The 115,343-nt window shown below is 59.3% G+C and carries 94 protein-coding genes, 1 tRNA gene and 2 pseudogenes (2 of these 97 only partly in view); 54 read left to right on the top strand and 43 right to left on the bottom strand.

The features are described from left to right. Positions 1–129: the 5' portion of a pyruvate kinase gene (gene pyk, locus GTU76_RS11475; protein WP_122589649.1), read on the bottom strand. 1,323 nt of this gene lie to the left of the window's left edge; the window shows 129 of its 1,452 coding nt (coding positions 1–129); its start codon is at positions 127–129; its stop codon lies beyond the left edge, outside the window. A 170-nt stretch (positions 130–299) separates the two neighbouring features. Here pyk and GTU76_RS11470 point away from each other — a divergent pair, with 170 nt between their 5' ends. Both GTU76_RS11470 and GTU76_RS11465 read left to right on the top strand, forming a co-directional pair. Beyond that, positions 300–686 carry a tetratricopeptide repeat protein gene (locus tag GTU76_RS11470; RefSeq protein ID WP_007951249.1) on the top strand — a complete coding sequence of 129 codons (387 nt, stop codon included), beginning with the start codon at positions 300–302 and terminating at the stop codon, positions 684–686. Between the two features lie 231 nt (positions 687–917). Next, positions 918–1,277 carry a PilZ domain-containing protein gene (locus tag GTU76_RS11465; protein ID WP_180698655.1) on the top strand — a complete coding sequence of 120 codons (360 nt, stop codon included), beginning with the start codon at positions 918–920 and terminating at the stop codon, positions 1,275–1,277. A gap of 129 nt (positions 1,278–1,406) precedes the next feature. On the opposite strand, the gene GTU76_RS11460 is transcribed toward GTU76_RS11465, so the two are convergent. Beyond that, positions 1,407–1,775, bottom strand: a complete 369-nt coding sequence (locus GTU76_RS11460) for a DUF6124 family protein (RefSeq protein ID WP_175553355.1) — start codon at positions 1,773–1,775, stop codon at positions 1,407–1,409. Between the two features lie 463 nt (positions 1,776–2,238). Between GTU76_RS11460 and GTU76_RS11455 the strand changes: the two genes are divergently transcribed. The 4 genes from GTU76_RS11455 to GTU76_RS11440 all read left to right on the top strand — a co-directional run bounded on the left by GTU76_RS11455 (position 2,239) and on the right by GTU76_RS11440 (position 18,040). Next, entirely contained in the window at positions 2,239–5,361 is a 3,123-nt protein-coding gene (locus GTU76_RS11455; protein ID WP_246376030.1) for an Ig-like domain-containing protein, read from the top strand. A 147-nt stretch (positions 5,362–5,508) separates the two neighbouring features. Continuing rightward, complete coding sequence (locus GTU76_RS11450) at positions 5,509–9,177, top strand: Tc toxin subunit A (RefSeq protein WP_180698654.1); 3,669 nt, start codon at positions 5,509–5,511, stop codon at positions 9,175–9,177. A gap of 54 nt (positions 9,178–9,231) precedes the next feature. Next, on the top strand, positions 9,232–13,326 hold the full coding sequence (locus tag GTU76_RS11445; RefSeq protein WP_180698653.1) for a Tc toxin subunit A-related protein: 4,095 nt from the start codon (positions 9,232–9,234) through the stop codon (positions 13,324–13,326). Continuing rightward, the gene (locus GTU76_RS11440; protein WP_180698652.1) at positions 13,319–18,040 is read left to right on the top strand and encodes an Ig-like domain-containing protein; all 4,722 of its coding nucleotides are present in this window, start codon (positions 13,319–13,321) and stop codon (positions 18,038–18,040) included. The genes GTU76_RS11445 and GTU76_RS11440 overlap by 8 nt, the downstream gene beginning before the upstream one ends. Before the next feature lie 54 nt (positions 18,041–18,094). Here the strand turns inward: GTU76_RS11440 and GTU76_RS11435 are convergent, their stop codons facing one another. From GTU76_RS11435 to GTU76_RS11410, 6 genes are read right to left on the bottom strand one after another with little or no spacing between them, the layout of a single operon-like run. Further along, positions 18,095–19,426: a DUF58 domain-containing protein gene (locus GTU76_RS11435; protein WP_180698651.1), complete on the bottom strand. Its 1,332-nt coding sequence runs from the start codon at positions 19,424–19,426 to the stop codon at positions 18,095–18,097. Beyond that, a complete protein-coding gene (locus GTU76_RS11430; RefSeq protein ID WP_016983118.1) occupies positions 19,423–20,424 on the bottom strand; it encodes an AAA family ATPase in 1,002 nt (333 codons plus the stop codon). Before GTU76_RS11430 ends, GTU76_RS11435 begins: the two co-directional genes overlap by 4 nt. Next, on the bottom strand, positions 20,421–21,584 hold the full coding sequence (locus tag GTU76_RS11425; RefSeq protein WP_016983119.1) for a DUF4350 domain-containing protein: 1,164 nt from the start codon (positions 21,582–21,584) through the stop codon (positions 20,421–20,423). The genes GTU76_RS11430 and GTU76_RS11425 overlap by 4 nt, the downstream gene beginning before the upstream one ends. Next, positions 21,581–23,128, bottom strand: a complete 1,548-nt coding sequence (locus tag GTU76_RS11420) for a DUF4129 domain-containing protein (protein WP_016983120.1) — start codon at positions 23,126–23,128, stop codon at positions 21,581–21,583. The genes GTU76_RS11425 and GTU76_RS11420 overlap by 4 nt, the downstream gene beginning before the upstream one ends. Then, on the bottom strand, positions 23,115–24,092 hold the full coding sequence (locus GTU76_RS11415; RefSeq protein WP_016983122.1) for a stage II sporulation protein M: 978 nt from the start codon (positions 24,090–24,092) through the stop codon (positions 23,115–23,117). The genes GTU76_RS11420 and GTU76_RS11415 overlap by 14 nt, the downstream gene beginning before the upstream one ends. Then, a complete protein-coding gene (locus tag GTU76_RS11410) occupies positions 24,089–24,814 on the bottom strand; it encodes an RDD family protein (RefSeq protein WP_180698650.1) in 726 nt (241 codons plus the stop codon). Before GTU76_RS11410 ends, GTU76_RS11415 begins: the two co-directional genes overlap by 4 nt. A gap of 181 nt (positions 24,815–24,995) precedes the next feature. Between GTU76_RS11410 and sbcB the strand changes: the two genes are divergently transcribed. Next, a complete protein-coding gene (sbcB, locus tag GTU76_RS11405) occupies positions 24,996–26,426 on the top strand; it encodes an exodeoxyribonuclease I (RefSeq protein ID WP_180698649.1) in 1,431 nt (476 codons plus the stop codon). Positions 26,427–26,526: 100 nt separating this feature from the next. Here sbcB and mvaT read toward each other — a convergent pair whose 3' ends face one another. Then, a complete protein-coding gene (gene mvaT, locus GTU76_RS11400; RefSeq protein ID WP_016983124.1) occupies positions 26,527–26,904 on the bottom strand; it encodes a histone-like nucleoid-structuring protein MvaT in 378 nt (125 codons plus the stop codon). Positions 26,905–27,241: 337 nt separating this feature from the next. On the opposite strand from mvaT, the gene purU reads away from it, so the two are divergent. After that, on the top strand, positions 27,242–28,090 hold the full coding sequence (gene purU, locus GTU76_RS11395) for a formyltetrahydrofolate deformylase (protein ID WP_016983125.1): 849 nt from the start codon (positions 27,242–27,244) through the stop codon (positions 28,088–28,090). A gap of 85 nt (positions 28,091–28,175) precedes the next feature. Beyond that, positions 28,176–28,355, top strand: a complete 180-nt coding sequence (locus GTU76_RS11390; RefSeq protein ID WP_180698648.1) for a hypothetical protein — start codon at positions 28,176–28,178, stop codon at positions 28,353–28,355. Here the strand turns inward: GTU76_RS11390 and gpgF are convergent. The 5 genes and pseudogenes from gpgF to GTU76_RS30565 form a co-directional block, all read right to left on the bottom strand. Then, on the bottom strand, positions 28,339–29,337 hold the full coding sequence (gene gpgF / locus GTU76_RS11385; protein ID WP_175553366.1) for a glucosaminyl phosphatidylglycerol flippase: 999 nt from the start codon (positions 29,335–29,337) through the stop codon (positions 28,339–28,341). The genes GTU76_RS11390 and gpgF overlap by 17 nt on opposite strands. Next, a complete protein-coding gene (gene gpgD / locus GTU76_RS11380; RefSeq protein ID WP_180698647.1) occupies positions 29,334–30,110 on the bottom strand; it encodes an N-acetylglucosaminyl phosphatidylglycerol deacetylase in 777 nt (258 codons plus the stop codon). Before gpgD ends, gpgF begins: the two co-directional genes overlap by 4 nt. Continuing rightward, the gene (gene gpgS, locus GTU76_RS11375) at positions 30,103–31,215 is read right to left on the bottom strand and encodes an N-acetylglucosaminyl phosphatidylglycerol synthase (protein ID WP_175553368.1); all 1,113 of its coding nucleotides are present in this window, start codon (positions 31,213–31,215) and stop codon (positions 30,103–30,105) included. Before gpgS ends, gpgD begins: the two co-directional genes overlap by 8 nt. Positions 31,216–31,597: 382 nt before the next feature. After that, positions 31,598–32,362 carry a methyl-accepting chemotaxis protein gene (locus tag GTU76_RS30570; RefSeq protein WP_425503636.1) on the bottom strand — a complete coding sequence of 255 codons (765 nt, stop codon included), beginning with the start codon at positions 32,360–32,362 and terminating at the stop codon, positions 31,598–31,600. 93 nt (positions 32,363–32,455) lie between these two features. After that, positions 32,456–33,487: pseudogene (locus GTU76_RS30565) on the bottom strand (HAMP domain-containing protein); the annotation flags it as partial. A 189-nt stretch (positions 33,488–33,676) separates the two neighbouring features. Here GTU76_RS30565 and GTU76_RS11365 point away from each other — a divergent pair. Next, positions 33,677–35,155 carry a helicase HerA-like domain-containing protein gene (locus GTU76_RS11365; protein WP_180698645.1) on the top strand — a complete coding sequence of 493 codons (1,479 nt, stop codon included), beginning with the start codon at positions 33,677–33,679 and terminating at the stop codon, positions 35,153–35,155. 103 nt (positions 35,156–35,258) lie between these two features. Here the strand turns inward: GTU76_RS11365 and GTU76_RS11360 are convergent, their stop codons facing one another. Continuing rightward, a complete protein-coding gene (locus GTU76_RS11360; RefSeq protein ID WP_038366691.1) occupies positions 35,259–35,714 on the bottom strand; it encodes a DUF721 domain-containing protein in 456 nt (151 codons plus the stop codon). Positions 35,715–36,023: 309 nt separating this feature from the next. Between GTU76_RS11360 and secA the strand changes: the two genes are divergently transcribed. The 4 genes from secA to GTU76_RS11340 all read left to right on the top strand — a co-directional run bounded on the left by secA (position 36,024) and on the right by GTU76_RS11340 (position 41,830). Beyond that, positions 36,024–38,759, top strand: coding sequence for a preprotein translocase subunit SecA (gene secA / locus GTU76_RS11355; RefSeq protein ID WP_150730565.1), 2,736 nt, complete (start codon positions 36,024–36,026; stop codon positions 38,757–38,759). Between the two features lie 122 nt (positions 38,760–38,881). Next, positions 38,882–40,099, top strand: a complete 1,218-nt coding sequence (gene argJ / locus GTU76_RS11350; RefSeq protein WP_180698644.1) for a bifunctional glutamate N-acetyltransferase/amino-acid acetyltransferase ArgJ — start codon at positions 38,882–38,884, stop codon at positions 40,097–40,099. A 154-nt stretch (positions 40,100–40,253) separates the two neighbouring features. Further along, on the top strand, positions 40,254–40,886 hold the full coding sequence (locus tag GTU76_RS11345) for a glutathione S-transferase family protein (RefSeq protein WP_175553373.1): 633 nt from the start codon (positions 40,254–40,256) through the stop codon (positions 40,884–40,886). After that, entirely contained in the window at positions 40,883–41,830 is a 948-nt protein-coding gene (locus tag GTU76_RS11340; protein ID WP_175553374.1) for a Nudix family hydrolase, read from the top strand. The genes GTU76_RS11345 and GTU76_RS11340 overlap by 4 nt, the downstream gene beginning before the upstream one ends. Before the next feature lie 113 nt (positions 41,831–41,943). On the opposite strand, the gene GTU76_RS11335 is transcribed toward GTU76_RS11340, so the two are convergent. The 3 genes from GTU76_RS11335 to GTU76_RS11325 are packed head-to-tail and all read right to left on the bottom strand — an operon-like array spanning position 41,944 to position 45,531. Beyond that, on the bottom strand, positions 41,944–42,528 hold the full coding sequence (locus tag GTU76_RS11335; protein ID WP_175553375.1) for a cob(I)yrinic acid a,c-diamide adenosyltransferase: 585 nt from the start codon (positions 42,526–42,528) through the stop codon (positions 41,944–41,946). Between the two features lie 3 nt (positions 42,529–42,531). Continuing rightward, complete coding sequence (locus GTU76_RS11330) at positions 42,532–44,568, bottom strand: sensor histidine kinase (protein WP_016983191.1); 2,037 nt, start codon at positions 44,566–44,568, stop codon at positions 42,532–42,534. A 45-nt stretch (positions 44,569–44,613) separates the two neighbouring features. Then, complete coding sequence (locus tag GTU76_RS11325; protein WP_180698643.1) at positions 44,614–45,531, bottom strand: putative 2-dehydropantoate 2-reductase; 918 nt, start codon at positions 45,529–45,531, stop codon at positions 44,614–44,616. Between the two features lie 140 nt (positions 45,532–45,671). Here GTU76_RS11325 and GTU76_RS11320 point away from each other — a divergent pair, with 140 nt between their 5' ends. Further along, positions 45,672–46,157 (top strand): YajQ family cyclic di-GMP-binding protein, encoded by a 486-nt coding sequence (locus tag GTU76_RS11320; protein WP_008080210.1) that lies wholly within the window; start codon positions 45,672–45,674, stop codon positions 46,155–46,157. A 181-nt stretch (positions 46,158–46,338) separates the two neighbouring features. After that, positions 46,339–47,181, top strand: a complete 843-nt coding sequence (locus GTU76_RS11315) for a mechanosensitive ion channel family protein (protein ID WP_016983189.1) — start codon at positions 46,339–46,341, stop codon at positions 47,179–47,181. Positions 47,182–47,409: 228 nt separating this feature from the next. Here the strand turns inward: GTU76_RS11315 and GTU76_RS11310 are convergent, their stop codons facing one another. Continuing rightward, positions 47,410–48,735, bottom strand: a complete 1,326-nt coding sequence (locus tag GTU76_RS11310; RefSeq protein WP_180698642.1) for an OprD family porin — start codon at positions 48,733–48,735, stop codon at positions 47,410–47,412. Between the two features lie 896 nt (positions 48,736–49,631). Here GTU76_RS11310 and GTU76_RS11305 point away from each other — a divergent pair. Both GTU76_RS11305 and GTU76_RS11300 read left to right on the top strand, forming a co-directional pair. Next, positions 49,632–50,057, top strand: a complete 426-nt coding sequence (locus GTU76_RS11305; RefSeq protein WP_016983819.1) for an HIT domain-containing protein — start codon at positions 49,632–49,634, stop codon at positions 50,055–50,057. Positions 50,058–50,060: 3 nt separating this feature from the next. Beyond that, positions 50,061–50,267: a SlyX family protein gene (locus GTU76_RS11300; protein ID WP_008080215.1), complete on the top strand. Its 207-nt coding sequence runs from the start codon at positions 50,061–50,063 to the stop codon at positions 50,265–50,267. 83 nt (positions 50,268–50,350) lie between these two features. Here the strand turns inward: GTU76_RS11300 and GTU76_RS30260 are convergent, their stop codons facing one another. After that, positions 50,351–50,953 carry a cold-shock protein gene (locus GTU76_RS30260; protein WP_180698641.1) on the bottom strand — a complete coding sequence of 201 codons (603 nt, stop codon included), beginning with the start codon at positions 50,951–50,953 and terminating at the stop codon, positions 50,351–50,353. 312 nt (positions 50,954–51,265) lie between these two features. Here GTU76_RS30260 and GTU76_RS11290 point away from each other — a divergent pair, with 312 nt between their 5' ends. From GTU76_RS11290 to nadA, 19 genes are all read left to right on the top strand, one after another. Continuing rightward, positions 51,266–51,736, top strand: a complete 471-nt coding sequence (locus GTU76_RS11290) for a Dps family protein (RefSeq protein ID WP_016983820.1) — start codon at positions 51,266–51,268, stop codon at positions 51,734–51,736. Between the two features lie 183 nt (positions 51,737–51,919). After that, positions 51,920–52,240, top strand: a complete 321-nt coding sequence (locus GTU76_RS11285) for a ribbon-helix-helix domain-containing protein (protein WP_026000504.1) — start codon at positions 51,920–51,922, stop codon at positions 52,238–52,240. Between the two features lie 141 nt (positions 52,241–52,381). Beyond that, the gene (locus tag GTU76_RS11280; RefSeq protein WP_007912741.1) at positions 52,382–52,603 is read left to right on the top strand and encodes an FmdB family zinc ribbon protein; all 222 of its coding nucleotides are present in this window, start codon (positions 52,382–52,384) and stop codon (positions 52,601–52,603) included. Between the two features lie 101 nt (positions 52,604–52,704). Beyond that, the gene (gene aspS, locus GTU76_RS11275; RefSeq protein ID WP_016983822.1) at positions 52,705–54,480 is read left to right on the top strand and encodes an aspartate--tRNA ligase; all 1,776 of its coding nucleotides are present in this window, start codon (positions 52,705–52,707) and stop codon (positions 54,478–54,480) included. A 128-nt stretch (positions 54,481–54,608) separates the two neighbouring features. After that, the gene (locus tag GTU76_RS11270; RefSeq protein WP_016983823.1) at positions 54,609–55,355 is read left to right on the top strand and encodes a YebC/PmpR family DNA-binding transcriptional regulator; all 747 of its coding nucleotides are present in this window, start codon (positions 54,609–54,611) and stop codon (positions 55,353–55,355) included. A 158-nt stretch (positions 55,356–55,513) separates the two neighbouring features. After that, on the top strand, positions 55,514–56,041 hold the full coding sequence (gene ruvC, locus GTU76_RS11265; protein WP_007962095.1) for a crossover junction endodeoxyribonuclease RuvC: 528 nt from the start codon (positions 55,514–55,516) through the stop codon (positions 56,039–56,041). Positions 56,042–56,155: 114 nt separating this feature from the next. Further along, positions 56,156–56,764 (top strand): Holliday junction branch migration protein RuvA, encoded by a 609-nt coding sequence (ruvA, locus tag GTU76_RS11260; protein ID WP_034153418.1) that lies wholly within the window; start codon positions 56,156–56,158, stop codon positions 56,762–56,764. Continuing rightward, positions 56,765–57,826 (top strand): Holliday junction branch migration DNA helicase RuvB, encoded by a 1,062-nt coding sequence (ruvB, locus tag GTU76_RS11255; RefSeq protein ID WP_016983825.1) that lies wholly within the window; start codon positions 56,765–56,767, stop codon positions 57,824–57,826. A gap of 127 nt (positions 57,827–57,953) precedes the next feature. Continuing rightward, positions 57,954–58,421: a tol-pal system-associated acyl-CoA thioesterase gene (gene ybgC / locus GTU76_RS11250; protein WP_016983826.1), complete on the top strand. Its 468-nt coding sequence runs from the start codon at positions 57,954–57,956 to the stop codon at positions 58,419–58,421. Then, complete coding sequence (gene tolQ / locus GTU76_RS11245) at positions 58,411–59,106, top strand: protein TolQ (protein WP_008080223.1); 696 nt, start codon at positions 58,411–58,413, stop codon at positions 59,104–59,106. The genes ybgC and tolQ overlap by 11 nt, the downstream gene beginning before the upstream one ends. 23 nt (positions 59,107–59,129) lie before the next feature. After that, positions 59,130–59,582, top strand: coding sequence for a protein TolR (tolR, locus tag GTU76_RS11240; RefSeq protein ID WP_161806672.1), 453 nt, complete (start codon positions 59,130–59,132; stop codon positions 59,580–59,582). Next, on the top strand, positions 59,582–60,664 hold the full coding sequence (gene tolA, locus GTU76_RS11235) for a cell envelope integrity protein TolA (RefSeq protein ID WP_016983827.1): 1,083 nt from the start codon (positions 59,582–59,584) through the stop codon (positions 60,662–60,664). Before tolR ends, tolA begins: the two co-directional genes overlap by 1 nt. 17 nt (positions 60,665–60,681) lie before the next feature. After that, positions 60,682–61,962, top strand: a complete 1,281-nt coding sequence (tolB, locus tag GTU76_RS11230; protein ID WP_016983828.1) for a Tol-Pal system beta propeller repeat protein TolB — start codon at positions 60,682–60,684, stop codon at positions 61,960–61,962. 52 nt (positions 61,963–62,014) lie between these two features. Next, positions 62,015–62,512, top strand: coding sequence for a peptidoglycan-associated lipoprotein Pal (pal, locus tag GTU76_RS11225; RefSeq protein WP_003178634.1), 498 nt, complete (start codon positions 62,015–62,017; stop codon positions 62,510–62,512). 6 nt (positions 62,513–62,518) lie between these two features. Then, positions 62,519–63,352: a tol-pal system protein YbgF gene (ybgF, locus tag GTU76_RS11220; protein WP_016983829.1), complete on the top strand. Its 834-nt coding sequence runs from the start codon at positions 62,519–62,521 to the stop codon at positions 63,350–63,352. A gap of 166 nt (positions 63,353–63,518) precedes the next feature. Continuing rightward, complete coding sequence (gene queE / locus GTU76_RS11215) at positions 63,519–64,166, top strand: 7-carboxy-7-deazaguanine synthase QueE (protein WP_007912722.1); 648 nt, start codon at positions 63,519–63,521, stop codon at positions 64,164–64,166. A 1-nt stretch (position 64,167) separates the two neighbouring features. Further along, the gene (queC, locus tag GTU76_RS11210; protein ID WP_175553380.1) at positions 64,168–64,860 is read left to right on the top strand and encodes a 7-cyano-7-deazaguanine synthase QueC; all 693 of its coding nucleotides are present in this window, start codon (positions 64,168–64,170) and stop codon (positions 64,858–64,860) included. Between the two features lie 62 nt (positions 64,861–64,922). Continuing rightward, positions 64,923–64,998, top strand: a tRNA-Lys gene (locus GTU76_RS11205). Positions 64,999–65,269: 271 nt separating this feature from the next. Beyond that, positions 65,270–66,328 carry a quinolinate synthase NadA gene (gene nadA, locus GTU76_RS11200; protein ID WP_180698640.1) on the top strand — a complete coding sequence of 353 codons (1,059 nt, stop codon included), beginning with the start codon at positions 65,270–65,272 and terminating at the stop codon, positions 66,326–66,328. A 135-nt stretch (positions 66,329–66,463) separates the two neighbouring features. Here the strand turns inward: nadA and GTU76_RS11195 are convergent, their stop codons facing one another. The 12 genes from GTU76_RS11195 to arcD (GTU76_RS11140) form a co-directional block, all read right to left on the bottom strand. Next, entirely contained in the window at positions 66,464–66,952 is a 489-nt protein-coding gene (locus GTU76_RS11195) for an RDD family protein (RefSeq protein ID WP_180698639.1), read from the bottom strand. Positions 66,953–67,048: 96 nt separating this feature from the next. Then, entirely contained in the window at positions 67,049–67,261 is a 213-nt protein-coding gene (locus GTU76_RS11190) for a cold-shock protein (RefSeq protein WP_003227496.1), read from the bottom strand. Positions 67,262–67,665: 404 nt separating this feature from the next. Then, positions 67,666–68,790: a glycine cleavage system aminomethyltransferase GcvT gene (gene gcvT / locus GTU76_RS11185; RefSeq protein ID WP_175553383.1), complete on the bottom strand. Its 1,125-nt coding sequence runs from the start codon at positions 68,788–68,790 to the stop codon at positions 67,666–67,668. A 151-nt stretch (positions 68,791–68,941) separates the two neighbouring features. Further along, entirely contained in the window at positions 68,942–70,318 is a 1,377-nt protein-coding gene (locus GTU76_RS11180; protein WP_175553384.1) for an L-serine ammonia-lyase, read from the bottom strand. Between the two features lie 186 nt (positions 70,319–70,504). Then, the gene (gene gcvP, locus GTU76_RS11175) at positions 70,505–73,357 is read right to left on the bottom strand and encodes an aminomethyl-transferring glycine dehydrogenase (RefSeq protein WP_180698638.1); all 2,853 of its coding nucleotides are present in this window, start codon (positions 73,355–73,357) and stop codon (positions 70,505–70,507) included. Between the two features lie 11 nt (positions 73,358–73,368). Further along, positions 73,369–73,752 (bottom strand): glycine cleavage system protein GcvH, encoded by a 384-nt coding sequence (gene gcvH, locus GTU76_RS11170; protein ID WP_180698637.1) that lies wholly within the window; start codon positions 73,750–73,752, stop codon positions 73,369–73,371. A gap of 434 nt (positions 73,753–74,186) precedes the next feature. Beyond that, positions 74,187–75,695, bottom strand: coding sequence for a sigma-54-dependent transcriptional regulator (locus GTU76_RS11165; RefSeq protein WP_102900179.1), 1,509 nt, complete (start codon positions 75,693–75,695; stop codon positions 74,187–74,189). 262 nt (positions 75,696–75,957) lie between these two features. Next, entirely contained in the window at positions 75,958–76,320 is a 363-nt protein-coding gene (locus tag GTU76_RS11160; RefSeq protein ID WP_180698636.1) for a DUF5064 family protein, read from the bottom strand. Positions 76,321–76,382: 62 nt separating this feature from the next. Further along, the gene (gene arcC, locus GTU76_RS11155) at positions 76,383–77,312 is read right to left on the bottom strand and encodes a carbamate kinase (RefSeq protein ID WP_016983838.1); all 930 of its coding nucleotides are present in this window, start codon (positions 77,310–77,312) and stop codon (positions 76,383–76,385) included. Between the two features lie 150 nt (positions 77,313–77,462). After that, the gene (locus tag GTU76_RS11150) at positions 77,463–78,473 is read right to left on the bottom strand and encodes an ornithine carbamoyltransferase (RefSeq protein ID WP_016983839.1); all 1,011 of its coding nucleotides are present in this window, start codon (positions 78,471–78,473) and stop codon (positions 77,463–77,465) included. A gap of 69 nt (positions 78,474–78,542) precedes the next feature. After that, positions 78,543–79,799: an arginine deiminase gene (arcA, locus tag GTU76_RS11145; protein WP_180698635.1), complete on the bottom strand. Its 1,257-nt coding sequence runs from the start codon at positions 79,797–79,799 to the stop codon at positions 78,543–78,545. A gap of 33 nt (positions 79,800–79,832) precedes the next feature. Then, entirely contained in the window at positions 79,833–81,260 is a 1,428-nt protein-coding gene (arcD, locus tag GTU76_RS11140; protein WP_007908042.1) for an arginine-ornithine antiporter, read from the bottom strand. Between the two features lie 426 nt (positions 81,261–81,686). On the opposite strand from arcD (GTU76_RS11140), the gene arcD (GTU76_RS11135) reads away from it, so the two are divergent. Continuing rightward, complete coding sequence (gene arcD / locus GTU76_RS11135; RefSeq protein WP_007908041.1) at positions 81,687–83,114, top strand: arginine-ornithine antiporter; 1,428 nt, start codon at positions 81,687–81,689, stop codon at positions 83,112–83,114. Further along, entirely contained in the window at positions 83,111–83,974 is an 864-nt protein-coding gene (locus GTU76_RS11130; protein ID WP_180698634.1) for an AlkA N-terminal domain-containing protein, read from the top strand. The genes arcD (GTU76_RS11135) and GTU76_RS11130 overlap by 4 nt, the downstream gene beginning before the upstream one ends. 857 nt (positions 83,975–84,831) lie before the next feature. Here GTU76_RS11130 and GTU76_RS11125 read toward each other — a convergent pair. The 9 genes and pseudogenes from GTU76_RS11125 to gap all read right to left on the bottom strand — a co-directional run bounded on the left by GTU76_RS11125 (position 84,832) and on the right by gap (position 95,536). After that, positions 84,832–86,181, bottom strand: a complete 1,350-nt coding sequence (locus GTU76_RS11125; protein ID WP_180698633.1) for a CoA transferase — start codon at positions 86,179–86,181, stop codon at positions 84,832–84,834. Between the two features lie 192 nt (positions 86,182–86,373). Then, positions 86,374–87,129 (bottom strand): methyl-accepting chemotaxis protein, encoded by a 756-nt coding sequence (locus GTU76_RS30560; RefSeq protein WP_371260381.1) that lies wholly within the window; start codon positions 87,127–87,129, stop codon positions 86,374–86,376. A 102-nt stretch (positions 87,130–87,231) separates the two neighbouring features. After that, positions 87,232–88,239, bottom strand: a pseudogene (locus GTU76_RS30555) (methyl-accepting chemotaxis protein); the annotation flags it as partial. A gap of 516 nt (positions 88,240–88,755) precedes the next feature. After that, the gene (locus tag GTU76_RS11115) at positions 88,756–89,151 is read right to left on the bottom strand and encodes a YbaN family protein (RefSeq protein WP_016983710.1); all 396 of its coding nucleotides are present in this window, start codon (positions 89,149–89,151) and stop codon (positions 88,756–88,758) included. A gap of 153 nt (positions 89,152–89,304) precedes the next feature. Beyond that, positions 89,305–89,901 (bottom strand): biliverdin-producing heme oxygenase, encoded by a 597-nt coding sequence (locus GTU76_RS11110; RefSeq protein ID WP_180698631.1) that lies wholly within the window; start codon positions 89,899–89,901, stop codon positions 89,305–89,307. Positions 89,902–90,012: 111 nt separating this feature from the next. Further along, the gene (locus GTU76_RS11105) at positions 90,013–92,598 is read right to left on the bottom strand and encodes a TonB-dependent receptor (RefSeq protein ID WP_180698630.1); all 2,586 of its coding nucleotides are present in this window, start codon (positions 92,596–92,598) and stop codon (positions 90,013–90,015) included. A 122-nt stretch (positions 92,599–92,720) separates the two neighbouring features. Continuing rightward, positions 92,721–93,686: a FecR domain-containing protein gene (locus tag GTU76_RS11100; protein WP_180698629.1), complete on the bottom strand. Its 966-nt coding sequence runs from the start codon at positions 93,684–93,686 to the stop codon at positions 92,721–92,723. Between the two features lie 125 nt (positions 93,687–93,811). Further along, complete coding sequence (locus GTU76_RS11095; protein WP_016983706.1) at positions 93,812–94,330, bottom strand: sigma-70 family RNA polymerase sigma factor; 519 nt, start codon at positions 94,328–94,330, stop codon at positions 93,812–93,814. A 204-nt stretch (positions 94,331–94,534) separates the two neighbouring features. Further along, positions 94,535–95,536: a type I glyceraldehyde-3-phosphate dehydrogenase gene (gene gap / locus GTU76_RS11090; RefSeq protein ID WP_016983705.1), complete on the bottom strand. Its 1,002-nt coding sequence runs from the start codon at positions 95,534–95,536 to the stop codon at positions 94,535–94,537. A 220-nt stretch (positions 95,537–95,756) separates the two neighbouring features. On the opposite strand from gap, the gene edd reads away from it, so the two are divergent. The 11 genes from edd (at position 95,757) to GTU76_RS11035 (ending at position 109,468) form a co-directional block, all read left to right on the top strand. Next, complete coding sequence (gene edd, locus GTU76_RS11085) at positions 95,757–97,583, top strand: phosphogluconate dehydratase (protein ID WP_007917882.1); 1,827 nt, start codon at positions 95,757–95,759, stop codon at positions 97,581–97,583. Beyond that, on the top strand, positions 97,580–98,539 hold the full coding sequence (locus GTU76_RS11080) for a glucokinase (RefSeq protein ID WP_016983703.1): 960 nt from the start codon (positions 97,580–97,582) through the stop codon (positions 98,537–98,539). Before edd ends, GTU76_RS11080 begins: the two co-directional genes overlap by 4 nt. Positions 98,540–98,719: 180 nt before the next feature. After that, positions 98,720–99,451: a response regulator gene (locus GTU76_RS11075; protein ID WP_007917879.1), complete on the top strand. Its 732-nt coding sequence runs from the start codon at positions 98,720–98,722 to the stop codon at positions 99,449–99,451. Next, complete coding sequence (locus GTU76_RS11070) at positions 99,441–100,910, top strand: ATP-binding protein (RefSeq protein ID WP_016983702.1); 1,470 nt, start codon at positions 99,441–99,443, stop codon at positions 100,908–100,910. Before GTU76_RS11075 ends, GTU76_RS11070 begins: the two co-directional genes overlap by 11 nt. 309 nt (positions 100,911–101,219) lie before the next feature. Beyond that, the gene (locus GTU76_RS11065; RefSeq protein ID WP_180698628.1) at positions 101,220–102,479 is read left to right on the top strand and encodes a D-mannose isomerase; all 1,260 of its coding nucleotides are present in this window, start codon (positions 101,220–101,222) and stop codon (positions 102,477–102,479) included. 118 nt (positions 102,480–102,597) lie between these two features. Then, complete coding sequence (locus GTU76_RS11060) at positions 102,598–103,899, top strand: ABC transporter substrate-binding protein (protein WP_016983700.1); 1,302 nt, start codon at positions 102,598–102,600, stop codon at positions 103,897–103,899. Positions 103,900–104,049: 150 nt separating this feature from the next. After that, a complete protein-coding gene (locus tag GTU76_RS11055) occupies positions 104,050–104,958 on the top strand; it encodes a carbohydrate ABC transporter permease (RefSeq protein WP_007917874.1) in 909 nt (302 codons plus the stop codon). Further along, a complete protein-coding gene (locus tag GTU76_RS11050; RefSeq protein ID WP_016983699.1) occupies positions 104,951–105,796 on the top strand; it encodes a carbohydrate ABC transporter permease in 846 nt (281 codons plus the stop codon). The genes GTU76_RS11055 and GTU76_RS11050 overlap by 8 nt, the downstream gene beginning before the upstream one ends. A gap of 2 nt (positions 105,797–105,798) precedes the next feature. After that, positions 105,799–106,959 carry an ABC transporter ATP-binding protein gene (locus GTU76_RS11045; protein ID WP_180698627.1) on the top strand — a complete coding sequence of 387 codons (1,161 nt, stop codon included), beginning with the start codon at positions 105,799–105,801 and terminating at the stop codon, positions 106,957–106,959. Between the two features lie 191 nt (positions 106,960–107,150). Next, a complete protein-coding gene (locus GTU76_RS11040) occupies positions 107,151–108,500 on the top strand; it encodes a carbohydrate porin (protein WP_016983697.1) in 1,350 nt (449 codons plus the stop codon). 113 nt (positions 108,501–108,613) lie between these two features. Next, entirely contained in the window at positions 108,614–109,468 is an 855-nt protein-coding gene (locus GTU76_RS11035; RefSeq protein ID WP_175553397.1) for a D-hexose-6-phosphate mutarotase, read from the top strand. A gap of 208 nt (positions 109,469–109,676) precedes the next feature. Here GTU76_RS11035 and GTU76_RS11030 read toward each other — a convergent pair whose 3' ends face one another. Continuing rightward, positions 109,677–110,537 (bottom strand): MurR/RpiR family transcriptional regulator, encoded by an 861-nt coding sequence (locus tag GTU76_RS11030; RefSeq protein ID WP_171057240.1) that lies wholly within the window; start codon positions 110,535–110,537, stop codon positions 109,677–109,679. Positions 110,538–110,763: 226 nt separating this feature from the next. On the opposite strand from GTU76_RS11030, the gene zwf reads away from it, so the two are divergent. From zwf to GTU76_RS11010, 4 genes are all read left to right on the top strand, one after another. Beyond that, positions 110,764–112,230, top strand: coding sequence for a glucose-6-phosphate dehydrogenase (gene zwf / locus GTU76_RS11025; RefSeq protein WP_016983695.1), 1,467 nt, complete (start codon positions 110,764–110,766; stop codon positions 112,228–112,230). Beyond that, the gene (gene pgl / locus GTU76_RS11020; protein WP_180698626.1) at positions 112,217–112,930 is read left to right on the top strand and encodes a 6-phosphogluconolactonase; all 714 of its coding nucleotides are present in this window, start codon (positions 112,217–112,219) and stop codon (positions 112,928–112,930) included. Before zwf ends, pgl begins: the two co-directional genes overlap by 14 nt. 17 nt (positions 112,931–112,947) lie before the next feature. Next, positions 112,948–113,613 (top strand): bifunctional 4-hydroxy-2-oxoglutarate aldolase/2-dehydro-3-deoxy-phosphogluconate aldolase, encoded by a 666-nt coding sequence (locus GTU76_RS11015; RefSeq protein WP_180698625.1) that lies wholly within the window; start codon positions 112,948–112,950, stop codon positions 113,611–113,613. A gap of 172 nt (positions 113,614–113,785) precedes the next feature. Continuing rightward, positions 113,786–114,361: a peptidase associated/transthyretin-like domain-containing protein gene (locus tag GTU76_RS11010; RefSeq protein ID WP_180698624.1), complete on the top strand. Its 576-nt coding sequence runs from the start codon at positions 113,786–113,788 to the stop codon at positions 114,359–114,361. Here GTU76_RS11010 and GTU76_RS11005 read toward each other — a convergent pair. Beyond that, positions 114,358–115,343: the 3' portion of an aminotransferase class V-fold PLP-dependent enzyme gene (locus GTU76_RS11005; RefSeq protein ID WP_180698623.1), read on the bottom strand. The gene runs 196 nt beyond the window's last position; the window shows 986 of its 1,182 coding nt (coding positions 197–1,182); its start codon lies off the right edge, out of view; the stop codon is at positions 114,358–114,360. The two genes, GTU76_RS11010 and GTU76_RS11005, sit on opposite strands and share 4 nt — an antisense overlap.

The following is a 115,343-nucleotide window of genomic DNA, read 5'->3' as shown; positions in this document are numbered from 1 at the left end:
GTCGGGGGTGCCGTGGGAGAAGTTCAGACGGGCAACGTCCAGACCAGCCAGAATCAGCTGTTCGAGAACTTCCGGCGAGTTACTGGCCGGGCCAAGGGTAGCGACGATTTTGGTACGACGGACGGACATGCAAAGACTCCTGAGTTCAAGCGCTAGCGAAGGCTACTATGCTCTTGGGGTGTAGTCATTGTTCGAATGCACTACTTATTGTTTTCTTTATTGAACACGACGATTGGCGCAAACACTTCTGAAGATTTCTCGGCAAGGGTCGATAAAGAGCACAAGACAGGAGAACCCTCATGCGATTCGTACCCATTGCCGCCCTTGCCCTCAGCGTCCTCGCCGTGACGGGCTGCACCCGTTGGTCGATGAACCATCATTTGAACAACGCCTACAGCGCCTATGACCGCGGCAACTGCGAGCAGGTCATGCTCGAACTGTCCAAGGTCGAACGCGCCAGCCGTGCCCGCCCGTATGTGTGGCCGGAAGTGTCGATGATGCGCGGTCAGTGCCTTGAGCGGCAGAAAATGTTTGTCGACGCGGCGCAGACCTACCAGTTCATCATTGCTTCGTACCCGAACAGCGAATACGCCTATCGCGCCCGCGCGCGTCTGGAAACCTTGCAGAGCCTGGGCCATTATCCGACCCGCAGTGCGGCAGCCGTGGTGCGCCCGACCCGCTTCTGATGACAGTTGTCATACAAAATCTGGCCGTGTGTACAAGCTGAGCTATAGTCGAATAACCCGGATTTAGAGCTGAATCTGTAAACCCGGAGCAACACCTGCGACTGGCAAGTGGTCAGGTGACGGCGACGTAGTGATCGTCACACCGGAAGCGGGGAGAGCGGGCCGGCGATACCGGCACGTTCCGAAGCAAAGATGCGGCTCTGTGATGGAGCCTTGCATGGCGAACTGCGCATGTTTACCGACCGCCGGATCGAACGGCATCAGCTGCCGTATTTCCTCAGAGTGTTCAACAGCATCACCGACAAACCCATCGGTTTTCTGGGCAACGTGTCCGAAGACGGGCTGATGCTGATCAGCCAGTTGCCGATGATGGTGGGTGTGGACTTCCATTTGCGGCTGCAAATCCCTTGTGGCGAGGGTTGCCAACAGGTGATCGACCTGGCCGCGTGTTGCCTGTGGTGCCACGAAGACGCGACCCCGCTGCACTACGACGCCGGTTTCAGCCTGCAACAGCCACCGCCGGAATACGGGCAATTGATTGAGGCGTTGCGTCAGTACTTCAGTTTTCAGCCATTGCCGGCCTCGGCCTGATTGGAAACGCCAAAAGCTTCGCGAGCAAGCTCGCTCCCACAGTGATCCGCATTCTTTCAGTTGAAATGCTTCGAGTGTGGGAGCGAGGTTGCTCGCGAAAACGTCAGTACAGACAACCTTTCTCCAAGGTCAGGTAACGGCAATCGCCCGCTCGTTATCCAGCGCCTTCTCCGCCAGCAACAAACCCATCTCGCTCAATTGATAGATCGCCATCGCCAGGTGTCGCGGCTTGTTTTCAAGGCTGTCGGCCAGGTCGAGCAGCAGAATGCTCACCGAAGAAAACGTTTCGTAGGTCTGGATAGCCACGGCTTCGGGGTTGAGGTCGGGCGCGATCATGAACATCTGCATGCCGCGATCCACGGAGTTGCGTGGGTCGGGTTTGGGTTTGAGGTAGTGGTCGAGGGCTTTTTCGGCGGCCTCGTGGAGCTTTTTCGAGTCGCTGGATTGATAGGGGGAAACCGAGTCGGTTTCGGGGGGATTTGGAGTGTCTTTGAACATAGTGATAACCCTTGTAGTGAGGGCCTTCACCACTTCGCGACTAAACGAAGGGGTGGCGGCTGGACGCAGGTTAGTCGACCGGGGGGTATCACCAAAAACCGGCGCGCCGAAGCGCCCTGCGTACAGCCACCATCGAGTGGGGGGATAGGGAGTTCCCGACTTGATGACGCTTATACACATTGGTGACACACCCCGGGCGACTAAACCCGACCACTGATTGGCAGCGGCACGGATCAAGTTACGGGGCATCAGCCAAGCGCACAAGCCGGCGGATTCTGAGGGATGTGTAGGCAATGGCGCAACTCGGTGTAGCCGTGTGTTGGCGGCTGTAGGAAGCCTCTGAACGGCAATGCGGGAAAAATTACCATCCGTCGGGACTGTCAGATTTTACAGGTAGGCACCTGCTTATTTCCCTGCGTACATATACCCCTCAAACATTGCTCGGGGCAGAGAGGGGAAATTCATGTCACAGGATAAGAATCTCGAAGGCGTATCAGAGAGTGCCGATATCTCTGTACCGCAGGAACAGGAACCTCTGCTCTCGAATGGTGTAAGTCCGGATGGGCAATATGTCGGACCATTACAAATTCAGCTCTGGGAAATCATCGAGACCGTTGATACCAAAAGTTCGATCATCTTCAACATTCCGCAGTCTGACGGTAGACACCAAGTCTGGATTGATTACTACGGTCCGAACGGATATTTCCGCAATTGCCTCGTTGGTGAATGGTATCCGGGCGTGCAGTGGAATGAGTACCCTGCAACCGATCTACCTGAGGGTAATGGTTACTACGCTACGAAGTGGAATTACAAAGGCAACTGGTCCGAGCGCAGAGATAAGCGGGTATTTGTAAGAAAACTCCCTGTCATCACTGGTAAAGATGAATTTGCAGCGACTGTTTACGGGACGGGTGTTACCAGTGGTCGTCTTGAAATAGTCGAAAACCTTACGGGACAAAGCCTCAGTCCGCAGATCACCGGTACGCTGAGTAACTGGTCGATAAAGCTTTCGGATGGTCTAAAACCAAGAAGTTACAGCGTCAAGGTACGTCATTCGGAATCAGGATATGCCACTCGCTTCTCGACTCCGATAATTTTCAATTATTACGGCGTCCCTGCCATTACTCGACCGAAAAAAGATGATGTGATAACGCAAGGCCGACCATTAGTTGAAGGAGAAGGATACCCAGATGCGACTGTCAGGATCTATCAAGCGGATTCTCGCGTAATTCTTTACGGAGAGACGAAAGTCAGCGCTAACGGATATTGGTCGACAACGCTGTTGCAAGATCTGCCAGCCGGCCGCTTCACCTTTACCGCACAGCAGTCGTATGGCGGTAGTAACCTGCCTGGTTGGGCGAAAGGCGTGGATGTTTTTGTAACCACTGCACCTGTTATTACTCCGCCAGATCCAGGCTCGTATCAGAATCAGGTTTTTACCGTAACCGGTTCAAAGGGAGCTTTAGGTGGCACTGTTCAGGTTTTACTGGACGGGAAAGAGATCAAAGTCGGTGAGAGTCTGATACTGACGGGGGCAAATTGGAGCGCCTCCGTTGAAGTGCCTGCAGGCAATACTTCGCTGGTGGCTATCAACGTCATCGAAGGAAGAAGGTCCGAGCCAAGTGGTCCGCGTGCATTCAAGGTCCGGCCAGACAAATTTACCGGTGTCACCGTCGAGCACATCGACAATTCCATCAAGTTCTCAGGCTCCGCCCACGCCGGCGCAACGGTGGTGATCACCGCGCCCGGTTATGCGGTCAAGCCGCCAGAGGCGGTTGTGGCAACCGGGGGACAGTGGGCAACCACCGCAACGGACTGGCCATACGGCACCTACAACCTGCAAATCGTGCAAAAAGTGGGCGACGGTGCCAGTGGCTGGATCGAGTCACTGCCTTTTCCTTTCACGGTCGAAAACAAGTTGCCGAATGTCAGCGAGTTGGCTCACACACTGGAGTATCAGCCGACCTTCAGCGGCCTGGGCAATGCCCGCGCGACCGTGTGGCTGTGGAAGATCGACATGGATGAAGAGGTGGCGCCGCATCGCCCGCTGACCACCACCGGGAAATGGACTAGTCAGGCGACGCAAGTATGGGGCCCGACCTTCAACCGCCGGGTTCGCATCAAACAGGCGGGAGACGGGCAGGAAACCGATTGGGTTTATCTTGATGTAAACATTCCGCCACTGGCTCCCGGTCTTGACGACCCGCTCGAAGATGGACTTTCACCCAGGTTCAGCGGCACTTGCTGGCCGGGCGCGGTGGTCAGCCTGCAGTACAGCGACGAAGATAATGTGGTGCACAAGCCAACGGTCAGCAATGACAAGTGGACATTCCGCCGCGACATGGCGTTCGAGACGGGTGTTGAGCATACCGTCACCGTGACCCAGTTCGCCGCGGAGCAGACCTCGTTACCGGCGAGCGCCACCTTCACCGTCAGACGGCCCATGTCCCAGCCGCGGATCACCTATCCGGACCCGACCAGCAAGGTGGGCCGCGATGTCACGGTCGAGGGCGAGAACGGTATGCAGGGTGCCGTGATGCAGTTGCGGGATGCCCAGTTCCAAAGCCCGCTGGGGCCGGAAAAAACACTGGATGCAGACGGTGCGTGGTCGATCGATCTCGCCGGTCTGGAATTCCGCAGGTACACCATCGATGCACAGCAAATCCTTGACGAACGGCCGTCCGAGCGCAGTGAGCATTGCTATTTCGATGTGGTGTTGTTACCGCCGCAGATCACCCAGCCGACAGAAAACGGGAAGCTGCCACGTACCGCAAAAATCGCCGGCAGCGGCATGGCGAACGGGCGGGTCGAGGTCTTTCTGGAAGGTGTCAGCGAGCCTCTGCTCAGCAACATCCTGGTGAACGCCAAGGGCGATTGGGAAGGTGAGGTGAGGTTGCCGGTGGGGCGTACAAGCATTCGTGCGCGGCAAACGTTCGTCGATGGAAACAACCAGCGGCAAGAGTCGGACCTCGGCGATGCGCGGCAATATGACGTCGTCCCGGCTGCACCGCTGATCGAAACCCCGACCGAGGATGACCCTGTCGGCAGACGCACGGTGGTGTCTGGTTTCGGTGTGCCCGGCGACACGGTCACGGTGACGCTGGCCGACGCCACGCACTCGCTGCAGTCCAGCGCCATCGTGCAGGAGGATCGCACCTGGTCGGTGACACAGGACTTCAGTTCCCTTGCCGGTGGGCCTTACGTGCTTGAGGCGGTGGCGTCGCTGGAGGAGTTCGCCTCCGTCGAGGCACTGCGCCCGATCATGCTGGGCACTTTTCTGCCCACCCTCGACGCCCCGGCGGCGGGCCGCTGGGTCAGTCATCCGCTGCAGTTTGCCGGCCGCGGGCGCGAAGGCGTTGGGACAGTGGTGAGTTGGTACAACCCGGATGTGCAGTGGACGGGGCCCTTGCCCATTGCCGGTGACACATGGCATGGGGAGGCGACGCAACCATTGCCGGAATCCGGCAACTGGTACCGATTCAGGCAGAGCCTCACGGATGAGAAGTGCGATGAGAAGATATCCGACTGGGTCGTGAGCGCGCGCTTCGAGGTCGAGCGCGCAAATCCGCCGGTGGAAGGTTCTTGAACGCAAACCCGACGAACGGTTGTAAAACCTGTCAGATCTGACAGTAGACACTCGACCTGTCGAAGCGCCAAATCTTAATCACTGAGTGTGCAGCCTGGTGGAAACGCCAGGTTGCTCCGGCCGGCTTTCGCCTCAAGGAACCTGATCATGGCTGATTCGCGTCGCCCCGCTTTGCAAATGTTCGATCAATTGTTTGGTGACGAACAACACGCACAAAACCTCGGGCTGGACAATCTCAAGACGTATCTTGAACAAGGGGGATCGATTTTTCCCTTGGTGGAAAAGGGCGTTCAGGGTCTGGTCAGGGAGCAGCGGCTCAGCCCGGATGACGCCCGGCGGTTTTTGCGCGGGGCCAACAGCATGGCCACGTATCTGCGTCGTCAGTTTATCGAGCAAACCCTGACGGGCGATCGGAACGCGACAACACGCAGCTCCAGCGGTTTGTTATCCATGGTTGACGGCCCCACTTATCAAGTCCTGATCGGTACCGACTTTGCTGCACTGTGTCCACCGGATGCACTGGAGTCCCTTGTCTCGCCCATAGCGTATCTGATCGATTTGCTGCGCTGGATTCGTGACCGTATCAAGCCCGAGAACCAGGAAGAACACTATCAGTTGCACAACCGCCGCACGGATTTGCTCGCGCTGGAGGTCGACGTCAATGCGGTCTATCAGTCGGTATCGTCGGTCGACATCATCGTCGCGGTATTGGAGCAGTTCATCGCGGCGAACAAGCCCAAGCCAGGACAGTCGACTGAAGACGTGTTGATCGAGGCCCGCTACCCCAACGGTCTGCCGTATTACCAGCATTGGGTCACGATTGATGCTATCGCGCAGTCCCATGACCTGTCGGTGGGGGACTTCGAGCACCGGGTCGATCTGGCCTACCCCTATTTTTTACAGCCCGATGCCCGGGGAAACCATACCGGTCCCGGCTTCGCTCATGCTACGCGTCTTGGTCCCTATCAGCGGCAATTGCTGACGGAACCCCGCGAGAGCTTTGTCAATCGTAAAGAGTTTTTCGACCGCCACTTCGGTACCAATGACCTTGATAGTTACCAGAACCTTAGTCAGGTGGAGTTTCTAGGCGAGCGAACCAAGTTGAGCAGCGCGCAGATCGAAGCTTTGCTGTCGATTCGCGATGCTGCGCCGGTGCGCTCAGCCAATGTGGACTACCCGGATGAAAAACCCGAGATACCCGAGATACCCGAGAGTGAACGGTCGGGGTCGGTGTACATCAACAACAACACCGCACCCGCCGTGCGGATCGACGACGCGGCACAATTTCGCCATCGACTGACGGCAGACCCCGACAAGGAACTGGGCTTCAACCGCTATGACCGGATAAACCAAATGGTCCGTCTGGCCAACTGGACCGGTTTGCCGTTCGATCAGGTCGATGCACTGCTGGTGGCTGCGATCCGGGCAGTAGAACACGGTAATCCTTCGCACCCCGCCGCTGCGTCAGAGATGGACATATCCAGCGGCGTCGTGCATGCCCTGGGTCTTTTTCAGACTCTGCGTGAGCGTTACGAATGCACTGCGGCGGACTTTGCCGGGTTCATCGCAGAGCTGTCGATCTACGGCCGTGGCGAGGCACTCTCGCTGTTCGACCAGATCTTCAATGATCGAACGGATTACCGCGAGCCCTTGCGGCTCGACAACCTTACGTTTCCAGTGACGCCGGCGCCGGGCGAGGTCGATCTGACGATCAGCCAGTTGTGCCGTGGCCTGGCGATTGACCCGCAGACTTATTACGTCCTGGCAACCACGGTGGCCAGAGCACATGGATTGACCGACACACTGACGCGCAGCCCGGCGATCATCTCGAGTTTTTACCGCCTGGTTCGACTGCCCCGACTGTTGAACATCACCCCCATCGAAGGTGTGCTGATGCTGTCGGTGCTGGGTGGGATCGAGTGGGTTGATGGCTTGGCGGGTACCCCTCGTATCCACACCGTTGCAGAAGGTCCACCAGACATACTGGAACTGATCGAAGCCATGCACAGTTGCGTGCAGTGGTGCGCGCAAAGCGATCTGCCAGTGTTGTGGGTGTTGCAGCATGCGGTCAAACCGCTGGCGGCGCAGCAACCGTCCGAGCAGGATCAGCAACTTTTCGAGCAGTTGCGCAATTTGCTGCCGACCGCATTGTTGTCCAACGGTGTGTTTCTGATGGCCGGCGTGCCGTCTGCAGGGGTCGCCGACTGGCTCGAATTCCTGGTGAGCCGCGCCGATGGCCAGCTTCCTATTGTCGACGCCTATGGTCTGGTATTGCCTCAGTGGGGGACATCCGAGCAATACCTGGACGATGTCCGCAGAAAAATTGCCTGGGCGGTCGACAGTGCCTTGGGGGTGGTCGAGGAGCCATTGCGCCTAACCCTTATCGACATCATGACCGGTGTGGTTCTGCAGGCGCGCGATGCTCAGGCATCGTTGGTCAAAGAGACGCTGGCCGTGTATGCCGGTGTCGGTGTGGAGCAGGTACTACCGATCCTGAGCTGGTCAAACACCACGGTTCATCAATTGCTGCAACAAGTGCTTGAGCAAACCCCTGTGGAATCAGAGGGGGCAAGCCGAAAACAGCACCGCAATGCCGATGTGCTGCTCGATCTGCTGGCGCAGGTGCGCTGGCGCAGTGAAGTGGTGTCGACGCTGGGGTTGAGCGCCGCGCTGTTGCACGAATATCTGGATTACGGTCACGAAGCCTGGCTCGGTCAGAGCAACAGGCACGAATTGACGATACGCACACTGTATTACTTGACGACACTGACCCGTGCCTTTGCCCTGAGTGAACAACCGTCGCAGAAACTGTTGGACTATCTGCGTCAGGTCAACGATCTGTCGGATCTCACGGGGGATGCAATGAGGCTGGTGCAACAGGCCGCCGCCATCAGGCTGGCCAATTTTTTTGGCTGGAGCGTGCAGGAAGTCCGCGAGTGTGTCGACCGTATCGATCCCACCAACCTCAAGGTGTTGAAAAACCTCAGCCAACTCGATCTGTTGATGCGCGTCCGGGAGCTGTCCATCGAGACCGGCATGGATGCATTGACGATTTTCCTGATCGGCAGTCTGCCCGAAACCGTCGACAAGACAGCCTATGCCAAGGCCGCCGAACTTGCTCTGCTGGGCGCGACCAGTGAGCGCTCGCCTGTGGCGCACGTGGCAAGCGACCTCAACGAGTTGGTCTCAATTACCTGCGACGTGGTGGATGGCAGCGATGTCGTGGCCAACAAGCCAGGTGAGCTAGCCACGTATCGGGTGACCGTGAACAACGCGCAAGGTCAGCCGCTGAGCGGCATCAAGGTTCACTGGCGAGCCTCCCTGGGCAGCATTAAAACAGGTGCGACCGACACAAATGGAACGCTTTTGGTCATCTATACCCCGGGCAAGGTCATGGGCACCGATACGCCCGTGTATTGGCTGGATCTGTTTGAGCCGCGCTACGCCACATCTATCGACATCACCTTCGACCGCAAAACGCTGACTTTTCCGTTGGCAGAACTGTCACCAACGCCCTTGGGAGTCGTGCCGGAAGGCCAGGAAGTCGAACTCTACGCGTTGCTGGAAGACGGCTACGGCAACCGCGCGCACGACTCGTTGGTGGATTGGTACTGGGTGACCGTACCCCCGACAAATGTGGATACCGCAACTATCAGACCCCGTCAGGGGTTCACCGATCAACAGGGACTCACGCGAGTTTTTGTGTCCAGCGAAACCGGAGGCACCTTCGTTTTCAGTGTTCGGAGTCAGTCTAGCGATAGCGAAAGCGTGTTCATTAATCCCATCACCTTCGCGGGTGAGGCGATACCGGGGTAAGCGGTATCGCTTGGCTAACGGTTGTCCCCGGAGCATATCCCAAGGAGCAGGATCATGGCATTGAGCAACATTGGCGGGCTGCTGGAAAAACGTCGCGCGGCACTGCTCGAATACTGCATCGGCCAGGTGGCCAATGCGAAATATCCGTTCTTGAAAACGGCGGCCGATCTGTTCGAACTGCTGCGCATGGATCCACTGGACACCTACCAGGTGCGCAGTTCGTGGGTAGCCGAAGCGACCAGTTGTGCACAGCAGTACATTCATGCGGTGTATCGCAAGCTGGAACCGGGCTTTGAGAAGCAAGCGTTCGACAATCGGCATTTGCTCGAATGGGAGCTGTACAACAACTATCCCGACTGGGCCGCCGTGCAGCTGATTTCGTTTTACCCGGAAAACTTCATCAATCCCTTTGTACGCCTGCGCAAGACCAGCCTGTTCAGAACCCTTGAAAACAATCTCAATCAGGCACGCTTGAGCAACGATTCCGTGCAGTCGGCGCTGCAGGACTACCTGCAGACCTTCGAACAAACCTGCGATCTGGATGTGATCAGTTGCTACATGGATAGCATGACGCCTGCCCGCGCCAATTATTACTTTGTCGGGCGACAGCGGGTGCAGCCCTTCCAGTACTTCTGGCGCAAGGCCGAGATTGAACTGGGCAGCCAGAGTGTGGCGGTCAATCCGGCGGCCTGGAGTGAATGGCAAGCCGTGGAAATCCCCGTTGCCGACGAGGTGCTGGATATTCGCCCGGTGTTCTGGAATGGCCGGTTATGTCTGGTCTGGGCGCAATGGCGTGTGAAGGTCGCAGCGAAAGATGGCTCAGGCGATATTCCTTACAAACTGGACATCAATCTGGCGTTCATGACCCAGAACGGCCAATGGTCGGCGCCGCTGTGCCTGCACAGCTCCGAGCATGGGCAGATTCTTTTGCCGGGCGCTCGGTTGATTGCGAGTGTGCGGACCGATTACCTGGACCCGAAGGGCAAGCTTGGGGTTTTAATGACGGGCAGTTTTGATCCTGTAAAACTTGCTGGCCTGAGGGTGCATGCGGTTTACGACGTGTTGATGCGCCCGGTCGCCGGCGACGGTGGGGGATGGCTGGATCTGGCGCTCCAGCATCGATTCGTCAACAACGAAACGGTTCAGCATCCACTGAGCAGCCAGGTGACGGCCGTTCCCCGTGTCGAGACAGAGGGTTTTCTGACGCCGCATATGGATCTGCAAGTCATGGCGTTGCGGGTGGGAGATGAAGATATGATCACGGTGCAGGGATATTGCAGGCCCACCGGACTTGCCAGTGCCATGGTGAAGATCAAACTGTGGCTTGTGGGCGGTTCAGGTGAGGATCCTAAACCGCTGGAACAAGAGCTGGATCAGGCGGGTGGTTGGGTAACCGAATCGTTGGTATCCAGCCGAAAAAAAGGCTCATGGCCGAAGCCGACCACTTTTGCATTAGCCGGCCCCACCGCTTATACGGGCGATAAGCGATTTCACCTGACCATCGTCGACCTCGAGGATTTCGTCCCGCCCTCCTTGTGCAAAAACGCTGTCGATGCGGCGCAGTTTCTTTCCTTCAATCAGTCTGACTTGCAACTGAAGTTCGTCCGGCTCAATTCATTGTTTGGCCCGGAACTGGTGCAGCGCTCCAATGGTTCCGTGGACGCCGTGCTGGACTGGAACACTCAGTTCATTGCCGAGCCGTCGCCCACCGGGGTGCCGTTCGTTGAGCCCAATGGTGCTTTCAACGGCGCCAATGGCCTGTTTTTCTGGGAGCTGTTTTTCCATCTGCCGCATTTGATGGCCACGCGCTTGCGCGATGAAGAGCGCTTCCGTGAGGCACAAAACTGGCTGCATTACGTGTTCGATCCACAGGCAACTGCCGATCCTCGGGAACATCCAGACTATCCCAACCCAAGACCGGCATACTGGCGTTGCCGCCCCCTGGACATCGTCAGAACTCCAGGCGATCCGGGTTGTGAAGTTCAGAACCCCACGGATCCGGATGCCATCGGCTACGCAGCACCGGCGCACATGCAGATTCTGGCATTCACCGACTATGTGAAAAACCTGATGAGCTGGGGCGACTGGTATTACCGGCAACTGACCCGCGACAGTCTGGTGGCCGCCAAGCTGTGCTACGTCCAGGCCGGGTTTCTGATGGGCAAGGCACCGACCGCCAACACGGCGACCCGTTGGCAAACGACCAAGGTCGCCGACTTGCTGGAGCAGAGCACTGTGCGGCCGCGGCTCGAAGCCTTTGAAAAGACGCTGAATTTCAGCCTGGCGGATTACCCGGTCGCTTCCGATACCCCGCCGATGCTCGGATTGTTGGCCTGTGGGCCTTTTGAAATCCCCATCAATCAGTCGCTGCTCGACCTGTATGCCGCGCCTGAACTACGGATGCACAACCTGCGCCACAATCTCACCATAGAGGGCAGGCCTATGGATCTTGCGCTGTTCAGCCCGCCGACGGATCCCAATCAATTGCTGCGCGACCTGGCGACCGCTGGCGTGGCCGGGCCGAGACCGATGGGTGGGCGAATGGTGGTCAATGCCTTCCGTTGGCGTGTGACGTTCGAAGTCGCACTGCGGGCCGTGCAGGCGCTGCAGGATTACGGCAGTCAGGTGCTCAATCTGCTGGAGCGGCGTGATCGCGCCGAGCAGGAAGAATTGCAGCAAAACCATCTGGTGGAATTGGGCAGCTATGTCGAAACGGTGCAGGATCAGTCGATCGCCCAACTGGAGGCGAATGTGACAGCGCTGCAGCAAAGCCGGACCATGGCGCAGGAGCGGGCGGATGCTTACGCAGCGCGTTACAACGAAAACGTCTCGGCGATCGAATATCAGGTCATGTCGAGCCTGAAACAGTCGAAAACCTCCGCGTTGCAGGCCAGGGTCGTCAGGACCGCCGGGGGCGTCATCGGGGCGTTGCCGAAAATATTCGGCACCTCCAATGGCGGCTTCAAACCGGAACATGTGTTTGATGCAGCGGCTTTCGGCATGGAGGTTGCCTCGTCGCTGTTGCAGATCGATGCCGACAGCCAGGCCACGACCGAAGGTTACCGGCGTCGCCGAGGCGAATGGGCGCTGCAGCGTAATCAGGCAATGGCGGAGGTGCGTGCGCTCGATGAGCAGATCGTGGCGCAGAATCATGCGGTCGCTGCGGCACGATCCAGCCTTGCGCAGACCTTGCGGGCCAACAGTCAGGCATTGACGGTCTACAACTACCTGAAAAAACGTGCGAGCAATGCCGAACTGTTCGGCTGGATGCTCGGCCAGCTCAAGGCGCTGCATTATCAGGCCTACGATGCGGTCATCAGCCTGTGCCTCAGCGCCCAGGCTTCGCTGGCCGCCGAAACCGGTGATTACGATACGCAAATCCCCTTGCCTCAGGTGTGGCTGGACCATCGTCATGGTCTGACCGCCGGTGAGCAGTTGCGCGGGCATCTGCTGCGTCTGGAGCGTGAATATCTGCAACGCCACGAGCGACGGCTGGAGCTGGTAAAAACCATTTCCCTGCGACAGTTGTTCGACGACGAAGTGGAACCTCAGGTGGGCATTGCCAACTGGGCGGATGCCTTGCAGCAACTGACAGACACCGGGGTACTGGAATTCAAGCTGACCCAGTTGCTGTTCGATCGCGATCATCCCGGGCATTTCTGCCGGCAGATCAGTTCGGTAGAGGTCGATCTGCCGGTTCTGACCGGACCCTATGAGGATGTGCGGGCGACCTTGCTGCAGATCAGCAGCATGACGGCGACCCGGCCAACCACGCAGTCCGTGCAGTACTTGCACAATCCGGGCGGGGTAGCGCCGCTGGATGTGGTGATCAATTTGCGCAGCGCTCAGCAAATAGCCTTGTCGGTGGGCATCGCTGACAACGGTCTGACGAACATGAAGCCCGATGAAGGCCTGCTCCGTCCGTTTGAATGCACTGGCGCGATCTCCAACTGGCGATTGACTGTCCCGTGGCCGGGCAAACGGTTGCAGGCCGCCATGCTTGCGTCGTTGACCGACCTCATTGTGCGTATCCATTACACCGCCAAGGCCGGAGAGCCGACCTTCGTCCAGAAAGTCGTAGACCTGGTCACCCAGGCTGAAAACGCCAGGCTGAACGAACAGGCCAAAGGAGCGAGCGATCATGCATGAGCCAGTCATCCAAGCGAATCAAAGTCTGGTGCTCAACGGTGATTTCACTCACCAGCTCAACCACTGGACTCACAAAGGGTCAGTCGGCTCAACGAGTGAAATGTATGAAGGCGCGTTTATCAGTTTCCTGGTGGCGGGGGTCGGTGGCTCGGTTACACAGCAGGTATCAGTGCCTAAAAAGCCCGATGCCGGCGCCAGTTACGAACTGACATTTTTGTGCGAGTTTCGCCCGGGGGCTGACTGGTCGGGCCAGCTCGGAACGTTGCGCATCCTCAAGGGCAACACGGAGTTGATGAGCATCGAACTCAAGCGCGAGATGCTACGCAGCCTTGAGAACGATAACGCTCGTCTGGCGACGGCACAGCCGTTGGATTTCATTCCGATTGCCTATCGCGAATCGCTGGATCACCTGGCATTCGACAGCGGCGAAACCTTGACCTTCGAAGTCAACGGTGTGCCGAGCAACCCTTCAGATAAGCGCTCGGTTGTGCGTATCACGCGCATCGACCTTCAACTGAAACTGGAGCCCTTGAAACTGCAGGCGCTAAGTCTGGACGAGGAGACCCTGACGCCAGGCCAGACGTTGTATCTGTGCCTGGGGGCATCCCTTGGCGGCGCATTGGACGACTTCCTTTTCACTCCACACAAGCTGTCTTTTATGCCTGTAGCCGGCAGCGCCTGGCTGGATACCCAGATCGCATTGACCAGCCACGGTAACCCGATGGACGCGGTCAAGGCTGATCCTGAATGGGGTGTCGATCAGGCGCTGCTGTCGCATTGGTCGCTCGACTGCCCGGCGATCGGCGAAGAGAAAAGCTACGATTTTTCGATAAGCCTGGTTAACCAGTACAGCGCCGAACCTTATGCGATTGACGTTTCGCTGGGGCATCACCGCCTGGCCTTTCGCGAGGTACAGGAAGCGGCTTACTACCCGGTGCTTGAATATGCGCAGAGTGTCCGGCTCGGCGTGCAAGTCGTTTCGTTCTACACCGGCCAGGCGCTGGATGGCCGGACAGTGAACTGGACGGCGTCCGGGCAAGGTGTGCTGGGTGCTGGTATCACTGACGAGCAAGGCTGGATTTACTTTGATTTTGCACCGAGTAATGCGGGTGATGTGGTCATCAAGGCAGCGGTCGAAAGCCCTTATTACGCCAGTGGCGAAGTAACCCACGAATTTGCGGTCAAGGTGTTGGCGACGGATCCGTGGAAGGCGTTGCGATCCGTCGTCGAGGAGATAGAAACGCAGTGGGATGTGACCGGTTATCCCAACCGGGGCGCCGCGCACCCTGTCATCGTGCGCCTGCTCGCCGACAGCCCGTTGCAGGGCACTGATCTGTCGCTGCACTGGAGCGGCGTCGGGCACGAGCAATTGGGGATCACGGTCAGGCCGCCGCTCGAGGAGCCGGTTCCGTTCGATGGGCGCGACAGCCTCTGGACGCTGACCAGCGAGGACCGGCTCGACGGTCGCTTTGATCTGTCATTGGTCTGCTCAAAGCTGTTGTTGCCATCTGTAGCCAAACCGATGTCGCTGGCGCGCAACCGGATCAAGGTGGGGGAGGTGCGTGAGGCCAACAAATATCCGATCGTCGACGAGGCCGAGAGCGTGCTGCTGCGGGTGCAAGCGGTGCATGAAGTGGCCAGAGGCGATGGTGATCCGGTCAGCAATGCGTTGGTCGAATGGGTGATTCCCGACGGTGACCCGGTCCACAGTGCCACTGGGTCGGGCGGCTGGGCCAGTTTGCTGTATACGCCGAAAACTGCCGGGGAAAAGACCATCACGGCCCGGCTCAAGGCGCACCCGGAAGCGATGTCGGTCGAGCACCCCTTCACCGTCACGGCCTATGCCACCAGCCCATGGAAAAGTCAGGTGAAAATCTGGCTCGACGACGCTGAGGTTCAACGCAATACACTTGGCGTGCTCTGTCGACGTGGACAGACTCATACCCTCAGAGTCGAACCGGTTACCGGCAGTGATTGGCTCGGGCGCAATATCAGTCTGCACTGGCGCGGCGTTGATCCTGATATCGGGTTGCGGCCCACAGACTTGGGAACGCTCAAGCCATTGACGTTGCCAGGGCCGCAATGGCAACTGGTCTCCGACAGCAGCACCAGCCTTAGCAGCCTGTTTGAGCTGGAACTGCGCCTTGAAGGCGAGACAAACGTTCGCGAGTTGGCAGGACGGCTGATGTTTGCGGAACTGACGGGGGAAATGTCGCTGATGCTCGATCAGGTGCCATCGGCGCTGGATGATCGCAGCTTGTATCCGTGCCTGGGGGCCGTTCACCGCTTCAACGTTTTACCTCATGCACTGAGCCCGTTGGTGGGGCTTGAGGCATCCCTGATCTGGTCGGGCACACCGGCCGATTCACTGGGCGCGACCGTCGCCCCGCCGCTGGAGCATACGCAGACACTGAACGACGGCGGCGCAATCTGGACGCTGGACTTCACCGGCAGTGAGACGCAAGGCGAGTTTGCTCTGACCCTGGCCCTGCCTCAGTTGAGTTTCGAGGCGATCGCCAAGCCGATGACACTGGCTCACAACAAGGTCAGATTCGAGGCATGGCGCGAGTCGGCGGTGGATCCGGTCATTGGCCAGGCGCCGGCGTGGATGTGGGTGCAGGTGTACTCGCATTACACCAACCGCCCTGTGGATCAGGCACCGGTGAGCTGGATCATCGATGGCAATCCTCGCGATATCCAAACCACGACCGATGGCTGGAGCGGCTTTGACTTCAGGCCGCAGGTTGCCGGTGAAGAGTCGGTAACCGCAGCGGTACTCAGTCGTTATGACGACTACGAAGATCGTCGTCCAATGACAGTCAGATCGCTGGCCAGTGATCCCTGGGAGGGGCTGATGGTCAGTTTCGACAAGCAGTCGGAACAGCCAATGGGTCAACAAACGTTCTTTCCGCGACGCAAGGGTCAACATGAACTGCGCGTGCGAGCGCTGGACGGCAGTGACTTGCTGGGTCAGTACCTGACACTGGGCATGACGGAGTCCGGGCCAGCGGCACTCGGCATCCGTTTCGAGGAACCGAGGTTGGGCGATCCCAGATTATTTTCGTCCGCAGGACTGACCTATAGGTTCCGGGTGGACGACCTCAAGGATGGCAGCTTTGGATTGCACTTCTCGTCGACGCGGCTGGCCAGTCTGTCTCCCGTGAACGCCATGTCGCTGGGACAAGGCGAACAGGTGGTGAAGATCGCTGAACGCCAGCGGGTCAATCAGACGTTGTTCTGGGGCGATGCCGTGACTGAACAGATCACGGTCATCTCCTCGATCAGCGGCAAGCCGATGGTTGGGGTCACTGTGACCTGGCGCAGCCCCGACCTTGGAGAGGTGACATCGATCACCAACTTTCACGGGGTGGCGAAGATTGAGTTTGTACCGACTACAACGGGAGCGCTGGAGCTGACCGTATCGGTGGGCGGAGCACTGCACTCGGATTCGATAGCGTTGCCGTTCTTCGTGCATGAGCCTCGGGAAATCCAGTCGTTGATCAGTTCTGATCCGACGGGATATCCGGGGCAAGAAGTCAGCGCACAGGTCATTGTGGTTTCTGCCAGAACAGGCGAGCCCCTCGTTGATGTCGACGTGGAATGGGAATACCCGGGCATCAAGATCGCCCCGACGAAAACGGATGGTACCGGCAAGGCCGAGGTCGCGTTCAGACTCCCACCGGTCAAGGAGGGTTGGTTGCTTGCCGCTGTGAAGGGCGGCTACGCCGGATGGGAGGTCAGATCGATGATGTTTACCGCGATTGCAAACTCGGACACCTGGTTGCAGGAATTCACGCTTTGGCTCAATGGCGAAGAGGTGAGCCTTGTCGACGGGAAGCTGCTGCTGTCTCACGCAACCGCTTACGATCTGGAGTTAAGGGTAAGGCCGCACAGTTGGCTGATCCCCTGGGCTGAAGTGGCACTTGAAGACTCATCCGGGGCGCAGGCGCTCGGGCTGACGTTTGATCCGGATCTTGAAACCTTGCGTCCGGTGGACGGTGAACCCATTCGATGGTCTGTTAATAACGAAGGCCCATGGCGCAATGGCGACTTCACTTTAAAGTTGACCAGTCCCAGCATTCCGGATCGATTGTTGCCGGGGCAACTGTTTGATATCGAGGCAGAGCTGGACATGCAGTTCGACAGTTTTGCGAAGGTCTTTGGGCATGACACGTTGTATCCTTGTCATCGCGTGGCGCACGTAATCAGATTGCGGGCAAAGTCTGGCAGTTCGCTGACGGGGGCTTATGTAAGGCTGGGATGGCAAGGCGAAAGCGCCGAGAGCCTTGGATTGAGCATAACGCCTGATCTTGCACAGGAACATCAACTCGGACAAGACTGGTTGTTCTGGACTCTCGATTGCCGAGAAAGTATCCGGGATGGCGCGTTTGCCCTGACGCTGAAGACACGGAATGATCAATGGCTTATTTCGCCAGCGGCCATGCGCCTGGCGCATAACTGGGTGGATGCAGAACGGTGGCGCGAAGACATTGAAATGGGTAACGGGGAAATAATGACCCGAAATTTCATTCGGGCGACCTCCAAAATGAAGAAAGAGCTTGCGCCGGGAGTTCGAGTCTCCGTTCAGCATTCCGATTCAAGCGAGACCTACTACGTAACAACCGATCTTGCCGGTGAAGCGTTCGTTAATACGTACAGGGGCGTAACTGCCGAACTGAAAATTTACAATCACTATGACGGCAGCACTGTCTGATTGTGAGTTTTGGTCGTGGGAATAAATCAGCACCTTTTCCAACTGAAGAAGGCGCTAAAAACCTCCGGCACTCTTCAAAGCCAGATACCGCGTCACCAGTTCGCCCCCCAGTTCCGCTGGCCGGACATCCACTACCGGAACCCCATGAGCCCTCAAGCGCTCATGGAGTTCTGCCTGCTCGTTCAAATAACTCACCGTCCCGCAATAGGCCAGAGCCTCGGGCAAGGTTTGCACCGGTGCATGTCGCAGGGCGTCTAGCGTCTCCTCGCGCAGGCTTGCCACCATCACGCGGTGCTGTGTGCTCAGGCGTTTGACGGCAGCCAATAGTTCATCGTCGACTTCATCGCGCAGGTTGCTGACCAGCACCACCAATGCCCGGCGTTTTTGCCGGGCCAATAGTTGATTGGCGGCGGCCTGGTAGTCGGCAGGGCGTTGTGTGCTGCCCAGGTCATACACTGTGTTGAGCAACACGTTCAGTTGCCCGGCGCCTTTGACTGGCGCGAGATGGCGCGGCTGTTCGCTGGCGAAGGTACTCAGTCCCACCGCATCGCCCTGGCGCAGGGCCACATAACTCAGCAGCAGGCAAGCATTGAGCGCATGGTCGAAATGCGACAGCTCGCCGTCCTGGCTGCGCATGCATCGGCCGCAGTCGAGCAGAAAGATGACCTGCTGATCGCGCTCGTCCTGATACTCGCGGGCAATCGGTGTGCGTTGACGGGCGGTGGCTTTCCAGTCGATCTGGCGCAGGCTGTCGCCTTCACGGAATTCGCGCAACTGATGGAATTCCAGACCCTGACCGCGCCGTTGGCGCTGACGCACACCGAGCTGGCTGAGCCAGTTGTCCACGGCCAGCAGTTCACCGCCGTAGAGTCGGGCGAAGTCGGGGTAGACGCGGGTCTGGTCGCTGACATCGAGCAGGCGTTTGCCTGTCCATAATCCCAAGGGACTGGGCAGGCTGACCTCGCAGTGAGCGAAGCTGAAATGGCCGCGTTGGAGCGGGCGCAATCGATAACCGAGCAGGTTGCGCCGGCCGGGTTGCAGTTCAATCGACAGCGGCAGGTTTTCGAAACTCAGCCCGGCTGGCGGGTGATCGAACAGTTCAATGTGCGTCGGTTCGCTGAAGTCATGTTCGACTTCCAGGCGCACTTCACCCCAGCGGCCGAGCGCAAGACTGCCGGGCATCTGCCGTGTGATGCGCGGTGTTGGCAGGCGTTGCAGGCGCAGGGCATCGAGCACCGCCAGGGCCAATAGCGCCAGCAGCAACCCCCAGTTGATCGATATCAGGCTGGCAGGGATGTCGACTTCCAGCGCCCGCAATGTACCCAGAACGATGCCGACCGCCAGCAGCAAGGCCAGCCAGATCAACAGCAGGCGTGAGGGTTTCACAGCCGCGGCGCCGCAATCTGGTCGAGCAGTTGCTGCAGCACCTGATCGACCTGCAGCCCTTCAATGTCCAGCTCCGGGGCAATGCGTACGCGATGGCGCAGCACAGCCAGTGCGCAGCCTTTGATGTCGTCCGGGATCACGAACTCGCCGCCGCGCAACAACGCGCGGGCACGGGCGCAACGCACCAGTGCGATCGAGGCGCGGGGCCCGGCGCCGAGAATCAGCCCCGGCCAGGTGCGCGTGCTACGGGCCAGACGCACGGCGTAGTCGAGCACCTGATCGTCCAGCGGCAAGTCACTGGCGATGCGTTGCAAAGCTTGCACGTCCTTGGCTTGCAACACCGTGCGCAGCGGTTGCACATCGAGCATGTCGGCGCGGGTTGAACGGCTGACCTGTCGCACCATGTTCAACTCTTGATCCGCGTCCGGGTAGTCCATGCGCACCTTGAGCATGAACCGGTCAAGTTCGGCTTCCGGCAGGGGATAGGTGCCTTCCTGTTCGATCGGGTTCTGCGTCGCCAGGACCATGAACGGTTGCGCGATCGGCAGGGCGCGACCTTCGAGCGTGACCTGCCGTTCCTGCATCGCTTCGAGCAAGGCCGCCTGGGTTTTCGCCGGGGCGCGGTTGATCTCGTCGGCCAGCAACAGGTTGGTGAACAGCGGGCCTTTGCGCAGCTTGAACTGCTCGGTTTGCAGGTCGTATACGGCGTGGCCAGTGACGTCGCTGGGCATTAGATCCGGGGTGAATTGAATCCGCGCAAACTCGCCGCCGAAACAACGGGCCAATGCGCGCACCAGCAGGGTTTTGCCTAGCCCCGGCACGCCTTCAAGCAATACGTGGCCACCGGCGATGAGCGCCGTGAGCACGTCGTCGATCACCTGGTTCTGGCCGATCAGGGCTTTCTGCAATTCGCCGCGCACCGCTTGCGCCAACTGGCTGGCACGCTGGCGTTGCTGGGCGGCGTGGCTGGCGCTGCCGGGCTCGATCTGTTCAGTCATAGCGTGTTCCTCAAGGTTTGCAGGTGGGCGACCTGGCGGCAGAAATCGGCGCTGGAGATCCGCCGGTTCGGCACCGGGCTCAGGGCCTGGCTGATAGCGCGGGTGGGTAGCCGGGTCAGGCGCGACAATGCCAGCCATTGTTCGGCAACGTTCAATTGATCGAAGCCGGGATGGCGGCGACGGGCGCGGCGCAGCACATCCTGTTGTAGTGCTTGCAGCAGTGCCTGTTGGCCGTTGTGGCGCAGCAGGAAATCGGCGCTGGCGCGCAGGTGTTCCTGCAATTGTCGGCGTCCACTCGGGGCGGGTAGCTGAAGTGGGCCGTGGCGTACACCGACATGCCACAGCCACAGGCCGATCAACGCGAGCAGGGCAACGATGGCTTGCGGGAAGTAGCGCCAGAGCAAGGTCAGCAGGCCATCGTGCTCGGTGTTGTAGATCAACGTGACGTCGGTGTCGGCGCTCAGATACCAGAGCAGCCAGGCGTTGTCGTATTGGCTGATGATGTTGTTCTTCCACAACTCGGCGTCGGTGACCACGGTGATCGAGCCAAGGCTGTAGGGCAGTTGCATCATGTGCGTGGCCTTGGCGCTGTTGGCCCAGGCTTGCGCAAGATTCTTCGGGTCGTCGAGGTGGAAGTCGGTATCGAAACCGGCGTAGGCCGGGGCGTCTTCGTCTTCCAGATAGAGTTTGGTCAATTTCGGGAAGCGGTCTGGCGCCACGTCGGCGGGCAGGTCTTTCAGATCCTTGCTCAGGGATTGATGCAGCTGCACCCGATCAATCAACAGGTCATTGCTTTGTTTGCTCTGCTCATCCCACAGCGATTCGGCGACGAACACCAGCCGCCCGCCGGCCCGCGTCCAGTTCAACACCTGATCGACCTGACGCGGGGTCATGCGTGAGCGGTCGTTGAACAACAGCAACGTATGACGGCGAGGGTCGATTTCCGGCAGTACCGCGAGGCTTTCGGCGTGGCTGACCATGAGGCCGCGCTCACGCAAAAACAGCTCGGCCGCCAGATAAGGATTGGCTTGCGCGGCGGGCGAGGGGCCGTGATCGACTTCTTCCTGATAAGGCTTGGCCTTGAGGTAGAGGAAAACGCTCAGCGCGCCCAGCAACAGGGCGATCAACGCGCCAACCCACCACAGTGTCCGGCGACTCAACGGGCGGCTCCGGGGCCGAACAAGGCGCGCCAGCCATCGCACAATTCCTGCTGCATGGACGCCGGTGGTACGCGATGCCCGTAGGCCATGTTCTGCCAGTGATTAGTCAGGCTGCGGCTGAAGGCGAGCAGTTCGGGGCGCTGCAATTGTTCAACGTGCGCGAGCACCTGGAGTTCGGTGTCGGCGGGTTTCAGGCTCAGATCGAAGTCATGCAGCAGATGGCTGAGCAACCCTCGATAGAGCAGGCCCAACGCTGCACGGGGCTGGCTTTGCCACAGTTGTTCGGCATGGCCGGCGATGTCGTCAGGCAAGGTGTCGCGGTTCAAATCCAGACCGAAGGCTTGCTGCGGCAACGCTCGTTTCGGTTTGGAAGGCAGTCTGGGGCGGCGGCTGACAAAGGCCTGGAGAAACTCGCGATAGCGCCAGCCCAGCCAGCCCAGCACCGCAATGAGCGTGCCCCACAACAGCACTTCAATGACCTTCGCCAGCACATTCAAGTGTTGTCCGTCGAGCCAGCCCAGCAGGGTTTTCAGCCACTGCGGCGCTTCACCCGGTTTTTGCGCTTCGGCAGGTTTCGCCGGGTCGTCGCCAAAGCGATAGCGGGTGACGACTTCCTTGTTCTTGAACGGCGGCTGTTCAAGCAATGCCTTGATACTGTCCCGTGAGGCCTGGCTAGTGAGTGGTTGATTCAACAAGCGCGGTGCCTGCGGACTGTCATCAGGCTCGGCCGCCCAGGTCGACGGCATATTCGGCAGCACCAGACAGACCGCCAAGAGCAATCCCACCACGCCATTGTTCAGGCGCTGACGCAAGCGGCGGAACACCAGTTCGATATCCCACGCTTCCAGTTGTGTGCGTCGGTTCAGATAAAGGCTGAAACCGCAGGCAACGTAGATCGGCTCCCACACCACCAGCACCAGCGCGTAGAAAGCATTGGTCAGATGTTCCAGCCAGCGCCAGTCTTGATCCGCCGCGAGAATCAGTGACTGCCAGCTCCAATCCGTTTCGACCTGTTGCGGCAGTAACATGTAGAACAGCACCATCAGGCCGATCCACAGCGCGGTTTCCAGATGCACGCCGATGAGGGTCAGCCATTGCGCAGCGCCGGCGTTGCGTTGCAGCAGCACGTGCAGGCGTTGTTGCCGGGCACTGCCGTCGAGACCTTCGAGTTGCACCACCGGCAGCAGAAAACTGCGGCTGAAACTCAGGCGGCGCCAGGTCAGACTGGCCAGCAGTTGCGGTTTGAGCAGGCGTGGCCATTCGCGCAAGGCCTGTTTAAGTGTCGGCGTCTCGCCAAACAGCGCTTGCGACAGGATGTACAGCGGCAGGCGTTCGTACGCTGGTTTCAGCCACCAGAAGATAAACACCGCCAGCGACGGCGAGTCCCACAGCAGCAGGCTGAGCAGGGCGAACAGCGGCAGGGTGACGATCGCCCAACTGGTCATCAGCAGACGCCGGTGTTGCTGGCTCATCAGCACGCCGAGGTCCATGGCCTCCCAGGTCGTGCGCGGGCGGATCACCACGGTGGCGTCACTCAGGCGCATGACGTGTCCTTCCGGCGAACGACAGATAGAGCGCAACCAACGTCCAAAGCCCGGCGCCGACCAGATATTTGGTCAGCGGCGTGACAGTGGCTTTCGACGACCAATAGGCTTCGATAAACGCGGCAATCAACAGGAACAGCATCACCCCGCATACCAGCAACACGCTTTTGCGCGCTGCCCGTTGCAGCGCTTCACCGCGCGTCAGCCGTCCGGGTGCGATCAACGCCCAGCCGAGTTCCAGGCCGGCCGCGCCGGCGAGGGCGATGGCGGTGAGTTCAAAGGCGCCATGGGCGATGACGAATGACCAGAAAGTCTGGCCGAAACCGATCTCGCTGAGATGCCCGGCGACCGCGCCGATGACCATGCCGTTGTAGAACAGAAAGAACGCACTGCCCACGCCCAGCAACAAGCCGCTGGCAAAGGTCTGAAAGGCAATGCCGATGTTGTGCATCACGTAGTAACCGAACATTACCCAGTCTTCACTGGCCGCACGTTCGGCGGGGCGTCCGAGGTGGCCGGCGACCGGATCGTACATGCCTTGCATCTCGCGCACCTGATCGGCGGGGATCAGGTTGTAGACCAGGTCGGGAAATACATACACCAACACGCCGACGCCGATCAGGCTGCCAAAGAACAGCAGGCTGGCGACCAGCACAAAGGGCCATTCGGCGCGCACCAGTCTGGGAAAGTCGGCGAGGATGAAACTCAGCAGATTGGCGCCGAATCGGCTGCGATGACGGTACAGCTGTTGATGGCCGCGCAACACCTGTTGCTGCAGTGAGTCGATGAGGAAACTGCTGTAACCGCGCGCCTGTGCCAGCGCCAGATGTTGGCAGAGGCGTCGATAGGCCTTGGGGAAACCGCCGACTTGCGAGGTGTCCTTGCCGCGCTCAAGGCGTTCGAGGGCCAGCGCAAACCGCTCCCATTCGGCCTTGTGGCGGGTTTCGAAAAGACTCTGCTTCATGTCGGGCCCAACAAACCGCGAGCGATGCCATTGAGTTCAATCACAGCTTTGGGCGCAGAAATATGCAGAGGTTGGGCGAGCAGCGCCGCCAGTTCATTGACCCGCGCTGGCGATAATTCACTCTGGCGCTCGGCAAAGCCAAGCACGGCGCGTTGTTCGCTGAGGGTGAGAGGGACGGGACAGCGTCGCGGTTCGGCATCAGGCAATTGCGGTCGACTCAGCGGGCGTTCGCTGTAGACCACCAGTGTGCCGGCAGCGATGTCGCCGAGGCGTTTGAAGGTCGGGTGTTGCAGGCAACTGAGGGTGCCAAGGAAGTAGCCGAAGGGCAGCAGATCGACAAAGCGCAGCAGGTTGCGCAGCAGCGAGGCCGACCAGCCAATCGGAGTGCCGTCATCGTGCACCACGCGCAGCCCCATCCATTGTTTACCCGGCGAGCGCCCCTGACGCAGCACTTCGAACAGCACCATGTACCACCAGCTGATCGCAAACAGCAGCAGTGAACCCAGGCCCATGCCGAGCTTGCCGAGAAACGCCAGGGCGATGAACAGCACACCCATGACCACGCCGCGCAGAGCCAGATCGATCGCGAAGGCCACGGCGCGCACCATCAACCCGGCAGGGCGCAACGGCAGATCGATGCCTTCCGGCGTTTCGACCTGATACCGCGTATCCAGCGGCGGGGCCAGCGGTGCTTTCCTTGGCGGTGCTGTAGGCTCGAGCATGGGCTACCTGATGTTCGCCTGTTCGGGGGGCAAGTGAGGTCGATGCTAGCAGCCTCACGGGGGAAAACGACATAACTATGTATTGCACCGCGTGTGGCTCGCAGTGATTGAATGACGCGAGGCTGGCCGCGAGCGCGGTTGAACGCCTAGACTTCGCCGATCTTCAGTTCAGGAACCGCCCGTGACTTCAATCTTCTGGTACGACTACGAAACCACTGGCATCAATCCCCGCTGCGACCGTCCGTTGCAGGTCGCCGGGATTCGCACCGACCATGACCTCAACGAGATCGATGAGCCGGTCAACCTCTACTGCCAGCCCAGCGAAGACATCCTGCCGCACCCGGCGGCGTGCGCCATCACGGGCATCACCCCGGGCCAGCTCGCCGAAAACGGTTTGAGCGAAGCCGATTTCATGACCCGCGTTCATGCGCAACTGGCTGCCCCAGGCACCTGCGGGGCGGGTTACAACACCTTGCGTTTCGACGACGAGATGACGCGCTACAGTTTGTATCGCAATTTCTTCGATCCTTACGCCCGCGAGTGGCAGGGCGGTAACAGTCGCTGGGATCTGATCGACGTGGTGCGCGCCGCCTACGCGCTGCGTCCCGACGGGCTGGTCTGGCCGACGGACGACGACGGCCGGGTGACGCTCAAGCTCGAACGCCTGACCGCCGCCAACAATATTGATCACGGCCATGCCCACGAAGCCCTGTCGGACGTGCGCGCGACCATCGCCCTGGCGCGGTTGATCCGTCAGAAGCAGCCAAAACTGTATGACTGGCTGTTCCAATTGCGCAGCAAGCAAAAAGTCATGGATCAGATTCGCTTGTTGCAGCCGCTGGTGCATGTTTCCGGGCGCTTCTCGGCGGCGCGCAGTTATGTTGGCGTGGTGCTGCCGCTGGCCTGGCACCCGAAAAACCGCAACGCCTTGATCGTCTGCGACCTGCACCTCGATCCGCAGGGCTTGCTCGATCTGGATGCGCAAACCCTGCGCCAGCGCTTGTACACCCGCCGTGACGATTTGCCTGAGGGCGAGTTGCCGGTGCCGCTCAAGCTGATTCATGTCAACCGTTGCCCGGTGGTGGCTCCGCTGTCGGTACTGCGTGCGCAGGATCAGCAAAGGCTGGGTCTGGACATGGCGCTTTATCAGGAACGCGCGCTGCGACTAACTGACGCACAACAAGTTTGGAAAGATAAAGTTGCTGCGATTTATGTCAGCGAAGATTTCACCCCGAGCGAAGATCCGGAACAACAGTTGTACGACGGTTTTATCGGTGACCGCGACCGGCGTCTATGTGAGCAAGTGAGGAGCGCTGACCCTTCGCAATTAGCGCAAGAGCAATGGCCTTTCGATGATGAACGTTTGCCTGAATTACTCTTTCGATATCGAGCACGTAACTTTCCCGAGACCTTGAGTTTTGAAGAGCAGGAACGCTGGCGGATATTTTGTCAGCAGCGTTTGTCCACACCTGAATGGGGTGCGCCGAATACCTTGCAATCTTTTACCGAGGCCGCAGAGCAATGGTCGCTTAGTGCGACACCGATGCAGAGAGCCGTACTCGATGAATGGCAGAATTATGTCCGGGCATTACGCAAACGTTTGAATCTTTGAAATCGAACATGATCGGCGCTAATTTTCGCGGATAAAAAAAACGCCAGCATTCGCTGGCGTTTCTTTTCGTGGCAGATTGGTCTGCGACGGGTACTGCGGCTTAGCCCAGCAGGGTAGCCCAGCCTTCAACCACATCACCGCCCCACTTGGCTTTCCACTCTTTCAGAGTTTTGTGGTTGCCACCTTTGGTTTCGATGACTTCGCCGTTGTGCGGGTTTTTGTATTGTTTAACTTTGCGAGCACGCTTGGTGCCGGTAGTTTTTACTGCGCCACCGCGTGGTGCTTTGGTTTTCGATTCTGGATCCAGCAGCGCGATGATGTCACGCAGGGATTTGGAATATTCACCCATCAGGGTGCGCAGTTTGCCTTCGAATTCCAGCTCGGCTTGCAGTTTGTCGTCTTCGGACAGGTTCTTCAAACGGGCTTGCAGCTCTTTGATAGCTTCTTCGGTGGCGCGATATTCGTTGATCAAGGACATGATTACTACCTTAGTAGAGTGCTGAATGGCAGGGGACAGTGCCGCAATAATAGTCAGGCTGTTTCATCAAGTAAACATTTAACCGGACTTTTTATTTAAATTAGTTACGAAAGAAACCGGCAATTTGAATGTTCAGTTAAATAGTGTGATGCAGTCATCACAGATATTCACAGTCAAAGGATCAAACAGGACTCGCGCAGCGCCGCGAGAGTGACGTTTGCCGCCGTCAGAAATCCGAGTGTCGAGGCGGTGCGCGCGAGGGTGCTCATCAGTACTGCAGTTTTGCCGCGCAATCGCTAGAATGGCCGCCTTTGCGAAGTTCTGGAGTTCCCCCCTCATGCGCACTTTTCGGCTGGTGATATCTTGCCCGGACCGCGTTGGCATCGTTGCCAAAGTCAGTAATTTTCTGGCAGCCCACAACGGCTGGATCACCGAAGCGAGCCACCACTCGGACAATCAGGTCGGCTGGTTCTTCATGCGTCACGAAATTCGTGCCGATTCGCTGCCTTTCGGAATTGAAGTTCTGCGCGAGAAGTTCGCGCCGATCGCCGAAGAGTTCTCGATGGACTGGCGCATCACCGACACCGAGCAGAAAAAACGTGTTGTGCTGATGGCCAGCCGCGAGTCCCACTGCCTTGCTGACTTGTTGCACCGCTGGCACAGCGATGAGCTGGACTGCGACATCTCCTGCGTGATTTCCAACCACGACGACCTGCGCAGCATGGTCGAGTGGCATGGCATTCCTTACTACCACGTTCCGGTCAATCCGCAGGACAAGCAACCGGCCTTCGACGAAGTGTCGCGTCTGGTCAAACAGCACGATGCCGAAGTGGTGGTGCTGGCGCGTTATATGCAGATTCTGCCGCCAGACATGTGCCGTGAATACGCACACAAGGTGATCAACATTCACCACAGCTTCCTGCCGTCGTTCGTCGGTGCCAAGCCGTATCACCAGGCTTCCCTGCGTGGTGTGAAACTGATCGGCGCGACCTGCCACTACGTGACCGAAGAGCTGGACGCCGGTCCGATCATCGAGCAGGACGTGGTGCGCGTCAGCCACAGTGACAGCATCGAAGACATGGTGCGCTTCGGCCGTGATGTCGAGAAGATGGTGCTGGCTCGTGGCTTGCGTTATCACCTCGAAGACCGTGTGCTGGTGCACGGTAACAAGACTGTAGTGTTCTGATCGAACTCACGCAGGCTTGAAAAACCAAGGGTCTGGGCGTTCAATCGCTCAGACCCTTGTTCATTCAAGCCTCGAGGAAACCTTCATGAGCGACCCACTGGACAAAGCCACTTCCAAAGCGCCGGCGACTTTGGGCGAGGGGTGTTTGAGTCGATATGATCCCGAGGACATGAGCCCGGAAGATGGCACCGAGTTTCCCGGCGCTGCCGAGTTGTGGGAACAACTCCAGGAAGAGCATCAGGACGACGTCAAGAAGCCTGTCTGACGTTCATCAGCTTCTTCAATAGCGGCCGACCCAACATCAACAGAAACACCGGGCCGCCCACCAGCAGATAAAAGTAATACGTCACCACTCGCCAGATCAGAATCGCCGCCGCTGCGGTGGATTTCCCCACCATCGGCGCCAACAGTGCCGCCGAGGTCAGCTCCGCCGCTCCCGCGCCGCCCGGCAGCAAGCTGAACTGGCCAGCGCCCAGCGAAAGCATCTGCACCAGAAAACTCCACGCCCACTGCAAGTCTGCGCCCAGGCCGCGCAGCGCCAGATACAGCACGCTGTAACGCAACAACCAATGCACGCAGGTCAGGGCGAACACTTTGATCAATGTTTGCCAGGGCAACTTCAACGTATCGGTAAACGCCGCGAGAAAGTGCAGCAACTTGCGCGCCCAGCGACGGCGGGTACCGGCCTTGACGTTCATCCTTGCCAATAGGCGACCGCTCAGGCGAATCAAGGTGCGGTGATAGCGCGCGACCAGCACACAACTGAACAAACCGCCGAACAGCGAAATCGCACTGACGGTCAGTAACCACTCGAGGCGATCGCTGAGGTGCTGGAACAGCGCATAAATCAGAATCCCGCTGAGGGCGCAGAGAAAGAACAGCAAATCGCTGAGCTGATCCATGGCAAACACCGCGCTGCCCCGCGCCGGACGCACGCCCGATCGGGCCAGCAGCGCCATGATTGTCAATGGCCCGCCGCTGCCGCCGGGAGTGGCGCAATAGGCGAACTCGGCGGCCATTACTACGCCAAGGCTTTGCAGCGGCGTGACACGCTCGCGCTGATCGCCGAGTAACAAGCGCAGACGCAAGGTATTGATGCCCCAGCAGAGCAGGATCATGCCGAACATGATCAGCAGCCAGTGCAACGGGAAACTTTGCAAGCGCGACCAGGTTTCGCCGCCACCCAGCACAACCGGAATCAGCACCGCCGCGAGCAGGCCGATCAGCAAGAGAATGCCGCGACTCATGCAGCGTGTCCCCATTGACCGCGCTGTTGGTCGAGCCAGTGGATTTTGGTCATCGGTACGCGTCCTTCACTCAGTAGTCGTTCGAGGGTGTGCAGCCAGTAGTCACGGGAATAACCGTGGCGCATGTCCACGGGATGCAAGCCTAGACGAATCACCGGCGCCTGACGCCAACGCTGTTGACGCTGCTCGCTGACAATCTTCGATAAGCCCCTTCGCCACGCGCTGCGGGCGCTCCAGACCAGGCCTGGTGCGTCGAGGGGGGTGAAATCCGGCAAACGATAAAGATGTTGCGGATCACTGGTGTAGCGCAGCGGTAACTCGCGCAGGGCCTGGCGGGTGCCGTCGCTCATCAACCACGCCGGGGCAACGAAACCGTGCAGCGGCCAGTCGTGGCGCTGGAAGATTTCGATGCCGGCACGCAGGCGGGCGAGGGCGGCTTCATGGGATAAACGATAGAACTCGCCTTCATGGGTGTAAACGCGGCGCATGAACCAGTCGCCCGGTGTCGTCGGGCCGGGCTCCTGGTCATCGTGGAAATAACCATGCAACGCCAACTCATCGCCACGGGCAACGCGCGTATTGAGCATTCGGCAAAATGCCGGCTGATCGTTGAGGGCATTGTGCCGGTGGAAGTCCGGTACGACCAGCCACGTCATCGGCACGTTGCCCAATGCGTCGACGGCCTCGACAAACGGTTGGTAGTCCGCCCACGTCGACGGAGCCACATCGTGCAGCACCAGCAAGACGGCGGGATTATTGGTCGATTCAAGCATTGGCCACCCTGGGCAGCGTATGTCCAAGTACAGCGTGATAGTGGCCCAACAAACTGTCGACCACCGTGTCCCAGGCGTAGTGAGTTTCGACATGCTGGCGGGCCTGAGCGCCGAGCCTGGTACAGCCGCGATTGAACAGTTCGCGCACGGCATTGGCCATCGCCTGCGGGTTGTTCGGTGCGCACAGCAGGCCGCAGGACTCAGTGACAATCTCTTCGAACGCCCCGGCCGCCACCGCCACCACGGGAATGCCGCAGGCCATGGCTTCGAGGATCACCAGGCCGAAGGTTTCCTGGTCGCCGGCATGGAGCAGTGCATCGGCACTGGCCATCAACTGCGCGACGCGTGGCGCGGGACAGAATTCGTCGATCACACTGACGTTGTCCGGCACGGCGGTGGGCATCGACGAACCGACCAGCAGCAAGTGATAGCGCGGGCCGAGGCGCTGCATGCATTTGAGCAGTACCGGGAGGTTTTTCTCTTTCGAGCCGCGCCCGGCAAAAATCAGCAACCGGGTTTCTTCGGCGATGCCCAGTTCTGCGCGTAGTTGCGGGTCGCGGGCATTGGGGTGAAAGGTCTGCAGATCGACGCCCAACGGTTGCACGAAGACATTGCGTACACCGAGGCCGCTGAGCTTGTCAGCCATGACCTGACTGGGCGCCAATACCCGGTCGAAGTTGCCGTAAAGCCTGGTGACATACGCCTCGATATTCGGCGTGACCCAATGGCCCATGCGATTACCTACCAGCAGTGGCAGGTCCGAGTGATAAAAACCGATCACCGGCACATCCAGCTGCCGCCGCGCATCCAGTGCGGCCCAGGCGGTCAGGTAGGGATCGCCGACTTCGATCAGCTCCGGCTGCAAATCGTGCAGCACGTTGCGCCAAGGGGCGAGGCGAAGGGGGAAACGATAACCCTTGCCGAACGGCAGGGCGGGGGCTGGAACCGTATAAACACCGTCGTGTTCGCTGAAATGCGCACCGGGGATCAACAGGCTGTGGCGAGTGCCGGGTTTGATGCTCAACCGGCGGTGTTTGGCATCCAGATAAGTGCGCACGCCACCGCTGGCCGGGGCGTAGAACATGGTGATGTCGGCGATATGCACGGTGATCAACCCTCCGCTGCGTGGTTCTCCCTTGGTTGACCTTTATCAAGAATAGATGTTCGGTCGGGATTGCGCGGTGGGTTTGAAGAGCGCCCTCACCCTAACCCTCTCCCGGGGGGAGAGGGGACTGATCGAGGCGTTTGGGCTTGATACATCGACTTGAAAGTCTTCAGTCGAACTCAGGTTCTGAACAGTATGAAGATCGGCTCCCTTTTCCCTTCGCCCTTTTGAGGGAGAGGGGACTGATCGAGGCGTTTGGGCTTGATACATCGACTTGAAAGTCTTCAGTCGAACTCAGGTTCTGAACAGCATGAAGATCGGCTCCCTTTCCCCCTCGCCCCCTTGGGGGAGAGGGCTGGGGTGAGGGGGTAGGCCTTTGATCTTAGATGCGGAAACTGCCAACCAGTTGTTTCAGACGCGAAGCCTGCTGCTCCAGATCCGAGCAAGCCCGCAACGTCGCCTGCAAGTTCTCCACGCCTTCCTGGTTCAGCGTATTGATCTCGGTGATATCGACGTTGATCGACTCCACTACAGCGGTCTGTTCCTCGGTCGCCGTGGCCACCGACTGGTTCATCCCGTCGATCTCGCCGATACGCTGCGTCACGCTGTTCAGGCGTTCGCCAGCCAGGTTAGCAATCTCGACGCTGTCCTGACTGTGGCGCTGGCTGTTGCTCATGGTGCTCACCGATTCACGGGCGCCGACCTGCAGCTCCTCGATCATGGTCTGCACTTGCTGCGCCGATTCCTGGGTGCGATGCGCCAGATTGCGCACTTCATCGGCCACTACGGCAAAACCACGGCCGGCTTCACCGGCGCGCGCCGCTTCAATCGCTGCGTTGAGCGCCAGCAGGTTGGTTTGCTGGGAAATGCTGGTGATCACTTCAAGAATCTGGCCGATGTTCACGGTTTTGCTGTTCAGCGACTCGATATTGCTGCTCGACGCGCTGAGCATGCTCGACAGTTGATTCATCGCCTTGATGCTGCGATCCACCACCTGCTGGCCGTCTTCAGCCAGGCTACGCGCGTCGCTGGCCTGATTCGACGCCTGTGCAGCATTACGGGCGATTTCCTGCGCGGCGGCGCCGAGCTGGTTGATCGCTGCGGCCACACTGCTGGTGCGCGAGGCTTGCTGATCGGAGTTGTACATCGACGAGTTCGACGCCGCGACCACGCGCAGGGCGACTTCGTTAACCTGACCGGTGGCCGAGGACACTTCGCGGATCGAACCGTGAATACGCTCGACGAAACGGTTGAATGCGGTGCCCAGCACGCCGAATTCATCGTTGTTAACGATGGTCAGGCGTTTGGTCAGGTCGCCTTCGCCGTCGGCAATATCTTCCATGGCGCGAGTCATGACGTGCAGCGGCTGGATCAGAATGCGGATCAGCATGCCAAGCAGCGCGAGGATGATCGCGACTGCGATGACTGTGGCGATGACCGCAGAGGCGCGGAACTGGCTGAGCATCGCAAAGGCCTGATCCTTGTCCACCGACAGACCGATGTACCAGTTCACCGACGGCAGGCCTTTGATCGGCGCGAAGGTCACGATGCGGGTCTTGCCGTCGACGGTGACTTCGCTGAAGTCGCTGCTGATGCGCGGGGTGTCTTGCGGATAGGCTTCTTTCAGGGATTTCATCACCAGAGCCTTGTCCGGGTGGACGAGGATCTTGCCGTCGGCGCTGACCAGGAACACATAACCCATGCCGTCGAAGTCCCGGGCGGCGAGGGTGTCGACCAGCGATTGCAGGCTCAGATCACCGCCAACCACACCGACGCTCTGACCGGCCTTTTTCGAGGCGGTGGCGATGGAGATGATCAACTGGCCGGTGGCGGCGTCGATGTACGGTTCGGTCAGGGTCGAGGTGCTGCTGCTCTCGGCACCTTTATACCAAGGGCGCACGCGCGGATCGAAACCGTCCGGCATCTTCGTGTCCGGGCGGATGGTGAAGTGCCCGGTGGCATCGCCCAGATAGGTGGCCATGAACGTCGAGGTCAGGGCTTTCTGCTCCAGCAGGCTGGCGACGTTGGCAGACTCGGGGTTGATCGAAATGTTCTGGGCGGCGTTCTCGATCAGCAGAATGCGACCGTTGAGCCAGGTCTGGATATTGTCGGCGGTGACCTCGCCCATCTCGTTGAGATAGTTGTTCAGGTCATCGCGGATCGCATTGCGCTGTAGCCAGTCGTTGTACAAGGTAAACGAGGCGAAGGCGGCGATGACGATGAGGGCGGCGGCAAGCAAAATTTTATGGCTGAAGCGCAGATTTTTGTTCATGGCTTGGGGTTCCGCTAAGGTCTTAATGTCCAGGGCGTGCTTTTATAGAAGCGCGCATAATGGGCAAGGGTGAAAACAAGCTGATATTTCCGTCTCTCCTTAGGGAAATGTCCGGCCTGACTTGTGGTCGGGTCTCTCACTCTTCTTTATCGGCCATGCAGAATCAAAGATTAACCATTGGGTGACAAAATGCCTGACTCCTCGCAACTCGTAATCGGCGCCGATCTCGCAGGCCAACAGATTGCTCAGGCCATGCGCCTGGCGAACCGCCACGGACTGGTCGCGGGCGCCACCGGTACCGGTAAAACCGTCACCTTGCAGCGTTTGACCGAGGCGTTCAGCGACGCCGGCGTCGCGGTGTTTGCCGCTGACATCAAGGGCGATCTGTGTGGCCTCGGTGCCGCCGGCAATCCGCAGGGCAAGGTGGCCGAGCGCATTGCCGGGATGCCGTGGCTCAACTACAAGGCGCAGGCCTATCCGGTGACCTTGTGGGACATCCACGGCGAGTCCGGTCATCCGTTGCGCACCACGCTGAGCGAAATGGGCCCGCTGCTGATCGGCAGTCTGCTGGAACTGACCGACAGTCAGCAGTCGGCGCTTTATGCAGCGTTCAAGGTCGCCGATCGTGAAGGCCTGTTACTGCTGGATCTGAAGGATCTGAAAGCGCTGCTCAATCACCTCAAGGAAAACCCGCAGCTGTTGGGCGAAGACGCGGCGCTGATGACTACTGGCTCCAGTCAGGCACTGTTGCGCCGCTTGGCAATCCTCGAACAGCAGGGCGCTGAAGCCTTGTTTGGCGAACCGGCACTGCAACTCGAAGACATTCTGCAACCGACCGCCGATGGTCGTGGGCGCATTCACTTGCTCGACGCCAGTCGTCTGGTGCACGAAGCGCCGAAGGTCTATGCGACATTCCTGTTGTGGCTGCTGGCCGAGCTGTTCGAGCAGTTGCCGGAGCGCGGTGATGCCGACAAACCGCTGCTGGCGCTGTTTTTCGATGAGGCGCATTTGCTCTTTGGCGATACGCCCAAGGCCTTGCAGGAAAGGCTGGAGCAAGTGGTGCGCTTGATCCGTTCCAAAGGCGTTGGCGTGTATTTCGTCACGCAGTCGCCGGCGGACTTGCCCGATGACGTGCTGGCGCAGCTCGGCCTGCGCATTCAGCATGGCTTGCGCGCCTTTACCGCCAAAGAGCAGAAGTCCCTGCGCGCGGTAGCGGACGGCTTCCGGCCGAATCCGGCGTTTGACAGCCTGTCGGTGCTGACCGAGTTGGGGATTGGCGAGGCGTTGGTGGGGACGCTGACGGAGAAAGGCACGCCGGAGATGGTCCAGCGCGTACTCGTGGCGCCACCGCAATCGCGAATCGGGCCGCTGACCGATACCGAACGAACCATGCTGATTGCCGGATCGCCGTTCAAGGGCCGCTATGACAAGCCGATCGATCGTGAGTCTGCGTATGAAATTCTGATGGGGCGTAAAGGGCTGGCGCCTGAGGCTGAAGCGCCAGCGGCTTCGCAAGAGCCGAGTCTGGCGGACAGGGCTGGAGAGTTCCTGGGTACGGCAGCAGGGCAGGCCTTGAAGTCAGCCATGCGTCAGGCTGCCAATAACCTCGGCAAACAACTGGTGCGCGGCCTGATGGGGTCGCTGCTCGGCGGCAGCAAACGCCGCTGAAACCTGTGGGAGCGAGCTTGCTCGCGAAGGCGCCGTGTCAGGCAACACATAGGTTGAATGACAGTCCGCATTCGCGAGCAAGCTCGCTCCCACAGGGAATTTGTCAGGTCTTGGCTTTGGCGTGCGCCGCCAGTCGTTCCAGCGCCGCGCGCAACCCCGGGTCAGTGATCCCGTCCGCCGTGGCCTGAATCGTCGCCGCTGCATCCGTCGACAAATCCATTGTGTGCCCGGCCGCTCCGCGTTGAACGGTCGGCGGCTGCACCTTGAACAGAATCCGCGTCAAACTGGCGAACTCGTCAAACATCTGCAACTGCCGCTGCAAGCGTTTTTGCTGGTAACGCAGGCGCGTGGCCCAGTGGCCATCGGTGACAATCAGCAACAGACTGCCCTCACGCCACGACGCTACATGGCAATGTTCACGGGCGGCGGGTTGCAGTTGGCTTTCGAGCAGGCGCTGCAGATGACCCAGTCGTTGGGCGTGGCCGAGGATGGCTTTGAGCGGCTTGGCTTCGCGCAGGAGAACGGCGGGTGCTCTGGCCGTAAGAGGGCGAAATGCCATGATCGAACACCTGAAGTAACAGAAACGCCATGGTAGCAGAAAGAGGTGGATTCACTCGCCCATTGCTTTTGCCCCCGCTTTACCCATTAAATCAACGACTAACTTCTGCCTTGTATGACTTGAAGTTGAGCAAAACGCCCCTATTTTAAGTGAGCCCCGTCAAAGCGCAGTGCCAGCATCGTGGAACATCGCCACTTTCCTCACTTCCGTTTCCGGGTAGAATGCTCGTTCGCATGCGGCCATGAGGGCTGCACGGGCGACGCTCACGGGGCCGCCCTCCATCCCTTTAGTGTGGAAGATCCTGCCGATATGTTTGCGCCTTTGTTAAAGAAACTTTTTGGAAGCAAGAACGAGCGTGAAGTCAAACGCATGCTCAAGACGGTGCAGCTCGTCAATGCCTTCGAAGAGCAAATGGTGGCCCTTTCGGACGATCAATTGCGCGCCAAGACCGAAGAGTTCAAGGCCCGCATCGCCAAAGGGGAAACCCTCGACAAGCTGTTGCCAGAAGCCTTCGCGGTCGCCCGCGAAGCCGGCAAGCGCATCATGGGTATGCGCCACTTCGACGTGCAACTCGTCGGTGGCATGACCTTGCACGAAGGCAAGATCGCCGAAATGCGCACCGGTGAGGGTAAAACCCTCGTAGCGACCCTGGGTGTTTACCTCAACGCATTGTCCGGCAAGGGCGTGCACGTTGTGACGGTGAACGACTACCTGGCGCGTCGCGACGCCAACTGGATGCGTCCACTGTATGAATTCCTCGGCCTGACCGTCGGCGTCGTGACGCCGTTCCAGCCGCCGGAAGAGAAACGTCTGGCCTACGCCGCCGACATCACCTACGGCACCAACAACGAATTCGGTTTCGACTACCTGCGCGACAACATGGCGTTCAGCATGGAAGAAAAATTCCAGCGCGAACTCAACTTTGCCGTGATCGACGAAGTCGACTCCATTCTCATCGACGAAGCGCGTACCCCGCTGATCATCTCCGGTCAGGCCGAGGACAGCTCCAAGCTGTACATGGAGATCAATAAACTGATCCCGCAGCTGGAACTGCACGTTGAAGAAGTCGAAGGTGAAGTCACCAAGGCTGGCCACTACACCGTTGACGAGAAGACCCGTCAGGTCGAACTCAACGAAGCCGGTCACCAGTTCATCGAAGACATGCTCACCCGCGTCGGCCTGCTGGCTGAAGGCGAGAGCCTGTACTCGGCGCATAACCTGGGCCTGCTGACCCACGTGTATGCCGGTCTGCGTGCGCACAAGCTGTTCAATCGCAACATCGAATACATCGTGCAGGACGGCCAGGTCGTACTGGTCGATGAGCACACCGGCCGTACCATGCCGGGTCGCCGCCTGTCCGAAGGCCTGCACCAGGCCATCGAGGCCAAGGAAGGCCTGAACATCCAGGCTGAGAGCCAGACCCTGGCCTCGACTACCTTCCAGAACTACTTCCGTCTGTACACCAAGCTTTCCGGCATGACCGGTACCGCTGACACCGAAGCGTTCGAATTCCACCAGATCTATGGTCTGGAAGTCATGGTCATCCCGCCGAACAAACCGTTGGCGCGTAAAGACTTCAACGACCTGGTGTTCCTGACCGCCGAAGAGAAATACGCGGCGATCGTTACGGACATCAAGGAAAGCATGGCTGCCGGTCGTCCGGTGCTGGTGGGTACTGCGACCATCGAAACTTCCGAGCACATGTCCGCATTGCTGGTGAAGGAAGGCATCGAACATAAGGTTCTGAACGCCAAGTTCCACGAAAAAGAAGCCGAGATCATCGCGCAGGCCGGTCGTCCGGGCGCACTGACCATCGCCACCAACATGGCCGGTCGTGGTACCGACATCCTGTTGGGCGGTAACTGGGAAGTGGAAGTCGCGTCGCTGGAAAATCCGACCCCTGAGCAGATTGCCCAGATCAAGGCCGACTGGCAGAAGCGTCACCAGCAAGTGCTGGAGTCCGGCGGTCTGCAAGTGATTGCCTCCGAGCGTCACGAATCGCGCCGTATCGACAACCAGCTGCGTGGTCGTGCCGGCCGTCAGGGTGACGCCGGTTCGAGCCGCTTCTACCTGTCGCTGGAAGACAGCCTGATGCGCATTTTCGCCTCTGACCGGGTGAAGAACTTCATGAAAGCCCTGGGCATGCAGCCGGGCGAAGCGATCGAGCACCGCATGGTGACCAACGCGATCGAGAAGGCGCAGCGCAAGGTTGAAGGCCGTAACTTCGATATTCGCAAGCAACTGCTCGAGTTCGACGACGTCAACAACGAACAGCGTAAAGTGATCTATCACATGCGTAACACGTTGCTGGCCGCTGACAACATCGGTGAGACCATCGCTGACTTCCGTCAGGACGTGCTCAACGCCACCGTCAGCGCACACATTCCGCCGCAATCGCTGCCAGAGCAGTGGGACGTGGCCGGTCTGGAAGCGTCGATTGCCAGCGATTTCGGCGTGACACTACCGATCCAGCAATGGCTCGACGAAGACGACCATCTGTACGAGGAAACCCTGCGCGAGAAGCTCATGACCGAGCTGATGGCGGCGTACAACGAGAAAGAAGACCAGGCCGGTGCCGAAGCACTGCGCTCGTTCGAGAAACAAATCGTGCTGCGCGTGCTGGACGACCTGTGGAAAGACCACCTGTCGACCATGGATCACCTGCGTCACGGTATCCACCTGCGTGGCTACGCTCAGAAGAACCCGAAGCAGGAATACAAGCGCGAGTCGTTCACGCTGTTCTCCGAGCTGCTGGATTCGATCAAGCGCGACTCGATCCGTGTGTTGTCGCACGTTCAGGTGCGCCGCGAAGATCCGGAAGCCGAAGAGCAACGTCTGCGTCAGGAAGCCGAAGCACTGGCCGCCCGCATGCAGTTCGAGCACGCCGAAGCGCCAGGTCTGGAGCAACCGGAAGTACTCGGTGAAGAGGTTGATGTAGCCCTCGCCACCGCCCCGGTTCGCAATGAGCAGAAGCTGGGCCGCAACGAACTGTGCTACTGCGGTTCGGGCAAGAAATTCAAGCATTGCCACGGGCAGATCCAGTAAAACCCGTTTCAATCGCTGAAATACCCGCGCCGCGACCGGCTCCTGCCGTCGCGGCGTTTTGCCATTTAAACCACCGTTGCTGCGCGTGACGGTGCTGACATCATTGAGTAAGGAGCGCATTCATGGCTGTTGGTCTTGGTCCTTTGCCAACGTTGCACCCGGTTGCCGGTTTTGAACTCGGTATCGCCTCGGCCGGCATCAAGCGCCCCGGGCGCAAAGATGTCGTTGTGATGCGCTGCGCCGAAGGCTCGACCGTGGCGGGCGTGTTCACCTTGAACGCCTTTTGCGCCGCGCCGGTGATCCTGGCGAAGAAGCGTGTACAGAATGCCGTGCGTTATTTGCTGACCAACACCGGCAATGCCAACGCCGGCACTGGCGAGCCGGGCCTGGCCGCTGCTGAACGCACCACCGCAAAGTTGGCCGAGCTGACCGGCGTTGCTGCCGAGCAGATCCTGCCGTACTCCACCGGCGTGATTGGTGAGCCACTGCCGGTCGAGAAGATCGAAGGCGCGCTGCAAGCCGCACTGGATGACCTGTCGGAAAACAACTGGGAAGCCGCCGCCACCGGGATCATGACCACCGATACCCTGCCGAAGGGCGCCAGCCGCCAGTTCGAGCATGACGGTGTGACCATCACCGTCACCGGCATCAGCAAAGGCGCGGGCATGATCCGCCCGAACATGGCGACCATGCTCGGTTACATCGCCACTGACGCCAAAGTCTCCCGCGAAGTGCTGCACAACTTGATGCTCGACGGTGCCAACAAGTCGTTCAACCGCATTACCATCGACGGCGACACCTCGACCAACGACTGCTGCATGCTGATTGCTACCGGTAAAGCTGCACTGCCGGAAATCACCCGCGCCGAAGGCGAGTTGTTCGCCAAGTTGAAGCAAGCGGTGTTCGAAGTGTGCATGGACGTGGCCCAGGCCATCGTGCGTGACGGCGAAGGCGCAACCAAGTTCGTGACGGTTGAAGTGAATGGTGGCGGCAATCATCAGGAGTGCCTGGACGTTGGCTACACCGTTGCGCATTCGCCGCTGATCAAGACTGCGCTGTTCGCTTCAGACCCGAACTGGGGCCGTATCCTCGCCGCGGTCGGCCGTGCCGGCGTGCCGGATCTGGACGTAAGCAAGATCGACGTGTTCCTCGGCGAAGTGTGCATTGCCAGCCGTGGTGCCCGTGCGGCGACCTACACTGAAGCCCAGGGTTCGGCGGTGATGCAGCAGGAAGAGATCACTATCCGCATCGAACTGGGTCGCGGCGATTGCAGCGAAACCATCTGGACCACCGACCTGTCGCATGAATATGTGAAGATCAACGCCGAATACCGCACCTGATCCAAGACCGGGTCGCTTCTTTCGCGAGCAGGCTCGCTCCCACAGGGGATTTGTGACAACACGATCCAATGTGGGAGCGAGCCTGCTCGCGAAGGCGGCAGCTCAAAGAATGCAAGTCTCCAGGTTTCTCCACTGACGAAAAGGCGCCACACCCATGTCCCTGCACCTGATCATCGGCGACAAACTGCTTTCCTCCTGGTCCCTGCGTGCCGCACTGGCGCTTGAACTGACCGGCGCACCGTACAGCGAAGAACTGATCAAACTCGGCAAGCCCGATACCCGCGCGCTGCTGCTCAAGCATTCGCCGACCGCCAAAGTCCCGCTGCTGCAAACGGCGCGCGGCACCATTGCCGACTCACTGGCAATTGCCGAATACCTCGCCGAGACGTTCCCGTCCGAGCAACTATGGCCCTCCGACATTTTCGCCCGCGCTCAGGCCCGATCCGCTTGCGCACAAATGCACAGCGGTTTCTTCGCCATGCGCAATCACATGCCGTTCAACCTCAACCATGACGCACCGCTGAACCCGGTGCCGCCAGAAGTGAAGATCGACATCGAGCGCATGCTCGCGCTGTGGGCTGAATGCCGCGCCGCCGCCACCGAGAGCGGGCCGTACCTGTTCGGTCGGGTGAGTCTTGCCGATGCCTTCTTCGCCCCGATTGCCGTGCGTTTGCGCACCTACCAAGTGCAGCTGCCCGCCGCCGACGAAGCCTATGTTGAAACCGTCTACCAATGGCCCGCCTTCAAAGCATGGCAAAAGGCTGGACTGGAGGAGTTGATTCCGTGAAACGCGTACACGTCGCCGCTGCGGTCATTCGTGATAGCAGCGGCAAAATCCTCATCGCCCGCCGCGCCGACACCCAGCATCAGGGTGGTCTGTGGGAGTTTCCCGGTGGCAAGGTCGAGGCCGACGAGTCGGTCGAAGGCGCACTGGCCCGTGAGCTGCACGAAGAGTTGGGCATTGTCGTTGGCTCAGCCCGCCCGCTGATCAAAGTGCGTCACGACTACCCGGACAAGCAGGTATTGCTGGATGTCTGGGAAGTGTCGGCATTCACCGGCGAGCCGCACGGTGCTGAAGGGCAGCCGTTGGCCTGGGTCTCGGCGAAGGAACTGGCGAGCTACGAATTCCCGGCCGCGAACCAGCCGATCGTTGCGGCGGCGCGTTTGCCGGCGGAGTACCTGATTACCCCTGAAGATCTGGAAACCCCGGCTCTACTGCGCGGTATCCAGAAGGCGATTGCCGGTGGGATCAAACTGATCCAGTTGCGCGCGCCGAACGGCTATGACCCCAAATATCGCGATCTGGCTGTCGATGCGGCCGGGCTGTGTGCCGGGAAGGCGCAGTTGATGATCAAGGGGCCGTTCGAGTGGCTCGGCGATTTCCCGTCTGCCGGCTGGCACATCACCTCTGCACAGCTGCGCAAATACGCGGCGGCGGGGCGGCCGTTACCGGCGGAGCGCTGGTTGGCGGCGTCGTGCCACAACGTTGAAGAACTGGCGCTCGCCGAGCAGATGGGCGTGGATTTCGTCACGCTGTCGCCGGTGCAGCCGACTTTGACGCACCCGGATGCCCAGCCGTTGGGCTGGGAGCAGGCTTCAACGTTGATCGAAGGCTTTAGTAAGCCGGTGTTTCTGTTGGGCGGGGTTGGTCCGGCTGAGCGCGAGAAGGCTTGGGGCGTTGGCGCGCAGGGTGTCGCGGGGATTCGCGCGTTCTGGCCTGATTCTCTGTAAAGGCTGCTGGCCTCTTCGCGAGCAAGCTCGCTCCCACATTTGACTGCATTCCAACTGGATGAACCCAATCAACTGTGGGAGCGAGCTTGCTCGCGAAGGCGGCCTGTGAGGCGCTACTTTTCTGCAGGTTTTACCGCCGGTTGCCAAAGAATCTCCGCAATCCCCTGCCGCCGCGCAATCAACCGCGCCGCGACAAACAGCAAATCCGACAACCGATTGATATACGCCAGCCCAACCCCGGCCAACGGCTCCAGCGCATTCAAATGCTGACAGCGCCGCTCGGCACTCCTCGCCAGACTCCGGCACACATGCGCCTGCGCAATCAGCATCGACCCGCCCGGAAGAATGAAATTCTCCAGCGGCCCCAGCTCTTCATTCCACAGATCGATCGCAGTTTCCAGCCGTTCGATTTCTGCCGCGTTCAATGCCTGATACTCCGGCATCGCTAACTCGCCACCCAGATCGAACAGCCGATGCTGACAAGGTGCCAACACCTCGATCAGTTCATTTAGTCCGGGATACGTGTCACGCTCGGCCAGCAACCCGGCCAGCAACACGCCGACCTGACTGTTCAGCGTATCGACCTCGCCGATTGCCTCGATGCGCGGGTGATCCTTGGGCACGCGGCGGCCATCGCCCAGGCCGGTTTCGCCTTTGTCACCGGTGCGGGTGTAGATTTTCGACAGGCGAAAGCCCATGGGTTACCTCGATAATTGATTGGTTTCGGCAGCGATAGGCAGCGGTTGCGTCAACGGCAGGCGCAAGGTGAAACAGGTGCCTTGGCCCGGTGCCGACTGCACCTCCATCTGTCCTTTGTGATTATTGGTGATGATGAAGTACGACACCGACAAGCCAAGGCCGGTGCCCTGACCGATTTCCTTGGTGGTGAAGAACGGCTCGAAGGTGCGTTTGCGCACGTTCTCGCTCATGCCGATGCCGTTGTCCTCGACCTGGATTTCGGCCCACGGTGGATTGAGCTTGGTGCGCAGGATGATCCGTCCCGGTTCGCTGTCGTCTTCACGCTGATGGATGGCCTGCGCGGCGTTTTTCAACAGGTTGAGCAGCACTTGCTCAAGTTCATTGGCGGTGCCCGGCACCGGACCGAGCGCCGGGTCGAACTGACGGATGATCGCCTGGCCCTTGAAGTCGAAGCCGATGGCCAGATCAAAGTCGTTGCCAGCGATTTCCACTGCTTGATCGATCAATGCCGGTAAGTCGCACGGCGCCATTTGTCGGGTGCTGCGACGGCTGAAGCTGAGCATGTGCGTGACGATTTTCGCCGCGCGGGCGCCGGCCTGTTGGATGCCGTCGAGCAGTTGCGGTACTTCGCGGCCCTGCAGATAGCGGTTTACCGTGTCCAGTTCAATGCCCAGTTGCTCGGCGGTTTCGAGGTTCTTCGGCAGATCGGCGGACAGGCGTCGGCGAATGTTCTGCACGTTGTGCAGGATCGCGCCCAGCGGGTTATTGATTTCATGGGCCATGCCGGCGGCGAGACCACCGACCGAAAGCATTTTTTCCGACTGCACCATCATTTCTTCCAGCGACAGACGCTGGGTGATGTCGTCGATACGGATCACCACGCCACGCCCGGCGCCGCCCATCAACGGGTAGAACGTCAGCGCGTAATGCTTCGGTTCATCGTCCTTGAACCACGTCACTCGCTCGATTTTCGCCACAGTGTGCTGTTCGACGGTCTGCTTGAGTTGCGGCAGAAACGGCTTGAGCGGTTCGAAGGCGAGAAAGATCGGCTGGTTCAGCGCCTCGTCCAGCCGAGTGCCGGAAAGGGCGCTGGCCTCCTGGTTCCATTGGGTGACGTAAAGCTGTTCGTCGAGGGCGATCAGCGCCGAGGGCATCGAGTCGATGATGCTGTTGAGGTAGTTCTGGAAACCGGTGAGCTTCTTTTCGATCTTGCTGCGCACCTGGACTTCCAGTTCCAGCTTGCGGTTGGTGTGGCGGGTTTCTTCCGCCAGACCCTGCGCCTGATCGTAAGCGGCTTGCGAATCGTCGCGGGCGCGCTTGAGTTGCTGCTCGCGGGCTTCGATGCGCGACAGCATGGTGTTGAACGCCTCGGCGAGACTGCCGATTTCGTCATGATTGCCGCGTGAGGCGCGCAGGGCGTAGTTCTCTTCGCGGGTCACCTGACGGGACAACTCCTCGAGCTGATGAATCGGCCGGGTGATCAGGCGTTTGATCTGACGGGCAATCACCAGCCACAACAGCACGCTGAAAATCAGAATGCCAAGGCTCGCGGTCAGGGTGCCGGTGTAGAACGCCATCGGCAGTTCGCTGCTGGCCACCAGCAACAAGTGGCCCGGCGCAGTGCCGGGGCGGGGCAGGGTGATCAACTGGTTGCTGCGAAATTCGGTCAGTTGCCACGCTTCGATGTGCCGATAGCGCTCCGGCAGATTCAGTTTGTCGCCGCGCTGCACTTGCGCCAGGCGTTCGCCCTTGCCGTCATACAGGGCGGCGGCGCGCAGTGGTGAATAGCTGTCGAGTTCTTTGAGCAGGCGCTCGGCGCTCTGCGGTGATTGCAGGGCTTCGCTGACCAGGCTGGGGTTGGAAATCAGCCGGCCGATGGTCTGCAACGCCTGCGGCGCCATGCTTTCCTGGGAAATGTAGTAGGCGGCACTGATAAAGGTCAGGTTGGCGACCAGCAGAACGGTGGTCAACAGCACCAGCAGGGCGGCCAGCAGTTTCTGGCCGACCGGCAGGTTTTCGAGGCGCTGGCGCAATGGCATCAGGTTTTTCACAGCAGAGGAACAAGTGGCCAGCGTAGCCGCTGCTCAGTCGCTGGGCAATCCGAGGCTGCGCAGATGCGTGATCAGTCGTTGCTGCAACTGCTTGAGGTGCGGCAGGTTCAACTGGTGGCGCACGGCGACTTTGCAGGCGTGGCCCAATAGATAGCTGATTTCGGTACGGCGTTGATTGGCGACGTCCTGATACATCGATGAGTAATTGGCGGCGGTGGCATGGATGACCCTTTCGACTTCCTGTTGCAGGTTTTCTGCTGCAGCCGGTTGGCCGCAACGCTCCAGCAACTCAGCGAGTTCGGCGCACAGGGTGGCGACCTCGCAATGGTGTTCCTGCAAACCACCGTTGCGGCAATTGTGCAGCACGGTCAACGGATTGATCGCACAGTTGAGTGCCAGTTTGCGCCACAAGCGCGTGAGGATATCGGTACTCCATTCATGGGGGATTTTCGCCGCCTCCAGATCGTCCAGCCAGATCGGCGCGACCGGATGCCCAGCGTCGCCCAGCCAAGTGAAGCCGTGGCCGGCGAACACCACACGCCAGGCGCCATCGCGAAAGGCGCCCTCGGTACTTGAAGCGCTGATGCAGCGTGCCAGCGGCACACGGTTGGCCACGGCGTCCTGACTGCCGAGGCCGTTTTGCAGGAGGATCAGTTCGGCGTCCGCCGTCAGCCGTGGGGCGAGGCGGGCGACGGCGCTTTCGGCGTCGTAGGCTTTGCAGGCCACCAGCAAACGGCGGATTGGCTCGGGACTATCGGGTGTTTCGCCGGGAACCGCATAGGTGCTCGCCACACCGTGCTCCACCAGCGTCAAGCCGCCCGCAGCCTGATAGCTTTGCAAGCGTTCGGCATCGCGCACGATCAGCCTGACCGGCAGACCGGCACGAGCCAGACGTGTAGCCCACAGCGTGCCGAGACTGCCGGCGCCGAGAACATGCCAGGGGGTGGACATCAGTTTTTTACTCGATTGCGTACAGGCATGTGCGGCTCGCCGTGTCGGTGGGAAAAGACCCGTTATAATGAGCCCGATTTTAACCGCAAGCCAAGCGCGCTCCATCCACATCGAGCGCGCCTTTTTATTGGAGAGATTACATGCCGTCGTTCGACGTGGTATCCGAACTGGACAAACACGAACTCACCAACGCGGTCGAGAACGCCGTGAAGGAACTCGATCGTCGTTATGACCTGAAAGGCAAAGGCAGCTTCGAGTTCAAGGAAAAAGACCTCACCGTCAGCCTGACCGCTGAAGCCGGGTTCCAGCTGGAAGCGATGATCGAAATCCTCAAGCTGGCGCTGGTCAAGCGCAAGATCGACGTACAGTGCCTTGAGGTCAAGGACGCTTATGCATCGGGCAAACTGATGAAGCAGGACGCGATCCTCAAGGAAGGCATCGACAAAGAACTGGCGAAGAAAATCGTCGGCCACATCAAGGATGCCAAGCTCAAGGTGCAGGCCGCCATTCAAGGCGAGCAAGTGCGCGTGACCGGCAAGAAGCGTGATGACCTGCAAGAGGCCATCGCGGCACTGCGGGCCAAGGAATTCGGCATGCCCCTGCAGTTCAACAACTTCCGCGACTAAGCTCGGTCAGATGACCTGTGGGAGCGAGCCTGCTCGCGAAGGCGGTGTGTCAGTCAACTCATTGCTGAATGACACGGCGCCTTCGCGAGCAGGCTCGCTCCCACATTGTTTTGTGTACACCCGGCGGGTTTCTGCCGCTTATTTTTCGCGTGCCCAATGGCCGGAAATCAGGAGATAGAACATGGATTTGAATGCTGAGGTGGACAACCTGGTCAAGGCATCCCAGGCGTGGATCCCGATGATCATGGAATACGGCAGCCGCGTGCTGCTGGCAGTGATTACCTTGGCCATCGGCTGGTGGCTGATCAACAAGGTCACGCAGAAACTCGGCGGTCTGCTGGCCCTGCGTAATGCCGATCTGGCGCTGCAAGGTTTTATCAGCAGCCTGGCGAACATCATTCTCAAGGTGCTGCTGATTGTCAGCGTCGCTTCGATGATCGGTGTTGAAACCACTTCGTTTGTTGCTGCGATCGGTGCTGCCGGTCTGGCGATCGGTCTGGCCTTGCAGGGCAGCCTGGCGAACTTCGCTGGCGGCGTGCTGATTCTGCTGTTTCGTCCGTTCCGTATTGGTGACTGGATCGAAGCGCAAGGCGTAGCGGGCACGGTCGACAGTATCCAGATTTTCCATACCGTGCTGCGTACTGGGGATAACAAGACCATCATCATGCCTAACGGCAACCTGTCGAACGGCATCATCACCAACACCAACCGTCAGCCGACCCGTAAGGTTGTGTTTGATGTGGGCGTCGATTATGAAGCCGATCTGCAAAAGGCCCGTCAAGTGCTGCTGGATCTGGCCAACGACGAGCGTATTCTGAAAGACCCGGCACCGCAGGCGGTGATTTCGACGCTGGGTGACAGTGCGATCACAGTTTCCCTGCGTGTGTGGGTTAAAACTGCAGACTACTGGGACGTGATGTTCATGTTTAACGAGCAGTCGCGTGATCGTTTAAAAACCGCCGGTATTGATATTCCTTTTCCGCAGCGGACGATTCGCGTAGTTCAGGAAACAGCAGCACAGTAACAACCTTGATACCTGGCTTTGCAGTCAGTTAATCAATAAGAACCCAAGAGTCATTCATGCTCTTGGGTTTTTTTATGCCTGTCGTGAAAGTTCGCCAGCTAATAGATAGCTGGCTAATCTTTGTTGCAGGGATGCAATAAGTGCAGGCATAAAAAAACCGCTCACCTGAATCAGGTGAGCGGTTCTTGTTAGAGCATGGCTCTACAGTACGTCAGCTGCGCATCTCTATTAAAGGATGTTCAGTGGGTACTCAACGATCAGACGGGTGTCGTTGTTGTCAGACGAGTAGCCGCTGTACGCGCCGTTGGAGCGGTACATGGCATAACGCAGACGGAACGACAGGTCTTTGGCCGGGCCTTCCTGGATCACGTACTTGGACTCGGCGTTCCACTCGTTTTCCTTGCCTTCACCCAGACCGTTGGTGGTGATGTGGTCACCCATCACGTAACGGGTCATGAAGCTCAGGCCAGGTACGCCGTAGGTTTTCATGTTCAGGTCGTAGCGAGCCTGCCAGGAACGCTCGTCGCGGCCCACGAAGTCGGAGATCTGAATGGAGTTGGCAACGAAGATGGTGCTGTTACCGTCAACGCCATAGTAGTAAGCGTTGTCGCCGCTGGAGCGCTGGTGAGCGAGGGTGAACTTGTGGGCACCGATGCTGTAAGCAGCGGCCAGGGACCACAGGTTGTTGTCCACACCAGTGGTGCCGTCGCCGATCGCGTCAACCAGGTCACCGCGGCTTTCGCCTTTGGTGTGGTAGCCGTTGAAGTCGAAGTTCAGCGACTGCTCGTCGTTGATTGGCAAGGTGTAGTTCAGGTTGACGTAGTACTTCTTGAAGTAGTCGTCAGCGTCGGAAGCAGCCAAGGCACCAGTGAAGTTATCGGTGAACGAGTAGCTGGCGCCGAAGATGTTGATGTTGGTCAGGCCTTTGCCGCCATTGCCGTTCTCATCAGGCAGACCGCCGATGCTGTCACGGCCCATACCGGTTTGTTTGCTCAGGGACGTGAAGCGACCTGCGCTCAGTTCCAGACCTTTGATCTCTTTGGAAGTGATCAGGGTACCGGTGGCGACTTCTGGCAGCAGACGGCTGTCGTCGGTGGCGAATACCGGGCTGGCAACGAATTGCTGGCCGTATTTCAGAACGGTGTCGGATACGCGGAATTTGACTGCGCCGCCGATTTTGCCCTGGGATTTTTCCGGGTTGCCATCGCTGTCGTTGGCGAACAGGCCGTTACCGCGGTGGCCCGAGCCGCCGTCCAGTTTGACCGAACCCATTGCCATGGCGTCGAGACCGAAGCCAACGGTGCCTTGAGTGAAGCCCGATTCGTAAGTCAGCAGTTGGCTGAGACCGGAATCCTGGCGATAACCAGCAGTACCGGAAGTGCCGTTGCCTGCACCGTTTTTAAAGTCACGGTTCATGTATTCAAAACGGGTCTTCAGTTTCAGGCTCTGGTCTCCAAAGAAACCTTTGGACTCGTCCTGGGAAGACGCCATTGCGAACTGCGAGGTGCCTGCTGCAACAGCCAGGGCGATCATGCTCCACTTCATCACGCGCATCGTGATTTGCTCCTTTGGTTTTTAGAAGAGTACTGCCGTCCCACCTGTTTTATTATCTGGGCGGCTCTTTCTTTTTGTGTCGGCGCAAACTTATATCACGCCGACAATGTTGGCGATACTTGCGAATCTAACCTTTCACCTTCTTTACGACGCTGTCGCAAACGGTTGTGTAGATGTCGCAAATTCACAGTACCGATGCAATCGGGCCTACAACTTTTTCGCTGTTTTCTTAGCCGTTCGCATCGCTAAAAAAGAGTCCCTGGCAAAACACTTGAATCTCCATCGGGCAACCCTGCCACTGTTTTTGTTGGGCTTGAGGCATCCACATCGTGTGGTGCGCTTATAGTCCATATGTGTGCGAATGCAACAAGCGTGCACAAACCGCAAAGTCAGTGCGGTTATTTTTCTGAACAGCGCGTGTTACCTGTAAAAACCTCATGAATACGGGGCGCAAAGCCTATTTTTACAAGGGCTTGACGCCATTCCTGCATTGGTGTTGCCACGGCGTCCGCTGCCCGCGACAGCGAAAAACGTTACCGGTTCACCCCGTGAGTGAGTATTCGGCGGATGCTTCGACGCATGAGCGTAGACGCACTGTGCGGTTTTGGTGCAAAAAAACACACACGCTGTCCTGTAATCACACAGCTTGGTGAGTGGGCGACCTTGAGCGCATCAGGGGTTTTCGGTCATTTGCGTGTGTTTATTGCCGTTCCCGGTTCTTTGCTGGTGCAACGTGTCGGTATATGTCCCATGTCGGGGCGTGCGGCGAATGACAAGAGGGCACAGCTGTCGTGAAGGCTGGCGCAATCGCAGGTATGCTGCCGGTCTGTCGCTTGGTGCTGCGTCCTGCGGGATGGCCGCTAAGCTCAAAATGTCGATCAGCCGGAGTGCGCGTAGTGTTTGCTTTAGATTCACGACTTCAACAGGACACGCTGACCCTCGGTGACTTCCCGCTCTGCCGACTGTTGCTGTCCAATGACAGCAACTATCCGTGGTTCATCCTGGTGCCTCGTCGCGACGATATCAGCGAGTTGTTTCAGTTGGATGTCGCCGATCAACAGCAGTTATGGCTGGAAACCACCGCGCTGGCCGAGTTGCTCAAGGATTTGCTGGATGCGGACAAAATGAACGTGGCGACGCTGGGTAACGTCGTCAGCCAATTGCACATGCACGTGATTGTGCGCAAACGCGATGACGCCGCCTGGCCGGCGCCGGTCTGGGGCAAACACCCGGCCAAGCCTTATAGCGCCGAGCAAGTGACGGCCATTCGCGAACGCTTGCGTCTGGTGCTGACCGAAGACTTCACGTTTCTGGAGGGCTGAAGCATGAGCCTGGAACAACGCGTTACCGATCTGGAAAGCCGTCTGGCGTTTCAGGATGACACCATCCAGTCGTTGAACGACGTGCTGGTCGCGCAGCAGCGTGTGGTTGATCGCCTGCAATTGCAGATGGCGGCACTGCTCAAGCGTCAGGAAGAGATGGTCGGGCAGTTCGAATCGTTCGAAGAAGAAGCGCCACCGCCGCACTATTGAGTGAGCCATTTGCTTGAATAGAAAGTGAAGACATAAAAAAACCGCGTACAGCCAGGCTGCACGCGGTTTTTTATTGCCTTGGATCAGCGACGCGGCAAGGCGGCGATCACGTCCTCGGCTTGCAGGCCTTTGTCCCGGTTCATCACCGAGAATTCCACGCGCTGGCCTTCGACCAGTACGCGGTGGCCTTCGCCACGGATGGCACGGAAGTGCACGAAAATATCATCACCGGAATCCCGGGAGATAAAGCCGAAGCCTTTGGAGGTGTTGAACCACTTGACGGTACCGGTATCACGGTTGGTCATGTCATAGCTGGTTGGAGCGGCAGCAGGTAAAGAACGATAGAAGCTCACCGCCAGGTGCAAGACCACGGCAACCAGCGCGATCACCAGGGTGAACAGCACGGCTGGCTGGCCGGCGATGACGGGCATCGGGGCGATCAGGGTCAAGGTTTGCAGGACGACGGTCAGCACCAGAAGAGCGCTGACCAGATTTTGCAGATGCTGACGCGGGCCTTTGTTCCAGTAAGGAATTACTGGAGCGATGACCAGGTTCAGCAGGCCGAAAAAGGCCAGGTAAAGTGCATCGGGTTGTTGCAGGTAGGGAACGGCTTCGGATTTCAAGCTGGGTATGAACGACAGCAGCAATGCCGCTGCGCCCATTAGCAGGTGGACGATTTTCAACATTTTGATTGGCTCACGTTTATGACGGCTCACAAGGAAGAGCTGAAGGCGCACGGTTCGCTTCGGAACAAAATAAGAGGCGGTGGACACGTTCACGGCATCAGCCTATGCGCAACACCCCGAAAAATGGGGCATGGCGACACACTGCCTATTTAACAGCAAAGCCTGCGGCTACTCAAATCAGCCCGGCCAGCGGCATCGCCTCGGTCGATTTGTCGCAGTGGCTGCACCTGATCGGGGCTGCGGGGTGTCGACAGCCTTGCTAGAGTGGGTCTGCACCTGTTGGATGAATTCAATCGCCGTTAGGGGGTAAACATGGCAATCGATATCGGTATCAGTGAAGAAGATCGCAAGTCCATCGTCGAAGGCTTGTCGCGTCTGCTGTCGGACACCTACGTGCTGTATCTGAAAACCCACAACTTCCACTGGAACGTCACCGGCCCGATGTTTCGTACGCTGCACTTGATGTTCGAAGAGCAATACAACGAGTTGGCGCTGGCCGTGGACTCGATCGCCGAGCGTATTCGCGCGCTGGGCTTTCCTGCACCGGGTGCCTATGCCACCTATGCACGTCTTTCTTCTATCAAGGAGGAGGTGGGGGTGCCGAGTGCCGAGGACATGATCAGACAGCTGGTCGATGGTCAGGAGGCGGTGACTCGCACTGCGCGCGGTATCTTCCCGCTCCTCGATAAGGTCAGTGACGAGCCAACGGCAGACTTGCTGACCCAGCGCATGCAGGTTCACGAAAAAACCGCGTGGATGTTGCGTGCGTTGCTCGAAGCCTGATCCAGGCCCGAGGGCACGTCTGAGGGCGTGCTCGCGGGCAGTCCGGAATCTTACCGGCATCGTTGGCTTATCCTACGGCTATGGTCAATAAGTCATCTGGATATAACTTTGCGTCTGCGCTTTTATGAAGTCACAGGATGTGGCTTTGTAAACCAGCAGAGATGACAAAGGAGTGTCAACGATATGGTAGAGGGAGACAGGCGAAGCGACAGGGTTGTCGGCTTGCCGCATGAGTTGAAATTCGATCCGTTCGTCAGCGAGTTCGACATGTCATTGGTTCAGCCGCTGTCCCGATCCGTGCGTTTGAACGGATTCGCGACATGCCTGCGACTGGAACAGGTTTACTGGAATATTCTGGGCAACATGGCCAGGAATAACAGCTGTTCGATCAGTTCGCTGTTGTCCCACGTCGACCGGGAAGTGCATCTGCGCCATGGCGGGGTTAAAAATTTCAGCGCACTGGTGCGGGTGGTCTGTGTGATGAGTGCAGGCCAGGGAAGCTGAGTCGACGCGAAGCAGCGGTTGCAAACGAGGTTGCGGGCTGTGCAGTCTTACGGCTGCACAGCCCGCATTTAATCGATATAATCCCGCTCTTTCGCCGCAAAGCCCTGCGCGCGGTGGCAATCTGATCGCCGAGACACCCCCATGCCGATGTACGATTATCAATGTGCTTCCTGTGGTCATCAGTTGGAAGCCATTCAAAAGATCAGCGAGGCCCCGCTGGTCGACTGCCCTGCCTGTCAGGCGCCAGAGCTCAAGAAACAACTGTCGATGCCAGGCTTTCGCCTCAGCGGCGGCGGTTGGTACGAAACCGATTTCAAGACCGGCGCCAAGAAGAACCTGGCCGGTGGCGACAAATCTGACTAGGGTTCAACCCCGGGTTGAACGACACGCGTGAGTTCCGCATTGCTTGAAAAGCAACGGGAGCTCCACCGAATTTTTCGAATTACGAGAAGCGAACCACGACCATGATGCGCAGCCACTATTGCGGCCAACTGAACGAAAGCCTGGAAGGCCAGGAAATTACCCTTTGCGGATGGGTTCACCGTCGTCGCGACCACGGCGGGGTGATTTTCCTCGATATCCGTGATCGTGACGGTCTGGCCCAGGTGGTTTTCGATCCGGATCGCGCCGAGAGCTTCGCCGCAGCCGATCGCGTGCGCAGCGAGTACGTGGTGAAGATCACCGGCAAGGTGCGTCTGCGTCCGGCCGGTGCCACCAACGCCAACATGGCGTCGGGCATGATCGAAGTGCTGGGTTACGAACTGGAAGTGCTGAACGAGTCGGAAACCCCGCCGTTCCCGCTGAACGAGTTCTCCGACGTTGGTGAAGAAACCCGTCTGCGTTATCGCTTCCTCGACCTGCGTCGTCCGGAAATGGCCGAGAAGTTGCGCCTGCGTTCGCGCATGACCACCAGCATTCGTCGTTTCCTCGACGAAAACGGCTTCCTCGACGTTGAAACGCCGATCCTGACCCGTGCGACTCCTGAAGGTGCGCGTGACTATCTGGTGCCAAGCCGTACCCACGCCGGTTCGTTCTTCGCCCTGCCGCAATCGCCGCAGCTGTTCAAGCAACTGCTGATGGTTGCCGGTTTCGACCGTTACTACCAGATCGCCAAGTGCTTCCGCGACGAAGACCTGCGCGCTGACCGTCAACCGGAATTCACCCAGATCGACATCGAGACCAGCTTCCTCGATGAAAAAGAGATCATGGGCCTGACCGAAGAAATGATCCGCAACCTGTTCAAGGAAGTGCTGGGTCTGGAATTCGGCGACTTCCCGCACATGACTTTCGAAGAAGCCATGCGCCGCTACGGTTCCGACAAGCCAGACCTGCGTAACCCGCTGGAACTGGTCGACGTTGCCGATCAACTGAAAGAAGTCGATTTCAAAGTGTTCAGCGGCCCGGCCAACGATCCGAAATGCCGTATCGCCGCACTGCGCGTTCCAGGCGGGGCGAGCATGCCACGCAAGCAGATCGACGATTACACCAAGTTCGTCGGCATCTACGGTGCCAAGGGCCTGGCGTACATCAAGGTCAACGAGCGCGCTGCCGGTGTTGACGGTCTGCAATCGCCGATCGTGAAAAACATCCCGCTGGAAAACCTCAACGCCATCCTCGATCGCGTGGGTGCAGTTGACGGCGATATCGTGTTCTTCGGCGCCGACAAGGCCAAGATCGTCAGCGAAGCCTTGGGCGCACTGCGTATCAAGCTCGGTCACGACCTTAAGCTGCTGACCTGTGAGTGGGCACCGATGTGGGTTGTCGACTTCCCGATGTTCGAAGAAAACGACGACGGCAGCTTCTCCGCGCTGCACCACCCGTTCACCGCGCCGAAGTGCACGCCGCAAGAGCTCGAAGCCAACCCGGCTGGCGCTCTGTCCCGCGCGTACGACATGGTCCTGAACGGCACCGAGTTGGGTGGCGGTTCGATCCGTATCCACCGCAAAGAGATGCAACAGTCGGTATTCCGTCTGCTGGGCATCAACGAAGCGGAACAGGAAGAGAAATTCGGCTTCCTGCTCGACGCGCTGAAGTACGGTGCGCCGCCGCACGGTGGCCTGGCCTTCGGTCTGGACCGTCTGGTGATGCTGATGACCGGCGCCCAGTCGATTCGTGAAGTGATCGCCTTCCCGAAAACCCAGAGTGCTGCTGACGTGATGACGCAAGCGCCGGGTGTGGTGGATGCCAAGGCACTGCGCGAGCTGCACATTCGTTTGCGCGAAACGCCAAAGGCTGAGTAAGACGGGCCTGAAGGCGCATCTTCGGATGCGCCTTTTTTCTATCTATAGAGAGCAGGTCGAGATTTTTTGTTTGCTGGCCGCTGCATGAGCAGGGCGGGCAACGTTTCAAAGAGAATTCGGAGCGAGTTATGGCTGGTCATTCCAAGTGGGCGAACATCAAGCACCGCAAAGAACGTCAGGATGCCAAAAGGGGCAAGATCTTCACCAAGTGGATCCGCGAACTGACCGTTGCGGCCCGTCAGGGCGGCGGTGATCCGGGCTCCAACCCGCGTTTGCGTCTGGCGCTGGATAAAGCGCTGAGCGCGAACATGAGTCGCGACATCATCGACCGCGCCGTCGCGCGTGGCGCCGGTGCCACCGAAGCGGACAACGTTGAAGAACTGACCTACGAAGGTTACGGCCCGGGCGGCGTAGCGGTGTTGGTCGAGTGCATGACCGACAACCGCAACCGTACCGCAGCAGCCGTGCGCCATGCGTTCAGCAAGTGCGGTGGCAACCTCGGCACCGACGGTTCGGTGGCGTACCTGTTCGAGCGCAAAGGCCAGATCAGCTTCGCACCGGGCGTCGATGAAGACGCATTGACCGAAGCGGCGCTGGAAGCCGATGCCGATGACGTGGTTGCACACGAAGACGGTTCGATCGACGTGTTCACCTCGTTCACCAGTTTCTATGCGGTGCGTAACGCGCTGGAAGCTGCGGGTTTCAAGGGTGATGACGCGGAAATCGTCATGCAGCCGACCACCAGCGCCGAACTGGATCTGGAAGGCGCGGAGAAGGTGCTCAAGCTTATCGACATGCTTGAGGATCTGGATGACGTGCAGAACGTCTACTCCAACGCGGACATTCCGGAAGACGTGGCCGCTCAGCTCGGTTAAGAGCGGCTACGATTCAATGTGGGAGCGAGCCTGCTCGCGAAGGCGGATTTTCAGGCAACATCGTTGCTGATGATGAAACCGCTTTCGCGAGCAGGCTCGCTCCCACATTTGTTATGGGTTGATTTGAAAATCGTGCTTTTACCGAATCTGCAGGCGTTATGACTTTAATTCTTGGTATCGACCCCGGTTCGCGTATCACCGGTTACGGGATTGTTCGCGATACCGGGCGTGGCGGTTGTATTTATGTGGCTTCGGGCTGCATTCGTACCGGTGCGGGCGAACTGCACGAGCGTTTGCAAATCGTTTATCGCGGTGTTCGAGAAATCATTCAGACTTACGGCCCGGTGACCATGGGCATCGAAAAGGTGTTCATGGCGAAAAACGCCGACTCGGCGTTGAAGCTCGGGCAGGCGCGCGGCGCAGCGATTGTTGCCGGCGCCGAAGAGTGTCTGGAGATTGCCGAGTACACCGCCACTCAGGTCAAACAGGCTGTAGTCGGCACCGGCGCCGCCAATAAAGAGCAGGTGCAGATGATGGTCATGCACATGCTCAAGCTGACCAGCAAACCGCAAATCGATGCCTCGGACGCCTTGGCCATTGCCATTTGCCATGCGCACACCCGTTCCAGTCTGCTGCCGCACGGTTTGGGAACGGCACGCAGTCGTGGCGGGCGCCTGCGTCTCTGATAGCATCAGCATCAAATTTGTGGAGTGTGGACTTTCGCGCCTGTGTCGTCGGCCTGAGTCTTTCGCTCCGATTGTCGCCAGCCCACGGCTGGCCAACGCTCAAGGATCTTAAACGTGATTGGACGCTTGCGCGGCACCTTGGCTGAGAAGCAGCCGCCGCACCTGATTCTGGATGTAAACGGCCTCGGGTATGAGCTGGAAGTGCCCATGACCACCCTTTATCGTCTGCCGTCGGTCGGTGAACCACTGACCCTGCACACCCATTTGGTCGTACGCGAAGACGCGCAGTTACTCTATGGTTTTGCCGGCAAGCGTGAGCGAGACTTTTTTCGCGAATTGATCCGTCTCAATGGTGTCGGGCCGAAGTTGGCCTTGGCCTTGATGTCGAGTCTGGAAGTCGACGAACTGATTCGCTGCGTGCAGTCGCAGGACACCTCGGCGTTGACCAAAGTGCCGGGTGTCGGCAAGAAAACCGCCGAGCGTCTGCTGGTCGAGCTGAAAGATCGCTTCAAGGCCTGGGAGACTACGCCGGCCATGTTCGCGCTCGTACCGAATCAGCCGGACGGCCCGGCGCCGGTCAATACCGCTGAGAACGATGCGGTCAGCGCGCTGATTTCCCTGGGCTACAAACCGCAGGAAGCGAGCAAGGCGATTACCGCCATCAAGGACAAGAATTTGAGCAGTGAAGACCTGATCCGCCGCGCCCTGAAGGGAATGATTTAAGTGATTGAAGCTGATCGTCTGATCGCCGCCGCGCACAGTCCGCGCGAGCGCGAAGAAGTCCAGGACCGCGCGATTCGCCCGGTCAGTCTGGCCGACTATATTGGCCAGCCGACCGTGCGCGAGCAGATGGAGCTGTTCATCCAGGCCGCCCGTGGCCGTAGCGAATCCCTCGACCACACGCTGATCTTCGGCCCGCCGGGTCTGGGTAAAACCACCCTGGCGAACATCATTGCCCAGGAAATGGGCGTGTCGATCAAGAGCACATCCGGACCGGTACTGGAGCGTCCGGGTGATCTGGCCGCATTGCTGACCAATCTTGAGCCGCACGACGTACTGTTTATCGACGAAATCCATCGCCTGTCGCCGATCGTTGAGGAAGTGCTGTACCCGGCGATGGAAGATTTCCAGCTCGACATCATGATCGGTGAAGGGCCAGCCGCGCGCTCGATCAAACTCGATCTGCCGCCGTTCACTTTGGTGGGCGCAACCACTCGCGCCGGCATGCTGACCAACCCGTTGCGTGACCGCTTCGGTATTGTCCAGCGTCTTGAGTTCTACAGTACGGCCGACCTGGCGACGATTGTCAGCCGTTCGGCAGCCATTCTCGGTCTGCCGCTGGATCCGGAAGGTTCTTTCGAGATTGCTCGTCGCGCCCGGGGCACGCCGCGAATCGCCAACCGTCTGTTGCGCCGCGTGCGTGACTTCGCCGAAGTCCGCGCCAAGGGCCATATCACCAAAGCGGTGGCGGACCTGGCGTTGAACCTGCTGGACGTCGACGAACACGGTTTTGATCATCAGGATCGGCGTCTGCTGTTGACCATGATCGAGAAATTCGATGGCGGCCCGGTCGGCATCGACAGCCTCGCCGCTGCAATCAGCGAGGAACGCCACACGATTGAAGATGTGCTGGAGCCGTATCTGATTCAGCAGGGTTACATCATGCGCACACCACGGGGCAGGGTGGTGACGCGCCATGCGTACCTGCACTTCGGTTTAAACATTCCGTCACGAATGGGTGAAATGCCCGTGGCAGACGAGTTTCTCGATGCCGTGGACGATTGATACACAATTTTTGTCGATTTATTCAGGGTTTGTACGGTCATAGGACGGTACTTTTGCGGTAAAGCTCTGAAACCATGAAAAACAGTTGCCTGGCCGGATTGGCAACCCGAGGAGTAAGCACTAGAGTATGCGCGCGCAAAACGGGCTTGGGCCGTTCGCACATCGTTGTCGCGTTTATTACGAGGACACCGATGCGGGCGGCATCGTGTATTACGTTAATTACCTCAAGTTTATGGAACGGGCTCGAACCGAGCGGCTCCGCGAACTGGGCTTTGCCCAATCTGCGCTTGCCGGGGAGGACCTGTTGTTTGTCGTGCATTCCAGCGAAGCGCGCTATCACGCGCCGGCGCGACTGGACGACGAACTGCTGGTAAGCGCTGATGTAATCGAATTGAACCGGGTCAGCCTGCGCTTCAAACAGCAGGTCAGGCGGGCAACGGATAATGTGCTGCTCTGTGAAGGGCAGTTTTTGGTGGCCTGTGTGCGCACTAACAGTTTGAAACCCCGGGCCCTTCCCGAAGACCTGCGTGCGGCCTTCGCCGACGCGGTCGGCCCGGGTACACACTCAAAGCAGGAGATAAAGCGTGGAAGCTAACGTCGTCGACCATTCCTCCATGTGGAGCCTGGTCAGCAATGCCAGCATCGTGGTGCAGTTGGTAATGTTGACTCTGGTGGCCGCATCGGTGACCTCATGGATCATGATCTTTCAGCGCAGTAATCTGCTGCGCGCCGGTCGACGCGCCCTGGAGAGCTTCGAAGAGCGCTTCTGGTCGGGTATCGATCTGTCCAAGCTGTACCGTCAGGCGGGCAGCAACCCTGATCCGGATTCGGGTGTGGAGCAGATCTTCCGCGCCGGTTTCAAGGAATTCTCCCGTCTGCGTCAGCAGCCAGGTGTCGATCCTGAAGCGGTAATGGAAGGTGTGGCCCGTGCCATGCGCGTGGCCATCTCCCGCGAAGAAGAAAAGCTGGAGCAGAGCCTGCCGTTTCTCGCCACCGTCGGTTCGGTCAGCCCGTACATCGGTCTGTTCGGTACGGTGTGGGGCATCATGAACTCCTTCCGCGGTCTGGCCAGCGCCCAGCAAGCAACCCTGGCCACTGTGGCCCCGGGTATCGCCGAAGCCCTGATCGCCACCGCGATCGGTCTGTTCGCCGCGATCCCTGCGGTTATCGCTTACAACCGTTTCGCCGCTCGCAGCGAAACCTTGCTGGGCCGCTACTACACCTTCGCCGATGAATTCCAGGCGATCCTGCACCGCAAAGTGCACACCAGCGAAGAATAAGCAGGTAATTTCCAATGGCTTTAATCGCTCGAGCTCGCAAAAAGCGCAAGCCGGTCGCCGAGATGAACGTGGTGCCTTACATCGACGTGATGTTGGTGCTGCTGGTTATCTTCATGGTGACCGCGCCGATGCTCAATCAGGGCGTGAAAGTTGATCTGCCCAAGGTTTCCAGCGAAGCCTTGCCGCAGGACAACAACACTCAGGTCCTGACCATTTCGATCAAGGCTGACAAGACCTACTACTGGAACCTTGGCAGCGAAGTCGATACCGAGAAGCAACAGGACAGGGCCATGACCCTGCCGCAAATGACCGACGCGGTGACCAAGATCATTCGTGCCGGCACTGAAGGCGGCAAGCGTACCCAGGTCTTCATCCGCGGTGACAAGACCGTCGACTACGGTTCCGTCATGGGCGCCATGGGCGGGTTGCAGAAAGCCGGGGTCGGTAATGTTGGTTTGATTACCGAGGCCCCCTGATGCAGCAACAGCGAGAGCCGTCCGCCTCGGAAAGCTACTTCTGGCCTAGTGTTCTGGCAATTGTCCTGCACGTGCTGGTGTTCGGCATGCTGTTCGTCAGTTTTGCCTTTACACCAGAGCTGCCGCCGGCCAAACCGATTGTCCAGGCGACCCTCTACCAACTGAAATCGAAAAGTCAGGCAACCACCCAGACCAATCAGAAGATTGCGGGTGAGGCGAAGAAATCCGCCGCGCGCCAGACCGAAGTCGAGCAGATGGAGCAGAAGAAGGTCGAGCAGGAAGAGATCAAGGCCGCTGCGGAACAAAAGAAAGAAGAAGCGGCTCAAAAAGCCGAGGAAGCCAAGAAGGCCGACGAGTCGAAGAAAGCAGACGAGGCGAAAAAGGCTGACGAAGCCAAAAAAGCCGACGAAGCCAAGAAGACCGCCGAAGCCAAGAAGGCTGAAGAGAAACAATTGGCTGATATAGCCAAGAAGAAATCTGAAGAAGAAGCGAAAAAGGCTGCTGAAGAAGAGGCCAAGAAAGCCGCTGCTGAAGAAGCCAAGAAGAAGATCGTCGAAGACGCGAAGAAGAAAGCCGCCGAAGACGCCAAGAAGAAAGCTGAAGCTGAAGAGGCGAAGAAGAAAATCGCCGACGAAGCGAAGAAGAAAGCTGCTGCCGATGCTGCGAAGAAGAAAGCGCAGGATGCGGCACGTAAATCGACCGAAGACAAAAAGGCTCAGGCCTTGGCCGATCTGCTTTCCGACACGCCGCAGCGCCAGCAGGCCTTGGCCGATGAGCAGGGTGACGAAGTCGCGGGCAGTTTCGATGACCTGATTCGTGCGCGAGCGGCAGAAGGTTGGGCTCGTCCACCTTCGGCACGCAAAGGCATGACGGTCGTGCTGCAAATCGGCATGTTGCCGGACGGTACGGTGACTTCGGTCAGCGTGGCCAAGTCCAGTGGCGACGGTCCGTTCGATGCATCGGCAGTCGCGGCAGTGAAGAATATTGGACGTTTGACAGAAATGCAGGGAATGAAGCCGAGCGATTTCGCTCCGTATCGTTCATTCAAGATGACATTCACACCTGAGGATCTAGCCTTGTGAGAAACCTTCTTCGAGGAATGCTGGTCGTGATCTGCTGCATGGCAGGGATCGCGATGGCGGATGAAAAGAACATTCTGGTTACCAGCGGCAGCGATCGGGCTACTCCGATCGCCGTTGTACCGTTCGGTATGCAGGGCGGTGCTGTGCTGCCGGACGACATGGCAGAAATCATTGGTAACGATTTGCGTAACTCGGGCTACTACTCGCCGATTCCAAAGCAAAACATGATCAGCCAGCCAAGCCAGCCGAGCGAAATCATCTTCCGTGACTGGAAGGCGGTAGGTGCTCAATACATGATGGTCGGCAGCATTGCTCCAGCCGGCGGTCGCCTGCAAGTGCAGTGGGCGCTGTTCAACGTGGCCACCGAACAGAAAGTGGCTGACGGCAGTGTTTCTGGTACCACCGAGCAACTGCGCGACATGGCGCACTTCATCTCTGATCAGTCGTTCCAGAAGCTGACCGGTATTGAAGGTGCGTTCTCGACTCGCCTGCTGTATGTGACGGCTGAACGCTTCTCCGAGAAGAACACGCGTTACACCCTGCAACGTTCTGACTATGACGGTGCCCGTGCCGTGACTCTGCTGCAATCGCGCGAGCCGATCCTGTCGCCGCGTTTCGCACCGGATGGCAAGCGCATTGCTTACGTATCGTTCGAGCAGAAGCGTCCGCGCATCTTCATGCAGAACATCGACACCGGTCGCCGTGAGCAGATCACCAACTTCGAAGGCCTGAACGGTGCACCAGCCTGGTCGCCGAACGGCGATCGCCTGGCATTCGTACTGTCCAAAGACGGTAACCCGGACATTTACGTGATGAACCTGGCTTCGCGCCAGATCACCCGAGTGACCGCAGGTCCTGGCATTAACACCGAACCGTACTGGGGCAAGGATGGTTCGACCATCTATTTCACCTCGGACCGCGGCGGCAAGCCTCAGATCTACAAAACCAGCGCCAGTGGCGGTGGTGCCGAGCGTGTGACGTTTGTAGGTAACTACAACGCCAACCCGAAACTTTCGGCAGATGAAAAGACTTTGGTGATGATTCATCGTCAGGATGGCTTCACCAATTTCAAGGTGGCAGCTCAGGATCTGCAGCGAGGTAGTGTAAAGATCCTCACTGATAGCACTCTGGACGAGTCACCTACTGTTGCGCCCAACGGCACCATGGTAATCTACGCCACCCGCCAACAGGGCCGGGGAGTCTTGATGCTCGTGTCCATTAATGGACGCGTTAGGCTCCCGCTTCCTACCGCTCAAGGCGAAGTCAGAGAACCGTCCTGGTCCCCTTACCTGAAGTGAGCGGGCGCTACACGTTTTACTTAACACACTGGGGTTCATTAGGAGTTTCACGATGGAAATGCTGAAGTTTGGTAAATTTGCTGCGCTGGCTCTGGCCATGGCTGTAGCTGTAGGTTGCTCGTCCAAAGGCGGCGACAACGCCGGTGAAGGCGCTGTTGATCCAAACGCTGGTTACGGCGCAAACACTGGTGCCGTTGACGGTTCCCTGAGCGAAGAAGCTGCTCTGCGCGCAATCACCACCTTCTACTTCGAATACGACAGCTCGGACCTGAAGCCAGAAGCCATGCGCGCTCTGGACGTTCACGCCAAAGACCTGAAAGCAAACGGCGCTCGCGTTGTTCTGGAAGGCAACACCGACGAACGTGGTACTCGTGAGTACAACATGGCACTGGGCGAGCGTCGTGCGAAAGCCGTTCAGCGCTACCTGGTACTGCAAGGTGTTTCCCCAGCTCAGCTGGAACTGGTTTCCTACGGCGAAGAGCGTCCAGTTGCTACCGGCAACGACGAGCAGTCCTGGGCTCAAAACCGTCGCGTCGAACTGCGTAAGTAATTCGATATGCGAACGTGCCGTCGTGCTGTAACTGTTCTGGCTCTCAGCCTCGCGCCGCTTGCGGCGTGGGCTGCGGTTCCTGTGGTCGATGACAACTCCGGTTATAACAATAGCGGGAGCAGTTATCCGCCTGCAGGTTACGGTACGAACGGCGCCTATGCCGGGGGAGCGGCTTCGGCCCCTGCCTCGGCACAAGGCATGCTGTTCAACCAACTGCAACAAATGCAGGATCAGATATCGCGCCAGCAAGGTGTGATCGAAGAACTGCAGAATCAAGTTGCGCGCATGAAGCAGGAATCCCTGGAGCGATACCAGGATCTTGATCGGCGCATAGGATCCGGTGCTGCACCTGCCGCGACTCCTGAGAATTCTTCTGCCGGTGGCGATGCAAGTGCTGCTGCCGGTGCTGCCGCTGGCGCCGGGGCTGCTGCCCAGGCACCTGCTGCAAGTAGCGAACCGGGTGATCCGGCCAAGGAAAAGCTGTATTACGATGCCGCTTTCGATCTGATCAAAGCCAAGGATTTCGACAAGGCCAGCCAGGCTTTTGCCGCTTTCCTGCGCAAATACCCGAACAGCCAATACGCGGGCAACGCTCAGTACTGGTTAGGCGAAGTGAATCTGGCCAAAGGCGATCTGCAAGGCGCAGGCCAGGCTTTCGCCAAGGTTTCGCAGCTGTATCCCAAGCACGCCAAAGTGCCGGATTCGCTGTACAAGCTGGCTGATGTAGAGCGCCGCCTCGGTCATACCGACAAGGTCAAAGGCATTCTGCAGCAGGTGGTGGCCCAATATCCGGGTACCTCCGCCGCTCAGTTGGCCCAACGCGATCTGCAACGCATGTAAGCAGGCTTGACCCGTTTGGAAGAAACCCGCGCTTGTCGCGGGTTTTTTCGTTAGAATTCACGCCCTTTTTCTGAAACACGCTTCTTGTGGTCCGCGCGTTGGCGGGATTACCTGAAGTGCCTGACGGAGGCGGACAGCCTGTTTAGCTGTTACGCCCGTGGCGACTATGCAAGACACATTGAGAATCACCGAAGTTTTCTACTCTTTGCAGGGGGAAACGCGGACTGCCGGGCTGCCCACGGTTTTTGTGCGCCTGACCGGTTGCCCATTGCGTTGCCAATACTGCGACAGCGCCTATGCCTTCAGTGGCGGTACCGTGCGTACCCTCGACGACATCCTCGAGCAAGTGGCCGGATTTCGCCCGCGCTACGTCTGTGTCACCGGCGGTGAGCCGCTGGCACAGCCCAATGCCATTCCTTTGCTCAAACAGTTGTGTGATGCCGGTTATGAGGTCTCGCTGGAAACCAGCGGCGCCCTCGACGTCTCGGCGGTCGATCCGCGCGTCAGTCGCGTTGTCGATCTGAAGACGCCGGATTCGAAAGAAGCCCATCGCAACCGTTACGAGAACATCGAACTGCTGACGCCCAACGATCAGGTGAAGTTTGTCATCTGCTCGCGCGACGACTATGACTGGGCCGTCTCCAAACTGATTCAGTACGGTCTCGATCGGCGTGCCGGCGAAGTGCTGTTTTCCCCAAGTCACCATGACCTCAATGCTCGCGATCTGGCGGACTGGGTGGTGGCGGACAACCTGCCGGTGCGGTTGCAATTACAGTTGCATAAATATTTGTGGAATGACGAGCCGGGGCGCTGATATGACCGAACAACTGAACTCCACTGGAAAACGTGCGGTCATCCTGCTGTCCGGCGGCCTGGATTCGGCGACCGTTGTGGCCATGGCTCGCGCCGAAGGCTACAGCTGCTACACCATGAGCTTCGATTACGGTCAGCGTTCCCATGCCGAATTGCACGCGGCTGCACGCGTCGCCCGCGACCTGGGCGTGGTTGAGCACAAAGTCATTGGCCTGAACCTGAATGGCATGGGCGGTTCGGCGCTGACCGACAGCAGTATCGATATCCCGGAAGAACTGGGCGAAGGCATTCCGGTCACTTACGTGCCGGCGCGCAACACAGTGTTCTTATCGTTGGCGCTGGGCTGGGCTGAAGTGCTCGGCGCGCGCGACATCTTTATTGGTGTCAACGCCGTGGACTATTCCGGTTACCCGGATTGCCGTCCCGAGTTCATCGAGTCGTTTGAGCGCATGGCCAATTTGGCGACCAAGGCGGGCGTGGAAGGCAATGGTTTCCGCATCCAGGCACCGTTGCAGAACCTGAGCAAGGCGCAGATCGTTCAGGCGGGCGTGAAGCTTGGCGTTGATTATGGTCTCACCGTTTCCTGCTATCAGGCCGACGATGAAGGCCGCGCGTGCGGTAAATGCGACAGCTGCCGGCTGCGCGCAGAAGGCTTTGCGGCCGCTGGTGTGAGTGACCCAACACCTTATTTTTGATTATTTTCAAAAAGGTGTTGAATAGTCCTTAAAAATCAGTATTATACGCGCCACCACACAGCGGGTCGTTAGCTCAGTTGGTAGAGCAGTTGGCTTTTAACCAATTGGTCGTAGGTTCGAATCCCACACGACCCACCATATTTGGCGGTTTAGAAAATCCGGAAGGCCCACGAAAGTGAGGATTTCCGGGTTTTTTTTTGCCTGCAATTCGGACCTGCGTCGTTTCGATACCTGCAGCGCTGACGCAGGTCAGAATCATCTTTTGTATCAACGGGATATTCTGTAGCCTTGCGCAGCTTCAATGCTGTCCGTGCCTGATAATACTCACTCTCCCGGCGGTACCCTCAAGCGGTCCGGAGCCGGGTGTATACTCGACTTTCGCGCGAACGCGCCTGCAGGTCTTGCGAATATGACGCAGATTTCCGAACGCCTTCTGGTTCAAGCCCACCTCGATGCCAAACAGCCCAAACCGCTGACGGCCGAGGAAGAGGCCTATTACCGTTCCGCCATCGCCGCCGAGCTCAAGGCTCAGGACGCGGTGCTGGTGGCTCACTTTTATTGCGATCCGGTGATTCAGGCTCTGGCCGAAGAAACCGGTGGCTGTGTCTCTGACTCCCTGGAAATGGCCCGCTTCGGCAACGCTCACCCGGCCAAGACCGTGGTGGTGGCCGGCGTGAAGTTCATGGGTGAGACCGCGAAGATTCTCAACCCGGAAAAACGCGTGCTGATGCCAACGCTGGAAGCGACCTGCTCGCTGGACCTGGGTTGCCCGGTTGATGAGTTCTCGGCGTTCTGCGATCAGCACCCGGAGCGTACGGTGGTGGTCTACGCCAATACCTCCGCTGCTGTTAAAGCACGGGCTGACTGGGTGGTGACTTCAAGTTGCGCACTGGAGATCGTCGAAAGCCTGATGGACAACGGCGAGACGATCATTTGGGGCCCTGACAAGCACCTCGGCACCTATATTCAGCGCAAGACCGGCGCCGACATGCTGCTCTGGGACGGTGCGTGCATCGTTCACGAGGAGTTCAAGTCCAAGCAGCTCGAAGACATGAAGGCGCTGTACCCGGACGCCGCGATTCTGGTGCACCCGGAGTCGCCAACGTCGGTGATCGAGTTGGCGGACGCCGTCGGGTCCACCAGCCAGTTGATTGCTGCCGCGCAGAGCCTGCCAAACAAGACCCTGATCGTCGCCACCGACCGTGGCATCTTCTACAAGATGCAGCAGTTGTGCCCGGACAAGGTTTTCATCGAGGCGCCAACCGCCGGTAACGGCGCTGCGTGCCGCAGTTGCGCACATTGCCCGTGGATGGCCATGAACACCCTTGAGCGCACGCTCAAGAGCTTGAAGGAGGGGACGAACGAGATCTTTGTTGATCCGGCGTTGATTCCGCAGGCGATCCGGCCGCTGAAGCGCATGCTCGACTTCACCCAGGCAGCGCGGATGAGGCTGGCAGGTAACGCCTGAGGTCTTTCAGGCAACAAATAAACCTGTAGGAGTGAGCCTGCTCGCGATAGCGGTGTGTCAGATAACAATTATGTTGACTGACACACCGCTATCGCGAGCAGGCTCACTCCTACAGTGGTTTTTGGTGTCTGGAAGTTATTTGGTCTTTTTCGGGATTCGCACCACGCGTGTATCGGAATAGATGTCATGCCACGTGCGCTTCTGCTTGTCGTACAGCGACCAGAAGAATCCCAGCCCCACGCACAACCACGACGCAATCGACACCATGAACCGCAACAGCGCCTGCCACAGGCTGATCGCGGTGCCATTGGCGTTCTGCACGCGAATGCCCCACACCTGCATGCCCAGTGTCTGCCCGCCATGGGTCCAGAACTTGGCGAAGAATGCGAACAACACCAGCAGCAGCACGGTGGAGTAGAGCGGGTCGCCGTCCATTTTTCCGGCATCAGTCAGCGCACGCAGGCGTTCTTCGCCAATGATCGCGGCCTGGATCAGTTTGTAAACGAAACCGGTGACGATCAGCAGCGCTGTGCACAGCAGAAAGTCATAGAACATCGCTGCCAGACGACGGCCCAGGCCAACGGCAGGAAAATCGCCCTGTGGGGTGAGCAGGTTTTTCGACATGGCAGCCTCTGGACGCAAAGTGAAGCGCCATTTTACGGATTCGCGCGCACAAAAAAGCCCCTGATATCAATATCAGGGGCTTTTTCGTAACAGAAATCAGGCTTCTGCTTGTACTTCGTCAGCCTGCATGCCTTTCTGGCCTTGCACAGCAACGAAGGTCACTTTCTGGCCTTCTTTCAGGCTTTTGAAGCCGTTGCCCTGAATGGCGCGGAAATGCACGAACAGATCCGGACCGCTTTCTGGAGTGATAAAACCAAAACCTTTCTCGTCGTTAAACCACTTGACGGTACCGCTCTGACGTGTGGACATTTCTTATTTCCTTTGACGCAAAAATTAATGACAGTCTCCTTCACATGAAAGAGTACTGGGGCTGGTTGCAGGAGAGTAAGAAGACGTCGAACGGGATGTAGCTAACTTGTAGGCTACTGCCCAGGTCACGATTCCAAGCTGACCCATGCAAACACAGTGGACAAACTCTACGCCAACTACGGGAGAAAAAACAAGCCCTGCGAAGGCCCCGGTTTTACTGCGCTTTCTGGCAGTTAGTCAGTTCACTAGTGCGGGCTTAGACGATTAGCTTGTTCAATTGTTTTCGGGCGTTATAAGCAATGTTCATATTCGAATCGAATGTTAGAAAATGCACTTTTTTGTGGCGATTGCGTGACACATTAGTGCACGCATTACGCAATCGCGTTACTTATAGAAACAGTCAATCAACCGCGATAGTAGCGTTGTGGAACAAATGGCATTTTGCTTACAAGCATTTGCACCTTTTTCCCACGAACGATGGCCCAGACCGGTGTGTCGAGGGTGACATAAGCGCTGTCGAGGTAACCCATCGCCAACGGCCCGCCCAAGGTCGGACCAAAGCCACCGCTGCACACGCTGCCGATGATCTCGCCGGCTTCGTTGACGATTTCTGCGCCTTCACGCACCGGGGTGCGTTCTTGCGGTAGCAGGCCGACGCGTTTACGTGCGACGCCATTCTGCTGCTGGGCGAAAATGTTTTCCGCCCCCGGGAAACCGCCGGCGCGCGCGCCATCAGTGCGGCGAGGCTTGGACATTGCCCACAGCAGACTGGCTTCGATCGGCGTGGTCTCGGTGTTCATGTCGTGGCCATACAGGCACAGGCCGGCTTCCAGGCGCAGCGAATCGCGAGCACCGAGTCCGATGGCCTGGACTTCCGGTTCAGCGAGCAGGGCGCGCGCAAGTTTTTCGGCATCGGCCGCCGGAACGGAGATTTCGAAACCGTCTTCACCGGTGTAGCCCGAACGGCTGACGAAGCAGTCGACACCCAGCAGATTGACGCGGGCGAACTGCATGAACGTCATTTTCGCCACGTCGGGAGCCAGTCGCGCCAGCACGGTAACGGCTGCCGGACCCTGCAATGCCAAGAGGGCGCGCTCTTCGAACAGCGCCGTAATGGTGCACTGATCGCCGATGTGTTTTTGCAGGTGGGCCAAGTCCTGATCCTTGCAGGCGGCATTGACCACCAGGAACAGTTCGTCGTTGCCGAGGTTGGCGACCATCAAGTCATCGAGAATGCCGCCGTTCTCGTTGGTGAACATCGCGTAACGCTGCATACCCACCGGCAGGTCGATGATGTCTACCGGCACCAGGCTTTCCAGCGCTTTGGCGGCGTTGGCGCCGGTCAGGCGGATCTGGCCCATGTGCGAGACATCGAATAGCCCGGCCTGCTCACGGGTGTGCTGATGTTCTTTCATCACGCCGAGCGGGTATTGCACCGGCATGTCGTAGCCGGCGAACGGCACCATGCGGGCGCCGAGTTCGAGGTGCAGAGCGTGCAGCGGGGTTTTCGACAGTTGTTCGGTGGACATGCGTGGCTCCTTGAAAATTTGAGTTGGGGGGAAGCGGCAAGATCAAGATCAAAAGCCCCTCACCCCAGCCCTCTCCCGGAGGGAGAGGGGGCTAATTACGTTTCTCTCCCTGGGGGAGAGGTGGTCAATTTTGGTTTGGCTTGGTTCGTGATCAGCATTCGATAATGTTGACCGCCAGACCGCCGCGGGCGGTCTCTTTGTATTTGCTTTTCATGTCGGCGCCGGTCTGGCGCATGGTGCGGATGACTTTGTCGAGGGAGACGAAATGCTGGCCGTCGCCACGCAGGGCCATGCGCACCGCGTTGATCGCTTTCACCGAGCCCATCGCATTGCGCTCGATGCACGGCACTTGCACCAGTCCGCCAATCGGGTCGCAGGTCAGGCCGAGGTTGTGTTCCATGCCGATTTCTGCGGCGTTCTCGACCTGCTGAACGCTGCCGCCGAGCACTTCGCACAACGCGCCGGCGGCCATCGAACAGGCCACGCCGACTTCACCCTGACAACCGACTTCGGCGCCCGAGATCGAGGCATTTTCCTTGTAGAGAATGCCAATGGCCGCCGCCGTCAGCAGAAAGCGCACGACGCCGTCATCATTCGCACCGGGGATAAAACGCATGTAGTAATGCAGCACTGCCGGAATGATCCCGGCCGCACCGTTGGTGGGGGCGGTGACCACGCGGCCACCATTGGCGTTTTCTTCGTTGACGGCGAGTGCGTAAAGGTTGACCCAATCAAGCACCGACAACGGATCACGCAACGCCGATTCCGGGTTCTTGCACAGTTGCCGATGCAACGCCGCCGCACGACGTTTGACCTTCAAACCGCCCGGCAGAATGCCTTCGTTACGACAACCGGCGGCGACGCAGTCCTGCATTACTTGCCAGATTTTCAGCAGGCCGGCACGGGTCTCCGCTTCCGGGCGCCAGGCGCTTTCATTGGTCAGCATCACCTGACTGATCGACAGACCATAGGTGGCGCAATGGCTGAGCAAGTCCTTGGCACTTTTGAACGGGAAGGTCAGCGGCGTGGCGTCTTCGACGATGCGATCGGCGCCGGCCGCATCTTCATCGACCACAAACCCGCCACCGACCGAGTAGTACTCGCGGCTGCGAATCTGCAGGCCCGCCGCATCAAAGGCGCGGAAGATCATGCCGTTGGGGTGATAGGCCAGCGGCTTGCGGATCATCGCCAGGTGTTCTTTCTCGTTGAACGCAATGCTGTGTTCACCGAGCAGGTTAAGCCGGCCGTTGCCGCGAATTTCTTGCAGACGGGCGGCAACGGTTTCGGTATCGACGGTGTCCGGGTGTTCGCCTTCGAGGCCGAGCAGCACGGCTTTGTCGCTGCCGTGGCCTTTACCGGTGGCGCCGAGGGAGCCGTAGAGTTCGACGCGAACGCTGGCGGTGGTGGTCAGCAGGTTTTCCCGGCGCAGGCCTTCGGCGAAACGCGCAGCAGCGCGCATCGGGCCGACGGTGTGGGAACTGGAGGGGCCGATGCCAATCTTGAACAGGTCGAACACGCTTAACGACATGAGTGGTTCTCCGGTTTCTTGTTATAGGAATTGGCGAAACATCAGGCTTGATGCGTTCCCCTGTAGGAGCTGCCGAAGGCTGCGATCTTTTGATCCTGATCTTTCAACAGCAAGATCAAAAGATCGCAGCCTTCGGCAGCTCCTACAGGTTAAGCGGTGGGGGCGAGTGGTTCGCCCCTTTCTGGTTTAAGCGTAGCTTTCGATCGACGGGCAGGCGCAGACCAGGTTGCGATCGCCGAAGACGTTGTCGACGCGACCGACCGGTGGCCAGTATTTGCCTTCGATCAACGACGCAACCGGATAAACGGCCTGCTCGCGGCTATACGGGTGAGTCCACTCGCCCACCAGTTCTGCCGCCGTGTGCGGCGCGTTCTTCAGCGGGTTGTCGTCCTTGTCCAGCGTGCCGTTTTCCACCGCGCGGATTTCTTCGCGGATGCGAATCATCGCGTCGCAGAAGCGGTCCAGTTCTTCCTTGGATTCGCTTTCGGTCGGCTCGATCATCAGCGTGCCGGCTACCGGGAACGACATGGTCGGCGCGTGGAAGCCGAAGTCGATCAGGCGCTTGGCGACGTCATCAACGCTGATGCCGCTGCTGTCTTTCAACGGACGCAGATCGAGAATGCACTCGTGTGCCACCAGACCGTTGCTGCCGGTGTACAGCACTGGGTAGTGCTCTTCGAGGCGACGGGAGATGTAGTTGGCATTGAGGATCGCCAGCTGCGAAGCGCGCTTCAAACCGGCGCCGCCCATCATGCGAATGTACATCCAGGTGATCGGCAAAATGCTTGCGCTGCCGAACGGTGCTGCGCAGACCGCGCCTTCCTTGCGTTCCATCTGGCCGTGGCCCGGCAGGAACGGAGTCAGGTGCGACTTGACACCAATCGGGCCGACGCCCGGGCCGCCACCGCCGTGGGGGATGCAGAAGGTTTTGTGCAGGTTCAGGTGCGAAACATCGCCGCCGAACTTGCCCGGTGCGCAGAGGCCGACCATTGCGTTCATGTTGGCGCCGTCGATGTACACCTGACCGCCGTTGTCATGAATGATCCCGCAGATTTCGCGGATGCCTTCTTCGAACACGCCGTGGGTCGACGGGTAAGTGATCATCAGCGCGGCGAGGTGTTCGCGGTGCTCGATGGCTTTGGCACGCAGGTCTTCAATGTCGACGTTGCCGCGCGCATCGCACGCGGTCACGACAACGCGCATGCCAGCCATGTTGGCGGTGGCCGGGTTGGTGCCGTGGGCGGACGACGGAATCAGGCAGATGTCGCGACGCTCATCGCCACGGCTCTGGTGATAGGCGCGGATGGCCAAGAGGCCTGCGTATTCACCTTGCGAACCGGCGTTCGGTTGCAGCGAGATCGCGTCGTAACCGGTAGCGGCGCAGAGCATCGCCTCCAGTTCGTCGGTCAGTTGCTGGTAACCGGCACTTTGCGCGGCCGGTGCGAACGGATGCAGGGCACCGAATTCAGCCCAGGTCACCGGGATCATTTCGCTGGCAGCGTTGAGTTTCATCGTGCACGAGCCCAACGGGATCATGGTGCGATCCAGTGCCAGGTCCTTGTCGGCCAGTTTGCGCAGGTAGCGCATCAGCTCGGTTTCCGAGTGATAACGGTTGAATACCGGATGGCTGAGGATTGGCGACTGGCGTACCAGCGATGCTGGGATGGTGCTTTGTACGGAGCCGGCGAGAGCTGCAAAGTCCGGCAGGGTCTTGCCGTCGGCGATCAGGCTCCACAGGGTTTCGATATCCGCCTGGGTGGTGGTTTCGTCGACCGACAGGCCCAGACGCTGAGCGTCGATCACGCGCAGGTTGATCTGCGCAGCGTGTGCCTTGTCGTGCAGTGCGGCGGTTTGTGCGCCGGTGGCCACGGTCAGGGTGTCGAAGAAGCTGGCTTGTTCGACTTTCGCGCCGAGCGCGGTCAGGCCCTTGGCCAGAATCGCGGTCAGGTGATGTACGCGGTTGGCGATCTGGGTCAGGCCTTTCGGGCCGTGGTAGACGGCGTACATGCTGGCGATGTTGGCCAGCAGCACTTGCGCGGTGCAGATGTTCGAGGTGGCCTTCTCGCGGCGGATGTGTTGCTCGCGGGTTTGCATCGCCAGACGCAGCGCCGGCTTGCCGAAGCGGTCAACCGAAACGCCGACCAGACGGCCCGGCATGTCGCGTTTGAACGCATCTTTGGTGGAGAAGTAAGCCGCGTGCGGGCCACCGAAGCCCAGCGGCACGCCGAAGCGTTGCGCGGAGCCGATGGCGACGTCAGCGCCGAACTCGCCCGGCGCGGTCAGCAAGGTCAGGGCCAGCAGGTCAGCGGCGACGGCGACCAAAGCGTTGGCGGCGTGGAAGCGTTCGGTCAGTTCGCGGTAGTCGAACACATCACCGTTGCTCGCCGGGTATTGCAGCAGCGCGCCGAAGAACGGCGTCACGTCAGTCAGTTCACGCTCGTCGCCGACGACCACGTCAATGCCCAGCGGCTCGGCACGGGTGCGCAGCACGTCGAGGGTTTGCGGGTGGCTGTGGATCGAGGCGAAGAATTGGTGGCTGCCCTTGTTCTTGCTCAGGCGTTTGCAGAAGGTCATGGCTTCGGCAGCGGCGGTGGCTTCATCGAGCAGGGAAGCGTTGGCGATCGGCAGGCCGGTGAGGTCGCTGATCATGGTCTGGAAGTTCAGCAGCGCTTCGAGACGGCCCTGGGAAATTTCTGGCTGGTACGGCGTGTACGCGGTGTACCAGGCCGGGTTTTCCAACAGGTTGCGCAGGATCGGCGACGGCGTGTGGCAGTTGTAGTAGCCCTGGCCGATGTAGGTCTTGAACAACTGATTCTTGCCGGCGATCGATTTGATCATCGCCAGGGCATCGGCTTCGCTGAGGCCGTCGTCCATGCCGAGCACGCTGGTGCCCTTGATGCTTTCCGGGATGACGCTGGCGCTCAGCGCTTCGAGCGAGTCGAAGCCGAGGCTGTTGAGCATGGCTTGCTCGTCACCGGCGCGCGGGCCGATATGACGGGCGATGAATTCGTTGGCGGTGCCGAGGTTGATTTGAGTCATGTCGGTGTTCCTCAGGCTTCGGCTTGGGCTTTGATCAGACGGTCGTACGCGTCCTGATCGAGCAGTTTGCCGACAGCGGCGGCATCGCTTGGCTGGAAGCGGAAGAACCAGCCTTCGCCCAGCGGATCTTCGTTGACCAGTTCCGGGCTGTCTTCCAGTGCCGGGTTGGTCGCCAGCACTTCGCCGTCGAGCGGCATGTACACGCCGCTGGCGGCTTTTACCGATTCCACGGTGGCGGCTTCGGCGCCTTTGTCGTAAGCCTGCAATTCAGGCAGTTGCACGAACACCACGTCGCCCAAGGCGTTCTGCGCGAAAGCGGTGATGCCGACAGTAACGCTGCCGTCAGCTTCGGTGCGCAGCCATTCGTGATCTTCAGTAAAACGCAACTCGCTCATGGAAACTCCTCAGGGGGCCAGACTCGTCTGGTGGACGCGGTGGAATAGTCGGGCGCGAAGGCCCTTATTTATGAGGGGTTGATTAGCAAGAATGCGGCCAAGGTTTATTAATCTTTATAAATCAATGATTTAGATATCGAAGGGGGCGACACTGGAGGCATCTCTGTAGCGAAATCGCTACAGCCTAGAGCGAGGATAAAAGCTGAACGGGATCAAAGCCTTGCACAGCGGTGATCGGAGGAGGGTGTATCGATATCGTTCCGCTGTAGCGCTTTCAGTACAGTTGGAGGTCGTTTTTGAACGGATTACGAATCCGCCACAAATCAATGTAGGAGTGAGCCTGCTCGCGATAGCGGTGTGTCAGACGTCGCAAATGTTGAATGTCAGACCGCTATCGCGAGCAGGCTCACTCCTACAGGGGATTTGTGGGGTATTCAAGGTTTGTTGGGAATTCCGTATTTGCGCAGGCGATGGGCGATGGCCGTGTGCGAAGTTTGCAGGCGGCTGGCCAGTTGGCGGGTCGAGGGATAGCTGACGTAGAGTTTTTCCAGCAGCGTTTTTTCGAAAGATTCGACCGCTTGTTCGAGGCTGTCGACATCGCTGTCGGTTTGCCGCGCCACCGAGGTGCCGGCAATGTCGAGGTCGCCGATATCCACCAGGCTACTCTCGCAAATCGCCGCCGCGCGGAAGATCACGTTCTGCAATTGTCGTACGTTGCCCGGCCAGCGATTGCCGAGCAGCGCCGGGTAAGTCCCCGGGGCGAGGCGGCAGACCGGGCGCTGAATCTGCGCACAAGCCTGCTGCATGAAATAGCGTGCCAGCAACAGAATGTCCTGGCCGCGCTCGCGCAGCGGCGGCACTTCGACGTTGAGTACGTTGAGGCGATAAAACAGGTCTTCGCGGAACAAGCCTTCGCTGACCATTTTTTCCAGATCACGGTGGGTCGCGCTGAGGATGCGCACGTTGACCTTCACCTCGCGATCACCGCCGACGCGGCGGAAGCTGCCGTCGTTCAAGAAACGCAGCAGCTTGGCCTGCAAGTACGGCGACATCTCGCCGATCTCATCGAGAAACACCGTGCCCTGGTTGGCCAGTTCCATCAGCCCCGGTTTGCCACCGCGCGCTGCACCGGTGAAGGCACCGGGGGCGTAGCCGAACAGTTCGCTTTCGGCGAGGTTCTCCGGCAGCGCTGCGCAGTTGAGGGCGAGAAACGGTGCGCTGTGTCGCGCGCTGATGGCGTGGCAGGCACGGGCGACCAGTTCTTTGCCGGTGCCGGTTTCGCCCTGGATCAGCAGGGGGGCGTCGAGGGCGGCGACTCTTTGCGCGCGTGCCTTGAGTGTGCGGATTGCCGGGGACTCGCCGAGCAGCGCGTCGAAACCTTCGGCGTGGTCGTGGTGCAGCGCCGAGAGTTGTTCGCCGATGCGGTTCGGTTGGTACAAGGTCAGCAGGGCGCCAGCGTCGGTGATTGGCGTGGCATCGAGCAACAAGGTCTGACCGTTGACGGTGATTTCGCGCAGCGGCAGGCGAAAGCCGTGTTCGAGCAAGGTGTCGAGCAGGGCGGGGTCGTTGAACAGTTCAGAGACGCTTTCACCGGCCGGTTCGCGACCGTAGAGCGCGATTAATGCCGGGTTGGCGAGCAGCACTTTGCCGGCGCTGTCGAGCGCCAAAACCGGATCGGTCATCGCAGCCAGCAACGCGTCGAGCTGCAAGTGCCGACGCTGGCCGGGGAGGATGTCGACCACGGTCACCGCTTCCACGCCGAGCACGCGGAACAGCGCATCTTTCAGTTCTTCGAGCACTTGCGGGCTCAGGGTCGGCGCGTCGATGTAGACGTTGGGCGGGATCATCTCCACCGCATCCAGATTGAGATTGCGCCCACCGAGGATAGCCAGAACTTCCTGGGTGATGCCGACGCGGTCGATGAAACTGACGTGGATACGCATGGGGCGGTTCAGTGATCTGCAGAGCGGAGGGTGGCAAGTATGCCTTGGGCTTGGAGAGAGGTGAAAGCAAAAGCACCCTCACCCCAGCCCTCTCCCGGAGGGAGAGGGGGCCGATTGTGGAATGCTCACGAGGTACGCCGACCTGAAAATACGGCTGTGAATCCATAATCGACTCGGTCTTTCAGGTCGATGTCTGCCATCAGACACTTCGGTCAGTCCCCTCTCCCTTTGGGAGAGGGCTAGGGTGAGGGGCTTTTGCGGGTTATTCGAAGTGCTCAAGATTGACCGGGTCGCCGGACTTCATATCAAGTTGCTTGCGGATGTCTTCGAACATCATGTCGTAATGCTTGTGAACCGAGCCAATCTGGCTGTGCGTCTTGGGAATGCCGTACTTCTCGGCGATTTTCGTCACATTGTTGGCAAAGTTGTAGGCCTCCTCTTTGGGCAGGAAGAAGGTCTCTTTCATGTCCTTGCCCTGAAGGTTGCCATGCATCGTGAACTGAATCCCTTTGCCTTTTTGCGGATCGGTGAACACTTCATAGTCGAGGTGCACGTTGTAACTGACGTCATCCGGCGTCAACGCATGCCGCTCGATGTGCAGGCGACCGGGTTCGAATTGGGCCATGGTTTACTCCTTTCAAGGCATGGGAGAAGGGCAGACCTCGGGCCTGCCCCCGGAGTTTCTAATTATCGATAGCTGATGCCGGGCTTGGCGGTGGTCACGCGAGTACCGGCAGTGCCCTGAACGATGGCTTCGATATCCGCCAGCGAACCGATCACCGCAACTTTGCCAGTATGGCGCGCGAATTCGCAGGCTGCCTGCACCTTCGGTCCCATCGAACCGGCGGCGAAACCGAGGCGTTCGAGTTCATCCGGGTGCGCTTCGGCAATGGCTTTCTGCGTTGGTTTGCCGTAGTCGATGAACGCCGCGTTGACGTCAGTGGCGATCACCAGCAGGTCGGCTTCCAGTTGCTCGGCGAGCAGCGACGAGCACAGGTCCTTGTCGATCACCGCCTCGATACCCTTGAGATTACGGTTCTCGTCGTACATGGTCGGAATCCCGCCACCGCCGGCGCAAATCACGATGCTGCCCTTGTCCAGCAGCCACTTGATCGGGCGGATTTCGAAGATGCGTTTTGGCCGTGGACTGGCGACTACGCGGCGGAACTTGTCGCCGTCCGGAGCAATCGCCCAGCCTTTATCGGCGGCGAGTTTTTCCGCTTCGGCCTTGTCGTAAACCGGGCCGATCGGTTTGGTCGGGTTCTTGAAGGCAGGGTCGTTGGCGTCGACTTCAACCTGGGTCAGCAGGGTGGCGAACGGCACCTCGAAGTCGAGCAGGTTGCCCAGTTCCTGTTCGATGATGTAGCCGATCATGCCTTCGGTTTCGGCACCGAGCACGTCCAGCGGGTAAGGGGTGACGGAGGTGTAGGCCGCCGCTTGCAGCGACAGCAGGCCGACTTGCGGGCCATTGCCGTGGGCGATGACCAGTTGGTTGCCGGGATGGATCTTGGCGATTTGCTCGGTGGCGATGCGGATGTTGGCGCGCTGATTGTCAGCGGTCATCGGTTCACCACGGCGGAGCAGGGCGTTACCGCCCAGCGCTACGACGATACGCATAATGCAATCCTTTCAGAATTCGATGACCCTGTAGGAGCTGCCGAAGGCTGCGATCTGTTGATCTTGATCTTGAACAAGCAAAGTCAAAAGATCGCAGCCTTCGGCAGCTCCTACAGGTTGTTGGTTGATCAGGAGAACCTGATCATCCAGTTACAGATCAGCCAGGGTCGAGACCAGAATCGCCTTGATCGTGTGCATGCGGTTTTCCGCTTGCTCGAAGGCGATGCAGGCAGGCGACTCGAACACGTCGTCGGTCACTTCGATGCCGTTTTTCAAATGCGGATACTGCTCGGCAATCTGTTTGCCGACCTTGGTATCGCTGTTGTGGAACGCCGGCAGGCAGTGCATGAACTTGGTGCGTGGGTTGCCGGAGGCTTTCATCAGCTCGGCGTTGACCTGGTACGGCAGCAGTTGCTGGATACGCTCGGCCCAGGCTTCCACTGGCTCGCCCATCGATACCCAAACGTCGGTGTGAATGAAGTCGACGCCTTTAACGGCGGCTTTCGGGTCTTCAGTCAGGGTGATACGTGCGCCACTTTCTTCCGCATATTTGTGGCAACGCTCGACCAGATCATCCAGTGGCCACAGCGCTTTCGGCGCGCAGATGCGCACGTCCATGCCCAGTTTGGCGCCGACCAGCAGCAGCGAGTTACCCATGTTGTTGCGCGCATCGCCGAGGTAGGCGTAGCTGATGTCATGGATCGGCTTGTCGGCGTGTTCACGCATGGTCAGCACGTCGGCGATCATCTGAGTCGGGTGATATTCATCGGTCAGACCGTTGAACACTGGCACACCGGCGAACTTGGCCAGTTCTTCGACGATTTCCTGTTTGAAGCCACGGTACTCGATGGCGTCGTACATGCGCCCGAGCACGCGGGCGGTGTCTTTCATACTTTCCTTGTGGCCGATCTGCGAAGAGTTCGGGTCGATGTAGGTGACGTTGGCACCTTGGTCATAGGCCGCCACTTCGAACGCGCAACGGGTGCGGGTCGAGGTTTTTTCGAAGATCAGGGCGATGTTGTTGCCCTTCAGGTGTTGTTGCTCGGTGCCGGTGTATTTCGCGCGTTTGAGATCGCGGGACAGGTCGAGCAGGTAACGCAGCTCACGTGGGGTGTGGTGTTCCAGGCTGAGCAGGTTACGGTTGTGAATGTTGAACGCCATGATGATTCTCCTTGGATTCGGTAATCGGCCCGGCCGCTACGGGATGGGTGCGGCCGGGGAGATGGTCGTTTAGTAATCGATTGGGTCACGCACGATCGGGCAGGTCATGCAGTGGCCGCCGCCACGGCCTCGGCCCAGTTCACCGGCGCTGATGGTGATGACTTCCACGCCGGCCTTGCGCAGCAGGGTGTTGGTGTAGGTGTTGCGGTCGTAGCCGATGACCACGCCCGGCTCCACGGCCACCACGTTGTTGCCGTCGTCCCATTGCTCGCGCTCGGCGGCGAAGCTGTTGCCGCCTGTTTCCACCACGCGCAGCTTCGCCAGGTTGAGGGCTTTGGCCACGGTGTCCAGGAAGGTGCCTTCTTCGCGGCGGATGTCGATGCCGCCCTGTTTGCTTTCGTCAGGGCGCAGGGTGAACGCGACAATCTGATTAACCACCTCAGGGAAAATCGTCACGAGGTCGCGATCGCAGAAGCTGAACACCGTGTCCAGGTGCATCGCCGCGCGGGACTTCGGCAGGCCGGCGACGATGACTTTTTCCACGGCTTTGTTCTTGAACAGGTTCAGCGCCAGTTGGCCGATGGCCTGACGCGATGAGCGCTCGCCCATACCGATCAACACCACGCCGTTGCCGATTGGCATGACGTCGCCCCCTTCAAGGGTGGAGCTGCCGTGCTCCTTGTCTGGGTCGCCGTACCAGATTTCGAATTCGGCGTTGGTGAACTGTGGGTGGAATTTGTAAATGGCGGTGGCCAGCAGGGTTTCCTGACGGCGCGCTGGCCAGTACATCGGGTTCAGCGTTACGCCGCCGTAGATCCAGCAGGTGGTGTCGCGGGTGAACTGGGTGTTCGGCAGCGGCGGCAGAATGAAGCTGGAGTGGCCGAGGAAGTCGCGGAACATCTGGATGGTCTTGCCGCCGAAACTGTCCGGCAGATCATCGGCAGACACGCCACCAATCAGGAATTCAGCGATGTGCCGTGGCTCCAGGCTCTTCAGCCAGGATTTGACTTCGTTGATCAGGCCCAGGCCCACTGAGTCGGCGGTGACCTTGCGCTCGAGAATCCAGTCCAGTGCCTCAGGGATAGCGACGATGTCAGTCAGCAGGTTGTGCATTTCCAGCACGTCGATGCCGCGCTCGCGCATCTTGGTGACGAAGTCGAAGTGGTCGCGCTTGGCCTGAGCCACCCAGAGCACGTCGTCGAACAGCAGTTCATCGCAGTTGTTCGGGGTCAGCCGCTGATGGGCCAGACCTGGGGAGCACACCATGACTTTGCGCAGTTTGCCGGCTTCGGAATGGACGCCGTACTTAACTTTTTCCGTGGTCATTTCAGATCCTCCAGATAACAAAACAATCAGGGGTTACAGAGTCAGGAAGCCGTCGTAGAGACCGTAGGCAGCCACCAGGGCACCCACGACCACTGCGGCGAAAATCAGCTTCTCGACGTTAGTGAAAATCGGTTGTTTGAGTTCCAGCTTGGCTTTGGCGAACAGGATCGCGCCGGGCGCATAGAGCAGGGCGGAGAGCAGCAGGTATTTCACACCGCCGGCGTAGAGCAACCAGACCGCATAGATCAGCGCGATGCCGCCGATAATCAGATCCTTGCGCCGCTCGGCCGCGAAGCCCTCGTAGCTTTCGCCGCGCACCGCCAGCAGCAGGGCATAGGCCGCCGACCACAGGTACGGCACCAGAATCATCGAGGTGGCGAGGTAGATCAGCGACAGGTAAGTACTTGCCGAGAACAGCGTGATGATCAGGAAAATCTGCACCATCGCATTGGTCAGCCACAGGGCGTTGACCGGTACGTGGTTGGCGTTCTCCTTACGCAGGAACTCCGGCATGGTGTGGTCTTTGGCGGCGGCGAACATGATCTCCGCACACAGCAGCACCCACGACAGCAGCGCTCCCAGCAAGGAGATGATCAGACCGACGCTGATCAGCACCGCGCCCCAGTGACCGACTACATGCTCAAGCACGGCGGCCATCGACGGGTTCTGCAGTTTCGCCAGTTCCGGTTGGGTCATGATGCCCAGCGACAGCACGTTCACCAGCACCAGAAACAGCAGCACGGTGATGAAACCGATCACGGTGGCTTTGCCGACGTCCGAGCGTTTTTCCGCACGGGCCGAGAAGATGCTCGCACCCTCGATGCCGATGAACACCCAGACGGTGACCAGCATCATGTTGCGCACCTGGTTCATCACACTGCCCAGATCCGGGTTTTTGATGCCCCAGATGTCGGCGGTGAAGATGTCCAGTTTGAAGGCGAACACCGCGATCAACACGAACAGCAGCAGCGGTACGACCTTGGCGACCGTGGTCACGAGGTTGATGAACGCCGCTTCCTTGATCCCGCGCAGCACCAGAAAGTGCACGGCCCACAGTAAAACCGAGGCGCCGATTACCGCAGCAACGGTGTTGCCTTCACCGAAAATCGGGAAGAAATAACCGAGGGTGCTGAACAGCAGAACGAAGTAACCGACGTTGCCCAGCCAGGCGCTGATCCAGTAACCCCAGGCGGACGAGAAACCCATGTAATCGCCGAATCCGGCCTTGGCGTAGGCGTAGACACCGCCGTCCAGGTCAGGCTTGCGATTGGCGAGGGTTTGAAAGACAAAAGCGAGAGTGAGCATGCCGACAGCGGTGATGGCCCAACCGATCAGTACTGCACCGACGTCGGCGCTGGCGGCCATGTTTTGTGGCAAAGAAAATATCCCGCCACCGATCATTGAGCCGACTACCAATGCAACCAGTGCACCTAGTCGTAGTTTTCCGGGAGCTTCAGACATTGCATGACTCCATTGCAGGAGAGAAGAGATCACAGCGTAGTTCTGTTGTCTGTTCAAACAGCTGACTTAGATCAGTGCATGGTCACATTCCATTGTTAATGAATGACTTAGGCTCCGGCTGAAGGCATAAAGCTCCTGCCCGCAAGGCCCGTCCTAGAGGCGTTGTGGCTACATCTTTGGGAATGGCTATTATTACTTTCGAATTATCACGCTAGTTCTTTTTCAGCTTTTGGCAAATTTTCCGCCTCTGTTTTCAGTACAGAATTGATTTATCAGGATCAGCGCACAAAACTGTCTTAACGTGCTAGGCGTTAGCGTCATCGGCTATATATTTAGTGGCTTTACCTGATAGCCATCATCTTGCTTTATTGATTTAGTAAATAGTCGTTACAAACAACCGATCACCACACAAAAAGGGAAACTGAAATGTCGCAACCGACGCAAAAGCTGCGCCTTGGCGCGTTGATCGCCCTGGTGGTGGGTTCGATGATTGGCGGGGGGATTTTCTCGTTGCCGCAGAACATGGCAGCACGCGCCGATGCCGGGGCGATTCTGATCGGCTGGGGCATCACGGCGATCGGTATGTTGACCCTGGCGTTCGTGTTTCAGACGTTGGCCAATCGCAAGCCGGAACTGGACTCGGGTGTCTACGCTTACGCCAAGGCCGGGTTTGGCGACTACATGGGTTTCTCGTCCGCCTGGGGTTACTGGATCAGCGCCTGGCTGGGCAACGTCGGTTATTTCGTCCTGCTGTTCAGCACCCTCGGTTACTTCTTTCCGGTGTTCGGCCAGGGCAATACGCCGATCGCTATTGGTTGCGCGTCGGTGCTGCTGTGGGCCGTGCATTTTCTGGTGATGCGCGGGATCAAGGAGGCGGCGCTGATCAATCAACTGACCACGGTGGCCAAAGTCGTACCGCTGATCATGTTCATCGTCATCGCTGCCGTCGCCTTCAAGGCTGACATTTTTACCCGCGATATCTGGGGCACCAGCAACCCGAATTTCGGCGGGGTGATGGATCAGGTGCGCAACATGATGCTGGTCACGGTGTTCGTGTTCATCGGCATCGAAGGCGCCAGTGTGTACTCGGCGCGGGCGGAAAAACGCAGCGACGTCGGCCGCGCCACGGTGATCGGATTTATCGGCGTACTGGCGCTGCTGGTGCTGGTCAACGTGCTGTCGCTGGGGATCATGAGCCAGCCGGAGCTGGCGAATCTGCAAAACCCGTCACTGGCGGCGGTGCTTGAGCACATCGTCGGGCCGTGGGGCGCACTGTTGATCAGCATTGGTCTGGCGATTTCCCTGCTCGGTGCGCTGTTGTCGTGGGCGCTGCTGTGTGCGGAAATCCTCTTCGCCACGGCCAAGGACAAGACCATGCCGGCGTTCCTGAAAAAGGAAAACAAGAATCATGTGCCGGTCAACGCGTTGTGGCTGACCAACGCGATGATCCAGATTTTCCTGTTGATCACGCTGTTTTCGGCGGGCACTTACACCAGCCTGATTTATCTGGCCTCGTCGATGATTCTGGTGCCGTACCTGTGGTCGGCGGCGTACGCAGTGCTGTTGAGCGGGCGCGGCGAAACCTATGAACACGCCTCGGCAGAGCGCACCAAGGATTTGCTGATCGGCGGTATCGCCCTCGGTTATGCGGTGTGGTTGCTGTATGCCGGCGGGGTGAAGTATTTGCTGTTGTCGGCGTTGCTCTATGCGCCGGGGGTGATCCTGTTTGCCAAGGCCAAACATGAGGCGGGCGAGCCGTTGTTCACTCATGTCGAGAAAGGCATTTTCACTTGCGTGGTCATCGGCGCGGGGCTGGCGGCATACGGGTTGTACAGCGGTGTGCTGTCGTTGTGAGGTTGGCGCTTGCGTATGCGCCGCCGTATGACTGGGAGGCGATGTTGGGGTTTCTGGCGGCACGGGCGGTGGTCGGGATGGAGGTCGTGGTCGATGGTGTGTATTCACGCAGCATCGGTTTGAACGGGCTTCATGGCACGGTTTCAATTTGGCCTGAGGCAGGGAATGCCTTGGCCGTTGAGCTGGATTTTCCTGATCCGTTGATGGTGCCCGAGATCGTTGTCAGGTTGCGGCGGATGTTTGATCTGGATGCGGAACTGGCGGTGATGCAAGGGCATCTGGCGAATGATCCGTTGCTGGCGCGGCTGATTGCCCAGTGGCCGGGGTTGCGGATTCCGGGAGCGTGGGATGGCTTGGAACTGGCCTTTCGCGCGGTGCTTGGGCAGCAGATTACGGTGGTGGCGGCGATTCGTCTGGCGGGGAAACTGGTGGCGCAATATGGCGCGACGCTGGAATCCACAGTGCCCGGATTGACGCATGTGTTTCCCGAGGCGCACGTATTGGCGGCGGCAGATCTGGCGGCGCTGGGCATGCCGAAAAGTCGCGGGCGGACGCTGTCGGGGGTGGCGCAGGCGTTGCTGGAAGAACCTTCATTGTTCGAGCCGAATCGCGAGGACGGAGTGGCACGTCTACTGGCGTTGCACGGGATAGGCGAGTGGACGGCGCAGTACATTGCGTTGCGGCAATTGCGCGATCTGGATGGTTTTCCCCATGGCGATGTCGGGCTGCTACGGGCACTGGAAGTGTTGGAGGGCGTGCGACCGACAGCGCGGGATTTGGCTTTGCGCGCTGAGGCCTGGCGGCCTTATCGAGGGTATGCGGCGCAGCTTTTGTGGACGTCTTTGAGCAGGGCAGATTGATACATCATCGCTCGGCCTGAAATTGCAGCCCTCACCCCAGCCCTCTCCCAGAGGGAGAGGGGGCCGACCGAGGTGTGTTGCGTTGTACATCGACCTGAAAGACCGAGTCGATTATGGATTCAGCGCCAAGCGTTCAAGTCGGTGCATCTCTCGAATACCCGCCAATCAGTCCCCTCTCGGAGGGAGGGGGGCCGACCGAGGTATGTTGCGTTGTACATCGACCTGAAGGACCGAGTCGATTATGGATTCAGCGCCAAGCGTTCAAGTCGGTGAATCTCTCGAATACCCGCCAATCAGTCCCCTCTCCCGGAGGGAGGGGGCCGACCGAGGTGTGTTGCGTTGTACATCGAGCTGAAAGACCGAGTCGATTATGGATTCAGCGCCAAGCGTTCAAGTCGGTGAATATCTCGAATACCCGCCAATCAGTCCCCTCTCCCAGAGGGAGAGGGGGCCGACCGAGGTGTGTTGCGCTGTCCATCGACCTGCAAGACCGAGTCGATTATGGATTCAGCGCCAAGCGTTCAAGTCGGTGAATCTCTCGAATATCCGCCAATCAGTCCCCTCTCCCGGAGGGAGGGGGGCCGACCGAGGTGTGTTGCGTTGTACATCGACCTGAAGGACCGAGTCGATTATGGATTCAGCACCAATCGTTCAAGTCGGTGAATCTCTCGAATACCCGCCAATCAGTCCCCTCTCCCGGAGGGAGGGGGGCCGACCGATGTGTGTTGCGCTGTCCATCGACCTGAAAGACCAAGTTGATCAGGGATTCACCGATATTCGTTCAAGTCGGTGAATCTCTCGAATATCCCCCAATCAGTCCCCTCTCCCTCTGGGAGAGGGTTAGGGTGAGGGGCTTTTTAAGCCCACCGTGGTTGGTGAGACCCCAACTCTGTAGCCGGCAACGCCCATTGAATCGGTGTGCCGCTGATCTTCACCGGCACCTGCAAGCGATGCGCCGGCCCCCACGGTGTCTGTTCCAGAAATGAACCCTGATCCCGCTCATCTTCCGCCTGCAATGCTTCATTCGTCCCCGGCCCAGACTCGATCAACAGTTTCGCCGTCCGCGCCAGCGACAACCGCGCCGAGCCACTTCGACCCGTCTTCAAACGCTCGGTCAACAGTCGGAGCGCACTCGCCGCCAGCAAATACCCGGTCGCATGATCCAGCGCCTGCACCGGCAACGGCGTCGGTTTGTCTGCCTGCAGCCATTGCTGCCCGGCCTCGGCGATGCCGCTGCTCATCTGCACCAGACTGTCGAAGCCACGGCGGTTTTGCCACGGGCCGCTCCAGCCGTAGGCATTGAGGCCGACATCGATCAGGCCCGGCGCGAGCTGGCGACGGCGCTCAACGCCGAACCCGAGATTTTCCAAGGCATCGGCGCGGTATCCGTGCAGCAGAATATCGGTTTCTTTCAACAAGCCCTCGAACACCGCACGATCCGCCGAGTCATGCAGATTCAGCCGCGCGCAGCGTTTGCCGAGGGTCATTTCCGGGACGACACCGGGCTCGTTCCAGATCGGTGAATCGATGCGCAATACATTGGCGCCAAGGCCGGCGAGAAAACGGCTGGCGGTGGGACCGGCGAGTACGCGCGTCAGATCCAGCACCTTGATCCCGGCCAACGGTTGCGCCACCGAACCTTGCCACGGTTGACCGTGTTCATCCGGCGAATCGATGAAATGCACCAACGGTTCGGCATTTACCGCCAATCCCTGCGGATGCTTTTGCCACTGCGCCCAACTGCGCATCTCGGCGGCACAACCGTTGGCGTCAACCACCGCTTGCTCCAGATCTGTGCTCGTCCATTGCGCGACTTTCGCCGCCATCGCGGCACGATCGGCGCAGGCACCGAGCACACTTTCAGCGGCGGCGCGGTGATGCGGGGCGTTGGTGTGCAGACGGATCCAGCCGTCCTTTGTCGCGTAGTCTCCGGCAACCGGGTCCCACAGCGGTGGTACTTGCCAGCCCATCGGGCGCAGCGAGGTCGAGAACCAGAACGAGGCCAGGCGTCGGTCGACTTCAATATCGGGCAAGTGACCGGTCTGCTGTTCGATCAATTGGCTGACGGCCTGACCGGCAGCGGCCATGCTGGCGCAGGCAAGCTCGGTGACCGCGAATGCCGAGGGCAGGGCGCCATCGGCGGTGAACGGAATCGGCGTGTGCGGCAAGCCGAGTGCGGCTTGAATGGACGTGAGTAAATCAGTCATCGAAGGCCCTCCGGAGCGAGAGGGCGATGATAGTGCAAAAAATCATTGGATTAGATGAAAGCCCAGCGAATGAACACTCTCCCCTGTGGGAGCGAGCTTGCTCGCGAAGGGGGCGTCACATTCAACATCATTACTGAATGGCAGACCGCTTTCGCGAGCAAGCTCGCTCCCACAGGGTTCAACGGTGTAGCGTCAGACGCGGAACTGATCCATCAACTTCATCTGCTGACTGGCCAGGGCATTGAGCTGGCTGCTGATCGCCGCCGATTCGGTGGCTTGCTCAGTCAGCGTTTCGGTGACAGTACGAATCGCCGAGACGTTGCGGTTCACTTCTTCCGCCACCGCACTCTGCTGCTCAGCCGCACTGGCAATCTGCAAGTTCATGTCGCTGATCACCGTCACCGCGTCGCTGATCTTGCCCAGTGCATCGACCGCCTGACGAATCTGCCCGGCGTTGTTGTGCGCCTGGGTCTGGCTCGAATGCATGGTCGCGACCACGCCCCGCGTACCCGTCTGAATGCGCTCGATCACGATGCGAATTTCTTCCACCGAATCCTGCGTACGTTTGGCCAGGTTGCGCACCTCGTCGGCAACCACCGCGAAACCACGACCGCTCTCACCGGCACGGGCCGCTTCGATCGCTGCGTTGAGGGCGAGCAGGTTGGTCTGTTCGGCGATGCTGCGGATCACCTCCAGCACCGAGCCGATCTGCTCGCTATTCACCGCCAGCGCTTCAACCTCGGTCACCGCTTTGCTGACTTCATCGGCCAGTTGGTTGATGTCGCGGGTGCTGCGCTCGATGATCGACATGCCGTCCCTGGCCGACTGATCGGCACCTTTCGCGGCATTGGCCGCGTTGGAGGCGCTGTTGGCGACGTCGTGGGCGGTGGCGCTCATTTCGTTGGAGGCGGTGGCCACCTGGTCGATCTCGCGGAACTGCACCTGCATGCCTTCGCTGGTCTGGCGGGCGATTTCCGAAGACTGGTCGGCGGTGCCGCGCGCTTCGGTGATGCTTTGCTTGATCTGCGCGATGGTCGGTTGCAGCTTGTCGAGGAAACGATTGAACCAGTTCACCAGTTCGCCCAGTTCATCCTTTTTGCTGTAGTTCAGACGCTGGGTCAGGTCGCCTTCGCCGCTGGCGATGTTCTTCAGCATCTCGGCAACGCTGTTGATCGGACGCGTCACACCGGACGCGGTCAGCCAGATCAGCAACAGGCCGACCAGACCGGCGACCACGGCAACCAGCAGCGCAGTGATCACGCCGGTTTCCTGCGCGTCGTCGAGTACCGCTTGCAGCTTGACCGAATCGGCCAGCAGCACTTGTTTCGGCAGGTCGATGACTACGCCCCAGGCGCGTGAGTTACCGATCGGATCAACTGGGTAAACGGCACGAATCAGATCGCCCTGTTCAAGAATCTTCGGTGTACCCGAAGTCAGCAGTTGCAGTACATCCTTGCCATCGGCACCGAGGGTGTCGCTGATCTTTTTGCCGACCTTGGTGGCGTCGGAGCTGTCGGCAGCGAGCACGCCGCTGCCGGAGACGATCAGCATGTGCCCGGCGTTATTGAACAGGTTGCTCTGGGAATCCACGGCCGCCGCTTGCAGGGCGTCGAGGGCGATGTCGACGCCGACCACGCCGATGGCTTTACCGTCGACGATCAACGGCACGGAGATGGTCGTCATGAGCATTTCCTTGCCGCCGACGGTGTCGGCATACGGGTCGAGCAGGCAGGTGCGCTTGGCATCGCGAGGGCAGGTGTACCAGCTGTTGTACGGCGTGCCGCTGACGCTGAGGGTGGTTTTGGTCAGGTCTTCTTCGACCATGATGGTGTTCAGCGAGGCGCCGGCGGCGCGGCTCCAGTACGTGGCGAAGCGCCCGGCTTCATTGGACTGGCGAGCGGCATCGTTGGCGAATTCGCTGTCCTTGCCGTCGAGAGCGTTCGGTTCGAAAGCGAGCCAGATGCCGAGCACTTTGTCGTTGCGCTCAAAAGCGGTTTTCAGGCTCAGGTTCAACTCTTCGCGCAAGGCGCCGGCGTCCAGCGAACGCTTGGCGGCCATGACGCGCATGTCCTTGATCTGATCCGCTACGGCCGTGATCACCGTCAGGCTTTCACCGAAGGTCTTCTGCACCCGTACTGCTTGTTCAGCGGCTTTGGCTTGCAGCAGATTCTCGACACTGGCGGTGAGCAGCTTGTTGCTGGAGTCACTGACCAGTTCGTCGTTCTGGTTGGTCTGGTAAATGTTCATGCCGACGATCAGCGCAACCACACCGAGCAGGCACAGGCCGGAGAGCAGAACGATTTTCAGGCGAATGGACAGAGCGTCGAACATGGGGCGATCTCGCGAATGAATAAACGGGTGGCAGGCGGATATGAACTATCCGGTTCGCCAAATCCATTCAGCGCCATTCAATGCTCATCGGCGTGGAACGAGAGCGCATGAGGCGCGTGCCGACGGACGGTCAGCGCTAAACGTTTGCGCAGGAGAAAGTGCTGAAAAAGCGATTAATTACAGGGATGTTTCAGGACGGTGACGGCGCTTGTCACGGGCAGGAGAGACTTGTGGCGAGCGTGATCAGGCAGTTTTTGCCAGAGATTCCGGGCGCGACCAGATCCACAGATTGCCCAGGCTCATCCCGGCAATCGCCAGATAGACCGGCCAGCCATGATCGAGCATCACCAGCATCAACGTGGCGCAGAGCAACATGCTCACCGTGGCGCTGACCTTGGCCTTGCGCGCAATGATCTTGCCGTTGCGCCAGTTGCTGAGGATCGGCCCGAACAAGCGGTGATTTTCCAGCCAGGCACTCAGGCGCGGCGAGCTGCGGGTCGCGGCCCAGGCGGCAAGAAGGATGAACTCGGTGGTCGGCAGGCCGGGCACGACAATGGCGATCAGGCCAATGCCGAGGCTGACGTAGGCCAATAGGCCGAACAGCACACGGGCGAGTTTCGAGGAGGCGGGTTGCGGCATGGGCTCAGCGGTGGCTTCTGAAGCGGAATGGAGATCTTACAGGCTTACGCAGTTCCCCTGTAGGAGCTGCCGAAGGCTGCGATCTTTTGATCTTGAAAACAACATCAAAAGATCGCAGCCTTCGGCAGCTCCTACAGGGGGATGTGTGTTGTGTCAGGCCAATTCGGCTTCGGTGGCGTAAGCCTGTTCCAGCAGCACGGTGAAGCGGTTGAACGCGTCGATCGCGCCTTGCTCGACTTCGGCTTCTTCCTCGGCAGTGAACTGCAGCGAATCGAGGGTGCGCACGAAGCTTTTCCAGCCTTCGGCACGGCCACCTTCAGGCTCGCCGAGGTGACGGGCGCCAAAGGTTTCGCTCAGCTCCAGGGCCACGGCGCGTTTGATCAGGAACGCCGCGCCGAGCTTCGAACCTTCGGAGACAAAGATCCAGCCCAGCGCACGGGCCTTGCTCGGATTTTTCACCGCGCCGGCTACCGGGGCCGGTACTTCGGTGTCCAGATCAGCCAGGTCAGCCTTGGCCGCTTCGGCGCGGCAACGGGCCGGCAGATCCGGGACGATCGCGGTCAGTTCGGCATCGTTGTACAGCTCGACCAGTTCCGACTGGAACAGGTATTGCGCAACGACGAAGCGGGCGAAGTTGGCGCGGGTCTCGAACGGCGCGTGGGCTTTGACCAGTGCATCGAGCTTGCTGTGCGGTTCATTGGTGATCTGGTTCAAGCGTTGCGAACGCAGGGCTTTTTCCGAAGTGGTCATGACATGTCCTTGATAAAAGAGGCGCTTGATAACGAGACGAACAAGACGCTGTGCAAGCGTAAAAAAACCTCACGGCGCGGTGCCTGAACACGCGCCGTGAGGTTCACCGGATCAGATGTCCCAGATCAGATTGATCGCGAAGTTGCGGCCCGGTTGGGTCAGGCGATCGAGGTTGGCCGGTTGCGTCACTGACGCTTCGCCGACGCTGTCGTAACCGCGCACGTCATCCCACAGCCAGTATTTCTTGTCGGTCAGGTTGTAGATGCCGCCGCTGACGGTGACGTCGTCGGTGACTTTGTAATAACCGGCCAGATCCAGAATGCCGAAGCCCGGCGTCTTGAACTGACTGCTGACGCCATCCGGCGATTTGAAGTTGCTGTCGTCGACGCGATCCTTTTTCTTCACCAAGGTCCAGCTCAGCAGGCCGCCGTAGTTGTCCTGGTCGTAACCCAGACCGAACACGCCGGTCAGCGGGTTGACGCTGTTGATCGGCTCGCCGTTGTCGTTGTTGCGACCGTAGGCGTAGGCGATCGAGCCCTGGGTGTAGAGGCCTTGTGGGGCGCCAAACGCATCCAGATTCAGGCGACCTTTGACTTCCGCACCCTTGATGGTGGCGTGCTTGATGTTGGCCGACTGGAAGGTCAGCTCGTTGCGGCCCGGGGTCACGGCGTCTTCGTTGATGAAGTCGCTGTACTTGTTATAGAACACCGCCACATCGAACGAGCCTTGCTCGAAGTTGCCGCGCAGACCGGTTTCATAGCTTTTGCTTTTCTCAGGTTCCAGGTCCGGGTTCGGCGCCACGCTGTAGCCGGTGGTGGTGTTTTCGAAGCGGCCGTACAGAGCTTTCGCGGTCGGTGTGCGGAAACCTTCAGCGTACTGACCGTACCAGGTGTAGTTCTCGGTCAGGGCGTATGTCAGGCCGAATTTCGGCGAGACTTTGTGCCAGGTCTTGTTCTTGTCGCTGACCGTGCCTTGGCCGTCAGCCGCCACGGTGTTGAGGAATTCCTGAGTGATGTGCGGCTTGAGCTGGGTGTAGTCGTAGCGCAGGCCCGGCAGGAAGGTCCAGTTGTTCCAGCTGATCTGATCCTGAGCGAACACGCTGTAGGTGTTGATTGTCGGGTCCGGGAAGTCGGTGGCTTTGGCCAACACGTCAGCGGGGCTGGTCGCGCCGATGGCGGTGCAGCCACGACCGACGGCCAGGCAGGTGCCGTCGCCGCTGCGCGAACCGGTGACTTTCTGTTGCTTGATGGTGGTGCCGTAAGTCAGCACGTGATCGGTGTCGCCGATGGCAAACGCCTTGTCCAGTTGCGCGTCGAACACCCACTGTTTCTCTTCGTAAATGGTGTCGCGAGTACGCAGCACTTTACGGGTGATCGGGTAGTAGAACTCGGTGGTGCTCTGGTCGGTCTTGGCGATCTGGTGGTTGAGGCTCCACTTAACGTTGTCGACCAGCAGGCTGTCGAGGGCGAACGAGTGCTCGATGCCGAAACGCTCACGAGTGATGGTGTCGTTGCCGGTGCGCCACTGATACATGCCGCCGGGCAACACGCTGTCGGGGATGGTCGGGGCGCCATTGAAGTATGGGCCGCCGTAGGCACTTTTCTGATCGGTGTCGCGATCATCCTTGTACTTTTCGTAGGTCAGACCCAGACGCGAATCTTCGTTGTAGTTCCAGCCGATCTTGGCCAGCACGTTGTAGGCGTTGACGTCTTCCGGGTTGGCGGCGGTGCGCTCAAGGCCGGTGCCATTGTTGCTGCCGTAGGAGTCGGTCTCGTGACCGTCGCGCTGGCTGTAATGCAGCAAACCGTCGAACTGGTCGGCGCGACCGGCAACGGTGGCGGACTTCAACCAGCTGTCATCGGCCGAGCTGTAACCGCTTTTCAGACGAGCGCCGACGTCTTTGCCCGGCTTGATGATGTCGTCGGCATCGAGGGTGTAGTAGCTGACGGCGCCGCCAATGGCGTTGCTGCCGTACAGCACCGAGGCCGGACCTCGGAGGATTTCCACGCGTTTGACGATTTCCGGATCGACGTAGTTGTGCTGGGTCTTGGCATACGGGCCGTTGAAGAAACCGTCCGGCACTTCCACGCCGTCGACTTGCGTCAGGATGCGGTCGCCGTCGATACCACGGATGTTGTAGCCGCTGATGCCGCCACGGGTGCCGGCGCCGCCGACGGAAACGCCCGGCTCATAACGGACCAGATCCTTGATGGTGTTGACGTTGTTGCGGTCCAGGTCCTGACGGGTCTGCACAGTGACGGTGGCCGGCACGCTGTTGACCGACTGCTCCTGACGGGTGGCGCTGATGGTCACCTGATCGAGATTGAGCGTGCCGCTGGCGTTGCGCTTTTCCAGCACGACATTGTTGTTGCTGATTTTGCGGAAGCTCAGGTTGGTCCCCACCAACAGGCGCTCCAGGGCTTTTTCCGGAGGGAGCGAGCCACGCACGCCCGGCGACGACACGCCCTGACCCAATTCTGCCGGCAAGCCGACCTGCCAACCGGTCACGGCGGTGAAGGCATTGAGCGCCGACACCAGCGGCTGCTGACCGATGGCGAACGAGTAATCGCCCATGTTGCGCGTCGGTTGTTCGGTGGCCGCCATCAGCGGTGCAGCACCGGCCATCAGAATGGCAGCGGTCAGCAGCGACAGCACGCGGGAAGGGGAGGAAGTCTGGCGGGTAAGGCGTGAGGACATCGATAGCGCTCCGTGTCGCACGAATCTTTATAGGGGCTGATTGGCTTCGCGTGTTGCGAATCAATTGCATTGGCTATAACGAGACGTACTGAGGTTGGCTATCGAGTAAAAATAATTCTCATTTAGTTCAGGATGACCACGGCGGGGAATTCTTTCAGTTGCGCCGAGGTGATGTGCGCGAGGGAGCGCACCACGTCGAGCGGCTGATCGAGACGGTAATTGCCAGTCACCGCGACGTCGGCCAATTGCTCGTTGGTGTTGATGATCCAGCCTGGATAGTAGCGGCGCAATTCGGCCAGCACCTGATTCAGCGGGCAGTTCTCGAACACCAGCCGGCCCTGAACCCACGCCAGATCGGTGTTGGCATCGAGTTTGGCCGGGCGGTCGAAGCCGTTCGGACCGATGCGAATGCTCTCGCCGGCGGTCAGGCGCACGCGCGCATCGTTATGCGTTGCACGCAAGTCGACATCGCCGCGTTGCACGTTGACCTGCGCCACACCGTCGAGATAACGCACGGCGAACGCGGTATCGCGCACGCTAGCAGTGACGGGGCCGGCATCGATTTCCAGCGGTTGACTGCGGCCGCTGGCAATTTCGAAAAACGCCTCGCCCTGAAACAACCGGGCGACGCGCTGTTGATCGTTGATGGTGCTGGAGAATGCCGAGTTGGTATTGAGCAGGACTTTTGAGCCATCCTCCAGTTGCAGACGCTGACGCTCGCCAACCACAGTCAAATGATCGGCCTGAAGGCGCATCGGCAAATTGCTGAAACTGAACAAACCGAGGATCAGCACCGCAGCAGTCGCCAGCGGCTTCCAGTGCGGACGCAGACGCTTGAGGAAAGTGACTTTCGCCGGTTTCGCCGCCAGGCTTTGCGCGCACTGGGCGATTTGCGGGCCGTCCCAGATCGCCTGGGCCTTGGCGAACGCTTCGGCATTCAGCGGATCGGCCGCCAGCCAGGCGTGAAATTGCCGGGTCTGCTCCTCGTCCGGGCTGCCGAGTACGATGAGCCAGTCGAGTGCCTGGTCCATTGCGTTGGCAGCGTCCTGCACCGAATCCGGCGAAGGCGAGCGGTGGGTGTCCGTCACGGTGTTTCCTCGGCAGTGTCTGCGCACGGCTGTTTTTCTAAGTGAAGCGTAAAAGTCGGGCAAGGGTAACAAAGCCCGATGATCCGTGCAGTCGATCCTGGCACTTACAGAAAAGCCCTACAGTCTCAGTCGCCATTCAGGCGTTCAGCGACGCCAATGCAAATGCTCATGATCAGCTTCAATTCTTTCTGCACGGTGCTGAGGGATACGTTCAGCTCGTCGGCTATTTCCTGATAACTGTTCCCGTGCAAACGGCTGAGGATGAAAATCTGCTGTTGGCGGGGGCTGAGTTGACTGAGGCTCACATTCAGGCGCTCCAGCATCTGTTCGGCGTGGGCGGCATCTTCGGCGCTGCTGGCGGGGGCGACGACGCTGTGCACGACATCCTGCGGCACATCATCGACCATGGTTCGCGAATGGATCTTGCGCGCACGCAAATGATCCAGCGCCAGATTGCGCGCGGTCTGGAAGACAAAGGGTTCGAGGTGATCGATGGCCCGCTCGCTCAACGCCCGCGTCACGCGCAGATAGGTCTCCTGCAACAGGTCTTCAGCGGTGCTGTGATTGTTGACCATCCGTTCCAGCGTTCGCAGCAGCGAAGTGCGCTGGGTGAGGAAGACGTGGTTGAAGCGCGATTGACTCACGGGAGGACCTGATCCATTTCAAGCGAATGATAATGATTGTCATCTGCCGGTATGGTCAAGCCTTGATTTGTCAAAGAACGGTAAAGGTCTTGTGCGGATCGAAATGTAGGAGCTGCCGAAGGCTGCGATCTTTTGATATTGATCTTAAAAACCAGATCAAAAGATCGCAGCCTTCGGCAGCTCCTACAGGGGATCGAGACAACCTTACTCGGCGTTACACAACGCCAGGCAGTTATCCAGCATGCGGTTGGAGAAGCCCCACTCGTTGTCATACCAGGCCAGCACTTTCAGCAGTTTGCCGCTGGATTTGGTGTGGTTGGCATCAAAAATCGATGACAGCGGATTATGGTTGAAGTCGCTGGATACCAGCGGCAGGGTGTTGAAGCCGAGAATCTTCGAGTGTTGGCTAGCCGCTTTCATCAGCGCGTTGACTTCTTCGGCGCTGGCTTCTTTTTTCAGCTGCACGGTCAGGTCCACCAGCGACACATTGATCACCGGCACCCGCACGGCCATGCCGGTCAGTTTGCCCGCCAGTTCCGGCAGCACCAGGCCCACCGCTTCAGCGGCGCCGGTCTTGCTCGGGATCATGTTCTGCGTGGCCGAACGCGCGCGGTACGGGTCGGTGTGATAGACGTCGGTCAGGTTTTGATCGTTGGTGTAGGCATGAATGGTGGTCATCAGACCGCTTTCGATTCCCAACTCGCGGTGCAGCACTTGCGCCACCGGCGCCAGGCAGTTGGTGGTGCACGAAGCGTTGGAGATGATCTGGTGGGATTGGCGCAGAATGTCGTGGTTCACACCATAGACAACAGTGGCGTCAGCACCTTTGGCCGGAGCCGAGATGATCACTTTGCGTGCGCCGGCAGTAAGATGCGCGGCCGCTTTGGCACGATCAGTAAAGAGACCGGTGCATTCGAACACCACATCAATCTTTTCCGCCGCCCATGGCAGTTCGGCCGGGTTGCGAATGGCGCTGACCGCAATGCGGTCGCCATTGACGGTCAGACTTTCATTGTCATGCTCGACCTGAGCGTCGAACGTGCCGTGAACGGTGTCGTATTTGAGCAGATGGGCATTGATCGAACTGTCGCCAAGATCGTTGATGGCGACGATCTGCAAATCCTGTCGATAGCCTTGGGTATACAGTGCGCGCAGGACATTACGGCCGATGCGGCCAAAACCATTGATTGCGATTCGAAGAGTCATGGAACAGCGCCGCCGTCGTTTTGTTGTTGGAATTACAAGATTATTCGCATAAAAATAGAAAACAAGCCTTTTTAGTGGCAATATTTTGTTTTATCTACAACGAGTGACCTGAATCAACTGGTCCGAATGGTCAAAAAAGCCGTCTGTCATTCCAACAACAACGGCCTTTGATCAGCATAGACAATCAGGTCGCCACATCCGTTAGCCTGGAGTTCTACACATGCATCCCCGCGTCCTTGAGGTCACCGAACGGCTTATCGCCCGCAGCCGCGCCACGCGTCAGGCTTACCTTGCACTGATTCGCGGCGCCGCCACTGACGGGCCGATGCGCGGCAAGCTGCAATGCGCCAACTTCGCCCACGGCGTGGCCGGGTGCGGCAGCGAAGACAAGCACAGCCTGCGGATGATGAACTCGGCGAACATCGCCATTGTGTCTTCGTATAACGACATGCTTTCGGCGCACCAGCCGTACGAAGTATTCCCGGAGCAGATCAAGAACGCCCTGCGCGAAATCGGCTCGGTCGGCCAATTCGCTGGCGGCACTCCAGCGATGTGCGACGGCGTCACACAAGGTGAGCCGGGCATGGAACTGAGCCTGCCGAGCCGCGAAGTGATTGCCATGTCGACGGCCGTGGCGCTGTCGCACAACATGTTCGACGGCGCGCTGATGCTCGGCATCTGCGACAAGATCGTCCCGGGCCTGATGATGGGCTCGCTGCGCTTCGGTCACCTGCCGACGATTTTCGTCCCGGGCGGGCCGATGGTCTCGGGGATTTCCAACAAGGAAAAAGCCGACGTGCGCCAGAAGTACGCCGAAGGCAAAGCGACCCGCGAAGAGCTGCTGGAATCGGAGATGAAGTCCTACCACAGCCCGGGCACCTGCACCTTCTACGGCACCGCCAACACCAACCAGTTGCTGATGGAAGTCATGGGCCTGCACTTGCCGGGCGCCTCGTTCGTCAACCCGAACACGCCGCTGCGCGACGCGCTGACTCGCGAAGCCGCGCATCAAGTCACGCGCCTGACCAAGCAGAACGGCAACTTCATGCCGATCGGCGAAATCGTCGACGAGAAATCGCTGGTCAACTCCATTGTTGCGCTGCACGCCACCGGCGGTTCGACCAACCACACCCTGCACATGCCGGCCATCGCCATGGCGGCGGGCATTCAACTGACCTGGCAAGACATGGCCGACCTCTCCGAAGTCGTGCCGACCCTGAGCCACGTCTACCCGAACGGCAAAGCCGACATCAATCACTTCCAGGCAGCGGGCGGCATGTCGTTCCTGATCCGCGAACTGCTTGGCGCCGGCCTGCTGCACGAAGACGTCAACACCGTGCTTGGCCACGGCCTGAGCAAATACACCAAGGAACCGTTCCTCGATAACGGCGAACTGGTATGGCGCGAAGGTCCGGTCGACAGCCTCGACGAAAACATCCTGCGCCCGGTCGCCCGTGCATTCTCGGCGGAGGGTGGTCTGCGTGTGATGGAAGGCAACCTCGGTCGCGGTGTGATGAAGGTGTCCGCCGTTGCGCTGGAAAACCAGATCGTCGAAGCGCCAGCGATGGTGTTCCAGGATCAACAAGATCTGGCCGACGCGTTCAAGGCCGGCCTGCTGGAAAAAGATTTCGTCGCCGTGATGCGCTTCCAGGGCCCGCGTTCCAACGGCATGCCGGAGCTGCACAAGATGACGCCGTTCCTCGGCGTGCTGCAGGATCGCGGCTTCAAAGTCGCCCTGGTGACTGACGGGCGGATGTCCGGCGCCTCGGGGAAAATCCCCGCAGCGATTCACGTCAGCCCGGAAGCTTATGTCGGTGGTGCTTTGGCGCGCGTGCAAGAGGGCGATATCATCCGCGTCGATGGCGTCAAAGGCACTTTGGAACTCAAGGTCGACGCCGCAGAATTTGCAGCGCGCGAACCCGCCAAAGGCCTGTTGGGCAACAACATCGGCAGCGGTCGCGAACTGTTTGGCTTTATGCGTTTGGCCTTCAGCTCGGCGGAGCAGGGCGCCAGCGCCTTCACTTCTGCCCTGGAGACGCTTAATTGAAACTGGCTTTGGTCGGTGACATCGGAGGCACCAACGCGCGGTTTGCGTTGTGGAAAAACCAGCAACTGCAATCGGTTCAAGTGCTGGCCACGGCCGACCACGCCAGCCCGGAAGAGGCGATCAGCCTCTATCTGAGTGGGCTCGGTCTGGCGCCGGGTTCGATCGGTTCGGTGTGCCTGTCGGTGGCCGGCCCGGTCAGTGGTGATGAATTCAAATTCACCAACAACCACTGGCGCCTGAGCCGCAGCGCGTTCTGCAAAATCTTGCAGGTCGAGCAGTTGTTGCTGGTCAACGATTTCTCGGCGATGGCGCTGGGCATGACCCGTTTGCAGCCGGGCGAATTCCGCGTGGTCTGCAAGGGCACGCCGGAGCCATTGCGTCCGGCGGTGGTGATCGGCCCGGGTACTGGCCTTGGCGTCGGCACCTTGCTCGATCTCGGTGAAGGCCGTTTTGCGGCATTGCCGGGCGAGGGCGGTCACGTTGATCTGCCGCTGAGCAGCCCGCGTGAAACTCAGTTGTGGCAGCACATCCACAATGAAATCGGCCATGTCAGCGCGGAAACCGCGTTGAGCGGCGGCGGTTTGCCGCGAGTCTATCGCGCGATCTGCGCAGTGGACGGGCATGAGCCAACGCTTGATACGCCGGAAGCGATTACTGCGGCCGGGTTGGCGGGTGATCCGATTGCCCTGGAAGTGCTCGAGCAGTTCTGCTGCTGGCTCGGCCGTGTCGCCGGCAATAACGTGCTGACCACGGGCGGGCGTGGCGGGGTGTATATCGTCGGCGGGGTGATTCCACGCTTTGCCGATTTCTTCCTCGAAAGCGGTTTTGCCCGCAGCTTTGCTGACAAGGGTTGCATGAGCGATTACTTCAAAGGCATTCCGGTGTGGCTGGTGACAGCGCCGTATTCCGGGCTCGTTGGCGCCGGCGTGGCCCTGGATCAATCAATCCCGACCTGAGATGCAATCACCCCTGTGGGAGCGAGCTTGCTCGCGAATGCGGAGTATCAGTCAACCCAAATGTTGAATGTAACGACGCCTTCGCGAGCAAGCTCGCTCCCACAGTGGTTCTATGGTGTTTGTAAGTTCGATGCTTAAGGCATAATCCGCCCCAATTCCAACAACAAGGATGCCTTCGAAGTGAGCTCAGTCAACAAGTCGATATTGTTGGTCGATGACGACCAGGAAATACGCGAGTTGCTGGAAACCTACCTGACCCGCGCCGGGTTTCAGGTGCGGGCCACCGCCGATGGTGCCAGTTTTCGTCAGGCCCTCAACGAGGCGCCGAGCGATCTGGTGATCCTCGATGTCATGTTGCCCGACGAAGACGGCTTCAGCCTGTGCCGTTGGGTGCGTCAGCATCCGCGTCAGGCGCAGGTGCCGATCATCATGCTTACCGCCAGTTCTGACGAAGCCGATCGCGTGATCGGTCTTGAACTCGGCGCCGACGACTACCTCGGCAAACCCTTCAGCCCGCGCGAACTGCAAGCGCGCATCAAAGCCCTGTTGCGGCGTGCGCAATTCGGTCAGGAGCGCAGCGGCAGTGATGTGCTGGCCTTTGACGAGTGGCGGCTGGACATGGTCAGCCATCGGCTGTTTCACACCGACGGCGAGGAAGTGATTCTCTCCGGCGCTGACTTCGCTCTGCTGAAACTGTTCCTCGATCATCCGCAGGAAATCCTCGACCGCGACACCATCGGCAACGCCACCCGTGGCCGTGACCTGATGCCGCTCGATCGCATCGTCGACATGGCCGTCAGCCGTTTGCGCCAACGTCTGCGCGACACCGAGAAACCGCCACGGCTGATCCGCACCGTGCGCGGCAGCGGCTATCAACTGGCAGCCAACGTGGTTGCCGGCAATGCTCACTGATTCGCTGCGTAAACTCGCCGCCAAGGTGCCGGTGCCGCGTTCGTTGCTCGGGCGGATGTTGCTGCTGACGCTGTTGGCTGTGCTGTTCGCGCAAACATTGTCGAGCGTGATCTGGGTCTCGCAACTGCGCGCCACCCAGCTCGAAGGTCTGGTCACCAGCGCCCGCAGCCTCGCCCATTCAATGACCGCCAGCGTCAGCTATTTCCGCTCATTGCCGGTGGCTTATCGGCCGTTGGTGCTCGATCAGTTGCGCAGCATGGGCGGCACCCGATTCGTCGTGACGCTCAACGACAAGCCGTTGGGCATGGACGTGCTACCGGTGACGCCACGCAAAGCGGCGGTGATGAAAGCGGTCGACGAAGTGCTGCGGCAGACGTTGGGCCATGACACCGATATTTCGGTGACCTTCGTCAGTCCTGAGGATCTGCGCATCTTCAATGCCGGGCTGAAACTCGATGAGCTGCCACGCTCCTGGGCGCATTACGCGCTGACTCTGGAGCCGGTCAATCCGCCCGTTTTGGTTACGCAGATTCAAATGGCGCCGGGCGAATGGTTGTACATCGCCTCGCTGCTCCCCGAGCCCTACACCAGTCTTGAAGAGCAAGGTCTGCCCTCGCAACAGGTGTGGTTCATCGTCCTCACCAGCGGATTTTTGCTGCTGTTCATCGGTCTGTTGGTGCACTGGCAGAGCCGGCCGCTCAAGCGCCTGGCGCGTTCTGCGCGGGATCTGTCGCTGGGCGCTGACGTCGAGCCGGTGGCTGAGGGCGGCGGCAGCGAAGTGGTCGAAGTGGGGCGTGCGTTCAACACCATGCGCGAACGCATCAGCCGTTACCTGACCGAGCGCAGCCAGTTGTTCAGCGCGATTTCCCATGACCTGCGTACACCGATTACGCGTTTGCGTTTGCGCGTCGAATTGCTTGAAGACGAGAAGTTGCAAGCCAAATTCGGCCGCGATCTGGATGAGCTGGAACTGCTGGTCAAAGGCGCGCTGCAATGCGTGAAAGACACCGACATCCACGAGAACATCGAGCCGGTGGACTTGAACCATGTGCTCGACTGTCTGGTGGAGCCGTATCTGGCGCCGAACGGCAATGGCCGCGTGACGCAGCAGGGCAAGGCGCTGGCGGCTTATCCGGGCAAGCCGCTGGCGTTGAAGCGCTGCATCGGTAACCTGATCGACAATGCGTTGAAGTATGGACAGAACGCGCATCTGCACATTGATGATGATGACAGCGCGTTTGTCCTGCACGTTGATGATGAAGGGCCGGGTGTGCCGGAGCAGCGCTTGGAGCAGGTGTTTGAGCCGCACTTCAGGCTGGCGGGGCAGCAGCAGGGGTATGGGCTTGGGTTGGGCATTGCGCGCAATATTGCCCACAGCCATGGTGGGGAGGTGACGTTGCAGAATCTGCGTGAGGGTGGGTTGCGGGTGACCCTGCAATTGCCGCGTTCGGTGGATTGAATCAAAAGCTTTCCCTCACCCTAGCCCTCTCCCAGAGGGAGAGGGGACTGATCGGGGGATGCTGCAGAGATACGCCGACCTGGAAGTCCGGTAGCGAATCCATAATCGACTCGATGTGTCAGGTCGGCGGATAACTCAGCACCACTCGGTCGGCCCCCTCTCCCTACGGGCGGTCCGACGTTTCGGGAGGGCTGGGGTGAGGGTCGCTTTTTGTCACGATCTGGTGACAAACCCCGCCCCCTTCGTTACAAGCCCACCCCGGCCCGTTGTTTAGACTCCCCGCAGTCATAACAACAAAAAAGGCCACCCATGGATCTCTTCCAACCCGGCTTCAGCAGTTGGCTGAATGCCCCTGCCCACCAGCAATGGCTCGCCGCCGAAGGCCTGCGTCTGCTGGATTTCGCCAAGGCAGCAAAACTCCCACAAGGCTTCGGCAACCTCGACGAACGCGGCTGTCTGCCAGCGAACGCGCAAGCCGAAACCATGAACACCGCGCGCATGACCCACAGCTTCGCCATGGCCCATATTCAGGGCCTGCCGGGTTTCGCCGAGCTGGTCGATCACGGCATCGCCGCCCTGCGCGGGCCGTTGCGTGATGCACTGCACGGCGGCTGGTTCGCCGTCGCCGAACACCGCGATGACAACACCGGCAAGAACGCCTATCTGCATGCCTTTGTCGCGCTCGCGGCGAGTTCTGCGGTGGTCGCGCAACGCCCCGGTGCACAGGCGTTGCTGGATGACGCCATCGATATCATCGACACCTGGTTCTGGAGCGAAGAAGAGGGCGCCATGCGCGAATTCTTCAACCGTGACTGGAGCGAAGAAGAAGCCTATCGCGGCGCCAACAGCAACATGCACGCGACCGAGGCGTTCCTCGCGCTGGCCGATGTCACCGAAGATCCGCGCTGGCTGATCCGCGCGCAACGCATCGTCGAGCGGGTGATCCACGGTCACGCCGCCGGCAACGGTTACATGGTCATCGAGCACTTCGATCGCGATTGGCAGCCGCTGCGCGAATACAACCACGACAATCCTGCTGACGGTTTTCGCCCTTACGGCACTACGCCTGGCCACGGTTTCGAGTGGGCGCGGCTGTTGCTGCACCTCGAAGCGGCCCGCGTGCAGGCCGGCATGCTCACCCCCGGCTGGCTGGCGACCGACGCGCAGAAACTCTTCGAGAACAACTGCCGTAACGGCTGGAACGTCGATGGTTTGCCGGGCATCGTCTATACCCTCGACTGGGGCAACAAAGCGGTAGTGCGCCACCGCTTGCACTGGACCCACGCCGAAGCCAGCGCCGCCGCCAGCGCCTTGCTCAAACGCAGCGGCGATGCGCAATACGAAACCTGGTACCGACTGTTCTGGGAATTCTGCGAGATGAATTTCATCGACCGTTGCGACGGCAGCTGGCACCACGAACTCAATCCGCAAAACACCCCAAGCGCCGATATCTGGCCGGGCAAACCCGATCTGTATCACGCCTGGCAGGCGGTGCTGATCCCTCGTCTACCCTTGTCGCCGAGCATGGCGACTGCGCTGGCGCAGTTGTCCCAGAGCATTCCTGTGTAACCATGCGGTGACATTCGCGCGTCCCTTCGTTACCTGCGAAGGGAAACGTCCTGTTTAAACTCCTGTGCAGCGCAAGCACCAGACTTGCATGCATAACAACAAGAAAGGTACATCTCAGATGAATGCGATTTCTCGCCTCGCTACTGTCATTTCTGTCGCCTCCCTGTTCCCGCTCGCAATTCTGCCTCTCAGTGTTTCCGCTGCCGAATCCAAAGGTTCGGTCGAAGTCGTGCACTGGTGGACGTCCGGTGGCGAAAAAGCCGCCGTTGATGTGCTCAAGGCGCAAGTCGAAAAAGACGGTTTCACCTGGAAAGACGGCGCTGTCGCCGGCGGTGGCGGTGCGACTGCCATGACCGTGCTGAAAAGCCGTGCCGTTGCCGGCAATCCGCCCGGCGTAGCCCAGATCAAAGGCCCGGACATTCAGGAATGGGCGTCCACTGGCCTGCTCGACACCGACGTGCTGAAAGACGTCGCCAAGTCGGAAAAGTGGGACAGCCTGCTCGACAAGAAAGTCTCCGATACCGTGAAGTACGACGGTGATTACGTGGCCGTGCCGGTGAACATTCACCGCGTGAACTGGCTGTGGATCAACCCGGAAGTGTTCAAGAAAGCCGGGATCACCAAGAACCCGACCACCCTCGAAGAATTCTACGCCGCTGGCGACAAGCTGAAAGCTGCGGGCTTCATTCCGCTGGCTCACGGCGGTCAGCCTTGGCAGGACAGCACCGTGTTCGAAGCCGTGGTGCTTTCGGTCATGGGTGTCGATGGTTACAAGAAAGCCCTGGTTGACCTGGACAACGCCGCGCTGACCGGCCCGGAAATGGTCAAGGCGCTGACCGAGCTGAAGAAAGTCGCGACCTACATGGACGCCGATGGCAAAGGCCAGGACTGGAACCTGGAAGCGGCCAAAGTCATCAACGGCAAGGCCGGCATGCAGATCATGGGTGACTGGGCCAAGTCCGAATGGACTGCCGCCAAGAAAGTCGCTGGCAAGGACTACGAGTGCGTAGCGTTCCCGGGCACCGACAAGGCGTTCACCTACAACATCGACTCGCTGGCCGTGTTCAAGCAGAAGGACGCCGGCACTGCGGCCGGTCAGCAGGACATCGCCAAAGTCGTGCTGGGTGAAAACTTCCAGAAAGTCTTCAGCATCAACAAAGGCTCGATCCCGGTGCGCAACGACATGTTGAACAACATGGACAAGCTCGGCTTCGACTCCTGTGCGCAGACCGCTGCCAAAGACTTCCTGGCAGACGCCAAGTCTGGCGGCCTGCAACCAAGCATGGCGCACAACATGGCGACCACGCTGGCCGTGCAAGGCGCGTTCTTTGATGTGGTGACCAACTACATCAACGACCCGAAAGCCGACCCGGCCGACACCGCCAAGAAACTTGGCGCAGCGATCAAGTCGTCCAAGTAATCCTTGGACCCTGTAGGAGTGAGCCTGCTCGCGATAGCAGTTTGTCAGGCAACAGATTCATCAACTGACACACCGCAATCGCGAGCAGGCTCACTCCTACAAGGGGACGAGTTGCCCAAGTAGTCCTTTTCTCTCGTACTGGATTTCCCCATGAGTTCTGTTGCTGTGTTCAGCAAGGCCTCGCCGTTCGATGCATTGCAACGCTGGCTACCCAAACTGGTGCTGGCGCCGAGCATGTTCATCGTGCTGGTGGGCTTCTATGGCTACATCCTGTGGACGTTCGTGCTGTCGTTCACCACCTCGACGTTCCTGCCCAACTACAAGTGGGCCGGTCTGGCGCAATACGCGCGGTTGTTCGACAACGACCGCTGGTGGGTCGCGAGCAAAAACCTCGCGGTGTTCGGCGGCATGTTCATCGGCATCACCTTGGTGATTGGCGTGTTGCTGGCGGTGTTCCTCGACCAGCGCATCCGTCGCGAAGGCTTTATCCGCACCATCTACCTGTACCCGATGGCGCTCTCGATGATCGTCACCGGTACCGCGTGGAAATGGCTGCTCAACCCAGGCATGGGCCTGGACAAATTGTTGCGTGACTGGGGCTGGGAAGGCTTCCGTCTCGACTGGCTGATCGACCCTGATCGCGTGGTCTACTGCCTGGTGATCGCTGCTGTGTGGCAAGCCTCGGGCTTCATCATGGCGATGTTCCTTGCTGGCCTGCGTGGCGTTGATCAATCGATCATCCGTGCCGCCCAGATCGATGGCGCGAGCATGCCGACGATCTACTGGAAAGTGGTGCTGCCAAGCCTGCGTCCGGTGTTCTTCAGTGCGGTGATGATTCTGGCGCACATCGCGATCAAGAGCTTCGACCTGGTCGCGGCGATGACTGCCGGTGGCCCGGGTTATTCCTCCGACCTGCCGGCGATGTTCATGTATTCCTTCACCTTCAGTCGCGGCCAGATGGGCATGGGCTCGGCCAGTGCGATTCTGATGCTCGGTGCGATCCTCGCGATCATCGTGCCCTACCTGTATTCCGAGCTGAGGACCAAGCGCAATGACTAGTCTCGCTGCCAAACCTGCTATCAGCCTGAGTCGCGTCGCGATTTACGCGGTGCTGATCCTCGCCGTCCTGCTTTATCTGGTGCCGCTGGTGGTCATGTTGCTGACCAGCTTCAAGACCCCGGAAGACATCAGCACCGGCAATCTGCTGAGCTGGCCGACCGTGGTCAGCGGCATCGGCTGGGTCAAGGCCTGGGCCACGGTTGACGGTTACTTCTGGAACTCGATCAAGATCACCGTTCCGGCCGTGATCATCTCCACCGCCATCGGTGCGTTGAACGGTTACGTGCTGTCGTTCTGGCGCTTTCGCGGTTCGCAGCTGTTCTTCGGTCTGTTGTTGTTCGGCTGCTTCCTGCCGTTCCAGACCGTGCTGCTGCCAGCCTCGTTCACCCTCGGCAAGATGGGCCTGGCAAGCACCACCACCGGCCTGGTGTTTATCCACGTGGTTTACGGTCTGGCGTTCACCACGTTGTTCTTCCGTAATTACTACGTGAGCATTCCGGATGCGCTGGTGAAAGCCGCACGCCTGGATGGCGCGGGTTTCTTCACGATTTTCCGCCGCATCATTCTGCCGATGTCGACGCCGATCATCATGGTCTGCCTGATCTGGCAGTTCACTCAGATCTGGAACGACTTCCTGTTCGGTGTGGTGTTCTCCAGCGGTGATTCGCAACCGATCACGGTGGCGCTGAACAACCTGGTCAACACCAGCACCGGCGCCAAGGAATACAACGTTGATATGGCAGCGGCGATGATCGCCGGCCTGCCGACCCTGCTGGTCTATGTGGTCGCAGGCAAGTATTTCGTGCGCGGGCTGACGGCCGGCGCAGTCAAGGGGTAATCATGGCAACGCTCGAACTTCGCAACGTCAACAAGACCTACGGTGCCGGCCTGCCGGACACCCTGAAGAACATCGAACTGTCGATCAAGGACGGTGAGTTCCTGATCCTCGTCGGCCCGTCGGGCTGCGGCAAGTCGACCCTGATGAACTGCATCGCGGGTCTGGAAACCATCACCGGCGGCGCGATCATGATCGGCGATCAGGACGTCAGCGGCATGAGCCCGAAGGATCGTGACATCGCCATGGTGTTCCAGTCCTACGCGCTGTACCCGACCATGAGCGTGCGCGAGAACATCGAATTCGGTCTGAAGATTCGCAAGATGCCGCAGGCAGCGATCGACGAAGAAGTCGCGCGCGTGGCGAAGCTGTTGCAGATCGAGCACCTGCTCAATCGCAAGCCGGGTCAGCTATCCGGTGGTCAGCAACAGCGCGTGGCGATGGGTCGTGCGCTGGCGCGTCGACCGAAGATCTATCTGTTCGACGAGCCGCTGTCCAACCTCGACGCCAAGCTGCGCGTCGAGATGCGCACCGAAATGAAACTGATGCACCAGCGCCTGAAAACCACCACGGTCTACGTGACCCACGACCAGATCGAAGCGATGACCCTGGGCGACAAGGTGGCGGTGATGAAGGACGGCATCATCCAGCAGTTCGGCACGCCAAAAGAGATCTACAACGATCCGGCCAACCTGTTCGTGGCGAGCTTCATTGGTTCGCCGCCGATGAACTTCATCCCGCTGCGCCTGCAACGCAAGGACGGCCGCCTGCTGGCGCTGCTCGACAGCGGTCAGGCGCGTTGCGAGTTGCCGATGAGCATGCAGGACGCCGGTCTTGAAGATCGCGAAGTGATCCTCGGCCTGCGCCCGGAGCAGATCGTATTGGCGAACGGCGAGGGCAATGGCCTGCCGAGCATTCGTGCTGAGGTGCAGGTGACCGAACCGACTGGCCCCGACACCCTGGTGTTCGTCAATTTGAATGACACCAAAGTCTGCTGCCGTCTGGCGCCGGACGTGGCACCGCAGGTGGGCGAGAACCTGACGCTGCAATTCGATCCGGCGAAAGTGTTGTTGTTTGATGCCAACACCGGTGAGCGCCTCGGCACTGCCGGTCAACCACAGACCGATGCGCGGTCTGCGAACGTGGCGCAATTCAAAGGCCGCTGAAGAACAGTGTAGGCCTTCGCCTGCTCGCGATGACGGTGTATCAGTCGACAGAGATGTTGAATGTAAAACCGCTATCGCGAGCAGGCGAAGGCCTACAAGGAGCACGCGGTGGATTGCCTGTAATCCATCGCAATTTATGTAAACCGCGTTAGATAAAAACAGTTAATAACAATAAAGACGAGGATGTAGGGATGAAAAAGAAACACGTCAATGCCCGGTTGATCTGCCAAATGTCAGCTGCGGCGGCATTGGTGCTGGCCGGTAACGCCATGGCGGCGGATGCCTTCAGCTCCGACTCGAAATGGATGACCGGTGACTGGGGTGGCGAGCGGACCAAGCTGATCGAGCAGGGTATCGACATCAAGGCCGACTACGTTGGGGAAGTCGGTGGCAACCTGAACGGTGGCTACAACGACGACAAGACCGCGCGTTACGCTGACCAGTTCGGTCTGGGCGTGGCACTCGATCTGCAAAAGCTGTGGGGCTGGGATAACACCCAGGCGAAGATCCAGCTGACCAACCGTAACGGCTACAACATCTCCAACGACCGCGTTGGCGATCCGCGCGCCGGCACCTTGAGTTCGTCGCAAGAAGTTTACGGCCGTGGCCACATGGTGCGTCTGACCCAGTTGTGGATTCAGCACCAGTTCTTCGACAACAAACTCGACGTCAAGGCCGGTTACTTCGGCGAAGGCGAAGACTTCAACACCTTCCCGTGCGACTTCCAGAACCTGGCGTTCTGCGGTTCGCAAGTGGGTAACTGGGCAACCAACATCTGGTACAACTGGCCGGTCAGCCAGGCCGCGATCCGTGTGAAGTACAACATCAACGACGAGCTCTACGCGCAAATCGGTGCGTACAACCAGAACCCGTCGCAGCTGGAACACGGCAACGGCTTCAAACTCAGCGGCAGCGGCACCAAAGGTACTGTGTTGCCGGTGGAGTTGGTCTGGTCGCCGAAGGTCAACAGCCTGCCGGGCGAATACCGCGTCGGTTACTACAAGAGCACGGCCGATGCCGACGATGTTCGTGAAGACGTCAACGGTTTTGACGCCGCCACCACTGGCGACGCGTACAAAACCCACAGCAGCAAAAGCGGCTACTGGTTTGTGGCACAACAGCAGCTCACCAGCCACAACGGTGATGCTTCTCGCGGTCTGAACATCGCGGCCAACGCCACGTTCCACGACAAAGACACCAACTTCATCGACAACTATCAGTCGGTGATGTTTGTCTACAAAGGCCCGTTCGACGCGCGTCCGAAGGATGACGTCGGTATCGGCGCGGCGCGTATCCACGTCAACGATGACGTGAAGAAAAACGCCGAGCTGCTGAACGCTTCCAACGGTGTTTCGGACTACGACAATCCGGTGTTCTCGCCGATTCGTGAAACCGAATACAACTACGAGATCAACTACGGCTTCCACGTCACCAACTGGCTGACCGTACGTCCCAACCTGCAGTACATCACTCACCCGGGTGGTGTGGATGAAGTGGACAACGCATTGGTCGCTGGCCTGAAAATTCAGTCTACGTTCTGACGCGTCTGCGATAAGCTCCTCTCTATGTGCGCATATTTGCGGACAGCCAAGGCTGTCCGCTTTTTTTTGGGGCTGGCGCCGCCCGGTGAAAGTCGAGTTCAGGATCGTGGCAAATGCATGAGCATCCGCTGCAACGCTTCTTCAAATCCCTGCGTGAACAACCGGTGTTCGCCTGGGAGCGCTATCAGATGCGCGACGTGTTGGTGATCGATCATCCGCTGTGTCAGGCGGTGTTCAGTCGTCAGGGCGCGCAGTTGCTGCACTTTCAGCCGCGCGGGCAAAAGCCGTGGTTGTGGTGTGCGGCGAAGTGGCCGCATGTCGGTGCTATTCGCGGTGGTGTGCCGGTGTGCTGGCCGTGGTATGGCCGTCATCCGAGCGAAAACGCCTGGCCGTCGCATGGCTGGGCACGGTTGCTCGACTGGAAGTTGCTCGACAGCAGCAGCGCCGACGACGGCGTGCGCCTGCACTGGCAATTGCAGCTGTGCGACTGGCAAGTTGACCTGCATGCCCATCTGGGCGAACGCATGGAACTGCGCCTGAGCACCGAGCATCAGGACGACATGCCGTGCCAGTTGAGCCAGGCTTTGCATGCTTACTGGCGTATTGGCGATGTCGGTGAGATAGCGCTGTCTGGGCTCGAAGGGGCGCAGGGTTATGACCAGTTGAATCGCCAGGTTTGTCAGCAGGAAGGCGAGCTGCGGGTGGATGGTGGCTGTCAGCGGGTGTTCCAGCATGACGGCGAATTGCAGCTGAAAGATCACGCTTGGCAACGCGAGTTGTGCATCGATACCGGTGACAGCGCGGACACTGTGGTCTGGCATCCGGGCGCGCGGCCGTTGTTGGGCGTGACGTGGGATGAGATTTCGGAGTTTGTCTGTGTGGAAGCGGCGGCGGGCGGGACGGACAGCTTGCATCTGGCGCCGGGGGAGAAGGCGCATTTGAGTTTGCAGGCGTGGGCGGCGGCTTGAGTGTGTCAAGTACACCGCTACCCTCACCCTAGCCCTCTCCCGGAGGGAGAGGGGACCGAATCGGGGATATTCGAGAGATTCACCGACCTGAACGAATGTCGGTGAATCCATAATCGACTCGGTGTTTCAGGTCGATGTACCGCGCAAGACACCTCGGTCGGCTCCCTCTCCCTTCGGGAGAGGGCTGGGGTGAGGGTGCTTCTGATCTTTAGTTGAATTCATCCCCAACCGGATACCGGCTGGCATTCAAGCTCTCTTTGATCTTGCGCAAATGCGGCTGGAAGTCCACGCCACGACGCAACGTCATTCCCGTCGCCAGCACATCCAGCACCGTCAACTGAATGATCCGCGAAGTCATCGGCATATAAATGTCGGTGTCTTCCGGCAACGGAATGTTCAGGCTCAGCGTACTCGCCTTGGCCAGCGGCGAATTCTCCGCCGTCAAACCCAACACCGAAGCACCGTTCTCGCGAGCAATGCGCGCCACTTCGACCAGCTCACGAGTGCGGCCGGTGTAGGAAATGATCACGAACAACTCACCGGTGTGCGCCACCGACGCAATCATCCGCTGCATCAGCACATCGGCGTGCGCGGTAACGGCAAGGTTGAAGCGGAAGAACTTGTGCTGCGCATCCAGAGCCACCGGCGCCGAAGCCCCGAGGCCGAAGAAGTGAATCTGCCGCGCCTGGATCAACAGGTCGACGGCGCGGCTGATCAGGTTCGGATCGAGCGCCTGGCAAGCGCTGTCCAGCGACGCAATGGCGCTGCCGAAAATCTTCTGCGTGTACGCCTCGGGATTGTCATCGGCCTCGACCGCGCGGCTGACGTACGCCGCGCCGCTGGCCAGGCTCTGCGCCAGTTGCAGTTTGAGTTCGGGATAGCCGCTGACACCGAACGAACGGCAGAAACGGTTGACCGTCGGTTCGCTCACCGAGGCCGCCTGGGCGAGGGCGGCGATGCTGAAGCGGGTGGCCTGCTGCGGGTTGAGCAGGATCACCTCGGCGACTTTGCGTTCGGCCTTGTTCAGGTCTTCAAGGCGACTCTGGATCTGTTCCAGTAAATTTCGCACGCGGTCCATATGGAATTCCTAATTCACCTGCGCAAAGGTGCGCCGGGCTATGCAAATTGGGCCTTTGATATGGCCCGTAACGGTGGCCTATCCTACTGATGGCTCCGACTGACCACCACTCGGAATCTGTATTTTGCGAAAATGTTGTGGTTATTACTACATTTTCCCTTGAGTGATGCCTTGAAAAAAGGTATTTGTAGCTTAACTTGATAAAAGAACAAACATCATGCCTTCGATTACGGTTGAACCGTGCACCTTTGCCTTGTTCGGCGCGCTTGGCGATCTGGCCCTGCGCAAGCTGTTTCCTGCCCTTTATCACCTCGATGGCGCCGACCTGTTGCACGAAGACACGCGGATCATCGCGCTGGCCCGTGAAGACGGCACCGAGCAGCAGCACATGGCGTTCATCGCCGCCGAACTGCGTCGCTATGTGGGCAAAGAGCTGAACGAGGCCGTCGCCGAGCGTTTTCTCGCACGCCTGACCTACCTGCACGTCGACTTCCTCAAATCCGAAGATTATGTAGCGCTGGCCGAACTGGCCGGCAGCACGCAACGCATGATTGCCTACTTCGCCACGCCGGCGGCGGTGTATGGCGCGATCTGCGAGAACCTGGCGAAAGTCGGCCTGGCAGAAAACACCCGCGTGGTGCTGGAAAAACCAATCGGCTCCGACCTCGAGTCGTCGCGCAAGGTCAACGACGCCGTGGCGCAGTTCTTCCCGGAGAACCGCACCTACCGCATCGACCACTACCTGGGCAAAGAAACCGTTCAGAACCTGATCGCCCTGCGTTTCGCCAACAGCCTGTTCGAAACCCAGTGGAACCAGAATTACATCTCCCACGTGGAAATCACCGTGGCCGAGAAGGTTGGCATCGAAGGTCGCTGGGGTTACTTCGACAAGGCCGGCCAGCTGCGCGACATGATCCAGAATCACCTGTTGCAACTGCTCTGCCTGATCGCCATGGACCCGCCGGCCGACCTGTCCGCCGACAGCATCCGTGACGAGAAAGTAAAAGTGCTCAAGGCCCTGGCACCGATCAGCCCGGAAGGCCTGACCACTCAGGTCGTGCGCGGCCAGTACATCGCCGGCCACAGCGAAGGCAAATCCGTACCGGGTTACCTCGAAGAACCGAATTCCAATACCCAGAGCGACACCGAAACCTTCGTTGCCTTGCGTGCCGATATCCGCAACTGGCGCTGGGCTGGCGTGCCGTTCTACCTGCGTACCGGCAAGCGTATGCCGCAGAAACTGTCGCAGATCGTCATCCACTTCAAGGAACCGTCGCACTACATCTTTGCCCCTGAGCAGCGTTTGCAGATCAGCAACAAACTGATCATCCGCCTGCAACCGGACGAAGGCATTTCCTTGCGCGTGATGACCAAAGAGCAGGGCCTGGACAAAGGCATGCAACTGCGCAGCGGCCCGCTGCAACTGAATTTCTCTGACACCTGGCGTAGCGCGCGGATTCCCGATGCCTACGAGCGGTTGTTGCTGGAAGTGATGAACGGCAATCAGAACCTGTTTGTCCGTAAAGATGAAATCGAAGCCGCGTGGAAATGGTGTGACCAGCTGATCGCCGGGTGGAAAAAATCCGGTGACGCGCCCAAGCCGTATGCGGCCGGGTCGTGGGGGCCGATGAGCTCCATTGCATTGATCACGCGGGACGGGAGGTCGTGGTATGGCGATATCTGATGTACAACTGCCTGCGGGCGTGAACGCTTACGAATTCAAGAGCCCGGTGCTGTTGGCCGAAGGTCTGGCGCTGAACGTCGCCAAGCAATTGAGCGAAGCCATTGCAGCACGCGGCAACGCGGTGCTGGTGGTGTCTGGCGGTCGTAGTCCGGTGGCGTTTTTCCAGCACCTGGCCAAGCAGGAACTGGACTGGTCGAAGGTCGTCGTGACCCTCGCCGACGAGCGTTGGGTGCCAGTTGAACACGCCGACAGCAATGCCGGCCTGCTCAAGCAATACCTGCTCAAAGGCCCGGCGGCGAAAGCGCAGTTCCTCAGCCTTTATAGCGCGGCGGCCAACGTCGAGCAGGCGGCTGAACAGGCTGACCGCTTGCTCGCCGAATTGCCGCCGATTGACGTGCTGGTGTTGGGCATGGGCGATGACGGCCACACCGCGTCGCTGTTCCCCGACAGCCCGAACCTCGCCGAAGCCTTGCAGGCTGATGGCACGCGCCGTTGCTGGCCGATGCTGGCGCCGAGCGTGCCGCGTCAGCGCCTGACCATGAGCCGTGCGCTGCTGGCCTCGGCCAAGCACAAGATTCTGTCGATTTCCGGTCAATCGAAACTGACCACCCTGAATGCCGCACTGGCATCCGACGACGTCGCCGCCATGCCGGTGCGCGCGTTTCTGCAACCTACGTTAGAGATTTACTGGTGCCCATGAGCCAAGGAACAGCCGCTATGACAACCCCATCCTCGACCGTTTCCATGGCGGACAAAGTTGCCCTGATCGACAGCCTCTGCGCCAAGGCGCGGATCCTGCCGGTGATCACCATCGCTCGCGAACAGGACGTGCTGCCACTGGCTGACGCTCTGGCCGCCGGTGGTCTGACCGCGCTGGAAGTGACCCTGCGTTCGCAGTTCGGCCTCAAGGCCATTCAGATCCTGCGCGACCAGCGTCCGGAACTGATGACCGGTGCCGGCACCGTGCTTGATCGCAACATGCTCGCGGCTGCCGAAGCTGCCGGTTCGCAATTCATCGTCACCCCGGGCATCACCCGTGACCTGCTGGAAGCCAGCGTCGACAGCCCGATTCCGCTGTTGCCGGGCATCAGCAACGCCTCCGGCATCATGGAAGGCTACGGTCTGGGTTATCGCCGCTTCAAGCTGTTCCCGGCTGAAGTCAGCGGTGGCGTGGCGGCAATCAAGGCCCTCGGCGGCCCGTTCGGCGAAGTGAAATTCTGTCCGACTGGCGGCGTCGGCCCGGCCAACATCAAGAGCTACATGGCGCTGAAAAACGTCATGTGCGTGGGCGGTAGCTGGATGCTTGATCCGGAGTGGATCAAGAACGGCGACTGGGCCCGTATTCAGGAATGCACCGCCGAGGCGTTGGCGCTGCTGGACTGATTGTTACCAGACACTTCGTTGTGTGTTCTACGGCTTTACGGTGCGCTTGGTCGGTGCACCGTTTTTTTTTGCCTTGAAGAAAGTGCGAGGACATCACGCGATACATAGTTACCGCACAGCCGCGTTTGCGTGGCGCTAATCTGCGTTCATCTTACGGAAGAGAGAACGCCTCATGGACGACCATCAATCTGTCGCTTTATCAATCAACGCTCTGCGCCCGCGGCAGTTGCCCGTGGTTGGCAGTTTCGATTGGCACAACAGCAAGGGCAAGGTGCGCAACATCAGCGCGGGCGTCGAAGGCTTGCCTCTTCTATTGCGGCTGACCCTGGTCGATGCCATGACCGGCGAGCCGGTCAGTGGCGCCGTGGTCCGCATCGAGCAGCACATTGGCACCGACACACTGTGCGGCAGTCAGTCGACCGACAGTAAAGGCATCGTTCGTTTCACCAGCCTTTACCCGGATCGGCAAACTGCCTTTTCGTGCATCGCGCTGAGCGTCGCCATCGCCAATGACGATCAACAGCCGCAGTTGTATCAGGAGGCCTGGGCGGGGTGTCTGCATTTGCCCTGTGCCTGCAATTGCACAGCCACTGATAACGATGCCGTTCGGCTGGCGTTGCGGCCGATCACGGACAATGATCCGGAGGACGGCTACTTCGGCAACCTGACGATCGGCGTCGACACCTTTGCCCTGTCATCGCAGATCGGCGTGGCGGGCTATGACAAATACCTGATCACGGTGTTTTAGCGCAGCTCGTTCAGCGCGCGGACCAGCAACTGCATGTCGTCAGCGGTGGTAGTCAGCCCCGGAGTAATGCGGATGCTCGGCCCGCTGGCCGCGCCGTTGCGCACCACGGTGAACAGGTTGTAGTCGTTGAGCAGGCGCTCGGCCATCGCCTGTTGATCATCGTGACGGGTGAAGCGCAGCGAGGTGATGCCGCAATACAGCCGTGGATCATCTGGCGTCATCACCTCGATACCCGGCAAGTGTCGCACCGCGCTGACCCACAGATTGCGCAGATAATTGACGCGAGCGCCTTTGGCCGGTGCGCCGCCGAGAGAGCGATGCTCCTCGAACACCAGCGGCAAGGTCATCAGCGCGGGAATGTTAGGTGTGCTGTACGACGTGCGCGCGCGGATGTCATTAACCGGGTAATGCATTTCATCCATGTCCGGATCGATATCGGCCAGGCGTTGCGGCGCGATATAGAGGAAACCGAGGGTGAGCGGTGCGCCGATCCATTTGTGCAGGTTGAAGCCGGCGAAAGAAATGCCCAATGCTTCAAGATCGAACTCGATCTGACCGAGCGCATGGGCGCCGTCGAGGATTACATCAACGCCATGCTCTTTGGCGAGGGCGGCGATGGCTTGCACCGGCATGACCAGACCGGTGCGGTGAGTAACGTGAGTCAGGGCCATCAGCTTGATCTTCGGGTGACCGGCAAAGGCTTCGCGGTACGTCTCCAGCAGGCTGTCGTAGCTCGCCGGGTGCGCGTGGGCAATCTCGATCACCTCGGCGCCACGATGTCTGGCCAGCCAGCGCATGGCGCCTTTGACCGTGTCGTATTCCAGATCACTGATCAGCACCTGATCGCCCGGCTGCAAGCGGTTGTAGTTACGGATCAGCGATTGCAGGCCTTCGGTGGCGTTGCGGGTGAACGCCACGCTCTGTGCACGTACGCCAATCAGCTCGGCGAGTTGCGCGCGGATATCGAGGTTGTCGTGCTGCT

The sequence above is a fragment of the Pseudomonas crudilactis genome (genome assembly GCF_013433315.1).
In the GTDB taxonomy this organism is placed as follows: Bacteria; Pseudomonadota; Gammaproteobacteria; order Pseudomonadales; family Pseudomonadaceae; genus Aquipseudomonas; species Aquipseudomonas crudilactis.
This window is presented reverse-complemented; position numbering and strand designations above follow the sequence as displayed.

What these genes read in the sequence shown, in the direction of transcription:
- pal (WP_003178634.1), top strand. Translation starts at nt 62,015, where the DNA reads ATGGAAATGCTGAAGTTTGGTAAATTTGCTGCGCTGGCTCTGGCCATG.
- ybgF (WP_016983829.1), top strand. Translation starts at nt 62,519, where the DNA reads ATGCGAACGTGCCGTCGTGCTGTAACTGTTCTGGCTCTCAGCCTCGCG.
- GTU76_RS11285 (WP_026000504.1), top strand. Translation starts at nt 51,920, where the DNA reads ATGGTAGAGGGAGACAGGCGAAGCGACAGGGTTGTCGGCTTGCCGCAT.
- GTU76_RS11110 (WP_180698631.1), bottom strand. Translation starts at nt 89,901, where the DNA reads ATGACCACTTCGGAAAAAGCCCTGCGTTCGCAACGCTTGAACCAGATC.
- gcvP (WP_180698638.1), bottom strand. Translation starts at nt 73,357, where the DNA reads ATGACTCAAATCAACCTCGGCACCGCCAACGAATTCATCGCCCGTCAT.
- aspS (WP_016983822.1), top strand. Translation starts at nt 52,705, where the DNA reads ATGATGCGCAGCCACTATTGCGGCCAACTGAACGAAAGCCTGGAAGGC.
- GTU76_RS11390 (WP_180698648.1), top strand. Translation starts at nt 28,176, where the DNA reads ATGAGCGACCCACTGGACAAAGCCACTTCCAAAGCGCCGGCGACTTTG.
- GTU76_RS11035 (WP_175553397.1), top strand. Translation starts at nt 108,614, where the DNA reads ATGCATGAGCATCCGCTGCAACGCTTCTTCAAATCCCTGCGTGAACAA.
- GTU76_RS11465 (WP_180698655.1), top strand. Translation starts at nt 918, where the DNA reads ATGTTTACCGACCGCCGGATCGAACGGCATCAGCTGCCGTATTTCCTC.
- mvaT (WP_016983124.1), bottom strand. Translation starts at nt 26,904, where the DNA reads ATGTCCTTGATCAACGAATATCGCGCCACCGAAGAAGCTATCAAAGAG.
- GTU76_RS11335 (WP_175553375.1), bottom strand. Translation starts at nt 42,528, where the DNA reads ATGGGCTTTCGCCTGTCGAAAATCTACACCCGCACCGGTGACAAAGGC.
- GTU76_RS11310 (WP_180698642.1), bottom strand. Translation starts at nt 48,735, where the DNA reads ATGCGCGTGATGAAGTGGAGCATGATCGCCCTGGCTGTTGCAGCAGGC.
- GTU76_RS11125 (WP_180698633.1), bottom strand. Translation starts at nt 86,181, where the DNA reads ATGACTGATTTACTCACGTCCATTCAAGCCGCACTCGGCTTGCCGCAC.
- GTU76_RS11195 (WP_180698639.1), bottom strand. Translation starts at nt 66,952, where the DNA reads ATGTCGAAAAACCTGCTCACCCCACAGGGCGATTTTCCTGCCGTTGGC.
- GTU76_RS11045 (WP_180698627.1), top strand. Translation starts at nt 105,799, where the DNA reads ATGGCAACGCTCGAACTTCGCAACGTCAACAAGACCTACGGTGCCGGC.
- gcvH (WP_180698637.1), bottom strand. Translation starts at nt 73,752, where the DNA reads ATGAGCGAGTTGCGTTTTACTGAAGATCACGAATGGCTGCGCACCGAA.
- GTU76_RS11320 (WP_008080210.1), top strand. Translation starts at nt 45,672, where the DNA reads ATGCCGTCGTTCGACGTGGTATCCGAACTGGACAAACACGAACTCACC.
- queE (WP_007912722.1), top strand. Translation starts at nt 63,519, where the DNA reads ATGCAAGACACATTGAGAATCACCGAAGTTTTCTACTCTTTGCAGGGG.
- GTU76_RS11325 (WP_180698643.1), bottom strand. Translation starts at nt 45,531, where the DNA reads ATGTCCACCCCCTGGCATGTTCTCGGCGCCGGCAGTCTCGGCACGCTG.
- GTU76_RS11415 (WP_016983122.1), bottom strand. Translation starts at nt 24,092, where the DNA reads ATGAAGCAGAGTCTTTTCGAAACCCGCCACAAGGCCGAATGGGAGCGG.
- arcA (WP_180698635.1), bottom strand. Translation starts at nt 79,799, where the DNA reads ATGACCACGGAAAAAGTTAAGTACGGCGTCCATTCCGAAGCCGGCAAA.
- nadA (WP_180698640.1), top strand. Translation starts at nt 65,270, where the DNA reads ATGACGCAGATTTCCGAACGCCTTCTGGTTCAAGCCCACCTCGATGCC.
- GTU76_RS11420 (WP_016983120.1), bottom strand. Translation starts at nt 23,128, where the DNA reads ATGCGCCTGAGTGACGCCACCGTGGTGATCCGCCCGCGCACGACCTGG.
- GTU76_RS11165 (WP_102900179.1), bottom strand. Translation starts at nt 75,695, where the DNA reads ATGCGTATCCACGTCAGTTTCATCGACCGCGTCGGCATCACCCAGGAA.
- GTU76_RS11280 (WP_007912741.1), top strand. Translation starts at nt 52,382, where the DNA reads ATGCCGATGTACGATTATCAATGTGCTTCCTGTGGTCATCAGTTGGAA.
- GTU76_RS30560 (WP_371260381.1), bottom strand. Translation starts at nt 87,129, where the DNA reads ATGCAGGTGCAGTTCCGCGAGATCGACCAGGTGGCCACCGCCTCCAAC.
- ruvC (WP_007962095.1), top strand. Translation starts at nt 55,514, where the DNA reads ATGACTTTAATTCTTGGTATCGACCCCGGTTCGCGTATCACCGGTTAC.
- secA (WP_150730565.1), top strand. Translation starts at nt 36,024, where the DNA reads ATGTTTGCGCCTTTGTTAAAGAAACTTTTTGGAAGCAAGAACGAGCGT.
- GTU76_RS11180 (WP_175553384.1), bottom strand. Translation starts at nt 70,318, where the DNA reads ATGTCGTTAAGCGTGTTCGACCTGTTCAAGATTGGCATCGGCCCCTCC.
- edd (WP_007917882.1), top strand. Translation starts at nt 95,757, where the DNA reads ATGCATCCCCGCGTCCTTGAGGTCACCGAACGGCTTATCGCCCGCAGC.
- GTU76_RS11055 (WP_007917874.1), top strand. Translation starts at nt 104,050, where the DNA reads ATGAGTTCTGTTGCTGTGTTCAGCAAGGCCTCGCCGTTCGATGCATTG.
- GTU76_RS11270 (WP_016983823.1), top strand. Translation starts at nt 54,609, where the DNA reads ATGGCTGGTCATTCCAAGTGGGCGAACATCAAGCACCGCAAAGAACGT.
- GTU76_RS11105 (WP_180698630.1), bottom strand. Translation starts at nt 92,598, where the DNA reads ATGTCCTCACGCCTTACCCGCCAGACTTCCTCCCCTTCCCGCGTGCTG.
- GTU76_RS11290 (WP_016983820.1), top strand. Translation starts at nt 51,266, where the DNA reads ATGGCAATCGATATCGGTATCAGTGAAGAAGATCGCAAGTCCATCGTC.
- GTU76_RS11410 (WP_180698650.1), bottom strand. Translation starts at nt 24,814, where the DNA reads ATGCTCGAGCCTACAGCACCGCCAAGGAAAGCACCGCTGGCCCCGCCG.
- GTU76_RS11065 (WP_180698628.1), top strand. Translation starts at nt 101,220, where the DNA reads ATGGATCTCTTCCAACCCGGCTTCAGCAGTTGGCTGAATGCCCCTGCC.
- GTU76_RS11430 (WP_016983118.1), bottom strand. Translation starts at nt 20,424, where the DNA reads ATGACTGAACAGATCGAGCCCGGCAGCGCCAGCCACGCCGCCCAGCAA.
- ybgC (WP_016983826.1), top strand. Translation starts at nt 57,954, where the DNA reads ATGCGCGCGCAAAACGGGCTTGGGCCGTTCGCACATCGTTGTCGCGTT.
- pgl (WP_180698626.1), top strand. Translation starts at nt 112,217, where the DNA reads ATGGCGATATCTGATGTACAACTGCCTGCGGGCGTGAACGCTTACGAA.
- GTU76_RS11160 (WP_180698636.1), bottom strand. Translation starts at nt 76,320, where the DNA reads ATGGCCCAATTCGAACCCGGTCGCCTGCACATCGAGCGGCATGCGTTG.
- argJ (WP_180698644.1), top strand. Translation starts at nt 38,882, where the DNA reads ATGGCTGTTGGTCTTGGTCCTTTGCCAACGTTGCACCCGGTTGCCGGT.
- arcD (WP_007908041.1), top strand. Translation starts at nt 81,687, where the DNA reads ATGTCGCAACCGACGCAAAAGCTGCGCCTTGGCGCGTTGATCGCCCTG.
- GTU76_RS30570 (WP_425503636.1), bottom strand. Translation starts at nt 32,362, where the DNA reads ATGTACAACTCCGATCAGCAAGCCTCGCGCACCAGCAGTGTGGCCGCA.
- GTU76_RS11060 (WP_016983700.1), top strand. Translation starts at nt 102,598, where the DNA reads ATGAATGCGATTTCTCGCCTCGCTACTGTCATTTCTGTCGCCTCCCTG.
- arcD (WP_007908042.1), bottom strand. Translation starts at nt 81,260, where the DNA reads ATGTCTGAAGCTCCCGGAAAACTACGACTAGGTGCACTGGTTGCATTG.
- GTU76_RS11330 (WP_016983191.1), bottom strand. Translation starts at nt 44,568, where the DNA reads ATGCCATTGCGCCAGCGCCTCGAAAACCTGCCGGTCGGCCAGAAACTG.
- GTU76_RS11345 (WP_175553373.1), top strand. Translation starts at nt 40,254, where the DNA reads ATGTCCCTGCACCTGATCATCGGCGACAAACTGCTTTCCTCCTGGTCC.
- GTU76_RS11460 (WP_175553355.1), bottom strand. Translation starts at nt 1,775, where the DNA reads ATGTTCAAAGACACTCCAAATCCCCCCGAAACCGACTCGGTTTCCCCC.
- GTU76_RS11450 (WP_180698654.1), top strand. Translation starts at nt 5,509, where the DNA reads ATGGCTGATTCGCGTCGCCCCGCTTTGCAAATGTTCGATCAATTGTTT.
- GTU76_RS30260 (WP_180698641.1), bottom strand. Translation starts at nt 50,953, where the DNA reads ATGTTGAAAATCGTCCACCTGCTAATGGGCGCAGCGGCATTGCTGCTG.
- gcvT (WP_175553383.1), bottom strand. Translation starts at nt 68,790, where the DNA reads ATGTCCACCGAACAACTGTCGAAAACCCCGCTGCACGCTCTGCACCTC.
- GTU76_RS11070 (WP_016983702.1), top strand. Translation starts at nt 99,441, where the DNA reads ATGCTCACTGATTCGCTGCGTAAACTCGCCGCCAAGGTGCCGGTGCCG.
- GTU76_RS11440 (WP_180698652.1), top strand. Translation starts at nt 13,319, where the DNA reads ATGCATGAGCCAGTCATCCAAGCGAATCAAAGTCTGGTGCTCAACGGT.
- gpgD (WP_180698647.1), bottom strand. Translation starts at nt 30,110, where the DNA reads ATGCTTGAATCGACCAATAATCCCGCCGTCTTGCTGGTGCTGCACGAT.
- GTU76_RS11300 (WP_008080215.1), top strand. Translation starts at nt 50,061, where the DNA reads ATGAGCCTGGAACAACGCGTTACCGATCTGGAAAGCCGTCTGGCGTTT.
- GTU76_RS11015 (WP_180698625.1), top strand. Translation starts at nt 112,948, where the DNA reads ATGACAACCCCATCCTCGACCGTTTCCATGGCGGACAAAGTTGCCCTG.
- GTU76_RS11115 (WP_016983710.1), bottom strand. Translation starts at nt 89,151, where the DNA reads ATGCCGCAACCCGCCTCCTCGAAACTCGCCCGTGTGCTGTTCGGCCTA.
- GTU76_RS11360 (WP_038366691.1), bottom strand. Translation starts at nt 35,714, where the DNA reads ATGGCATTTCGCCCTCTTACGGCCAGAGCACCCGCCGTTCTCCTGCGC.
- queC (WP_175553380.1), top strand. Translation starts at nt 64,168, where the DNA reads ATGACCGAACAACTGAACTCCACTGGAAAACGTGCGGTCATCCTGCTG.
- GTU76_RS11365 (WP_180698645.1), top strand. Translation starts at nt 33,677, where the DNA reads ATGCCTGACTCCTCGCAACTCGTAATCGGCGCCGATCTCGCAGGCCAA.
- GTU76_RS11040 (WP_016983697.1), top strand. Translation starts at nt 107,151, where the DNA reads ATGAAAAAGAAACACGTCAATGCCCGGTTGATCTGCCAAATGTCAGCT.
- GTU76_RS11315 (WP_016983189.1), top strand. Translation starts at nt 46,339, where the DNA reads ATGGATTTGAATGCTGAGGTGGACAACCTGGTCAAGGCATCCCAGGCG.
- GTU76_RS11050 (WP_016983699.1), top strand. Translation starts at nt 104,951, where the DNA reads ATGACTAGTCTCGCTGCCAAACCTGCTATCAGCCTGAGTCGCGTCGCG.
- GTU76_RS11190 (WP_003227496.1), bottom strand. Translation starts at nt 67,261, where the DNA reads ATGTCCACACGTCAGAGCGGTACCGTCAAGTGGTTTAACGACGAGAAA.
- gap (WP_016983705.1), bottom strand. Translation starts at nt 95,536, where the DNA reads ATGACTCTTCGAATCGCAATCAATGGTTTTGGCCGCATCGGCCGTAAT.
- tolB (WP_016983828.1), top strand. Translation starts at nt 60,682, where the DNA reads ATGCTGGTCGTGATCTGCTGCATGGCAGGGATCGCGATGGCGGATGAA.
- GTU76_RS11445 (WP_180698653.1), top strand. Translation starts at nt 9,232, where the DNA reads ATGGCATTGAGCAACATTGGCGGGCTGCTGGAAAAACGTCGCGCGGCA.
- GTU76_RS11010 (WP_180698624.1), top strand. Translation starts at nt 113,786, where the DNA reads ATGGACGACCATCAATCTGTCGCTTTATCAATCAACGCTCTGCGCCCG.
- zwf (WP_016983695.1), top strand. Translation starts at nt 110,764, where the DNA reads ATGCCTTCGATTACGGTTGAACCGTGCACCTTTGCCTTGTTCGGCGCG.
- GTU76_RS11150 (WP_016983839.1), bottom strand. Translation starts at nt 78,473, where the DNA reads ATGGCGTTCAACATTCACAACCGTAACCTGCTCAGCCTGGAACACCAC.
- tolA (WP_016983827.1), top strand. Translation starts at nt 59,582, where the DNA reads ATGCAGCAACAGCGAGAGCCGTCCGCCTCGGAAAGCTACTTCTGGCCT.
- purU (WP_016983125.1), top strand. Translation starts at nt 27,242, where the DNA reads ATGCGCACTTTTCGGCTGGTGATATCTTGCCCGGACCGCGTTGGCATC.
- GTU76_RS11455 (WP_246376030.1), top strand. Translation starts at nt 2,239, where the DNA reads ATGTCACAGGATAAGAATCTCGAAGGCGTATCAGAGAGTGCCGATATC.
- arcC (WP_016983838.1), bottom strand. Translation starts at nt 77,312, where the DNA reads ATGCGTATCGTCGTAGCGCTGGGCGGTAACGCCCTGCTCCGCCGTGGT.
- gpgF (WP_175553366.1), bottom strand. Translation starts at nt 29,337, where the DNA reads ATGAGTCGCGGCATTCTCTTGCTGATCGGCCTGCTCGCGGCGGTGCTG.
- GTU76_RS11470 (WP_007951249.1), top strand. Translation starts at nt 300, where the DNA reads ATGCGATTCGTACCCATTGCCGCCCTTGCCCTCAGCGTCCTCGCCGTG.